This window comes from Thiogranum longum (genome assembly GCF_004339085.1).
GTDB classification, from domain to species: Bacteria; Pseudomonadota; Gammaproteobacteria; order DSM-19610; family DSM-19610; genus Thiogranum; species Thiogranum longum.
Genome location: NZ_SMFX01000001.1, coordinates 2,327,352 through 2,442,694, shown reverse-complemented (window position 1 = coordinate 2,442,694; position 115,343 = coordinate 2,327,352). Strand labels below are relative to the sequence as shown.

The 115,343-nt window shown below is 55.8% G+C and carries 100 protein-coding genes and 1 pseudogene (1 of these 101 only partly in view); 54 read left to right on the top strand and 47 right to left on the bottom strand.

Annotated elements, in window-relative coordinates; genetic code table 11:
• Positions 1-1,078 carry the 3' portion of a phosphate regulon sensor histidine kinase PhoR gene (gene phoR, locus DFR30_RS11870; RefSeq protein ID WP_132973515.1) on the top strand. 233 nt of this gene lie to the left of the window's left edge, so the window shows 1,078 of its 1,311 coding nt (coding positions 234-1,311); the start codon falls outside the window, past its left edge; its stop codon occupies positions 1,076-1,078.
• Positions 1,079-1,169: 91 nt separating this feature from the next.
• Positions 1,170-2,147, top strand: coding sequence for a PstS family phosphate ABC transporter substrate-binding protein (locus tag DFR30_RS11865; protein WP_132973513.1), 978 nt, complete (start codon positions 1,170-1,172; stop codon positions 2,145-2,147).
• 59 nt (positions 2,148-2,206) lie between these two features.
• Here DFR30_RS11865 and DFR30_RS11860 read toward each other — a convergent pair whose 3' ends face one another.
• Complete coding sequence (locus DFR30_RS11860; protein ID WP_132973511.1) at positions 2,207-2,524, bottom strand: PilZ domain-containing protein; 318 nt, start codon at positions 2,522-2,524, stop codon at positions 2,207-2,209.
• A 147-nt stretch (positions 2,525-2,671) separates the two neighbouring features.
• Between DFR30_RS11860 and DFR30_RS11855 the strand changes: the two genes are divergently transcribed.
• From DFR30_RS11855 to phoU, 4 genes are read left to right on the top strand one after another with little or no spacing between them, the layout of a single operon-like run.
• Entirely contained in the window at positions 2,672-4,918 is a 2,247-nt protein-coding gene (locus tag DFR30_RS11855; RefSeq protein ID WP_132973509.1) for an ABC transporter permease subunit, read from the top strand.
• Between the two features lie 12 nt (positions 4,919-4,930).
• Complete coding sequence (gene pstA / locus DFR30_RS11850; RefSeq protein ID WP_132973507.1) at positions 4,931-6,601, top strand: phosphate ABC transporter permease PstA; 1,671 nt, start codon at positions 4,931-4,933, stop codon at positions 6,599-6,601.
• A 38-nt stretch (positions 6,602-6,639) separates the two neighbouring features.
• Entirely contained in the window at positions 6,640-7,443 is an 804-nt protein-coding gene (gene pstB / locus DFR30_RS11845; RefSeq protein WP_424565409.1) for a phosphate ABC transporter ATP-binding protein PstB, read from the top strand.
• 11 nt (positions 7,444-7,454) lie between these two features.
• A complete protein-coding gene (gene phoU / locus DFR30_RS11840; RefSeq protein WP_132973503.1) occupies positions 7,455-8,153 on the top strand; it encodes a phosphate signaling complex protein PhoU in 699 nt (232 codons plus the stop codon).
• A 209-nt stretch (positions 8,154-8,362) separates the two neighbouring features.
• Here the strand turns inward: phoU and argF are convergent, their stop codons facing one another.
• From argF to DFR30_RS11825, 3 genes are all read right to left on the bottom strand, one after another.
• Positions 8,363-9,268: an ornithine carbamoyltransferase gene (gene argF, locus DFR30_RS11835; protein WP_132973501.1), complete on the bottom strand. Its 906-nt coding sequence runs from the start codon at positions 9,266-9,268 to the stop codon at positions 8,363-8,365.
• Positions 9,265-10,446: an acetylornithine transaminase gene (locus tag DFR30_RS11830; protein ID WP_132973499.1), complete on the bottom strand. Its 1,182-nt coding sequence runs from the start codon at positions 10,444-10,446 to the stop codon at positions 9,265-9,267. The genes argF and DFR30_RS11830 overlap by 4 nt, the downstream gene beginning before the upstream one ends.
• Positions 10,447-10,610: 164 nt before the next feature.
• Complete coding sequence (locus DFR30_RS11825) at positions 10,611-11,219, bottom strand: urate hydroxylase PuuD (protein WP_132973497.1); 609 nt, start codon at positions 11,217-11,219, stop codon at positions 10,611-10,613.
• 145 nt (positions 11,220-11,364) lie between these two features.
• On the opposite strand from DFR30_RS11825, the gene DFR30_RS11820 reads away from it, so the two are divergent.
• From DFR30_RS11820 to grxD, 6 genes are all read left to right on the top strand, one after another.
• Positions 11,365-12,897 carry a hydantoinase B/oxoprolinase family protein gene (locus tag DFR30_RS11820; protein ID WP_207891894.1) on the top strand — a complete coding sequence of 511 codons (1,533 nt, stop codon included), beginning with the start codon at positions 11,365-11,367 and terminating at the stop codon, positions 12,895-12,897.
• Positions 12,898-13,151: 254 nt separating this feature from the next.
• A complete protein-coding gene (locus DFR30_RS11815) occupies positions 13,152-13,652 on the top strand; it encodes a hypothetical protein (protein WP_132973493.1) in 501 nt (166 codons plus the stop codon).
• Positions 13,649-15,262 carry a sensor domain-containing diguanylate cyclase gene (locus DFR30_RS11810; protein WP_132973491.1) on the top strand — a complete coding sequence of 538 codons (1,614 nt, stop codon included), beginning with the start codon at positions 13,649-13,651 and terminating at the stop codon, positions 15,260-15,262. The genes DFR30_RS11815 and DFR30_RS11810 overlap by 4 nt, the downstream gene beginning before the upstream one ends.
• A gap of 77 nt (positions 15,263-15,339) precedes the next feature.
• Complete coding sequence (locus DFR30_RS11805) at positions 15,340-15,672, top strand: BON domain-containing protein (RefSeq protein WP_165869196.1); 333 nt, start codon at positions 15,340-15,342, stop codon at positions 15,670-15,672.
• Positions 15,673-15,675: 3 nt separating this feature from the next.
• Positions 15,676-17,469 (top strand): N-acetylglutaminylglutamine amidotransferase, encoded by a 1,794-nt coding sequence (locus DFR30_RS11800; RefSeq protein ID WP_132973487.1) that lies wholly within the window; start codon positions 15,676-15,678, stop codon positions 17,467-17,469.
• 92 nt (positions 17,470-17,561) lie between these two features.
• Positions 17,562-17,885, top strand: coding sequence for a Grx4 family monothiol glutaredoxin (gene grxD / locus DFR30_RS11795; RefSeq protein ID WP_132973485.1), 324 nt, complete (start codon positions 17,562-17,564; stop codon positions 17,883-17,885).
• 71 nt (positions 17,886-17,956) lie between these two features.
• Here grxD and nhaD read toward each other — a convergent pair whose 3' ends face one another.
• The 3 genes from nhaD to DFR30_RS11780 form a co-directional block, all read right to left on the bottom strand.
• Positions 17,957-19,408: a sodium:proton antiporter NhaD gene (gene nhaD, locus DFR30_RS11790; RefSeq protein ID WP_132973483.1), complete on the bottom strand. Its 1,452-nt coding sequence runs from the start codon at positions 19,406-19,408 to the stop codon at positions 17,957-17,959.
• Between the two features lie 51 nt (positions 19,409-19,459).
• Positions 19,460-20,434: a GGDEF domain-containing protein gene (locus DFR30_RS11785; RefSeq protein ID WP_132973481.1), complete on the bottom strand. Its 975-nt coding sequence runs from the start codon at positions 20,432-20,434 to the stop codon at positions 19,460-19,462.
• Between the two features lie 132 nt (positions 20,435-20,566).
• On the bottom strand, positions 20,567-21,124 hold the full coding sequence (locus tag DFR30_RS11780; RefSeq protein WP_243640733.1) for a hypothetical protein: 558 nt from the start codon (positions 21,122-21,124) through the stop codon (positions 20,567-20,569).
• A gap of 95 nt (positions 21,125-21,219) precedes the next feature.
• Here DFR30_RS11780 and DFR30_RS11775 point away from each other — a divergent pair, with 95 nt between their 5' ends.
• The gene (locus DFR30_RS11775; RefSeq protein ID WP_132973479.1) at positions 21,220-22,263 is read left to right on the top strand and encodes a cytochrome-c peroxidase; all 1,044 of its coding nucleotides are present in this window, start codon (positions 21,220-21,222) and stop codon (positions 22,261-22,263) included.
• Positions 22,264-22,301: 38 nt separating this feature from the next.
• On the opposite strand, the gene rnt is transcribed toward DFR30_RS11775, so the two are convergent.
• Positions 22,302-22,925, bottom strand: coding sequence for a ribonuclease T (gene rnt, locus DFR30_RS11770; RefSeq protein WP_132973477.1), 624 nt, complete (start codon positions 22,923-22,925; stop codon positions 22,302-22,304).
• Between the two features lie 70 nt (positions 22,926-22,995).
• On the bottom strand, positions 22,996-24,027 hold the full coding sequence (gene pyrC, locus DFR30_RS11765) for a dihydroorotase (RefSeq protein WP_132973475.1): 1,032 nt from the start codon (positions 24,025-24,027) through the stop codon (positions 22,996-22,998).
• A gap of 263 nt (positions 24,028-24,290) precedes the next feature.
• Between pyrC and pdhA the strand changes: the two genes are divergently transcribed.
• The 6 genes from pdhA (at position 24,291) to DFR30_RS11735 (ending at position 33,711) form a co-directional block, all read left to right on the top strand.
• The gene (pdhA, locus tag DFR30_RS11760; RefSeq protein WP_132973473.1) at positions 24,291-25,283 is read left to right on the top strand and encodes a pyruvate dehydrogenase (acetyl-transferring) E1 component subunit alpha; all 993 of its coding nucleotides are present in this window, start codon (positions 24,291-24,293) and stop codon (positions 25,281-25,283) included.
• Positions 25,283-26,263: an alpha-ketoacid dehydrogenase subunit beta gene (locus DFR30_RS11755; protein ID WP_132973472.1), complete on the top strand. Its 981-nt coding sequence runs from the start codon at positions 25,283-25,285 to the stop codon at positions 26,261-26,263. The genes pdhA and DFR30_RS11755 overlap by 1 nt, the downstream gene beginning before the upstream one ends.
• Positions 26,264-26,417: 154 nt before the next feature.
• Positions 26,418-29,513, top strand: a complete 3,096-nt coding sequence (locus DFR30_RS11750; RefSeq protein WP_132973470.1) for an FAD-dependent oxidoreductase — start codon at positions 26,418-26,420, stop codon at positions 29,511-29,513.
• 122 nt (positions 29,514-29,635) lie between these two features.
• Positions 29,636-30,847 (top strand): argininosuccinate synthase, encoded by a 1,212-nt coding sequence (locus tag DFR30_RS11745; protein WP_132973468.1) that lies wholly within the window; start codon positions 29,636-29,638, stop codon positions 30,845-30,847.
• 14 nt (positions 30,848-30,861) lie between these two features.
• Positions 30,862-31,248 carry a lactoylglutathione lyase gene (gloA, locus tag DFR30_RS11740; protein ID WP_132973466.1) on the top strand — a complete coding sequence of 129 codons (387 nt, stop codon included), beginning with the start codon at positions 30,862-30,864 and terminating at the stop codon, positions 31,246-31,248.
• 120 nt (positions 31,249-31,368) lie between these two features.
• Positions 31,369-33,711, top strand: coding sequence for an ABC transporter substrate binding protein (locus tag DFR30_RS11735; protein WP_132973464.1), 2,343 nt, complete (start codon positions 31,369-31,371; stop codon positions 33,709-33,711).
• Between the two features lie 37 nt (positions 33,712-33,748).
• Here the strand turns inward: DFR30_RS11735 and DFR30_RS11730 are convergent, their stop codons facing one another.
• Positions 33,749-35,131, bottom strand: a complete 1,383-nt coding sequence (locus DFR30_RS11730; RefSeq protein ID WP_132973461.1) for an OmpA family protein — start codon at positions 35,129-35,131, stop codon at positions 33,749-33,751.
• A gap of 317 nt (positions 35,132-35,448) precedes the next feature.
• Between DFR30_RS11730 and DFR30_RS11725 the strand changes: the two genes are divergently transcribed.
• Positions 35,449-37,197 (top strand): autotransporter assembly complex protein TamA, encoded by a 1,749-nt coding sequence (locus tag DFR30_RS11725; RefSeq protein WP_132973459.1) that lies wholly within the window; start codon positions 35,449-35,451, stop codon positions 37,195-37,197.
• Between the two features lie 14 nt (positions 37,198-37,211).
• A complete protein-coding gene (locus DFR30_RS11720; RefSeq protein ID WP_132973457.1) occupies positions 37,212-40,406 on the top strand; it encodes a translocation/assembly module TamB domain-containing protein in 3,195 nt (1,064 codons plus the stop codon).
• 38 nt (positions 40,407-40,444) lie between these two features.
• Here the strand turns inward: DFR30_RS11720 and fghA are convergent, their stop codons facing one another.
• The 5 genes from fghA to DFR30_RS11695 all read right to left on the bottom strand — a co-directional run bounded on the left by fghA (position 40,445) and on the right by DFR30_RS11695 (position 45,275).
• The gene (fghA, locus tag DFR30_RS11715) at positions 40,445-41,284 is read right to left on the bottom strand and encodes an S-formylglutathione hydrolase (protein WP_132973455.1); all 840 of its coding nucleotides are present in this window, start codon (positions 41,282-41,284) and stop codon (positions 40,445-40,447) included.
• A 10-nt stretch (positions 41,285-41,294) separates the two neighbouring features.
• The gene (locus DFR30_RS11710) at positions 41,295-42,404 is read right to left on the bottom strand and encodes an S-(hydroxymethyl)glutathione dehydrogenase/class III alcohol dehydrogenase (RefSeq protein ID WP_132973453.1); all 1,110 of its coding nucleotides are present in this window, start codon (positions 42,402-42,404) and stop codon (positions 41,295-41,297) included.
• A 34-nt stretch (positions 42,405-42,438) separates the two neighbouring features.
• Entirely contained in the window at positions 42,439-43,713 is a 1,275-nt protein-coding gene (gene murA, locus DFR30_RS11705) for a UDP-N-acetylglucosamine 1-carboxyvinyltransferase (protein WP_132973451.1), read from the bottom strand.
• A gap of 126 nt (positions 43,714-43,839) precedes the next feature.
• Entirely contained in the window at positions 43,840-45,030 is a 1,191-nt protein-coding gene (spt, locus tag DFR30_RS11700) for a serine palmitoyltransferase (protein ID WP_132973449.1), read from the bottom strand.
• Between the two features lie 2 nt (positions 45,031-45,032).
• Complete coding sequence (locus DFR30_RS11695) at positions 45,033-45,275, bottom strand: acyl carrier protein (protein WP_132973447.1); 243 nt, start codon at positions 45,273-45,275, stop codon at positions 45,033-45,035.
• Between the two features lie 129 nt (positions 45,276-45,404).
• Here DFR30_RS11695 and DFR30_RS11690 point away from each other — a divergent pair, with 129 nt between their 5' ends.
• Positions 45,405-46,499 carry a mitochondrial fission ELM1 family protein gene (locus DFR30_RS11690; protein WP_132973445.1) on the top strand — a complete coding sequence of 365 codons (1,095 nt, stop codon included), beginning with the start codon at positions 45,405-45,407 and terminating at the stop codon, positions 46,497-46,499.
• On the opposite strand, the gene DFR30_RS11685 is transcribed toward DFR30_RS11690, so the two are convergent.
• From DFR30_RS11685 to lptF, 3 genes are all read right to left on the bottom strand, one after another.
• Positions 46,500-48,230, bottom strand: coding sequence for an ABC transporter ATP-binding protein (locus DFR30_RS11685; RefSeq protein ID WP_132973443.1), 1,731 nt, complete (start codon positions 48,228-48,230; stop codon positions 46,500-46,502).
• Positions 48,231-48,309: 79 nt separating this feature from the next.
• Positions 48,310-49,380 carry an LPS export ABC transporter permease LptG gene (gene lptG, locus DFR30_RS11680; protein WP_132973441.1) on the bottom strand — a complete coding sequence of 357 codons (1,071 nt, stop codon included), beginning with the start codon at positions 49,378-49,380 and terminating at the stop codon, positions 48,310-48,312.
• Between the two features lies 1 nt (position 49,381).
• A complete protein-coding gene (lptF, locus tag DFR30_RS11675) occupies positions 49,382-50,449 on the bottom strand; it encodes an LPS export ABC transporter permease LptF (RefSeq protein WP_165869194.1) in 1,068 nt (355 codons plus the stop codon).
• 107 nt (positions 50,450-50,556) lie between these two features.
• Here lptF and DFR30_RS11670 point away from each other — a divergent pair, with 107 nt between their 5' ends.
• Both DFR30_RS11670 and DFR30_RS11665 read left to right on the top strand, forming a co-directional pair.
• Complete coding sequence (locus DFR30_RS11670) at positions 50,557-51,672, top strand: mitochondrial fission ELM1 family protein (RefSeq protein WP_132973437.1); 1,116 nt, start codon at positions 50,557-50,559, stop codon at positions 51,670-51,672.
• On the top strand, positions 51,669-52,850 hold the full coding sequence (locus tag DFR30_RS11665) for an O-antigen ligase family protein (protein ID WP_132973435.1): 1,182 nt from the start codon (positions 51,669-51,671) through the stop codon (positions 52,848-52,850). Before DFR30_RS11670 ends, DFR30_RS11665 begins: the two co-directional genes overlap by 4 nt.
• Here DFR30_RS11665 and DFR30_RS11660 read toward each other — a convergent pair.
• The 4 genes from DFR30_RS11660 to DFR30_RS11645 form a co-directional block, all read right to left on the bottom strand.
• Positions 52,811-54,061, bottom strand: a complete 1,251-nt coding sequence (locus DFR30_RS11660) for a glycosyltransferase (RefSeq protein WP_132973433.1) — start codon at positions 54,059-54,061, stop codon at positions 52,811-52,813. The two genes, DFR30_RS11665 and DFR30_RS11660, sit on opposite strands and share 40 nt — an antisense overlap.
• A gap of 182 nt (positions 54,062-54,243) precedes the next feature.
• Positions 54,244-55,191 carry a hypothetical protein gene (locus DFR30_RS11655; RefSeq protein WP_132973431.1) on the bottom strand — a complete coding sequence of 316 codons (948 nt, stop codon included), beginning with the start codon at positions 55,189-55,191 and terminating at the stop codon, positions 54,244-54,246.
• Positions 55,192-55,272: 81 nt separating this feature from the next.
• Positions 55,273-56,211: a hypothetical protein gene (locus DFR30_RS11650; RefSeq protein ID WP_132973429.1), complete on the bottom strand. Its 939-nt coding sequence runs from the start codon at positions 56,209-56,211 to the stop codon at positions 55,273-55,275.
• A gap of 204 nt (positions 56,212-56,415) precedes the next feature.
• Complete coding sequence (locus DFR30_RS11645; protein WP_132973427.1) at positions 56,416-57,351, bottom strand: sulfotransferase domain-containing protein; 936 nt, start codon at positions 57,349-57,351, stop codon at positions 56,416-56,418.
• A gap of 178 nt (positions 57,352-57,529) precedes the next feature.
• Between DFR30_RS11645 and DFR30_RS11640 the strand changes: the two genes are divergently transcribed.
• Positions 57,530-58,417, top strand: a complete 888-nt coding sequence (locus tag DFR30_RS11640; RefSeq protein ID WP_132973425.1) for a hypothetical protein — start codon at positions 57,530-57,532, stop codon at positions 58,415-58,417.
• A gap of 2 nt (positions 58,418-58,419) precedes the next feature.
• On the opposite strand, the gene DFR30_RS11635 is transcribed toward DFR30_RS11640, so the two are convergent.
• Genes DFR30_RS11635 through DFR30_RS11620 form a run of 4 tightly spaced genes read right to left on the bottom strand, consistent with a single transcriptional unit; the run spans position 58,420 to position 62,389 of the window.
• Positions 58,420-59,337, bottom strand: coding sequence for a sulfotransferase domain-containing protein (locus DFR30_RS11635; RefSeq protein ID WP_132973423.1), 918 nt, complete (start codon positions 59,335-59,337; stop codon positions 58,420-58,422).
• A 27-nt stretch (positions 59,338-59,364) separates the two neighbouring features.
• Positions 59,365-60,420 (bottom strand): mitochondrial fission ELM1 family protein, encoded by a 1,056-nt coding sequence (locus tag DFR30_RS11630; protein WP_165869193.1) that lies wholly within the window; start codon positions 60,418-60,420, stop codon positions 59,365-59,367.
• A gap of 14 nt (positions 60,421-60,434) precedes the next feature.
• The gene (locus DFR30_RS11625) at positions 60,435-61,394 is read right to left on the bottom strand and encodes a hypothetical protein (protein ID WP_207891893.1); all 960 of its coding nucleotides are present in this window, start codon (positions 61,392-61,394) and stop codon (positions 60,435-60,437) included.
• Positions 61,391-62,389, bottom strand: coding sequence for a diacylglycerol/lipid kinase family protein (locus DFR30_RS11620; protein WP_165869192.1), 999 nt, complete (start codon positions 62,387-62,389; stop codon positions 61,391-61,393). The genes DFR30_RS11625 and DFR30_RS11620 overlap by 4 nt, the downstream gene beginning before the upstream one ends.
• A gap of 94 nt (positions 62,390-62,483) precedes the next feature.
• Here DFR30_RS11620 and DFR30_RS11615 point away from each other — a divergent pair, with 94 nt between their 5' ends.
• Positions 62,484-63,446: a metallophosphoesterase family protein gene (locus DFR30_RS11615; protein ID WP_132973417.1), complete on the top strand. Its 963-nt coding sequence runs from the start codon at positions 62,484-62,486 to the stop codon at positions 63,444-63,446.
• Here the strand turns inward: DFR30_RS11615 and DFR30_RS11610 are convergent.
• Both DFR30_RS11610 and DFR30_RS11605 read right to left on the bottom strand, forming a co-directional pair.
• Positions 63,407-64,201, bottom strand: coding sequence for a nucleotidyltransferase family protein (locus tag DFR30_RS11610; protein WP_165869190.1), 795 nt, complete (start codon positions 64,199-64,201; stop codon positions 63,407-63,409). The two genes, DFR30_RS11615 and DFR30_RS11610, sit on opposite strands and share 40 nt — an antisense overlap.
• Positions 64,194-65,339, bottom strand: a complete 1,146-nt coding sequence (locus DFR30_RS11605) for a GNAT family N-acetyltransferase (protein WP_207891892.1) — start codon at positions 65,337-65,339, stop codon at positions 64,194-64,196. The genes DFR30_RS11610 and DFR30_RS11605 overlap by 8 nt, the downstream gene beginning before the upstream one ends.
• Positions 65,340-65,868: 529 nt before the next feature.
• Between DFR30_RS11605 and DFR30_RS11600 the strand changes: the two genes are divergently transcribed.
• Both DFR30_RS11600 and DFR30_RS11595 read left to right on the top strand, forming a co-directional pair.
• Positions 65,869-67,641 (top strand): fatty acyl-AMP ligase, encoded by a 1,773-nt coding sequence (locus DFR30_RS11600; RefSeq protein WP_132973413.1) that lies wholly within the window; start codon positions 65,869-65,871, stop codon positions 67,639-67,641.
• Between the two features lie 122 nt (positions 67,642-67,763).
• Positions 67,764-68,705 (top strand): NAD-dependent epimerase/dehydratase family protein, encoded by a 942-nt coding sequence (locus DFR30_RS11595; protein WP_132973411.1) that lies wholly within the window; start codon positions 67,764-67,766, stop codon positions 68,703-68,705.
• On the opposite strand, the gene DFR30_RS11590 is transcribed toward DFR30_RS11595, so the two are convergent.
• Genes DFR30_RS11590 through DFR30_RS14585 form a run of 4 tightly spaced genes read right to left on the bottom strand, consistent with a single transcriptional unit; the run spans position 68,695 to position 72,977 of the window.
• Positions 68,695-70,077 (bottom strand): FAD-binding oxidoreductase, encoded by a 1,383-nt coding sequence (locus DFR30_RS11590; RefSeq protein ID WP_132973409.1) that lies wholly within the window; start codon positions 70,075-70,077, stop codon positions 68,695-68,697. The genes DFR30_RS11595 and DFR30_RS11590 overlap by 11 nt on opposite strands.
• Before the next feature lie 30 nt (positions 70,078-70,107).
• Positions 70,108-70,695, bottom strand: coding sequence for a division/outer membrane stress-associated lipid-binding lipoprotein (gene dolP, locus DFR30_RS11585; protein ID WP_132973407.1), 588 nt, complete (start codon positions 70,693-70,695; stop codon positions 70,108-70,110).
• A gap of 34 nt (positions 70,696-70,729) precedes the next feature.
• On the bottom strand, positions 70,730-71,092 hold the full coding sequence (locus DFR30_RS11580) for a YraN family protein (RefSeq protein ID WP_243640732.1): 363 nt from the start codon (positions 71,090-71,092) through the stop codon (positions 70,730-70,732).
• The gene (locus DFR30_RS14585) at positions 71,046-72,977 is read right to left on the bottom strand and encodes a penicillin-binding protein activator (RefSeq protein WP_243640731.1); all 1,932 of its coding nucleotides are present in this window, start codon (positions 72,975-72,977) and stop codon (positions 71,046-71,048) included. Before DFR30_RS14585 ends, DFR30_RS11580 begins: the two co-directional genes overlap by 47 nt.
• Positions 72,978-73,070: 93 nt before the next feature.
• Here DFR30_RS14585 and rsmI point away from each other — a divergent pair, with 93 nt between their 5' ends.
• A complete protein-coding gene (gene rsmI, locus DFR30_RS11570; protein WP_132973401.1) occupies positions 73,071-73,943 on the top strand; it encodes a 16S rRNA (cytidine(1402)-2'-O)-methyltransferase in 873 nt (290 codons plus the stop codon).
• A 96-nt stretch (positions 73,944-74,039) separates the two neighbouring features.
• On the opposite strand, the gene queG is transcribed toward rsmI, so the two are convergent.
• Positions 74,040-75,146, bottom strand: coding sequence for a tRNA epoxyqueuosine(34) reductase QueG (queG, locus tag DFR30_RS11565; protein ID WP_207891890.1), 1,107 nt, complete (start codon positions 75,144-75,146; stop codon positions 74,040-74,042).
• A gap of 43 nt (positions 75,147-75,189) precedes the next feature.
• Here queG and DFR30_RS11560 point away from each other — a divergent pair, with 43 nt between their 5' ends.
• From DFR30_RS11560 to DFR30_RS11505, 12 genes are all read left to right on the top strand, one after another.
• Entirely contained in the window at positions 75,190-76,674 is a 1,485-nt protein-coding gene (locus tag DFR30_RS11560) for an NAD(P)H-hydrate dehydratase (RefSeq protein ID WP_132973399.1), read from the top strand.
• Complete coding sequence (gene tsaE / locus DFR30_RS11555; protein ID WP_132973397.1) at positions 76,661-77,125, top strand: tRNA (adenosine(37)-N6)-threonylcarbamoyltransferase complex ATPase subunit type 1 TsaE; 465 nt, start codon at positions 76,661-76,663, stop codon at positions 77,123-77,125. Before DFR30_RS11560 ends, tsaE begins: the two co-directional genes overlap by 14 nt.
• 326 nt (positions 77,126-77,451) lie before the next feature.
• Positions 77,452-78,762: an N-acetylmuramoyl-L-alanine amidase gene (locus DFR30_RS11550; RefSeq protein ID WP_132973395.1), complete on the top strand. Its 1,311-nt coding sequence runs from the start codon at positions 77,452-77,454 to the stop codon at positions 78,760-78,762.
• Between the two features lie 54 nt (positions 78,763-78,816).
• On the top strand, positions 78,817-80,640 hold the full coding sequence (gene mutL, locus DFR30_RS11545; RefSeq protein WP_132973393.1) for a DNA mismatch repair endonuclease MutL: 1,824 nt from the start codon (positions 78,817-78,819) through the stop codon (positions 80,638-80,640).
• 3 nt (positions 80,641-80,643) lie between these two features.
• Positions 80,644-81,585 carry a tRNA (adenosine(37)-N6)-dimethylallyltransferase MiaA gene (miaA, locus tag DFR30_RS11540; protein WP_132973391.1) on the top strand — a complete coding sequence of 314 codons (942 nt, stop codon included), beginning with the start codon at positions 80,644-80,646 and terminating at the stop codon, positions 81,583-81,585.
• Between the two features lie 126 nt (positions 81,586-81,711).
• Complete coding sequence (gene hfq, locus DFR30_RS11535; RefSeq protein WP_132973389.1) at positions 81,712-81,966, top strand: RNA chaperone Hfq; 255 nt, start codon at positions 81,712-81,714, stop codon at positions 81,964-81,966.
• A gap of 62 nt (positions 81,967-82,028) precedes the next feature.
• Complete coding sequence (gene hflX / locus DFR30_RS11530; protein WP_132973387.1) at positions 82,029-83,348, top strand: ribosome rescue GTPase HflX; 1,320 nt, start codon at positions 82,029-82,031, stop codon at positions 83,346-83,348.
• A gap of 54 nt (positions 83,349-83,402) precedes the next feature.
• A complete protein-coding gene (gene hflK, locus DFR30_RS11525; RefSeq protein WP_132973385.1) occupies positions 83,403-84,599 on the top strand; it encodes an FtsH protease activity modulator HflK in 1,197 nt (398 codons plus the stop codon).
• Positions 84,599-85,465: a protease modulator HflC gene (hflC, locus tag DFR30_RS11520; protein WP_132973383.1), complete on the top strand. Its 867-nt coding sequence runs from the start codon at positions 84,599-84,601 to the stop codon at positions 85,463-85,465. The genes hflK and hflC overlap by 1 nt, the downstream gene beginning before the upstream one ends.
• A 74-nt stretch (positions 85,466-85,539) precedes the next feature.
• Entirely contained in the window at positions 85,540-85,725 is a 186-nt protein-coding gene (locus DFR30_RS11515; protein ID WP_132973380.1) for a DUF2065 domain-containing protein, read from the top strand.
• 14 nt (positions 85,726-85,739) lie between these two features.
• Positions 85,740-86,930 (top strand): ATP phosphoribosyltransferase regulatory subunit, encoded by a 1,191-nt coding sequence (locus DFR30_RS11510; protein WP_132974465.1) that lies wholly within the window; start codon positions 85,740-85,742, stop codon positions 86,928-86,930.
• 48 nt (positions 86,931-86,978) lie between these two features.
• A complete protein-coding gene (locus tag DFR30_RS11505; RefSeq protein WP_132973378.1) occupies positions 86,979-88,271 on the top strand; it encodes an adenylosuccinate synthase in 1,293 nt (430 codons plus the stop codon).
• Positions 88,272-88,396: 125 nt separating this feature from the next.
• On the opposite strand, the gene DFR30_RS11500 is transcribed toward DFR30_RS11505, so the two are convergent.
• The 8 genes from DFR30_RS11500 to DFR30_RS11465 all read right to left on the bottom strand — a co-directional run bounded on the left by DFR30_RS11500 (position 88,397) and on the right by DFR30_RS11465 (position 97,484).
• Positions 88,397-88,600 (bottom strand): cold-shock protein, encoded by a 204-nt coding sequence (locus DFR30_RS11500; protein WP_132973376.1) that lies wholly within the window; start codon positions 88,598-88,600, stop codon positions 88,397-88,399.
• Between the two features lie 416 nt (positions 88,601-89,016).
• Positions 89,017-90,462: a lipopolysaccharide biosynthesis protein gene (locus DFR30_RS11495; RefSeq protein WP_165869189.1), complete on the bottom strand. Its 1,446-nt coding sequence runs from the start codon at positions 90,460-90,462 to the stop codon at positions 89,017-89,019.
• Positions 90,459-91,577 (bottom strand): glycosyltransferase family 4 protein, encoded by a 1,119-nt coding sequence (locus DFR30_RS11490; RefSeq protein ID WP_132973372.1) that lies wholly within the window; start codon positions 91,575-91,577, stop codon positions 90,459-90,461. Before DFR30_RS11490 ends, DFR30_RS11495 begins: the two co-directional genes overlap by 4 nt.
• Entirely contained in the window at positions 91,574-92,833 is a 1,260-nt protein-coding gene (locus DFR30_RS11485) for a phenylacetate--CoA ligase family protein (RefSeq protein WP_132973370.1), read from the bottom strand. Before DFR30_RS11485 ends, DFR30_RS11490 begins: the two co-directional genes overlap by 4 nt.
• Positions 92,834-92,835: 2 nt before the next feature.
• The gene (locus DFR30_RS11480; protein WP_132973368.1) at positions 92,836-94,092 is read right to left on the bottom strand and encodes a polysaccharide pyruvyl transferase family protein; all 1,257 of its coding nucleotides are present in this window, start codon (positions 94,090-94,092) and stop codon (positions 92,836-92,838) included.
• A complete protein-coding gene (locus DFR30_RS11475; protein ID WP_132973366.1) occupies positions 94,076-95,353 on the bottom strand; it encodes a phenylacetate--CoA ligase family protein in 1,278 nt (425 codons plus the stop codon). The genes DFR30_RS11480 and DFR30_RS11475 overlap by 17 nt, the downstream gene beginning before the upstream one ends.
• Positions 95,350-96,651, bottom strand: coding sequence for a phenylacetate--CoA ligase family protein (locus DFR30_RS11470; RefSeq protein ID WP_165869188.1), 1,302 nt, complete (start codon positions 96,649-96,651; stop codon positions 95,350-95,352). Before DFR30_RS11470 ends, DFR30_RS11475 begins: the two co-directional genes overlap by 4 nt.
• Positions 96,652-96,674: 23 nt before the next feature.
• A complete protein-coding gene (locus DFR30_RS11465; RefSeq protein ID WP_132973362.1) occupies positions 96,675-97,484 on the bottom strand; it encodes a DUF6817 domain-containing protein in 810 nt (269 codons plus the stop codon).
• Positions 97,485-97,582: 98 nt separating this feature from the next.
• Here DFR30_RS11465 and DFR30_RS11460 point away from each other — a divergent pair, with 98 nt between their 5' ends.
• Complete coding sequence (locus DFR30_RS11460; protein WP_132973360.1) at positions 97,583-98,284, top strand: hypothetical protein; 702 nt, start codon at positions 97,583-97,585, stop codon at positions 98,282-98,284.
• On the opposite strand, the gene DFR30_RS11455 is transcribed toward DFR30_RS11460, so the two are convergent.
• A complete protein-coding gene (locus DFR30_RS11455) occupies positions 98,262-99,413 on the bottom strand; it encodes a hypothetical protein (protein WP_132973358.1) in 1,152 nt (383 codons plus the stop codon). The genes DFR30_RS11460 and DFR30_RS11455 overlap by 23 nt on opposite strands.
• Positions 99,413-99,811 carry a GNAT family N-acetyltransferase gene (locus DFR30_RS14770; RefSeq protein WP_424565408.1) on the bottom strand — a complete coding sequence of 133 codons (399 nt, stop codon included), beginning with the start codon at positions 99,809-99,811 and terminating at the stop codon, positions 99,413-99,415. The genes DFR30_RS11455 and DFR30_RS14770 overlap by 1 nt, the downstream gene beginning before the upstream one ends.
• Positions 99,812-99,940: 129 nt before the next feature.
• On the opposite strand from DFR30_RS14770, the gene DFR30_RS14685 reads away from it, so the two are divergent.
• The 3 genes from DFR30_RS14685 (at position 99,941) to DFR30_RS11440 (ending at position 103,593) form a co-directional block, all read left to right on the top strand.
• Positions 99,941-100,066: a hypothetical protein gene (locus DFR30_RS14685; RefSeq protein ID WP_279386907.1), complete on the top strand. Its 126-nt coding sequence runs from the start codon at positions 99,941-99,943 to the stop codon at positions 100,064-100,066.
• Between the two features lie 271 nt (positions 100,067-100,337).
• Complete coding sequence (gene asnB / locus DFR30_RS11445; RefSeq protein ID WP_132973353.1) at positions 100,338-102,227, top strand: asparagine synthase (glutamine-hydrolyzing); 1,890 nt, start codon at positions 100,338-100,340, stop codon at positions 102,225-102,227.
• A gap of 112 nt (positions 102,228-102,339) precedes the next feature.
• On the top strand, positions 102,340-103,593 hold the full coding sequence (locus tag DFR30_RS11440; RefSeq protein WP_132973351.1) for a UDP-N-acetylmuramoyl-tripeptide--D-alanyl-D-alanine ligase: 1,254 nt from the start codon (positions 102,340-102,342) through the stop codon (positions 103,591-103,593).
• Between the two features lie 96 nt (positions 103,594-103,689).
• Here the strand turns inward: DFR30_RS11440 and DFR30_RS11435 are convergent, their stop codons facing one another.
• On the bottom strand, positions 103,690-104,754 hold the full coding sequence (locus tag DFR30_RS11435; RefSeq protein WP_132973349.1) for a response regulator: 1,065 nt from the start codon (positions 104,752-104,754) through the stop codon (positions 103,690-103,692).
• Positions 104,755-105,002: 248 nt separating this feature from the next.
• Here DFR30_RS11435 and DFR30_RS11430 point away from each other — a divergent pair, with 248 nt between their 5' ends.
• The 4 genes and pseudogenes from DFR30_RS11430 (at position 105,003) to DFR30_RS11410 (ending at position 107,521) form a co-directional block, all read left to right on the top strand.
• Positions 105,003-105,233 (top strand): DUF2970 domain-containing protein, encoded by a 231-nt coding sequence (locus DFR30_RS11430; protein ID WP_132973347.1) that lies wholly within the window; start codon positions 105,003-105,005, stop codon positions 105,231-105,233.
• A gap of 13 nt (positions 105,234-105,246) precedes the next feature.
• Positions 105,247-106,772, top strand: a pseudogene (locus tag DFR30_RS14475) (DUF1538 domain-containing protein).
• A gap of 3 nt (positions 106,773-106,775) precedes the next feature.
• Positions 106,776-107,126, top strand: coding sequence for a P-II family nitrogen regulator (locus DFR30_RS11415; RefSeq protein ID WP_132973343.1), 351 nt, complete (start codon positions 106,776-106,778; stop codon positions 107,124-107,126).
• Positions 107,123-107,521 carry a CBS domain-containing protein gene (locus tag DFR30_RS11410; RefSeq protein WP_132973341.1) on the top strand — a complete coding sequence of 133 codons (399 nt, stop codon included), beginning with the start codon at positions 107,123-107,125 and terminating at the stop codon, positions 107,519-107,521. Before DFR30_RS11415 ends, DFR30_RS11410 begins: the two co-directional genes overlap by 4 nt.
• 4 nt (positions 107,522-107,525) lie before the next feature.
• On the opposite strand, the gene DFR30_RS11405 is transcribed toward DFR30_RS11410, so the two are convergent.
• Together DFR30_RS11405 and DFR30_RS11400 are read right to left on the bottom strand one after the other, a co-directional pair.
• Complete coding sequence (locus DFR30_RS11405; protein ID WP_132973339.1) at positions 107,526-108,065, bottom strand: C40 family peptidase; 540 nt, start codon at positions 108,063-108,065, stop codon at positions 107,526-107,528.
• Positions 108,066-108,151: 86 nt separating this feature from the next.
• Complete coding sequence (locus DFR30_RS11400) at positions 108,152-109,036, bottom strand: LysR family transcriptional regulator (protein ID WP_207891888.1); 885 nt, start codon at positions 109,034-109,036, stop codon at positions 108,152-108,154.
• Between the two features lie 153 nt (positions 109,037-109,189).
• On the opposite strand from DFR30_RS11400, the gene DFR30_RS14470 reads away from it, so the two are divergent.
• Positions 109,190-109,924, top strand: a complete 735-nt coding sequence (locus tag DFR30_RS14470; RefSeq protein WP_207891887.1) for a sulfurtransferase TusA family protein — start codon at positions 109,190-109,192, stop codon at positions 109,922-109,924.
• Between the two features lie 18 nt (positions 109,925-109,942).
• On the opposite strand, the gene DFR30_RS11390 is transcribed toward DFR30_RS14470, so the two are convergent.
• Positions 109,943-112,756, bottom strand: coding sequence for a valine--tRNA ligase (locus tag DFR30_RS11390; RefSeq protein WP_132973335.1), 2,814 nt, complete (start codon positions 112,754-112,756; stop codon positions 109,943-109,945).
• Positions 112,757-112,903: 147 nt separating this feature from the next.
• Here DFR30_RS11390 and DFR30_RS11385 point away from each other — a divergent pair, with 147 nt between their 5' ends.
• The 4 genes from DFR30_RS11385 (at position 112,904) to DFR30_RS11370 (ending at position 115,262) form a co-directional block, all read left to right on the top strand.
• Positions 112,904-113,314 (top strand): hypothetical protein, encoded by a 411-nt coding sequence (locus DFR30_RS11385; RefSeq protein ID WP_132973333.1) that lies wholly within the window; start codon positions 112,904-112,906, stop codon positions 113,312-113,314.
• A gap of 125 nt (positions 113,315-113,439) precedes the next feature.
• A complete protein-coding gene (locus DFR30_RS11380) occupies positions 113,440-113,964 on the top strand; it encodes a cytochrome P460 family protein (RefSeq protein WP_132973331.1) in 525 nt (174 codons plus the stop codon).
• Positions 113,965-113,988: 24 nt separating this feature from the next.
• Positions 113,989-114,504: a sigma-70 family RNA polymerase sigma factor gene (locus DFR30_RS11375; RefSeq protein ID WP_132973329.1), complete on the top strand. Its 516-nt coding sequence runs from the start codon at positions 113,989-113,991 to the stop codon at positions 114,502-114,504.
• Positions 114,501-115,262 carry an anti-sigma factor family protein gene (locus DFR30_RS11370; RefSeq protein WP_132973327.1) on the top strand — a complete coding sequence of 254 codons (762 nt, stop codon included), beginning with the start codon at positions 114,501-114,503 and terminating at the stop codon, positions 115,260-115,262. The genes DFR30_RS11375 and DFR30_RS11370 overlap by 4 nt, the downstream gene beginning before the upstream one ends.
• Positions 115,263-115,343 lie beyond the last annotated feature (81 nt).

The window sequence follows — 115,343 nt, the reverse complement described above, 5'->3', positions numbered from 1 at the left end:
CCGATTGCAGCAACGCAACCAGAAGCGCAAACGCAACCTGAGTCATATGCTGAAGCGGTTGCATAAAATGACCGGTGCATTGCCGGACGCGACTGTCGAACTCAGGCCGGACAGCGAGGAAATCGAATGGTGGAATACAGCCGCTGCCCGCTACCTTGGTTTTGAGTTTCCGCGTGACAGTGGCCAGCGCATCAGTAACCTGATTCGACACCCTGCCTTTCTGGACTATCTCCACAGCGATAATTATGAGGGCGGTGTTGAAATACCCTCGCCGGTCAACGAAGGCCAGACATTACGTATCCGTCTTGTCCGCTATGCGGGTAATCGTCGTTTGCTGGTGGCCCGCGACATGACGCATATACAAAAGCTGGAACGCATGCGGCAGGATTTTGTGGCCAATGTGTCACATGAACTGCGTACACCGCTTACAGTGATTACCGGTTACCTTGAAGCAATGATCGATGATGAGCCGGATGAGCGTTGTGTCGTTCCCCTGCAAAGCATGCAAGAGCAGAGCGAGCGGATGCGCAGGCTGGTCGAGGACCTGATGCTGCTGGCGCGACTCGAGAGCGATGAGCCCAATGATGCGGCCCGGGTTGTGGATATACCGGAGCTGGTTGCACAGGTTGTCAGCCAGGCGAAGACGCTAAGTGGTGTCGAGGGGCACCGGTTCGAAGTTCATATCGAAAATACACTGTGCCTGGTTGGCGTCAAGAGTGAACTGTTCAGCGCATTCTCCAACCTGGTGTTCAATGCGGTACGTTACACGCCGGCAGGTGGCAGTATTCAGGTGGATTGGGTGCGCGAGAACGAGACCGGGTTATTTTCAGTAACCGATAGCGGGCCAGGTATCGAGGCACAGCATATTCCCCGCCTGACGGAACGCTTTTACCGTGTCGATGCCGGAAGATCGCGTGCGCGTGGTGGCACCGGGCTGGGGCTTGCCATTGTGAAGCATGTGTTATTACGGCACCAGGGGCGTCTCGAAATTGACAGTGAACCGGGCCGTGGCAGCCGTTTCGGTTGCCGCTTCCCCGAATCGCAATTACGCAGTTGTAAATCAGCAAAAGCCCTGTAATTGTAATACGCCTGTCATATTACAGGACTAGCATCTCCACACAGTAACAAACCCGATTCAACATAATTGTTCCTGAGCAAGGAGAACACGAATGGCTTTACGTAAACACACACTGGTCGCCGGCGTGCTGTCGGCCGTACTGGGTTTCAGCAGTTCGCTGATGGCAGAATCCAGGGTAGATTCCGGTATACCGGACTATAACCGCGTCAGTGGCGTATCCGGCAACCTGTCCAGTGTCGGTTCAGATACCCTGGCCAACCTGATGACCCTGTGGGCCGAGGAATTCAAGCGCGCATACCCGAACGTCAACATACAGATCCAGGCGGCAGGTTCCTCCACTGCACCGCCTGCACTGACCGAAGGCACTTCAAACCTGGGTCCGATGAGTCGCAAGATGAAGGACAAGGAACTGGAAGCTTTCGAGCGCCGCTACGGTTACAAGCCGACCCCGATCCGGGTCGCAATCGATGCGCTCGCGGTATTTGTACACAAGGACAACCCGGTCAAGGGCATGACAATTCCACAGGTTGATGCAATATTTTCATCCACCCGCAAGTGCGGCTACCCGGAAGATATCACGCGCTGGGGCCAGTTGGGCCTGGAAGGCGCCTGGAAAAACCGTACCATTCAGCTCTATGGCCGCAATTCGGTTTCCGGGACTTACGGTTACTTCAAAAAGAAAGCCTTGTGCAAGGGCGACTACAGGAACAACGTAAATGAGCAACCGGGTTCTGCTTCGGTTGTGCAGTCGGTTTCTTCCTCGCTAAACGGCATTGGTTATTCCGGTATCGGTTATACCACCTCGGGTGTGCGTACTGTGCCGTTGGCCAAAAAGGACGGGCAGCCGTTTGTTGAAGCAACGTCTGAAAATGCCATTACCGGCAAGTACCCGCTGTCACGCTTTCTGTATGTCTACGTGAACAAGCATCCGAACAAGCCGCTACCACCCCTGGAGCGTGAGTTCCTGAAGCTGGTGTTATCCCGCCCGGGCCAGAATGTTGTCATCAAGGACGGCTACATCCCGCTGCCGAAGTCGGTTGTCGACAAGGAATTGCTCAAGCTGCAGTAAGTTTCCTGCCGATCGGAAAGCCCTCGCCGCTACGGCGGGGGCTTTTTTTTAGCGATATTTTATGCGGCGTTGAGCATGAAGCGCAGTGCGTCGAATTCGCGGTAACCGACGTGTTGCAGCATCAGTCCTACACCACCGTCCCGGGTGTGCACCACGTAGGCCGGCAGACGGTGCTCGACAGGTCGGCCGCGCATTTCGGCAATAAAGGAAATTTCCAGTCTTGCCTGTGGTGGAATGCGTACGCCCTTGAGATCGACGTACATACCTTCAAGGCTGATATTGCGTGTTTTCCCGTTGACCGTTCCAACAGGTGGATAGTGCAGGTTTACTTCAAGATCAATTTCGCGTCGTGAACTCCAGCGATGTTCGATGCCCATGTGGCATGCCCTCCCATATGTGCCAGACGTGTGGCGGTCCGGTGTTGCTGGTAGTAACAAAAGCAAATTCAATGCCAAAGGGGGGCTTTGTTCAGGTGAATTGCCTGTCACACAATGGTCATAATCGTCGCGTACCCTGTTCTGATCATGTCCGGGCCATCAACTTCAAACAGTTATAAAAGTAGTGTTCACCTTCGCCTGCGCCTGCTCAGGGATCGCCTGGCGCGTTGGCTGATCGGTGCTGGTGGTGTTTCAGTCATCATCGCTATCCTGTTGATATTCATCTATCTTTTGTATGTTGTTATGCCGCTGCTCAAATCTGCCGAGATGCAGCACGAGGCGACCTATCCGCTGCCGGACGGCAATGAGGCGGTTTACCTGTCGATGGAAGAGCAGGCAGAAATCGGTGCAGTGATCGATCGCAAGGGGCACGTACGTTTTCTTTCCACAAGCGATGGTCACGAAATCAGTCAGGTGCAGTTACCCGTTCCGGACGCGGCAGAAGTTGCCGGTTTTTCGGCGGCGCGTCCGAATTCCGGCATTGTTGCGCTGGGTTTCAGTAACGGGCAGGCACTGGTCGTCAAACTCAACTACCAGGTCAGTTTCCCGAATGACAAACGTGTCATTACACCGGAAGTGCAGTACCCGCTCGGCAAGACACCCGTTGATGTCAACACTGACAGGGCATCGCTGGACAAACTTGCGATTCAACAGGACGAGTCTTTCACGATCGTGGCCTGGACACAGGGTGGCATGCTGTCGGTCGTGCGTGCCTCTCCCGAAGCGTCGCTTATGGAGGAAGATGCCGGCTGGACATTCGAGCGAAGCAGTGGCTATACCGATATTGAAGACATTGTTAGTCTGCTGGTCGATCCCTCGCAGCGTGAGCTGTACCTGGTAAGCCGTGACGGGACACTGGCCTGGTTCGATATTTCAGATTTGTCGCAGGCGCGTCTGCATGAACAGATCAGGGTCACGGCAAAAAATACCCGTGTGGTTTCCGCAGGCTTCCTGGCAGGTGGCAACTCTATCATGGTGGCCAGTGACGACGGCAGGATTAGTCAGTGGTTCCAGGTCAGGGACGAGGAGGGTGTATCCCACCTTCAACAGATTCGCAGTTTTGATAATGAAGTCAGCACACGGGCGCTGGTACCGGAGTCCAGTCGAAAAGGTTTCCTGGTTGCGGGTGAAGATGGCAGTGTTTCGATCTATCATGCGACGGCCGGACAGCGGTTGATCCGGAAAACCGTTTCGGATGCGCCTGTACGTCTGCTGGCAGTCAGTCCGCGTGCCGATGCATTGTGGGCATTGAATGATAACAATCAACTCGAGTTCTGGCGTATCAATAACCCGCACCCGGAAGTGTCCTGGGGCGCGCTATGGGGCAAGGTCTGGTACGAGGGTTATGACCAGCCGGAATATATCTGGCAGTCTTCGGCGGCAGATAATGACTTCGAACCCAAATTCAGTCTGACGCCGTTGGCGTTCGGTACACTCAAGGCGGCGTTTTACGCCATGCTGTTCGCGATTCCTCTTTCAATACTTGGCGCAGTATTCACCGCCTATTTCATGGCGCCAAAGATGCGCCAGATGGTGAAGCCGACCATCGAGATTATGGAAGCCCTGCCCACGGTTATCCTGGGATTTCTGGCCGGACTTTGGCTGGCACCGCTGGTGGAGACGCATTTACCCGGCCTGTTCGCCATGTTGCTGTTGATGCCCCTGCTGGTACTGGCCACGGCCTGGTTGTGGCATTGCTTGCCACTACGTGTCACCGGCCGGATATCAACGGGCTGGGAGGCTGCGTTGTTGATTCCGGTCATACTGGGAGCGGGATATTTGTCGCTGGCCGTGAGTCCCTTGCTGGAACAATGGCTGTTTGGTGGTGATATGCCGGCCTGGCTGCAGCATGAAATGGGTATCGGGTTTGACCAGCGCAACTCGCTGGTGGTGGGAATGGCGATGGGGTTTGCCGTTATTCCAACCATCTTTTCGATTGCCGAGGATGCGATTTTCAGTGTGCCGCGGCACTTGACCAGCGGCTCACTGGCGCTCGGTGCAACCAGCTGGCAAACGCTGGTTCGCGTCGTTCTGCTGACCGCCAGCCCGGGAATTTTCTCCGGTGTCATGATGGGAGTGGGACGTGCTGTTGGTGAAACCATGATTGTGCTGATGGCGACCGGCAATACACCGGTAATGGACCTGAGTATCTTCCAGGGCATGCGTACCCTGTCTGCCAATATTGCAGTGGAAATGCCAGAGTCCGAAGTGGCGAGTACGCACTACCGTATCCTGTTTCTTGCCGCGTTGGTGCTGTTCCTGTTTACCTTTGTCTTTAATACCGGCGCCGAGCTGATTCGTCAGCGGCTGCGTAACAAGTACAGTAGCCTGTGACGGGAATGATGTATGAGTAAAGACTTTGGCAGTTGGGTAAAAAGCGGCAAGCCATGGATATGGCTGAATGCTGCTGCGGTCTCTGCCAGCCTGATCATGGTGCTGGGTTTACTGGGCCTGATTGCCGTAAATGGACTTGGGCACTTCTGGCCGTCACCGCTGCAGGAAATGCAGTACCGCATGCCGGATGGCAGCGTACAGCATTTGATCGGTGAAATTTCCGATACCGAGCGCATCACTGTCGAACGATTGCGTGAAGCGGGAGAGCCGGTCGAGTCTTATGGCGACGCCGTGGACATCGAACGTTACCTCATCAAGACCGGTAATCGGGATATTTCCGGGCTGGATTTTCGCTGGATCAATGAGCCGTCCATCATCAGCCGGGAGACACCGAAAGAACTGGTTGAACTGGAGCGTACCGAGTGGGGTAACTTTTACGGTTTCCTGCAGGATGTCCGTGAAGAAGGGAAGCTGGTTGCCGGGAAGGACGCGGCATGGCTCGAGCTACAACCCAGACTCGAACGCGTACGCGATATTCGCAAGCTGATTCGTAAACTGGAACGTAAAGATATCGGTGCAATCAACTACCGGCTTGAGCAGTTGCGTCTGGAGCGGAGGAGGCTGGAGCTGGATGACGAGGATACACCGGAAGCCATCGCGGATATCGAACGCCGCAAACAATCCCTGCAGGCCGAATTCAGTGAACTACAGGAAAAGCTGGACGCTCGCTACCGGGAACTCAGGCGTGATTCCATCACGATGCTGGCGATGGGAGGCGAGGCCGTCAACATTCCCCTGGCGAATATCGTGCGAGCCTGGCAGCCGAATACCATGGGGTTTTGGCACAAAACAGGGTTCTACCTTTCCAGCCTGTGGGCATTCGTCAGTGAAGACCCGCGCGAAGCAAATACAGAGGGTGGTATTTTCCCGGCTATTTTCGGTACGGTGATGATGGTGATGTTGATGGCGCTGTTGGTAACACCGTTCGGTGTGATAGCCGCCGTCTACCTGCGCGAGTATGCGACGCAGGGCCCGCTGACCCGGTTGATTCGAATCGCGGTCAATAATCTGGCCGGCGTACCCTCGATTGTTTACGGTGTGTTCGGCCTGGGCTTCTTCGTCTATGTTCTTGGTGGCAATATCGATCAGTTGCTCTTCCCGGAGGCGCTACCTGCACCGACGTTTGGAACGCCCGGGTTGATGTGGGCATCGTTGACACTGGCATTGTTGACTGTGCCTGTTGTCATTGTGGCAACCGAAGAAGGCTTGTCACGTATCCCGAGATCCATTCGCGAGGGCAGCCTTGCGCTGGGCGCCACCAAGGCAGAAACACTGTGGCGAACCGTTTTGCCGATGGCCAGCCCGGCCATGATGACCGGCGTCATACTGGCTGTCGCACGTGCAGCCGGTGAAGTGGCGCCACTGATGCTGGTGGGTGTGGTGAAGCTGGCACCGGCGTTACCGCTGGACGGTAATGCACCGTTTATCCATCTGGATCGCAAGTTTATGCACCTTGGTTTTCATATATATGACGTCGGGTTCCAGAGTCCCAATGTCGAGGCGGCACGACCCCTGGTCTACGCAACCGCGCTGTTGCTGGTACTGGTTATCGTGGCACTTAATCTGACAGCAATTTCCATCCGGAACCGTTTGCGTGAACGCTACCGCACACTGGATCAATAACAGGATCTATTATGAGTGAAAGTTCAAATTCCACCAGGATGGCTGAAGCCACGCAGGCAACCCCGGATGTGAGGGCCTCAGATAAGGCCGGGATATGCCTTGAGGTCAAGAACCTGAATCTTTTCTATGCCGAATCACAGGCGCTGGATAACATCTGTATGCCGATCCCTGAAAAACAGGTAACGGCCTTTATCGGTCCCAGTGGTTGCGGCAAGTCAACGCTGCTTCGTTGTTTCAATCGTATGAATGACCTGGTCGACAGCGTGCGTATCGAAGGAAGCATTCTGCTCGACAGTGAAGATATCTATGCGCCGGGTGTGCAGGTTGCCCAGTTGCGCCAGCGTATTGGAATGGTCTTCCAGAAACCCAATCCTTTTCCCAAGAGTATCTATGAGAACGTGGCTTACGGCTTGCGCCTGCAGGGCATGAAAAGCCGCCGTGTGCTGGACGAAGTAGTCGAGAAAGCCTTGCGTGGGGCTGCATTGTGGGATGAGGTCAAGGACCGTCTGCACGAGAATGCCCTGGGTATGTCGGGTGGTCAGCAACAGCGTCTGGTCATTGCGCGTGCCATAGCGGTTGAACCGGAAGTGTTGCTGCTCGATGAACCCGCTTCGGCACTGGACCCGATTTCCACGCTCAAGATCGAGGAACTGATCGATGAACTGAAAGAACGCTACACCATCGTGATTGTGACGCATAATATGCAACAGGCGGCGCGTGTTTCAGACCAGACGGCATTCTTGTATATGGGTAAACTGATAGAACGCGGTGATACGGATACGATCTTCACCAACCCGAGCGAGAAAATGACAGAAGACTATATTACCGGGCGTTACGGATAAGGAGTCGGCGCATGGAAAACCTCAATATCGGACAACATATTTCACGGCGCTATAACGAAGAGCTGGAAGATATCCGCAACCGCGTGCTGGCGATGGGCGGCCTGGTTGAGCAACAGCTAAAAGACGCCATGACTGCCCTGGAGAAGCGTGATGCCGGCCTTGCTGCACAAGTAGTGGAGCGGGACTGCGAGGTCAATGCCATGGAAGTGGCGATAGACGAGGAGTGTAATCGCGTGCTGGCGCGCAGACAGCCGGCTGCCAGTGATCTTCGCCTGGTGGTGGCCGTCATCAAGACTATTACCGACCTGGAACGTATCGGTGACGAGGCGGAACGTATCGCGCGTATGGTCAGCACCCTGGTGAGAGAGGAGCATTCAACACGCCTGTTTACCCAGATACGCAACCTTGGCCACCATGTGAGCAGTATGGTGCACGGTGCGCTCGATGCATTCGCGCATCTGGACACGGAAAAGTCAGTGGAAGTCTGGAGTGAAGACCGACTGGTCGATGACGAATATGATTCGTTGATGCGTGAGCTGATGACTTACATGATGGAAGACCCGCGTTCGATACCGAGTATTTTGCAGGCCATGTTCGCGGCACGCGCGATGGAGCGGATCGGTGACCGTGCGGGTAATATTTGTGAGTACGTGATTTACCTGGTCAAGGGCAAGGACGTGCGGCATACGCGGGTTGACAAGTCGGGTTGATTTTATCGCGGGCAGGTTGGCGCTGGCTTGCCGGGGTTTTCCGGTTCAACGCTTTGCCCGCTGCGCGGGTTCCCTGCGCTTCTCGCGACATGTGGCGCGATCCCAAACTCGCTGCTCACTGCGTGAACCGCTCAAACAGGGATCGCTTCATCCACATGTCGCTGCGATGCCCGGCTGCACCGACGAAACGGAACACCCCGGGAGGATCGTTAAGTAGTAAGCAGGATTTCCAGCAAGGCTTTCTGTGCGTGCAGGCGGTTTTCAGCCTCGTCCCACACCACACTTTGCGGCCCATCGATAATGTCCGCCGTCACTTCCTCGCCGCGGTGCGCGGGCAGACAGTGCATGAACAGAGCATCCTTGCTGGCTTGCGCCATCAGATCCGCATTCACCTGGTACCCGTTGAAAGCTTTTTCCCGTATGCGTTGTTCTTCTTCCTGGCCCATGCTGGCCCACACATCGGTAACGACAAGATCCGCTCCTTTAGCTGCTTCCATCGGGTCATGGCTGAGTGTGATGTGGTTACCCGCGGTCGCCATGATGTCTGCATTTGGCAGGTAGCCTTCGGGTGCGGCGATTTGTAAACGGAAATCAAACTGGCGTGCGGCATTGATGTAGGAATGGCACATGTTGTTACCGTCGCCGATGAAGGCAACGGTTGCGCCACGAATGTCTCCGCGGTGCTCAAACCAGGTCTGTATGTCCGCCAGTAACTGGCAGGGATGGTAGTCGTCAGTCAGCGCATTGATGACCGGTGCACTGGAGAATGCTGCGAAACGTGTGATTTTTTCGTGTTCAAACGTCCGGATCATAATGGCGTCGACCATGCGCGACAGCACGCGGGCGCTGTCTTCAATGGGTTCTCCGCGGCCGATCTGGGTGTCTTTGGGGGACAGGAACATGGCGTGTCCACCCAGTTGTACCATGCCGGTTTCGAACGAAACGCGGGTGCGGGTGGAGGATTTCTCGAACACCATGGCGAGCACCTTGTTCTTCAGCGGTTCGAAGATACGGCCTTCGCGCTGCCATGTTTTCAGTTCGATGGCGCGTGCAATCAGACCGCGCAGTTCATCGGGTGAGAAATCCAGCAGGGTCAGGAAGTGTCTTGTGCTCATGGCGTTTCATCCAGGAAAGTTTCAATCAGCTCGCATACGCTGTCGTTCAGGGTTACAGCCTGCTCATCACTGAGAATCAGTGGCGGCAGCAGGCGAACGACATTTTCAGCCGTAACATTGATCAGCAGTCTCTTGTCGAGCGCGCGCTGTACCAGTACGCCGCAGGGACGGTTGAGTTCGATACCCAGCATGAGTCCCTTGCCACGGACTTCTGTTACGCCGTCTTTTGCACCAAGACGTTCCTGGAAACCGGTCAGCAGCTGATCCCCGAGAGCCGCAGCACGCGTGACCAGGTTTTCTTTCTCGATCGTATCGACAACCGCCAGCGCTGCGCGTGTTGCCAGCGGGTTGCCACCAAACGTCGAGCCGTGGTTACCCGGCTTGAATACATCGGCAGCAGGGCCGTTGGCCAGACAGGCGCCGATCGGTACGCCGTTGCCCAGTGCTTTCGCCAGCGTCATAACGTCAGGCTTGATACCGGCATGCTGGTGCGCGAACCAGCGGCCGGTACGACCCATGCCGGTCTGTATTTCGTCCAGCATCATCAACCAGCCGTGTTCATCGCACAATGCCCGAATGGTGGTGAGATAATCATCGTCGGGTATGCGTATGCCACCTTCACCGGTGATCGGTTCGACCAGGATGGCGACCACATCCGGGCTGTTGCCGGCAATGGTGCGCAGTGCTTCGATATCGTTGTAGGGGGCGCGCAGGAAACCCGCTACCAGCGGTTCGAAACCTGCCTGTATCTTGCGGTTGCCGGTAGCGGTAAGGGTGGCCATGGTGCGGCCATGGAAACTGCCTTCGGTAACGATGACCTGTGGTGTGTCGATACCTTTCTGGTGGCCGTACAGGCGCGCCAGTTTCAGCGCGGCTTCATTGGCTTCGGCGCCGGAGTTGGAAAAGAACACACGCCGCATGCCGGCTTTTTCACAAAGTGTGTCAGCAAGTGCATCCTGGTTTTCGATCCGGTACAGGTTTGAGCTGTGCAGCAGGCGACCGGCCTGTTCGCAAATGGCTTTGGTGACTGCCGGGTGAGCATGACCGAGCGCACACACGGCAATGCCGCCGAGCGCGTCCAGGTAGCGCGTGCCGTCGGTGTCGAATATCCAGGCGCCTTCGCCATGGGTAAAACTGACTGGCAACGGCAGGTATGTGTTCATCAGATGATCGGGCATGGAACCCCCAAAACAAAAAGGCAGCCCCAGAGAGGCCGCCACCGCAAAGCGGGGATTTTATAGAGTATCCCCCGTATTTCCAAGTTTTATGGCATTTTTCCGGCAAACCCGGGGCAAAAAAAACCCGGCCAGGGGCCGGGTTTCGATGCCAGGTTACTGCGCTGTCAGAAGGGCAGGCCGTGGGCAAAAGCTGTCATGCCCAGTAGCATGGGGATTGACAACAAGGTATTGGTACGGGACGCCATCAGGGCCACAGTTTTGGCGCCGGCGATTTCTTCAGCACTGTGCTCCTTGCCGTCCAGACCCAGGATCTTCTTCTGGTTCGGCCAGATCAGAACCCATACATTGAACAGCATGATGGTACCCAGCCATGCACCCATGCCGATAACCGAGGCACTTCCGCTAAAGCTGAAGTTCTCGAAGGTGAAGGCCTCGTTGAAGATGCCTAATTTGCCCAATGCCGCTGCGCCAGACAGCCAGGTCAGCAAGGCGGACCAGCGGAACCACAATAATGCGCGTGGCGCTACGTATTTGTTAATGGCAGCTGGTCCAGGGCCACCCTTGTCTTTTTCTGACAATGCCGCGCCGACAGCCGGTACCTGGACGAAGTTGAAGTAGTACAGCAGACCAATCCAGGTGATACCTACAATCACATGAAACCACACGGTCCACTCTATTGGGTTGCCCTGGCCATTACTCATGGCGAAGGCAAAGATGAGGGCCAGCACGATGCCTGATACGATGGTGCCGGTGATGGATTTTAACGGGTTCATTGTTACTGCTCCTCGAAACAATGGGGTTTAACTTTGGATTTTATAGCGGTTGGAATAGCCGACTAGATTAGTCAGGATTGCGAAGCTTACGGCACGCTATAGGTTAATGCAATATCCGCCCGCCACTCGGGCATAATAGCAAATCATGGATAGTATAGAGCTGGGTCTGTTTGCAAGCCGCCTTGAGGCCGTTTGTGATGAAATGGGGGCCATGCTGCAACAGGCTGCTTTCTCGCCCAACATCCGTGACCGTCTCGATTACTCCTGTGCTGTCTTTGATCCCGGCGGGGAGTTGTGTGCGCAGGCCGCACACATACCCGTACACCTGGGCAGTATGGCTTACGCCATGCACGATCTGGTGAAGTGCCGCGCGTGGAGAGAGGGTGACATGCTGGTCGTTAACGATCCCTACCGGGGAGGGACTCACCTGCCGGACGTAACGCTGGTTACCCCGGTATTTATCAGGGATAGCTGTGTCGGGTTTATCGCCAATCGTGCACACCACGCGGATATCGGGGCTGATAGCCCGGGATCCATGCCTGTTGGTTCGACGATCGAGGATGAAGGACTGCTCATTCCACCAACATTGCTGGTCGAGCGTGGCGAAGTAATTCGCCCTGTACTCGACGAGATTATTGCCGCAACCCACAACCCGATTGTGACCGAGGGCGATTTTTCTGCCCAGATCAGCGCCAACCGAACCGGAGTAGAGCGGGTCAGCGCACTGGTATCAGGTAGTGGTGTGGAGCGCTGGCTGTCGGGGCTCGCTGAAATAAACCGTTACGGTGAACGAATGGCGCGGGAAGCCCTTTCAGCGTTGCCGGACGGCGAATACTGCTTTACCGACTATATGGATGATGATGGTCAGGGTAACCGTGACATCGAACTGCGAGTGCGGCTGACAATTCACGGTGATCGGATTGATGTAGATTTTTCAGGTAGTGCCGGGCAGGTCGAAGGCAATATTAATTGTCCCCTGTCGGTGGCTGCCGCGGCAGTATTTTATGTCTTCCGCTGCCTTATGGATGAGCGAACACCAGCTTGCGCGGGCAGTTTTCGCTCTATTCATATTCATGCCCCTCCTGGCTGCCTGTTGAATGCATGCGCGCCGGCCGCCGTTGCTGCAGGAAATGTTGAAACCAGCAGCCGGGTGGTGGACCTGGTGCTGGGTGCTCTTGCGCAGGTAATCCCCGAGCGCGTAGCAGCAGCCAGTCAGGGCACGATGAATAATCTGGCCATGGGGTCCCGGCTTGGCAGTGGCTGGGACTATTACGAAACAATCGGTGGCGGTATGGGTGCGGGTGCCGATGGCGGTGGGTTGAATGGTGTACAGACCCATATGACCAATACGTTGAATACACCCATTGAGGTGCTGGAATCGGCTTATCCATTGCGGATCCGGCGTTACGCCCTGCGTAATGGTTCCGGTGGAGCAGGACGCGTGCGGGGCGGTGACGGACTTGTCCGGGAATATGAATTCCTGGCTTCTGCTGAAGTTACCCTGCTGACCGAAAGACGTGTTCATGCGCCTTGGGGGCTGGCCGGTGGTCAGCCCGGTGCAGCAGGAAAGAATTTACTCAATGGAAGGCCGCTGGAGCCGAAAATAACATGCACTGTGAAAGCCGGGGACCGGTTGGAAATTCAGAGTCCAGGTGGCGGTGGCTACGGCGAGAATTGAGCTCCGCTGCGACAGAAAGCGCGTCTACTGTCAAAATATTGCTGCTTCTTTGTAACCTGAGTCACTGTTTCAGGGTGCTGGGCGCTGCATTCTAATACTATTAATATCAGTCAGTTATAAATACCGTGTTTAAAAATTTGTGAACTAGTTCAGATTTTTGACGCTTTGCCGTTAGTGAATCGGAGCACAGTACTTATTGATGCCGTCTTGCTTTTTGCAACGTACGCGCAAGATTTTTAAACAGGGCTGTATTTATGACGAAAAACTTGATCAGGCTGATCGGCATTTTCGCCGGACTCCTTGTTGCCTTCATTACCCCGGTTAAATCCCTGTACGCAGACACCGACAATGTGATTACCGGTGCCGGTGTGCATTTTGTGTGGGTGATTTTTGACAGGCTCAATTGCGACCTGGAAGAAGTCTCCGGGCGCTCCATCATTTTGCATGGTCGTAACTCCACGCTGGGGATGGGATGCAATGCGGACATCAAGACGGCATTGCAGAACCGCCCGGATAACGAAACCTTCGGGATGGTCTGTTGCCCGCTGAGTGTGGGAGGTGTCATGCCGACACCGGAAAACCTGCGCCTGAAGAAGTATCCTTTCTATCGCGAGCTGTCAGCGGTGACCGACCAGCATCCGTCTGACGATGTTGTAAAGATAATAAACGAAGTACAGACCGGCCCGGTATTCCGCAAGGTTGCTGCTGAGTACAACCTGCTGCCTTTGAAAACTGCGCGGGAACACGCTCCGTGAATTATACATCCCGTATATTTATATACGTAGGGATGCTGATCGCACTACTCACAGGGATGATGTTGCTTTCGTTCAAAACGGCAACGGATATTGTGGTTTCCGGTTCTCGAGAGCACCTCAGGCATGCGGCCATGCGCAAGCAGGAGTCCGTTCGTCATCAGGGCGATGAGTTACTCAATTACACGGATATTATCGTTAACGACCTTCGTCTGCAGGAACATATCTACATCATCGTTCAGCTTGGTGCCAGCAGTGAAGCCCTTGCGTCGTATTATGATCGCCAGTTCAGTTCACTGCCGACCGATGCGCATGTGATTCTTTCACGTAGTGGAGAGGTGTTGTACGGGGCAAAATACTCAAGACTGATTAATGCGCTGCGTCAGCGAAAAAAAGCAACCAGCCGTGAAAAATTTTTCTTCATGTCGCCGGATGGCCCTGTCATGGTGGCAGTGCAGCCACTTGTATATCAGGGAGAGACGCTTGCAACCAGTGCCGTTGCCCGCCTCCTTGGTGACAGCTGGTTACAGCAGCAGGAAAGCAACTCCGGCGAATACCTGATCTTTTTCGAAAGTGACGGTCGTGTGTTATGGAGTAGTAACCCCGACTACCGGGGCTTCCAGATCAATCGGGCCAGCAAGATGGTTGTCGATACCGAGCGGTCATTTTACCTGCATGAAGTTGATCTGCCGGAAGCGGGAACGGAAATTCCACGTCTCTGGTTTGCGGCTTCGGAAACACGCCTGATACACATGTTGAACCGCTACCGGTACTGGGCCTACGCGTTTTCATTCCTGGGCGGCCTTACAGTTTTGCTGCTTGGCTGGTTGATGGTGCGGAACTTCCGTCGTCCGCTCGCACAGCTTATGGAGACGACCGAAGCCATGATCCACGGGCGCCTGCCTGTTCTGGACAGGAATGAGTCACGCACCGAACTCGACCTGTTGCTGAACCGGTTCGCTGATGTGCTGGATGCCCTGCGGCGTGAAAAAGCCAAAGTAAAACGGGCGCACAAGAAACTGCAGGAAACGGCTATTACTGACAGTCTTACGGGTATGTACAACCGGCGCTATCTACAGGAAGTCACTCCCGGACTGTTTGCCCAGGTTGAACGTGACGGCCGTTATCTGACAGCGATCCTGCTGGACCTGGACTACTTCAAAGCTGTCAACGATGAGCATGGCCACCTCGGCGGTGATGCTGTGCTGGTGCACTTTGCACGTCTGTTGAAACATAACTCCAGGGCCAATGACCAGTTATTCAGAATTGGTGGTGAGGAGTTCCTTATTCTCAACGTGTCGGAGAACCCGGATGGTAATGTGGCGCTGGCCGAGAAGGTTCGCGAACTGGTCAGTGAATCACCGGCAACGTACCAGGGTGTGCGAATCCCGATGACGGTCAGTGCAGGTATCAGCTGTTATTCAGGCCGTTTGGGCGAGGGCTCGTTATCCCGCCTTATGCGCTCGGCAGACAAGGCGCTGTACGAGGCCAAGGCCAGCGGGCGTAATCGTGTTGTCGTTCACAGCAGTTGTAAGGAAGCCAGCACGATGGCCCGCAAGAAGAATCAGAAACAATCGCTTTCACTGGTAACTAACACCAAAAAACCTTTCTGACGGATTGCCGGCTATTGCCTTCTGTCCCCCGGCAAATGATTGTCGTAGACTATGCGTTTTCCAGGCAGGGGATTCCAATGCGGGTTTTGCAGCACGTGCTGGTAGTACTGTTGCTCGCCGGCGCTTTGTCGGCCTGTGGTTCGCTGATCGTCAGCGGGCAGGCGCAGGGAGGCCGGTCATCGGCAACGGCTTCTGCGGCAGAGCGACGAGATGCGGCGATCACCGCAGAAATCAACCGGCAGTTTGTCAGGGATGCGCAAATCAGTGCATTCGATGTCAGAATTGATACTCGCAACGGGGTTGTCCGGTTGTCCGGTCAGGTGCGTGATACGAAAGCAAAACAGCGAGCTTTGGAGCTGGCGCGTTCGGTTGATGGGGTCAGGCGAGTCGAATCGTCACTGACGTATTAAGTCATGTGTGGAATCTGCGGCGAACTCCGTTTTGATGGCAAGCCTCCCGACGCAGGAGTCGTGGCGCGTATGCTGCCCAGGCTGGCACGGCGTGGACCGGATCATGAAGGGCGGTATATAAAAGGCCCCGTGTCACTGGGACACCGCCGTCTGTCAGTGATTGATCTGTCCGATGCATCAAACCAGCCCTGGGTCGATGAGGCGCTGGGACTTGCACTGGTCTTTAACGGCGCCATCTATAACTACCGTGAGCTGCGGGCGGAGCTGGTCCGTGACGGTGTGACATTTGTCAGTGACGGAGATACCGAAGTTATCCTGAAGGCCTATGCACACTGGGGCGAAGCGTTTGTCTCGCGCCTGCATGGCATGTTCGCACTGGCTATCTGGGACAGCCGGCGTCAGCAGTTACTGGCGGCGCGTGACCGTTTTGGGATAAAACCGTTTTACTATCACCATACGCGCGACAGTTTCCGATTTGCTTCAAACACACAGGCTTTGTTAGCTGCAGGTGGTGTTGACACAGGCTTTGACAGCGTGGCCCTGCATCATCACTTTACCCTGCACGCCGTCGTACCGGCGCCGCGAACTTTGCTTCGGGGTATCCGCAAGTTACCCCCCGCGCATATCATGATTATGGATGCGAAGGGCAAGGAACGGCTTTCGGCCTATTGGCAGCTTGATGCCTCACCACCCGATCGACCGCTTGGTGAAGATGAATGGCTGGAGGCAACGCGTGAAGCCCTGCTGGAAGCCGTGCGGCGACGCAGGGTAATCGCGGATGTGCCTGTCGGTGTACTGTTGTCCGGTGGACTCGACAGTAGTCTGCTGGTTGCGTTGCTGGCCCGGGAAGGAGGCAACGATCTGCTGACATTCTCGGTAGGGTTCGAGGATCACGCCGATGAGCGTGGTGACGAGTTTGAATTCTCGGATGCAGTTGCGGAGCGTTATGGCACGCAACATCACAAAATCCATGTGCCCAATCACGAAGTACTGGATCGATTGCCTGAAGCCGTTGATCAGATGGCTGAACCGATGGTTGCCCAGGATGCAGTGGCGTTTTACCTGCTGTCAGAACAGGTGTCAAAGCACGTCAAGGTGGTACAAAGCGGACAGGGGGCTGACGAGGTGTTCGCCGGTTATTTCTGGTACCCGCGCATGCATGCAGCGCGTGGCTCGGATATCGAGCGTTTCCAGCCCTTTTATTTTGACCGCGACCACAGCGAATACCTGCAGATGGTGACCGGGAAGTATGCCGGCCCCGATTATACAGCGGCCCTGGTAGAGGAGCGTCTCAAGGCGGCCAGAACAAATGAGTATCTGAACAAGGTGCTACATTTTGATGTCACCACGCTGATTGTCGATGATCCGGTGAAGCGTGTGGATAACATGACCATGGCGTGGGGGCTAGAGGCACGCGTCCCGTTCCTTGATCAGCAACTGGTCGAGCTGGTGGCACGTATGCCGGCCGAACTGAAGCTTCGTGAAAACGGCAAATATCCGCTCAAGAAGCTCGCACGCGGTCTGGTGCCGGACGCTGTTATCGACCGCCCCAAGGCCTATTTCCCGGTACCGGCACTGAAGTACATCAGCGGGCCATTTCTGGAATTCATGCGTGACATCCTGACTTCGCGGGCCTGCCGCGAGCGCGGTCTGTACCGTGAAAGCTATGTGAAACTATTGCTGGAAAACCCACAGCAGCAATTTACACGCCTGCAGGGCAGCAAACTGTGGCATCTGGCTGCGCTGGAATACTGGCTACAACGCAATGTTGACCCGATGGCGGGCGCAAATTCCTGAAAACCCCTCTAAAAAAAGCTTTTTCGGCCCCCGCAGGCTGCGTACAATTGCCTGAACTGGTGAATTAGGTTCGAATTGAGAGGTAAATAACCATGGATGTCATGGAGCGCATACAGCAAGCCGTCAACAGTCAACCGATTGTTGTTTTTCTGAAAGGTACGCCCCAGCTACCGAGCTGTGGTTATTCTGCTCGCACTGCACAGGTCTTGCAGGCCTGTGAGGTTGATTTTGGCCACGTTAATGTACTGGCCGACCCGGAAATTTTCGAAAACCTGCCGCGTTTTGCCAACTGGCCCACCTTCCCCCAGGTGTACGTTAATGGTGAGTTGATCGGTGGCCATGACATCACCCTGGAGATGTTTCAGAAGGGTGAACTCAAGCCTCTGTTGCAGGAAGCCGTCAAGAAAGCATCCTGATTTCCCGGCCCCTATAGCTAATCTCACGTCATGCCGGCTTTCGCCGGCATGACATTTAATCGAACGTTTCCCTAGTGTCCTGTGAACAGTTTCGCATTGATCAGGAAGTGTACCCAGATACTGGCGGCATAACCCAGCGCAATGGCCCAGCTCCACTTCAGATGCGCAAAAAAGGTGTAAATACCACGAGCCTGGCCCATCACGGCTACACCTGCAGCTGAGCCGATAGATAACATTGAACCGCCAACACCGGCTGTCAGTGTTACCAGCAACCATTGCCCATGGTCCATGGAGGGCTCCATGGCAAGTACGGCGAACATCACCGGGATATTATCAACGATGGCAGACAGTACTCCAACCAGGATATTTGCCTGTGTGGCACCCAGGTCGCCGTACATCAATTGCGAGCCGACTGCGAGGTAGCCGATAGTGCCAAGCCCGCCAACGCACAGGATAATGCCGTAAAAGAACATCAGCGTATCCCACTCGGCGCGTTCAAGTGATTTGAAAATATTGAAATTGGCGTCTGCAGCCGGTTTTCCTTCCAGGTCGAGCGTATCCCCGGATAGCGTTTCAGCAGGTTCCGGTTGAGAGCGTTTCTTCAGGTAGTAACCATAAAACTTCAGGAAACCCAGGCCAGTCATCATGCCCAGCACCGGCGGCAGGTGCAGGAAGTTATGTGCTGAAACCGCCATGCTGATGGTGAGAATGAAAAGGCCAACCACGATCCAGGCGCCATGCTTGAGCTCCACTGCTTCATGACGCGCCTGTGGGGCAGTACTCGGGACGGTCATGCCAAGTATCACGGCAGGTACAAGCCAGTTAACTACCGAGGGTACGAACAGGGCAAAGAATTCCTGGAACTGTACAATGCCTTTTTGCCACACCATCAGGGTGGTGATATCGCCGAATGGGCTGAAAGCGCCTCCTGCATTGGCGGCAACCACGATATTGACACAGGCCACGGCGACAAAGCGGTGATCCGAGCCGCCTACCGCCATGACAACCGTTGCCATCAGCAGTGCGGTCGTGAGATTGTCTGCGATGGGTGATATGACGAATGCCAGGCCACCGGTTATCCAGAATATCTTGCGCAGTGAGAATTCGCGTCCGACCAGCCATGCACGCAGGGCATCGAAGACACCGCGCTCTTCCATGGTATTAATGTAGGTCATGGCGGCGAGCAGGAACAGGAACAGTTCCCCGAATTCTTCAAGATTATGGCGAACGGCCTGTTCTGCCGTATGGGTGTCTCCCGCCTGGATATAGAGTAACGCGACGATGAGCCAGATGAAGCCGGCTGCGACCATGGTGGGTTTGGATTTCCGCAGGTGCAATGCCTCTTCACCAATCACCAGCGCATAGGCCAGCACGAATATGCCGATGGCCAGCCAGCCTGCCCAGTGGTTGGTGAAATTCTGTAGTTGCATGCTGTCACCCGAAGCCAGTGCCAGGCCCGGCAGGGCAGTCAGTAATATTGCGAGAATCCAATGTTGGCTGTTTGAGACAGTGATGTGTTTCATCCTTAAGTTCCCTGTGTCCTGTATCCTGTAAATCTGACGGGTTTTGCCGGGTCAGGCGACACGGTTGCGCCCGGCTTCCTTTGCCTGGTACAGACGCTGGTCTGCGGCGTGAACCACTGCAGACCAGTCCGTCGCTGATGCCTCTTGTTCAGGGTCGTGATTGGCGATTCCCGCACTCATGGTAATGACGCCATAAGGGCTTTTGCAATGTGTAATTGCCGTATCCTGTAGTGCCTTCAGGATACGTTGCGTCAGGATTGCGCCGCCATCCGGCCCTGTGTCTGGCAGTAGCAGTAGCAGTTCTTCTCCGCCGTATCGGTAGACACGGTCAGATTTGCGTATAGCGGACTTCACAATTGAGGCTGTTTGCTTCAGGGCGTCGTCTCCAGCCATATGTCCGTAGTGGTCGTTATATGCCTTGAAAAAATCGACATCCAGTAACACGGTGGTATAAGTCTGGTTGTAGCGAACTGCACGCGCGTGCGTGTGTTCCATATCGACTTCCATTGCCCGCCGGTTACCAATATGCAACAGGCCGTCTTCCATCGACAGGGATTGCAGTTCTGCATTCGCGGCGACCAGTTGTTCTGTGCGTTTGTGGATTGCCCGCTCTATTACGTGTTGTTGCTCTTCGATGACTTGGAAGTGAGCCTGGGCAAGGTCTGTTTGCGTAATCAGTCCAACCAGTTTCCCGGAGTTGTTCACTACCGGCAGGTGGCGAACACCATCGGCACGTGAAATCACCAGTGCATCAAAAAGTGTCTGCTTGTCGTCTACCGTGCAGGGAGGGGTGGACATGAAGTTTGCTGCAGGTTCATTCGCCAGTTCCGGCTCATCAAGAATACGCCCCAGAATACTGACCAGGTCACGTTCCGTAATAATGCCTGCAGGAATCTTGTCCTCTCCAAGGACGACACAGGAATGGCGCTTTGACTGCATCGCGTGTGCCACAGAATGCAGAGGGGTTGCCGGGCTAAGCAATTCAACATGTTGGGTCATCAGTTTGTGGATGGGTATTTGCGTCACAACGGGATCCAGGTTGCTCGTTTAAAAACAATATTGGTCCCGTTAGCGGCACATAGCGTGTGGAATTTAAATGAATTTCCGGTTTTTTTCAGATTTGCCTGCCGCTGTTGTATTCACCTGCTGGCAGTGTGTTTAATGCCGCTGGTCCATCTTTTCCAGCTCTGCAAGTATACCCATAACCAGCTTTTCGCCCTCTTCGCTCATTCCTTCGGTTAGTTCCTCGGGTTCGCGATTGCCCTGAACCAGGGGTCGCAATATACCCGCCAGGCGAGCCATATCGCCGCCGGCGTGCATCATTTGCTGCGCCATGTTGCCAAGCAGCTGCAGGGTTTCCAGGTTGCCGGTACGGGCGCCGTGGATCATGGCGGCGAGGCCGGGAGCCGCCATGGCGCCGTTTACTCCTTTGCCGAGGTCGGGGAGCGTTTCCGGGTTCTGCAGGCCGCGCAGTATCGAACCTACGATGACAGCATCTTCCTCATCGAGATTTTTGAGGATGGTGGTGTCTCGTGAACCGCCGAGAATCTTGCGGACTGCTGCCACCAGCTGCAGCCAGCCATTCTGCTCGGCCTGTTTCAGGATTTCGTCCAGGTCCGGCACCATGTCCCGGTTCTGGCAACCGATCACCACGCGATGGATCAGCCCGGTATGTGCTTCGATGATTTGCTGGTCTTTTTCGGGAAGCATAACCATGAGTTCACCTTTATCAGCTTGTGTATGGAGTGCATTTGTGTGGGATAATAGTGTGCTTCAGCGGAAATGAACACAGGTTCAGGGAGTTATATCTTATGCTAAAACATTCAAGGTTAGTTCAGGGTCTGCTTGTCTGGTTTCTGGCCACGGGAGTGGCGATGGCGGCCAATTGGCAGGCATTGCCGGACAAGGCGCCGGAACCTGCTGACAATCCCACCACAGCGGAAAAGGTCGAACTCGGCCAGATGCTGTATTTCGATCCGCGGTTTTCACAGACGGGTACGGTCTCCTGTAACTCCTGTCACAACCTGATGCTGGGCGGAGACGACAACCGCAATTTTTCCATGGGTGTGCATGGAAAGACCGGTGGACGCAGTGCGCCGACGGTCTGGAATGCCGCTTTTGCGTCATCGCAATTCTGGAATGGCCGTGCAGCGAGCCTGGAGGAACAGGCCAAGGGGCCGGTCGTCAACCCGGTTGAAATGGGGATGAGCGACCTTGAGAAGGCCATGAGTCGGGTACGGGCCATTCCGGGGTACAAGCCTTACTTTGAGCGTGCCTTTGGCGGCAAGGACCCTGTGACAGTAGACAATGCAGCAAAAGCTGTAGCGGCATTCGAGCGTACTCTGATTACACCAAACAGCCCGTACGATCGCTTTGTGAAGGGCGACAAGACGGCACTGACAGCACAGCAGCAGCGTGGCATGCAGGCATTTGCGGATACCGGTTGCACCAGTTGCCATTCGGGGCCTGCTTTCAATGGCCCGGCCATGCCTGCCGGCACCGGCTTCTTCATGAAATTCCCGACCTTTACAGACAACAGCTACGTAAAGAAATACGATTTCATGAAAGACAAGGGGCGCTTTGAATCCACTGGCAACAAGGTGGATATGTACCTGTTCAAGGTGCCAACCCTGCGTAACGTGAGCTTGACCGCACCGTACTTCCATAACGGTTCGGTCGCGACACTGGGAGAGGCTATCCGGGTCATGGCAAAGCTGCAGTTAAATGCCGATCTCGATGATACAAAGGTTGCCGATATCGAGGCCTTCCTCAATGCGCTGACCGGCGAGTTCCCTGAGCAGAAACTGCCACGGTTGCCGGCGACACCAGGCTGGTCGCTACTGTCCGGCAACTGATCTGGCTGCAGTGACGGCACTCCCGGGCGGGGGCGCTGTCACTGCCCGTTCAGTTCATCCCATTTGTTCACGATTATGCAGAACAGCTCCGCGGTGCGTTCGGCATCGTATTTGGCCGAGTGTGCCTGTTCCTGATCCCACGCTATTCCGGCTGCAACTGCAGCGCGAGCCAGTACGGTCTGACCGAATGCCAGACCTGCCAGTGAGGCGGTGTCGAAACTGCTGAAAGGATGGAAAGGGTTGCGTTTGATCTTGCAACGGTCAGCTGCAGCGTTCACGAATCCCAGGTCGAAAGAGGGGTTGTGCCCAACGAGAATGGCGCGTGTACAGGCGGCTTCTTTTACCGCCTTGCGTATCGGCGGAAACACTTCACCCAGAGCTTCGGGTTCAGACTTGGCCATACGAAACGGGTGGTAGGGGTCGATGCCGGTAAATTCCAGAGACTTTTCCTCCAGATTGGCGCCAGGGAAGGGTTCGACGTGACAGGCGTAGGTCTCTACCGGGCACAGTTTTCCCTGTTCATCGTAATCCAGAATAACGGCGGCAATTTCCAGTAATGCATCGCGCTTTGCATTGAACCCGGCGGTTTCGACATCAACTACGACGGGAAGGAAACCACGGAAGCGGTTAGCAAGTTTTGCGGTAGTGTTTTCATCAGGCATTGAACAAGCATACCGGAAGGAATTGCGCATGACGAAACTCGTGCACAGGTTTTTGAGGGGCTGGCGGTTTTTAGCCCGTCAGCTTCCAGTGCAATACCTCGCCTGCCCGCATGGGAATCAGCCTGTCCTGGCCCATCGGGTAGGCATCCGGCACGGTCCACGCTTTCCGGGTCAGGGTGATCGTGTCTTTATTGCGTGGCAGACCATAGAAGTCTGGCCCGAAGTGGCTGGCGAAAGCTTCGAGCTTGTCCAGTGCGCCAGCCAGTTCGAAGGCCTCTGCATAAAGCTCGATAGCCGCATGGGCCGTGTACAGCCCGGCACAGCCACAGGCGCTTTCCTTGGCCTGTCGGGGGTGCGGCGCACTGTCAGTGCCGAGGAAGAATTTCGGGTTTCCGCTCGTCGCGGCCTTTACGAGTGCCTGGCGATGTTGTTCACGTTTGAGTATCGGGAGGCAGTAGTTATGCGGACGTATGCCGCCGACAAACAGTGCATTGCGGTTGAGCAGCAAGTGATGGGCGGTGAGGGTGCCGGCGATGTTGTCCGGCATGCCGTTGACGAAATCAATGCCCTGTTGCGTAGTAATATGCTCGAGGACGATTTTCAGCGCAGGAAAGCGTTTCGTAACAGGTTCCAGTACCTGTTCGATGAATACGGCTTCACGATCGAATATGTCTACCGTCGGGTCAGTTACTTCGCCATGTACCAGTAGCGGCATGCCGGCTTCCTGCAAGGCGTCCAGCGCGGACCAGGTATTTTCGATACGGGTGACGCCGGCATCGGAGTTGGTGGTGGCGCCGGCCGGGTAGTATTTTACGGCGTTCACTATGCCGCTTTCCATTGCACTACGTATGGTTTCCGGAGATGTTCTGTCGGTAAGGTACAGTGTCATCAGGGGTTGAAAGCGATTGCCTGCAGGCAGCGCATCGAGAATGCGTTGGCGGTAGGCAACGGCGGCTTCGGCATCGGTAACCGGTGGTTTCAGGTTAGGCATGATGATGGCGCGGCCAAACTGGTTTGCCGTGTGGGCGATGACAGCGCGCAGGGCATCGCCGTCACGTATGTGCAGGTGCCAATCGTCCGGGCGCTGGATTGTCAAGTTCATGTGTGTGAATTCCGGTTGTTTTCCGTTGATTTTTCGACGCTTTTGCTGCTGTTCACGGCATTTTTCACCTTGACCTTGGCGCCTAAAACACAGATCATATCGCGCTCGGTTTTTGCCGGGTAGCGGTTACCTCGTGTACACCGCGCCGAGCATGACGACAGCGCCAGGAGGCCTTGTCGGAGCATGCGGAAAATTCGGTAAAATATCAATACTTTCAATTCATTGACGAGACCAACCGGGTCTCGGGAACTGCAAGGAGCCTCATGAACGTTGCCGACAAGAAACGGCTGCTGCGCGAAATGTTGTTTGCGCGGCGCTTTGAGGAGCGCTGCTACGAAGCGTACGTCGAACGAAAAATTGGCGGTTTTCTGCACCTGTATTCAGGTGAGGAAGCCTGCGCCCACGGGGTACTGGAAGCGGCACGGCCGGGTGATGACTATGTGATCACCGGCTACCGGGACCATATCCACGCCATCAAGTGTGGCGCTGACCCGAAAAAAGTCATGGCCGAGCTGTATGGCAAGGAAACCGGTTCGTCCAAGGGTCGCGGCGGTTCCATGCATATTTTCGACGCCGAGCATCACTTCATGGGGGGCTACGCGCTGGTTGGCGGGCCGTTCCCGCTGGCGGCCGGTATGGCCAAGGCCATCAAAATGAAAGGGACCGACCAGATCTCGATCTGTTTCCTCGGTGATGCCGCCAACAACCAGGGCACCTTTCACGAATCACTGAACATGGCCAAGGTGTGGAACCTGCCCGTACTGTACGTATGTGAGAACAACCTGTACGGCATTGGCACCCGCATTGATCGATCCACGGCGGTTATTGACCAGTACAAGCGTGTATCCGGCTACGATATTCCATCCGCCCAGGCTGACGGCCAGGATATCGAAGAAGTCTTCAAGTCGGCGAAAAAAGCTGTCGACCATGTGCGTTCCGGCAAGGGACCTTACTTCCTGGAGCTGATGACTTACCGTTATCGAGGGCATTCCATGTCTGATTCCAATGCCTATCGTTCCAGGGACGAAGAGCGCATGTGGTCGAAACGTGACCCGATAATCATGCTGCGCGACCGTCTGATCGAGGCCGGTGAAATTTCCAGGGATGATTACAAGGCAATGGATACAGAAATTCTCGACCAGATCGAGGATGAAATTATTGCCTTTGCCGAAGCGTCGCCCGAACCACGCGTCGAGGAACTGGAGAAGTATTGCCTGGCGGAGAATGACCCCTGGGTGCTGGGAGGTGGCCGCTGATGGCTGAACTAATGTACTGGGAAGCGATCCGTCGCGCCCACGATGAAGAAATGGAACGTGATCCCATGGTGATCTGCATGGGCGAGGACATCGGTGTTGCCGGTGGCACCTACAAGGCGACCAAGGGTCTGTTCGAAAAATACGGGCCGGAGCGTGTCATTGATACGCCGATTTCCGAGAACGGTTACACCGGTCTGGGTATCGGTGCCTCGTTCCTTGGTATGCGCCCGATTATCGAAATCATGTCAGTGAACTTTGCCTGGCTGGCGATGGATCAGCTGTTCAATTCGGCTGCCAAGGTGCGTTATATGTCCGGTGGCCAGTTGACAGCGCCGATCGTCATGCGCTCTGCCGGTGGTACCGCGCATCAGCTTGGAGCACAGCATTCGGCGCGTATGGAAAAGGTGTTCATGGGTATTGCCGGGCTGCGTGTGGTGACACCGAGTACACCGAAGCAGGCTTACGGTTTGCTGAAGTCGGCCATACGCTGCAATGACCCGGTGTACATCAACGAACACGAACTGATGTACAACATGAAGGGTGAAGTACCCGACGAGGAATTTTTCCTGCCGCTGGAAGGTTCAGACGTGGCGCGCGAAGGGCGCGATGTGACCCTGTTCGGTTACAACATTTCCGTGCACTGGTGTTTGCAGGCGGCGGAAACCTTGTCAAAGCAGTTTGGTATCGAGGCAGAAGTGATCGATCTGTATGCGCTGTCGCCGCTGGATCGTGCCGGTATTGCCGCATCCGTGCGCAAGACACATCGCGCAATTGTTGTTGAAGAGGCCGAAGCCCCGGTAGGTGTCGGTGCCGAAGTGATGGCAATCATCAACGAAGAATGTTTCTTTGAGCTCGATGCTGCACCGCAGCGCGTGTCGGCTGTCAACGTGCCGATTCCCTATAACCACACGCTGGAGAAAGCGGCCATCCCCAACCCCGGTGATGTGGTTGCGGCGGCCAGGAAAATGTTAGGGCGCTGATTAATTTCGTCATTGTGAGCGCAGCGCGGCAATCTTTCCGGGCCTGGCGCCAGACTGCTGAAGATTGCTTCGCTGCGCTCGCAATGACGGGAATGCTGTATTTATTACTTCAGGATATTCCTGGATAAAAATTTCTCAGAATCTGGATGTATACATGGCTGAACCCTATGTGATCAAAATGCCCCAGCTTTCCGACACCATGACCGAAGGTGTGGTGGTCAGCTGGGAGAAGAACGTTGGCGACAAGGTGGAACGCGGCGACATCGTTGCCACGGTGGAAACCGACAAGGCCATTATGGATGTGGAAGTATTCCGTGATGGCTACCTGTCCGGACCGCTGGCCCCGGTCGATTCGACCGTGCCGGTCGGGGAGCCGATGGGTTACCTGGTCTCCAGTGCCGATGAAGTGAACAGCGGCGACGCACCTGCACCCGCAGTTACAGCGCAGGAGCCGGCGACAGCGGCTGGAACTGTCGCGGAGGAGCCGGCTAAAGCCCCGGTGGCTGAAGTCGAACAGGCCAGTGCCGAAGCGGTCGCCCCGGAAGGCGCCACGCACACCATAATCATGCCCCAGCTTTCCGACACCATGACCGAGGGCATACTGGTCAGTTGGGAAAAAGATATCGGTGACAAGGTCAAGCGTGGCGACATCGTTGCCCAGGTCGAAACCGACAAGGCGATCATGGATGTGGAAGTATTCCGTGACGGTTACCTGTCCGGACCTCGCGTACCGGTGGATGCCACAGTCCCTGTCGGTGCACCGCTGGCGTACCTCGTCGATAGTGCAGACAAGGTAGTGAATGAAGATGCTGTACCGGCCACGCTGCCAAAAAGTGATTCAGTCAAGGTGTCAGCGGAAGCGGATCAGTCTGCGGCCAGCACGCCACAGGCTGCAGTGCCTGCATCACCCGCGGTTATTACAGCCGGTGGCACACCGGCCCCACGGCCCCATGGTCGAGGTGCAACACCCTATGCACGTGCCGTAGCCGGTGCCCGTGGTATTGACCTGTCCGGGCTGGGTGGTACCGGTCCGGGTGGCGCAATTGTCGCTGCAGATGTCCACGCCGCACAGCCGACTGCAGCATCGGCCACCGTCGGCTTCCCGCAGGTCGACGTGCCGGGTAACGGTCGTCCCATGAACAAGCTGGAAAAGGCCATCAGCGATGCGATGACATCTTCGCTGAGCATGCCGACTTTCCACGTAACCGCACACATCAAACTTGGTGCGCTGATCAAGGCGTCCAAGGCACAGGGTGCGTCTGTCACCGTCACGATTGCCAGGGCCTGTGCCATGGCCATGCAGCAGTATCCGAAAATGAACTGGTGCTACCAGCCACAGGACAAGCTGATCGAACGCAGCAATGTCGATATCGGTATGGCGGTATCCGCCGATGGTGGTGGCCTGGTGGTTCCGGTGCTGCGCAATTGCGAAAGCCGTGATCTCGCCGATCTGGGTGAAGACTGGAAGGACCTGGTCGGGCGTGCGCGCAAGCGCCGTCTGAAACCGGAAGAATACACCGGTTCCACCTTCCAGATTTCCAACATGGGCATGTTCGGCGTCAGTCATTTCGATGCGATTGCCACCCCTGGCATCGCCGCTATCCTTGCGATTTCGGCCAACACCGAGCAGGGTAGCCCGTTCACTATTACCGCCGATCACCGCGTGGTTAATGGGGCTGAAGTGGCGTTGTACCTGAATGCCCTGAAAGAACTCATCGAACAACCCGACAGCTGGATGGGCCCGAGCGGCCCCGCCATCCCGGAAGGCAACTGGGATTACGACGTGGTCGTGGTCGGCGGTGGTCCCGGCGGTGAAGATTGCGCGCGTGATCTGGTTGCGCACGGCCTCAAGGTGGCGATGATCAATGATTCTCCCTTGCCGGGTGGCGAGTGCCTGTGGCGCGGTTGCATTCCGTCCAAGGCCTGGCGTGCTGCCGCGGACCGTATTCGCGACCGCCTGCACGACAGCCATCTTGGTATCACCCCGGGTAAACCGAAGCTGGACTGGAAAGCGCTGGAAACCACGCGCCGCAAGGTGCTGGAAACCCGCGGCGACATGGCGCTGAAAACCGACAAGGGTGTGAAGATCAAATACATCCAGGGCTTTGGCCGCTTTGTCGATGATCATACCGTGTTTGTCGATACCTCCGGCAACCAGGCGGATCCGCATACTCGCGCCGAAAATGCCAGCAAGCCGAGTGGCGAAACCATGACCTTTGGCTGTGCTGTCATTGCTACCGGCGCCCCTCCATTCGTGCCGCCGATTCCCGGTGCTGTGGAAGGGCTGGTCGAAGGTGGTGGCGTACTCACTTCCGACACCGTCTGGCAACTGGAACAGCAACCGAAGAAACTGGTTGTCATCGGCGGCGGCGCCATCGGCCTGGAAATGGCGCAGATCTTCCAGGACTTCGGTACCCATGTGACGTTGCTGGAAGCCAAAGACCGCATCCTCGCCGAGGTGGAACCGGAAATTGCCAAACACCTGACCGGTGTGCTCAACGACGATCCCCGTCTGACCGTGCATACCTCGGTACAGATTGACAAGATCAGTGGCAAGGCCGGGGCTGTTACTGTCAAGTACAAGGACAGCGACGGCAAGGCACATACAACCAAGGTCGATTACATCATTATGGGGACCGGCAAGCGCCCGGTACTGGACGGGCTGGACCTGGACAAGGCCGGTGTGGCCAGCGAGCACAGCATCATCAAGGCGGATGCGCGGTGCAGAACCAACGTGCCGCACATCTTCGCCATTGGCGATGTGATAGGTGGGCTGATGCTGGCACACACCGCCGCACAACAGGGTCGCGTGGCGGCCGCCACCATCCTTGGCGAAGACATGAAATACGACCAGGACAAGGATTGCGGTGTGATCTTTACCCGGCCCGAAGCGGCGTTTGTCGGCCTGTCTGTTGACCAGGCAAAAGCAAAAGGTATTGACGCCGTGGAAGCCAAGGTGCCGATGAGCATTGATGCCAAGGCGATGATCAACAATGAGCTGCACGGTATGATCAAGATTGTGGCGGACAAAAAGACGCAACGCGTCATTGGTGTTCACCTGTTGGCGGATCATGCGGACACGCTGATTGGTGAAGCGGTGATGATGGTATCGGCTGACCTGACGCTGGAGCAGGTGGGGCATGCGATTCATCCGCATCCGACGCAGACGGAGTTGTTTGGTGAGCTGGCGCGGCGATTGGGTTCCCGGTTGCGGCGTAGTGCGAAGATGAAGTCCAGGAGCAAGGATTGAATGTTGTTTGGGTAGACGGGCAGCGTTGAGACTGGTTCAGGTTTGCACAGTGGTGGAGAACAACAATGCCCATTGGCGCGAGATTTCAGGTTTCAGAAGTTTTAATAAAGGTTATGTAACCCATGTCAAAAATTAACAAAGTCGTTCTCGCCTACTCCGGTGGTCTGGATACCTCCATTATTCTCAAATGGCTGGAAGATACTTATGGCTGTGAAGTCGTGACCTTTACCGCAGACATCGGTCAGGGAGAGGAAGTCGAGCCGGCGCGCGCCAAGGCACAGGCCATGGGTGTGAAGGAAATCTACATCGAAGACCTGCGCGAAGACTTTGCGCGTGACTATGTGTTCCCCATGTTCCGCGCCAACGCCATCTACGAAGGTGAGTACCTTCTTGGAACATCGATTGCCCGCCCGCTGATTGCCAAACGCCTGGTGGAGATTGCCAACGAGACAGGTGCAGATGCAATTTCACACGGTGCCACCGGCAAGGGCAATGACCAGGTGCGGTTTGAGCTGGGCGCCTATGCGCTGAAGCCGGATGTCAAGGTCATTGCGCCGTGGCGTGAGTGGGACCTGAGTTCGCGTGAAACGCTGATGGCCTATGCCGAAGAGCATAATATTCCTGTCGATTTCAAGAAAGGCAAGAAGTCGCCTTATTCGATGGATGCCAATTCGCTGCACATCTCTTACGAAGGCGGCATTCTGGAAGACCCCTGGGCGGAGCCGGAAGACAGTATGTGGCGCTGGACGGTATCGCCGGAACAGGCGCCGGACAAGCCAACCTATGTGGAGTTGAGCTACGAAAAAGGTGACATTGTCGCTATCGATGGCAAGTCGGTGACGCCGGCCCGGGTAATGGAGCAGCTGAACAAGCTCGGTGGTGACAACGGCGTCGGTCGTGATGATATTGTCGAAAACCGTTATGTTGGAATGAAGTCGCGCGGCTGTTACGAGACGCCGGCAGGTACCATCATGCTAAAGGCGCACCGTGCCATTGAATCGTTGACGCTGGATCGCGAGGTAGCGCATCTGAAAGACGATTTGATGCCGCGCTATGCCGAGCTGGTTTATAACGGTTACTGGTGGAGCCCCGAGCGCGAAATGTTGCAGGAGATGATCGACAGTTCGCAGGCAACAGTAAATGGCAAGGTGCGTGTCAAGTTGTACAAGGGCAATGTCACAGTGGCTGGTCGTATGTCAGATACAGACTCTCTGTTTGACGAGCGCATTGCGACCTTTGAGGATGACGAGGGTGCCTATAACCAGAAGGACGCGGAAGGTTTCATTAAACTCAATGCGCTGCGGCTGCGGATTGCGGCGAGGAAGAAGCGGTAAAAGGGGGCGTATAAATGCGTATACTGCACACCATGCTACGGGTCGGTGATCTTGATCGCTCCATCAGCTTTTATACAGAAGTGCTGGGCATGAAGTTGTTGCGCAAGAAAGACTACCCGGACGGCAGATTTACATTGGCATTTGTTGGTTACGGTGACGAGTCGGAGAATACCGTCATCGAGCTCACACATAACTGGGATATAGACCGTTATGAGCTCGGCACAGGATTTGGTCATATTGCCCTGGAGGTAAACGATGTATACGAAGCAACCGGGCAGATCCGTAATAACGGTGGCAAGATACTGCGTGAAGCCGGTCCGATGAATGCCGGCACGACGGTTATTTCCTTCGTGGAAGACCCGGATGGCTACCAGATCGAATTGATCGGCAAGAAAGGCTGAAGTTCAGCCCTTATAAGACGATAAGCATTGCAGCAGGCTGCGAAAGCAGGGGGGTTGTAACTGAATATTTCACGGGTTGGTCCCGCCGAATGTCCGTTCAGGGAAGGATTGTGCAGGATAATGGTTATCCTGCTATTTGCTGTGCTGGCCATCTCCATGGCCGCGGACGCTGTGGCGCGTGAGCGGCGAGAAGTCGTCGTTATCCATTCCTACCACCAGGATTACCCCTGGACGGCTTTGCAGCATGAAGGCTTTACCGGAATGCTGTCCAGCAGCTTGCCTGATTATGACATTAATTTCTCGGTCGAATATCTCGATACCAAGCGTGTAAAGCCCAGTCCTGGTTATTTGCAAAAATTCCTGTACTACCTGCAGGCCAAGCATGCCGGCGACACACCCGATCTCATCTATGTGACAGATGATAACGCAATGAATTTTATGCTTGCGGCTGGTGTACTGTCATTTCGGTCAACACCCGTGGTTTTTTCCGGTGTCAATAACCTTTCTCTTGGAGATACGCTGGACCGGCAGCGTATCACCGGTGTGTTCGAACGCAAGGGTGTAGAGCGCAGTGTCAATCTCGTCCGTCAGATACGCCCGCAGACAAAACGCATCATATTTCTGGGTGATGGTGGTCCCACCGATCAGGCTATCAGCGCAGGAATCAGTGGAATTTCCCGGCATTACACCGGGTTGGAAATTGTACGCATTGGAATGAGCTCGAAGTACGAGCTCCTGGATTCACTGAAAACAGCGGGCCCGGGTGTTGTGATCGTTACCTCGATAGGCGGTGTGCACGACGAAAACGGGCGAGTACTTGAACTGGATGAAGTCATGCGGGAGATTACCGGCACAGGCCGCATGGTGCTTGTCATGGAAGATGGCTATCTGTTCCCCGGTGTACTCGGTGGATATGTGACCACGGCGCGACTACAGGGTGAGTCGGCAGCGCGGCTTGCGGTGCGTATTATCAGGGGTGAGCCTGTTTCGGATGTTGAGCCAGTCAAGGAAAGCCTCGGGGAACTTGTATTTGACTGGAACACATTACAGCACTTTGGCATACGGCTGAACGAGGATCTCCTGGACAGTGCCAGAATTATCAATCAACCACTTCCTTTTCTCGATCGCCACCCGCAACTGGTCTGGTGGGTGCTGGGTATATTTATCACTATCGCTGTAATCATTATCGGCATTTTTGTTTTTGTTACACAGCGCAAGAACCGCATTATCAGGGAACAGACAACAGATGATCTGACGGGTCTGCCCAATCGTACACGCTTGCTGCAGGACACTCTTTCGATGTCGAACCCCCGTTTTGCAGTGATTGACATAAACAACTTCAAGGCAATTAACAGTTTCTACGGCCTGGATACCGGGGACGCGGTCCTCGTTGCTGTCAGCCGGGAAATTGCCTGCCTGCTTCCGGGCGGGACAAGGCTCTACAGGATGGGGCGTGACCAGTTTGGTGTGCTTGCGGACGGTGCCATGCAGTTTGCAGTATTCAGACAGCTGATAGCCCGGATTGTGGAGGCATTGAGAGACAGCCATCTGTCAATCGGTGAGCCGGAAATCCATCTGACGGCAAGTGCAGGTATCAGTGGCCGTGAAAGTACTACGCTGATTGCCGGGGCCGAGCAGGCCCTGCATATAGCCAGAGAGCGCAACGAAGGGTACGCGGTCGATGATGACGCACTGGAGGATGCAGAACGCCAGAAGCAGAATATTCTATGGGCCAACAAGCTGAGTACAGCCCTGGAAACAGGCCGCATCAGACCTTTCTTTCAGCCCATTATTCATAATGCCAGCGGTAAACAGACCAAATATGAAGCGTTGGTACGCCTGATAGACGAGGATGGCAGTGTTGTCACACCGTTTTTCTTCCTTGAGGCGGCAAAGCGCACGCGTCAGTACGCTATTCTGACACGTACCATGATCGAGCAGAGTCTGGATATGCTGGGTGATCGTGCTGTCAGTATATCGCTCAATTTTACCGTAGAAGATATTCGTAATTCCGAAACAGTTCATTTCTTCAAGCAGAAACTGAATGAATATAATGCTGCGGGTCGTGTGGTGGTGGAATTGATCGAGAGCGAAGGGATTGAGAATTACGAAGAGGTCAGTCGCTTTATTGCCGAGATCAAGAGGCTGGGTTGCCGCGTGGCTATTGATGACTTTGGTACCGGATACTCCAACTTCACACATCTCATGCATCTGAATGCGGATTATCTGAAGATAGATGGTTCAATTATCAAACGTATAAATGATGACAGGAACTCGGAACTGGTGACACGTACTCTCGTTGATTTCGCGCGTCGGCTGGGTATGGAAACGATTGCCGAGTATGTCGATTCACAAGCTGTACTGGACAAGGTGACTGCTCTTGGAGTGGATTACTCGCAGGGTTTCTTTCTCGGTAAACCGGCTCCGGAGTTGCCAAGGAGCGCTGGTGAAGGTCAGAGATAATTACCCGACCCCTGTTTTCACAAGGGTCGGACAGTTATTACGGGTTTTCGATAAGTATCTCGACCCGCCGGTTCGCTGATCTGCCTTCCGGTGTATCGTTGCTGGCAACCGGGCGTGATTCTCCATAGCCGTAGACGCTGATCCGGCCTGCGTCTATGCCACCCACTTCCGTCAGGAACCTGGCGACTTTCGTGGCTCTTTCTTCGGACAGCTTCAGGTTCAGTGCGTCACTCCCTGTCGAGTCGGTATGACCGGAAACCTTGATCATACTGTTCGGGAAAGTTTTGACGGCCTGAATAATTTTATTCAGCAAGGCAAAGTTGTCGGCTTCCAGTTCACTGCCTCCCGGTGGGAAGCGGAATCCGTGGGCGGCAATCAGCACATTCTTGCGTTGCTGGTATACGCTGGCCTCGTTCGGACTGAACATGGATTCGACCTTTGCAATGGATCTTTTCTGCTCTTCGGTGAGTGATAACTCCTGTTCATACTGACTGGACGCAATTGCGGTCTCATCCCTCTGTTTGATCAGTTCCTCAATCGAATTTCGGAGGCCGATAACGACCTCGCGGTTATCGCGGTTGAAGGGAAGCTCCTTGCCCAGTGGTGTGGCAACTTCGCCAAGTTGTGCCTGGTACCAGAGAAGGACCTCCTCGTCTGTGTAATCCCGGCGTTTGAAATCCTTGATAAGTTCGGTAATAACAATACTACGCTCGGCAAGCCATTTGGCGCGCGAGGCATGGGTATTGGCCTTTTCCGTCTTCGTGCGATCGGCGTCCAGAACAGACAGAGCAAGATTCAGTTCTTCAGAAGCCAGCTTGTACGTTTTCGGTGCGTACTTTGCAGCACCGTTTTCACGGGCTTTTTCCAACGCGGTTTTAGCCGTATCCATTGTGCCTTCTTTCAGTGAAAGCAGTTCCAGTCGCTCATAGCCGGCAATCAGTTTAGGGCGACGTTTCTTGACATCCTCCAGGCGGCCACGCTCTACCATGGCAGCGGTTTTCCGCAACTCGGTTTCCTGCTCTGAGGTGTCCTTTGTCAACACGGTGGCGGCACCGGCATCCAGGGCCCGCTCTCTTGCGGCCAGCACTTCACGCAGCAAGTCCTTGCTCTTTTCCGTGTCACTGTTCAGCTTTTTCATGCTGTTGAGACCGAGTCGCGCAGAGCTATTGGCAGCTTCATCGCGCCCACCGGCAGCTTCCTCAATTGCCTGATCGAGATACCCTGATACCGTTTTATAGCCATCGGGTGCAAGATAGTCTGCGCCCTGTGCGCGTGCGTCCTGCAGTGCCTTGTCGAGTTGCGCAATCTGTTCATTCTGTTCGAGGACCTGTTCGTTGCTGAGCTTTGGTGTGGAGGCGCAGGCGGTTAGCAGGACTGCGATAAACAGGCCAGTAGATATACGTATCAAGTTTTTCAACATTTTTCTATCCTTGGTTTAAATGGGGTATCCGAATCCTGAACTTCCGGTCTTTGAGACTTCCTTCAACCGTGCGGGTCACGGCTCCTTCCCGTGCACAGCAACTGACAAAGCCATTGCCGGATTCTACCAGCGACAGCTCGATCAGTCTCTCGATATGATCGGTTTATACATGCCGCATGCGCTTGATTTCGAAATACCGGCACTGGTTTTCGGCAATGCTGTAGAGCCAGGGGCTGCCTGATTTCCGACGCCTTGCAATCTTTCTGTGCAGCCCCGTTTACCGGGTTGCGCGTGAAAGGCGGTACACTGCACAGTCAATGAAAACCATAAACACGCTCCTGCTCAACCATTTCGTGCTGGTTACCCTGCTCGTTTTGCCGTGCGTCGTATTTGCAAATGGCACTGTGATTGTCAAGGGTGTGGACAAGGCGCTTGAAGCTAATATCAGGGCCATGCTGTCGCTTGAACAGGAAGCCTGCGATGCGCCTCAATGGCGCATGCAGGTCAGCCTGATCAAGGCAGAAAGTGAGATCCGTGAGGCGCTTCAGGCATTCGGTTACTACCAGCCTGTCATTAACCAGACTTACAGGAAAAAAGGTAAAAGTAATTGCTGGACAGCCAGATTCGATATCCAGCCAGGGAAACGGGTAATCCTGCGCGATATCAATATCGCTATTACGGGTGAAGCCGGTCGTGATGAAAACTTTCAGAAATTGATTGATAAAACCGGACTCAGGCCAGGCCTTCCGCTGCGACATGACGACTATGAGTCACTGAAGTCCGGCATTACCAATCTTGCCGCAGAGCGGGGATATTTTGATAGCCGGTTCACCGTGCATGAGCTGCGGGTTGATCCTGTTTCGGGATATGCAGACATCAACCTGAGATTCGAATCCGGCGTGCGTTTCCGCTTTGGTGAGACGCGTGCGGCGCAGGACATTATCGATGACAAGCTGTTGCGGCGCTACCTTGGTTACCGGAAAGGCGAGCCCTATGTGCGCACTGCACTGACGGAGACCTCCCTTGCATTGAGCGGCAGTGGCTACTTTGCCCAGGTGCTGGTGCAGCCGCTGATCGATGAGGCCGAGGGCCACGAGGTTCCGGTTCGTATAACACTTACACCCGCCAACCGGCACCGCTATACGCTATCGACCGGTTTCGCGACCGATACTGGCCCGCGTCTCGGGGCTGGCTATAAAAACCTGCGCCTCAACCGCAAAGGACACCAGCTCTCAAGTGACCTGTCTCTGTCAACCGTGATATCCAGAGTGACCTTTGCCTACACACTGCCACTGGAGCATCCTGTTACCGACAAAATGAGATTTGAGGCCGGTTATAAACAGGAGAACACTGACAGCTATCGCGCAGATACCACCGCAGTATCCGTAACGCGAACCCGCCAGTTAAAAAACCGTTGGCTGGAGGAGCAGGTGCTGGAATACAGCAGGGAGTCATTCAAAATCAGCGGCGATCTGAATGATTCATCGTCGTTACTGATGCCGGGTATCGGCTGGTCGAAATCAGTTGCCGATAATCCACTCTACCCGCGTAGAGGTTTTCGGCTGAACTTCACAACACGCGGCAGCCTGCAAGGTGTAGCGTCTGATATCAGCTTTCTGCAATTGATCGGGGGTGCCAAAGGCATTCTCGGCCTGCCGTGGCAAACCCGTTTGATTGGCCGCTTCGATGGTGGCTCAACGTTTATGAACAAGTTCGACGCCTTACCGCCTTCGGTACGTTTTTTTGCCGGTGGCGACAGCAGCGTGCGCGGCTACGGTTACAAATCTCTCGGTCCCGACAACGCCAGTGGCGAGGTGGAAGGTGGCAAGCACCTGTTGGTTGGCAGCCTGGAGCTGGACCACAGGATAACCGAAAAGTGGGGGTTGGCCGCGTTTGTCGATACCGGAAATGCATTTAATGACCTCCCTGTTGACCTGAAAACAGGTGTCGGGCTGGGAATCCGCTGGCGCTCCCCGGTCGGACCGGTCCGGCTGGATTTTGCACGCCCGCTCGACAGAAAGAGCAATCAGCTGTGGGTTCACTTCGTAATGGGTCCGGATCTCTAGGTTACGCATTTATCATGCTGCAACGTATCGCAAAATATCTGTTCCTGGTTTTTTTCGGGCTGCTGGTGCTGATCACTGCGGCACTTGCCTTTATCACCCTCAGTGAAACCGGGAACCGCTGGTTGATCCGGGAAGCACAGCGGTACGCGCCCGGAGAGCTCGAGATCAGCAGCATCAGCGGCGAGCTGGTGTCCGGTCTGACGCTAAAGGGTGTGAGTTACCGTCAGGACGAGAGGGTCATTGAAATTGACCGGCTTGTTCTCGACGTGTACCTGCCTGACCTGCTGCGTGGCACAGCGCGGATACGTCTGCTCGACGCCCGAAATATGTACTACCGGGCACCTCCCGCAGCGCCTGATGCCGAGCCGTTCGTGTTGCCGGAACGCATACCCTTGCCGTTGGCTCTTCAGGTAGACAAGGTGCGGGTCACCGGTCTGCTGGTAGAAGCAGATAAAGCTAAAACCGTGGTTGATAAACTTGTCCTGTCAGTGAGTGCCGGCCCGGTTCGCGGGCTCCACATTAAACAGTTCGATGTCAGTTTGCAGGACAAGATGCTGCAACTGAGTGGGAAGGCCGACCTGCACAAGCCTTACAGCTTCGGCGCAACGCTGAACTGGGCAACCCGTTTGCCCGATGCAGTCACCGTTTCCGGGGAAGCCGAACTGAAGGGTGATCTGCACCGGTTCAGCGTTAAACACACACTCTCAGGCCCGTTCCAGCTGACCAGTGACGGCACCGTTCAGCTGGAGGGTGAGCAGCCGGAATTCCGGTTTTCCGGGCAATGGCAGTCGCTGCGCTGGCCGTTGTCGGGGGACGTGGAATACGCGAGTGCGCAAGGGGATTACGAGATTGAAGGCCATGTCGATGACTACAGGCTCAAACTTGAGGGACCGCTCGATATTCGCAATGCACCGGCCATGCAGGTGCAGGCACGCGGGCATGGAGATTCCGGGCAACTGGCCATCGATGCGTTGGACATCACTATGCTCGACGGCAGCCTTGCGGCGAGCGGCAATGTGGCTTGGGCACCCGGGTTTACGCTGGCTATGGATATCAAGGCATCCGGGATCAACCCCGGTTTGCAGTGGCCCGAGTGGCCGGGTCGACTGGATCTCGAAACACGACTCGATGTCACCAGCAAGGATGAGCGTGTTGCTGCGGCCTTCCGCAAACTCAGGTTAAAAGGCACCTTGCACACCCAGCCGATTACAGTAGAGGGAGATCTGGGTTTCAAAAATGGCTTGCCGGAGTCAACAGGGTTACGCATTGCCCTGGGTGAAAATCGCGCAGAAGTTTCCGGTGTTCTGGATGCGCGAACCGGTTTGCGATACCAGGTCGATGCCCCGAAGTTGGCTGGTGTGATGCCGGGCCTCGCCGGCCAGGTGCGTGCGAACGGTGTTATAAAAGGTCCGATGGATGCTGTTTCGGCCAACCTGGATCTGTCGGCAAGCGGACTCAGCTACCAGGGAAACTCGGTGCAAACGCTGAGCGCTCAGGCGTTGATTGATCCTGTCAGGCCGCAAGCATCAAAGCTCAGCATCCGGGCGCAGGGCGCACTAATCGGCAAAACGCCGGTGCAGAGCCTGGCACTCACGAGCCAGGGCTGGATCGACCGTCACAAAGTGAGTCTCGACGTGACGGCCGGACAAGGGCGTACCCTGGTTGAATTGCGTGGCGGTTATCGTCAGGCGGCCTGGGACGGTGTACTGGAAGTTGCAACGCTCGAGTTGCGAGCGCTGGGTAACTGGCAGCTACGCGATCCGGTTGAATTGCACGTCACTGCGCGCGATGCACGACCGTTCAAGGCCTGCTGGCAGGCGCAACAGCGCCAGGTCTGTGTGCGGGGCAGCCGGGAGAATGATGCATTGCAACTGGCCCTGGATGGTGAGTCTGCAGAAGGTCAACTGCACGGCGATATCAGGCTGGGCCGGCCTGGTGGTGGAAAAGATCAGTTGTCCGGCACGGTCAATCTTGATTTCCCGGACCTGCGCTTTATGGAACCACTGATGACCGATATCAAGGTTGCCGGCGGTGCGGCGGCCGCCGAGATCCGACTTTCCGGTTCTCTGGATGCGCCGGAAATCGGCGGTACTGCATCACTCAGCAAGGGCCAGATGATTATTCCGGCGTTGGGCATTGAGATGAAAAACATCGGTTTTCAGGCAGAGGGGAAAGGCTCCGATGTTGTGTTGAGTGGCTCGGCGGACTCAGGCAAAGGCAGTATTCGTCTTGATGGAACGCTGTCTCTGGCCAGGGCGCGTAACTGGCCTTTCAACGTTAAGTTGCAGGGCGAACACTTCGCCATCATCAGCCTGCCGGACAAGATCATAGAGGTCGACCCTGAGCTTCAGGTTGCAGGATCGATGCAGCGGGTCGATGTTACCGGCTCGGTACGTGTTCCCTACGCCCGGATCAAACTCAGGAAACTTCCGCCCAATACCGTCAAGGTGTCCGCAGACCAGGTGATTGTTGGTCCGGCGGGTGCGCCTGTACAGCAACCCTCAACCCTTCCTGTCAGTGTCAATGTTGTGGCGAACATCGGCGATGATGTGCACTTCGAAGGCCTGGGTCTGAGTACCAACCTGGCAGGCAGCCTCGCTATTCGCAGCCTGGAGTCGAAAATACTCATCGGCAATGGTGTGCTGGAACTCAGGAACGGCCGCTATGACGGCTATGGCCAGAAACTGGCCATCCAGCGAGGTCGACTGTTGTTTGCCGGACCACTGGGCAATCCGGCGCTGGATATTCAGGCAGCGCGTATCATTGGCGAGGTAACGGCAGGCCTGCAACTGACCGGTAATGTCGAGTCACCCCGGTTGAGCTTGTTTTCCAACCCGGCCATGGCCAACGCCGAAATCATGTCCTACCTGGTCACCGGCAAACCGCTCAATGATTCATCTACGGGCAAGGATTCGCAGGCGCTCGCCGCCGCGGCGGCATCGTTGGGCGCCAACAATCCCGTTTCCCGGGAAATAAGCCAGAAGCTCGGGATTGACCTTGGCGTTCAATCGGGTGCTACCGACACAGACACCGCACTGACCGTGGGTAAACAGTTGTCACCACGCCTGCATATTGATTATGTCTATGGTCTGTTTAATGAAAGCGCCGCTTTTCAGGTGATCTACAAGCTGACGCGGCACCTCAGCCTGATCGGGAACTCCGGTGCCCAGCAATCGATAGATCTGAAGTACAGTATTGAAAGAAAATGAGCGGGTAAACAGGCGAAGTCAATTTCTTTGTAAGGTGGTCAGTCACTCTGTAAATGTCGCGCATGAAATGCCAGGTGCTCACCGATAAAACTGGCGATGAAATGGTAGCTATGGTCGTAGTCTTCCTGCATGCGAAACTGAATCGGAATGTTTCGCTCAAGGCAGGCATCAACCAGTGCCCGGGGATGAAGTTGTTCGGCAAGGAATTCATCACCGGTACCCTGGTCGATGAGTAGCGGGAGGGGTTTTGCGCCGGCCTTCACCAGCGCTGTCGCATCCCAGGCATTCCAGGCTTCCCGGTCATCACCGAGGTAGGCGCTCAGGCAGCCTTCGCCCCAACCGCAGTTTACCGGATTGCAGATCGGTGCAAAGGCCGACACGGACTGGTAGGCGCCGGGGTTTTTGAAGGCGCATATCAGTGCGCCATGACCCCCCATGGAATGCCCGGTAATGGATTTGAGGCCGGGTATCAGTGGCAACTCAGCCTCAACCAGGGCTGGTAATTCGCGTGTGACGTAGTCGTACATCTGGTAATGGCTGGCCCAGGGTTCACAGGTGGCGTTGATATAAAAGCCTGCGCCCTGACCCAGGTCGTAGCGGTCGGGATCATCCGCCACACCTTCGCCACGGGGGCTGGTGTCGGGCATGACCAGTGCGATACCCAGCGCTGCGGCATAGCGCTGTGCGCCGGCTTTGACACGAACATTGTCATCCGTACAGGTCAGTCCCGACAGGAAATAGAGCGCCGGTACTTTTCGCGTGCTGGCGGCAGGGGGCAGGTAGACAGAGAAGGTCATTTCGCAATGGCAGCATGCCGAGTCATGCGTGTAGCGGTTCAACCAGCCACCGGATTCCTTGATGTGTTCAATCTGACGCATGTCGGGTTTCTCAGAAGATAATGACAGAGCGGATGCTCTCGCCACGGTGCATGAGGTCAAAGGCGCGGTTGATATCTTCCAGCGGCATGGTGTGGGTTACCATTTTGTCCACCTCGATTTCACCCGCCAGGTAGCGGTCGACATAGCCGGGCAACTGACTGCGACCCTTGACGCCGCCAAAGGCCGTTCCCTTCCAGGTGCGGCCTGTGACCAGCTGGAAGGGCCGGGTGTGGATCTCCTGTCCGGCCCCGGCAACACCGATGATGGTGGAGACACCCCATCCCATGTGGCAGGACTCGAGCGCTTCGCGCATGACTTCGACATTGCCGATGCATTCAAAAGAATAATCCACACCGCCGTTTGTCATTTCGACAATCGCCTCGGTGACACTCCCGCCCAGGTCCGAGGGGTTGATGAAGTCCGTAGCGCCCAGTGCCCTGGCCATGTCGAATTTTGCCGGGTTCATGTCAATGGCGATGATGCGTTCGGCTTTGGCCATTACCGCGCCCTGTACGCAGGACAGGCCAATGCCGCCGAGGCCGAAAACGGCGACGGTCGATCCGGGTTCGACCCTGGCTGTGTTGAGTACAGCACCGATGCCTGTTGTGATGCCGCAGCCCAGCAAACAGACCTTGTCGAGTGGTGCCGCGGGATTGATCTTCGCCAGTGCGATTTCCGGCACCACGGTATATTCGGAGAACGTCGAGCAACCCATGTAGTGATAGATGGGTTTGCCATCCAGGGAGAAGCGTCGTGTATGGTCAGGCATATACCCGGTCCACACGGTGGAGGCAATGGACTGACACAGGTTGGTCTTCGTTGACTTGCAGTATTCGCATTCCCCGCATTCGGGGATATAGAGAGGAATAACATGGTCGCCGGGTTTCAGGTCCTTGACCCCCGGGCCGCATTCCACCACTTCGCAGCCGCCCTCGTGGCCGAGTACGGCGGGGAAGGCCGCCTCAGGATCTTCCCCGGAGAGCGTGAAAGCGTCGGTATGGCAGACCCCCGAGGCGATGACTTTCAGTAAAACCTCGCCTTCCTTCGGGCCTTCCACGTCGATGAGCTCGATGGACAGAGGTTGCCTGGGTTCCCATGCGACGGCGGCTTTGGCTTTCATGAAGTGTGTTCCTCGTGTTTGATGTCGTGGTGATTCACTCTGCCCTGGAGTGACTCGGTACCCGCTGGATTTTCGCGCCCAGCTGGGAAAGTTTTTCCTCGATACATTCGTACCCGCGGTCAAGGTGGTAGATGCGATCAATCAATGTCTCGCCTTCAGCCGCAAGTCCTGCGATAACCAGGCAGGCTGATGCACGCAGGTCAGTCGCCATCACGGGTGCACCGTGCAGTTTGTCGATACCGCGAATGATCGCAGTGTTCCCCTGCAGCTCAATGTCAGCGCCCATGCGCTGCAGTTCCTGCACGTGCATGAAGCGATTTTCGAAAATGGTTTCCTTTACTGTCGCGGTACCATCTGCAATGGCATTCAGCGCGACGAACTGCGCCTGCATGTCAGTCGGGAAGGCAGGGTAGGGAGCCGTTGTCAGGTTGATGGCGTGCGGACGTTTGCCGTGCATGTCGACATCGATACTGTTTTCATTCGAGGTGATTTCGGCGCCGGCATCGCGCAGTTTTTCGATCACGGCATCGAGATAGGAGGGCTCGGTTCTACGCAAGTGAATTTTCCCGCCTGTTGCGGCGGCGGCCACCATAAAAGTACCGGTCTCGATGCGGTCGGCGGTAATGCTGTGGCTGCCACCGTGCAGTTTCTCTACACCTTCGATAGTAATGGTGTCGGTACCGGCCCCGCTGATTTTTGCGCCCATGGCCTGCAGGCAGTGGGCGAGGTCGGCGACTTCCGGCTCGCGGGCGGAATTTTCGAGTACCGTGGTGCCTTCGGCGAGGGTGGCGGCCATCATCAGGTTTTCAGTGCCGGTGACAGATACGACGTCAAAGAAGAACGGCGTTCCTTTGAGGCGGCTGGCTTTGGCCTTGATATAGCCGTCCTCGATCCCGATTTCTGCGCCCATCGCCTTCAGTCCCTGTATATGCAGGTTGACCGGGCGTGAACCGATGGCGCAGCCACCGGGCAGCGATACTTCGGCTTCGCCGAATCGTGCCAGCAAAGGACCGAGCACCAGTATGGATGCGCGCATGGTTTTAACCAGCTCATAGGGTGCCAACAGGCTGGTGATGCGCGAACTGTCCGCCACCAGTGACAGGTCATCCACCAGTTCGATTTCAGTGCCAAAACGGCCCATCAATTCCAGGGTGGTGGTGATGTCGCGCAGATGGGGAACGTTGCGCAGCGTGAATGGTTCGGGGCATAGCAAGGTTGAGGCAAGGATTGGCAAGGCGGCATTCTTGGCGCCGGAAATAGTGACTTCGCCTTGCAGCGGACCATTGCCGATGATGTTCAGTTTATCCATTCACGTAACCTGGAAAGTCTCTGTCATTGCGAGCGCAGCGCGGCAATCTTTTTCAGTCTGGTGCGAGACGTCTGGAGATTGCTTCGCTGTGCTCGCAATGACGGGATATAAGGGCATGGATGAAAATCAGTTGGCTACCGGAGTATTTTGTACATTGGCAAACGCTTCAATAATCCGGTCTATCTGTTCCGCGCTGTGTGCGGCACTGACGCTGCATCGCAGCAGGCTGTCTTCGGTCGGTGATGCGGGCGGCATGACCAGGTTGACGTAGGCGCCGCGTTGTAACAGCCGGTTCCACCAGTCGATGGCCTGGTTGCGGTTCTTGATGGTGACAGCCACCACGGGGCTGACCTCGGGGCTGACCTGTAGCCCAAGTGCTTTCAGTCCGTCATAAAGGTGTTGGGCGTTGGCCCAGAGCTGATCACGAAGATACGGACGTTCCTGCATCAGGCGCAGTGCCGCGCGCGTGGAGGCGATGACCGAGGGTGACGGCGACGCGGTAAAAATATAGGCGCGTATCGCGAAACGAATGGCGTCAAGCTGGTCGTGGTTGCTGACGCAATAGCCACCGATAGAGCCCAGGCTTTTACTGAAGGTGCCAACCACAAAATCCACGTCATCCTCGACGCCGGCAGCTTCTGCAACGCCTCGTCCGTGATCGCCGAGCATGCCCAGCGAATGAGCCTCGTCGACCAGCAGCAGACCGCCGTACTTGCGTTTGACCTCTGCGATCTCGGCCAGCGGCGCCTGGTCACCCATCATGCTGTAGATGCCTTCTACAATGATAAGCGTATTGTCGATACGATCACCGAGCCGGCGCAGGCGTTTGTCGAGGTCTGCGGGATCATTGTGGCGGAAGCGGATCACATCGGCGCCACCGAGGCGCACGCCGTCATAGATACTGGCGTGGCTGTCGGCGTCCAGTACAATGACGTCACCCGGGCCGGCCAGTGTTGACCCCATTCCCATGGTGGCGGCATAGCCGGTGGAAAATACAATCGAGCGCTTGCGATCGAAAAATTCCGCCAGCTCTTTCTCCAGCGCGACGTGTCCGGCGAAAGTCCCGTTGGCCATACGCGAGCCGGTGGTACCCGTGCCCAGCTCGTCGATGGCGTTCTTGGCAGCCTCCAGGCATTCGGGCTCAAACGTGAGTCCGAGATAATTGTTGGTGCCGGCGAGAATGACCTTGTGACCGTTGACGATGGCCTCGGTGGAGGACAACAGTTTCTCGGTGACGGCACCAAAGGGCATGATACCCAGTGCCTGTAGGTCGGCCTGGATATCGGCAATCGGCTGAAATTTATCGAACAGGCTCATGATCAGGGGTTGAGCTTTTCCAGCGCCTGGGCCAGATCGTGTACGGTACGGATGTCGGGCAGGATATTGAGCGGAATGGACATGTCAAAATGGTCTTCCAGTTGCTCGATCAGCTCCATGACCTGCAGTGAGGTCAGCCCCAGTTCGGTGACCAGTTCACTTTCCTCGTTGAGCAATATGCCCTGCTTGGCGAAGGGCTTGAGCACGTCGAAGATGCGTTCAAGGTATTCATTGTAGTCAGGCATGCAGAAAACTCGTTCGGATCCGGGGCTTGATAGTTGCGCCGCGCGGCACAAGCCGCTAGATTCGCAAACGCTGAATTGTACTTGGAGTTGAGCGGCGGCGCCACGGGTGTCAGCCCTGAAATCATTACCATGAGTCCCGTTGAACCCGTACAGTCCGGTCTGGCCGATTCCGGCGGAAAACCCCCTGTTGTGTGGCTGGTCACGGGCTATCGTGCCGGTGAGCGTAACCAGGTGATTGCCCTGGGGGAGGCGCTGGGCTGGCCTTTCGAGCTGAAGGAGCTCGATTACCGCAGCACAGAATTCCGTACCAGCCTGTTTCGCGGCAGCGATCTGCGCGGCATCCGGCAGGACAGCTCTTCCCCGCTAGTAGCGCCCTGGCCGGACCTGGTGATCTCCGCAGGCATGCGCAACGAGCCCGTGTGTCGCTGGATTCGGGACCAGCAGGGTGGTACGACGCGCATTGTGCATATCGGCAGGCCCTGGGCGCATCTCGACCATTTTGACCTGATTGTGACTACGCCCCAGTATCGACTGGCCGAGCACCCGAAGGTATTGCAGAACACCCTGACCCTGCATCGTGTCACGCCGCAGCGGCTGGAGCAGGAAGCCGTACGCTGGAGAAAGCCGTTTGCACAACTGCCCGGCCCGCGGACCGCAGTGATCCTCGGCGGTAACAGCGGGCCGTATACCCTGGGGCCGAAAAATGCCCATGCCATTGCGCAACAGGTGAACGCGCAGGCACGCCAGCGTGGCGGTTCGCTGATGATCTCCACCAGCGCACGCACCTCACCGGCCGTTATCGATATATTCGAACGTGAAATCAGTGCACCGCATGTGCTGTATCGCTGGCGTCCGGAGGATACGGAAAATCCTTACTTCGGTATGCTCGCCCTGTGCGATGACCTGGTGGTGACGGCTGACAGTATATCCATGCTCAGTGAGGCCTGTGCGACCGGCAAGCCGGTGTGGATGGCGCCGCTGGGAGGCTACGGTTATCTGATGCGCGAGGACCGGGATATCCCCGTAGACTTTCGTCTCAGTGCCTGGAGCTACAGCCTGATGATGCGTTGGGGACACCCCCGCCTGAGCAGGGATATCCGTCTTGTTCACCAGCGTTTGCTCGAACAGGGGCGCGTTGCCTGGCTGGGCGAGCCACCTGCAGTTTCTGTATCGTCATCAGATGATATGGAGCGCGCGGTGGCGCGGGTCAGAGCCCTGTTCTGATCAGGTGGTGTGCGTGCCCCGAACCTTCACCGCACTGCCATTTTCCATTCGGTAGACACAGTCTGCCGCCTCGACCAGTGCCGTCTGGTGAGAAATGGCGAGAATGGTCAACTTGCCACGCAAGGCTTCCATAGTCCGTCCAATGGCGGCCTCGTTTTCCGGGTCCAGTGCGCTGGTGGCTTCATCGAGGATCAGCAGGCGGGGTTTATGCACCAGTGCGCGGGCGATCATGATGCGCTGACGCTGGCCGCCCGAGAATTTGGTGCCGCGCTCCCCCACGGTGCTGTGGATGCTGTCTGGCAGGTGCGCGATGAAGTCCCAGGCGCCAGCCTCTTTTAACGCACGGATGGCATCTTGTTCACCGAGTTCCGGGTCGCCGAGTGTGACGTTGTGGGCGATGGAGGCGTGCAGCAGCAGGGTTTCCTGGGGGACATAGCCGATCATGCGACGCCAGGCGCGCATATCGAGTTTGTTGAGAGGGACGTCGTCAATAAGGACATGCCCGTCCTGGGGTTTTAGCAGACCGATGACCAGGTCGATCACGGTTGTTTTGCCTGATCCCGAGGGACCGGTCAGTGTCGTCAGCTGACCCTGCGGAATGTCAATACTGATGTTACGCAATACGGGTCTTCCAGGATCATAACTGAAGGTTACATGATCGAGCCGGATACCGGTTTCCAGACCCGGTGTTACACCTTCCCCGAGGTATTCCTCGGCCTGGCGCGCCTCTTCGATGGCATCCTTGAGTGACCAGAAGGCACTCTCGCCCACCACCATTTTCTGGTATTGCTTCTGCACCTTGCCCAGCTGACTGAGCATCTTGCCAAGTACCACGGCCAGTACTGTTACCGTGGCCACCGGCATACCAAGTTTGACCAGCGCAATGAACATACCCCCTGCAACTACAATAGCGAACATTTCCTCCTGCGCGGCATTCAGAGCAGCGCTGCTGAATACCTGTTTGCGGAACGCCTTGTTGAGTCGCGTGGTTTCCGTGGCCAGCACCTTGTCGGCAAGGTGTTCCTTTGACATGGCCTTGAGGGGCTTGACGGATTGCAGTGTATCGGTCAACTGTGACAGCAGGGAGGTCAGCAGGCGGGTTTGCTTTTTCCCGGCGCGGCGTGTCATACGCACCAGGAAATGCGAAATACCGATGATGACACTGCCGACGGCGAGTGTGGTCAGGGTCGCCTTCCAGGAAACAGCGACGGCAACACCGCCATAGATAATGGCCTGTACCAGGTAGGTGATGACAGTGGCACCATTGACAAAAGATTCAGATGAACGCTGTGCTTCTGTCGCCAGCCGGTTGGTCAGCCGGCCGATCGGCTGATGGATAAAGTATTCCCATTTGCTGCGCAACATTACGCGCAGCATTTCGAGCCGCAGGTCAGTTGCTACCTGGGCTGCGGTATAACCGACCTGCTTCTTGGCAACCAGCAGCAACAGGCTTTTCAGGGTTACACCGAGCACAATTATCGACAGCAGTACACCAATACCGGGTGAGATGCCGGCCTGTTGCAGGGCATCGATGACCATCTGTTCGTATTCGTTGGCGGGTTGCCTGTCGGTGTTGGCACTTTCCCCGACATCATTTTTTATGGCGATGCTGATCAGTGGCAATAATGCCGATAAGCCCACGCCTTCCGCGATACCGGCAAACAGCAGCGCCAGCAGCATAATGACAGAGTGCCAGGGGTAGGCACTGAAGAAAGAGAGCATCAGACGCATGGCGGTGGGTCAGCAGGCAGGGTTGGGAAGGCTTTGCATAAGGGGGGAATTATGCCTTTTGTGGCGCGCCTGAACAAATCTAGCGCATTCGTGAGAACAACCAGCCTGTCGCGGCCAGCACCAGAATCGTCGGGGTAAAGGCGACAATGGCCGGTGGTATGCCGACCAGCGAGCTTCCGGTGTTAATGATCTGGATCAACAGGTAAAAGCCGATGCCAAGACCTGCGCCAATGGCCAGGTTGCTGCCAAACGCGGTGCTACGCTGGGAGCGCAGGCTGGCGCCAATCGGTGTGGCCAGCAGCACCATGGCGCCCGCCGTCAGTGGCAACGCTATTTTTTGCCAGAACAACTGTTCGGCGCGCTGCCAGTTCTGGTTGGTGGCATGCAGATACTCGACATAGCCATAAAGCCCGGTCAGCGTCATACCGGTGATCGGAAGCGGCAGTACCGGCAGTTCCTCGGGTGACCAGAACGGACCTGTTGCCAGCTCCTTGCGGAAGGTGGTTTTCAGCGTACTGTCTTCCAGGGTTTTTTGTGTGACATCGCGAAGCTCCCACTCGCGGTCTTTTGAGGGCTCTGCCGTTTCGGCGTAGATAAAGTTCAGGAGTCTGCCGTCAGGAGCGAACTGGAAAAGATAAATGTCGGACGGGATCTTGCCATGGCGCAGGGTCCGGACATTGAAAAAATGCAGGTTATTAACAGACCATAGGCCTTTGCCACGCAGCAGATTGGTGCGTCCGGTGCGCGCCAGACTCTTTTCGGTTTCGGCCTTCTGGTAAAGCGGTGCAGATACATATTCTGAAACACCGTAAAGCAGCAGCACCAGCAATAGCGCAGGTACGGCGACAGCGCGAAAGAAGTATGTCAGCGGCATGCCGGCGGCACGCATGGCGATAATCTCACTGTTCTTGTTCAGTCTGGCCAGTGCCAGAATGGTACCCAGCAGCACGATAACAGGGACCAGGTCCATCGACCTTTGCGGCAGGGTGTAGAGTATGTATTGAACAACGTCAGCAGTCTGGTAGTGATTCTGGATGCGTTCCAGTTCGTCCACGATGGCAAGCAGACTGAAAATTGCTGACATGACTATCCAGACCAGTGTCCAGTCCTTGACCAGTTGCCAGGCAATGTAGCGATCGAGGCGATTCATATCAGTGCTTGCCTCTACGCCAGGCCGGCCATGCCATGAGGATAATAAAAAGCACGGCAGGTAGCAGGTAGGACCACCAGATGCCGGGGAACGCCGGAATGACGCCTTCCTCGACTTCGTTGCGGGCAAGGCTGATCAGGTTGAACAGACCGATGTATACCAGTATGGCAACGAGGAAACTGTTGTGTCGTCCCTGGCGAGGCGCGCTGCGACTGAGTGGTACGGCCAGCATTGCCAGCAGCAGGGTCGAAATCGGAGTAGATAATCGCCACTGGAATTCTGCGATATCCTTGGGTGCATCGGACTGGAACAGGTTATGCGTCGGTTCGGCCTTGCGTCGGTAGTTGGTATCCGGTTCTTCCGGGGGGATGTGAATAATCATCTGGCCATACTTCAGTGTCGTGTCGCGGGTACTTTTACGGTCCAGCGTATAACCATAGCCTTCGAACAGCTCGAAACTGCGCGCTTCACCATAGGTGACAGGTGGCAGGTAGGCTTCTTGTGCGTAAATCGCCTGGAGTTTGTCACCAAGTTGTGTCTGGAGAAAAACGCCCCTCAGTCTGCCGGAGTCCTGGTCAACTTCACGGGCGTAAAGGACATATTTACTGTCCTGCAATTCGATGAACTGGCCAGGTTCGATTTTACGAATATCAAACTCAGCGCGTGCTTCGGCTTCCAGGCGGTAGCTTTCACGGTAAGCCCAGGGGCGTCCATAAACGGAGATGATGCCGGCCAGTACGGAAATGAGTACAGAAAGGAAAACCAGCGAGCGCATAACCCGCAACTCACCGACACCTGCGGCGCGCATGGCGACCATTTCCGAGTCACGGTACAGGCGGCTCAGGGTGGCGATAATTGACAGGTAGAGTGCCGTGGGCAGCAGTATTTCCAGCGCAATTATGGTGCTCAGGCCAATCAGCCGTATAACGGTTTCAGGATCAATCAGGCCGCTGGCTGCTTCACCGAGCTTGATCGCAGCGGTATAGCCCGTGAAAATCACCATCAGCAGGAACGTGCCCAGCACCAGCGGTTTGGTGGTTTCAATGGTGATGTAGCGGTCGAGTACCAAGATGGCTCCGGCAAGAAAAGGTTAGCGGTCATGTTAAACGATTTGCGCTGCAGATTCCCGATGATTAAGGTAAGCTCGCGGCTGGTCGCGAGGAAGCGTTTTTCAGCGTGAAAAAATCGGAAAAAAGCCGGTCACCGGCCCCGCGGGTCTGGGTTCTTTGCGGGCGAAAGGCGGGAGACAATACGCAGTTACAGGCACTGGCCGAGGCACTGGGTTGGCCGTTCGAACTCAAAAAGATATATAACCGCAAGTTTGAATTGCTCGCCAACATATTGCTTGGCGCTACCCTTGCGGGTGTTGACAGGAAGCGTTCAGACAGGCTGGAGCCGCCGTGGCCGGACCTGGTGCTGACCGCGGGCCGGCGGAATGAGCCGGTTGCACGCTGGATACACAAGCAGTCTGGCGGGAAGACACGCCTGGTGCATGTCGGGAGGCCCTGGTCGCCGCCCGAAAATTTCGATCTGGTGATAACTACGCCTCAATATAATATTTCCGGGCGGTCGGAGGTGATGACCGTCGATCTTCCTTTGCATGCCCAGACACGCGAATCGCTTGATGAATTGCGCGGTGAATGGATGACGCAATTCAGTTACCTGCCAGGGCCGCGCTGGGCCGTTTTGCTCGGTGGTGACAGTGGCCCTTTTGTGTTTACGGCCGACAAGGCCCGGCGGTTGGCAGCCTGGCTGAATGACAGGGTAGGTGAGGAGGGGGGTTCGGTGCTGGCCAGTAACAGCGCGCGTACACCGGATACTGCATACAAGGCGTTTCTGGAGGCGCTCGACGTTCCGGTATACGCCTATCACTGGGGCAGTGATGAAGCGAATCCCTATCAGGGCCTGCTGTCTGTTGCTGACCGGTTTGTCGTAACAGGTGAAAGCATGTCAATGCTGGCAGAAGCGGCGGCGGCGCAAAGACCACTTTATATCTTCGATCTGTCGGATAGTCCGGCCGATGCAAGCCAGTCTGTCGACAGGCCGTGGTGGTTGGTCGCGCATAACTTCCGCTTCAAACCGCTGACGCACCGTCTTGCCATGCTGATCGCCCCGGAACGGATGCGCAGGGACATAACGCGTATTCAGTCTGCACTCGTACAGTCCGGCGTTGCGGCCTGGGCCGGGCAATCCGTTGTGCAGGAAGTACAGGCTTCGGGGGGGAAGGGACTTGATTATGCCGTGGAAGGCGTCAGACAAATGATGAATCGTGAAAAGACGGATAAGGTATGACGGGCTTGAGTGAGAGAGCGTTGTTTTCTGATCGACTGAGTTTGTGGGTTTTTGTCAGCTATGGCGTTTTCCTGCTGGGTTTTTTCTTTTTCCCGGATCGTCCACTGCACTACAAGTTCTACTATGCAGCTGTGCTGTTGCCCGGCCTGTTTATGGCATACAGGGAGCTCCCGCTGCTCTGGAAAAACGGCCTGTTCAAATTATTGCTGGTGTGGTTGTCTTACCAGTTGTTGAGTGGCCTATGGAGTGACAACCTGACGCGGGCTGATTTTTCCACCCTGGCAGGATGGTGGGTGCAGGTTGTCACCTTTATTATTGTCACAGCGAGCCTGGTGCGCCGGTACCCGGAAGAATTTGATTTCCTGATGAGAGTGCTCGTGGCAGGCATCGCATTGTTGGCGGTTGTTTCTATATTCAGCTGGTACGCCACCCGTCCATTCCCCATGTCCAGACTGGAGCCGATTGGCCGCATCGATAATGCTATTTTGGCCGGTTGCGCCTATGGGGCATTTGCCTTGCTGGCATTGCACTTTGCCGTAGTGTCACGGGTTTTGCCGGTGCGTGTCCTATACGGTGCGGCTTTCCTTGTTCTGGCGGCCGCAATTCTGCTAACCCACAGTCGCACAGCCATGCTGGGCTTGCTGGCGGCCTTCATTGCCATGCCTTTCTGTTTTGGTCGCAGGGCTGCGCTGGCCATGCTTGTGCTGTTGAGCATGATCATGGTGGTGGCACTCAGCGCTTTTCCCGGCGTGTTTGATCGCTTTTATATGGATTTGCACTGGCGCCCACTGATCTGGGAAAACGTGCTGGCACACATTGCAGAAGCGCCGTGGTTCGGGCATGGGTATTTGTCTGACACGACGGTGCCGGTAGGGCGGAGGATGTTTCAGCATGCCCACAGCAGTTACCTGGGTTTTTTGCGCGATGGCGGGATTGCAGGTGCGGCGATATTTCTTGTTATGGTCGCCGGATTTTTCAGGCACATAATCCGTTACGGGTGCAAGCGGGCAAAATATATTGTGCCATTACTGGTATTTGCGTTTGTCGTGATTGCTCCCGATATAGATCGCCTGATTGTTCGGCCCAAGGAGCTGTGGTTGTTTTTCTGGTTTCCGCTCGCGTTGTTTGTCGGGATCAGTCAGCAGGAAGCCGTCAGAGATGAAACAAGCGATTCATAGGCATCGGTGCTGCGCTGGATAGAAAATGATGATCCACGTTCCATAAGCCTGTCGCGTTGCGGCGATTCCTCGAGTGTTGCATGGATGGCATCTGCCATGGCGCGATCATCGCCCACCGGGACCAGTTTTCCGTAGCGGCCTTCATCGAGTGCCTCGGCGACGCCGCCCGGGCAGCGCGTGCTGACAACAGGGCAGCCACAAGCGAGGGCTTCGGGTACAACGCTCGGAAAGCCTTCGTACACGGATGACAGGACAAGGAGAGAGGCGCGGGCCATGTAGCGATACGGGTTATGCGTGTAACCCGGCATGTCCACATCTTCAGATACGCCCAGTTCACTGATCAGGGTCTGAAGTTTTCCCATGCGCTCCTGGCTCTTGTGCGGATCGCGTGCTTCGCCAAGGATAATCAGGCGTGCGCGACGTTTTTTGTGAAGCAGTGCAAAGGCACGTAGCAGGGTAGGGTAGTCCTTGGCTCGCCCAGGGCGACCAACGGCGAGAATGACCGGGATGTCCTGATTGTCGAACCAGGAATGTTCGGCCGGTTCCGCTGCACGGTCTTTTATATTAGAAGGGACCAGCGGTGTGTAAATCGTCGATATGCTCCGGCGATCGAGTTGCGCGTAGCTGGCAAGATCGTCGGCAACTGCATTCGACACTGCGATAATGGCGTCAGCACGGGTATAACTGCGACGCAAAAGCGGCAACAGATGGCGTCGCCGCCATTCACCGGATACCTGGTGCCAGCTGGAAAAATTGGTGCTCTGGGTAACGGCAATCCGTGTGTTCACCCTGGCGGCGTTGCGCGCCAGTATGGCTTCGATATTCTGGTAGGTGGTTGCGGAGAAGAGTACATCCGGTTGCGAACGCCTCAGGTATTCTGTGAGCGCCGGCAGGTAGCGCAGTGTGCGGGACGGTTTGCCGGCAGCCAGTACTGGCAGGCCGAGCGACGGCAGTAGCGATGGATTCCCCAGCAGGGCGTGTATGCGCCCCTGCCAACCCGCCGCCCTGTCCAGTATGGTTCGGGTGATGGCGTCCGGTATCATCTGGAACAGCGGGCCTTTTTCGCTGCATAGCACCATTTCCACCTGGTAACCACGCGAACGCAATGAGGAGGCCGTAATCAGCGCATTACGCTGCACGCCGCCGCCGCCAAGGTTTGGTAGAAGGAAGGCCAGGCGTTGCCGCTGTGTGATTTCCTGCAACGCAGGCATCGAATCTGCGAAGGCGTCCCTGCCGGATGTGATCGATTGTATGTTGGAGTGTTGCAACTTATCAGGGTCTTGTCAGAGCGCTGAAGTGCGCCCCGACCCGGCTCTCCTTGCATTATTACCACAAACTCTACATTCGCAGCCCTGCCAAGGCAAATGAAAATTCCTGCAGTGATGCCGGTTGGTCAGGCGGCTTTGACCAGTGGGACAGAAAGTGGATGAGTCGGTGCGGGTGGCAGGTCCGGCGTACGATCCAGTACCTCAAAGGCATCATGACGCACATGGTTCTGTGCCATTTGCTCGCGGACGAACGCTTCACTCACCTTGCCCTCGTTGATGCATTCCTTCAACAAGCCGAAGAAAAAGGCTTCCTGGTTCGGGTCGGGGTGAACCTTGTAGTGGCCCAGCAGGGCGTATTCGCCGAAGAAGCGGCGCCTGGCGCGCATCAGCCATGCAACCGGCGGGAACAGGCGGAATTTTTCCGCTGGACGCCAGTCTATCGGAAGACCGGCTTTCCAGGGTTGGGTTTTTCGCCGGGTGGTGTGCAGCATGCGGGTTTCGGTCGTAAATTTGTCGAAATCATTCCATTGGTTCTCGAACAGGCCAATTGTCTCGCGGTCTTCGTACTTGAGGCAGATCCACGGCATGTAATCGCGCTTGAAACTGAACAGTTCGTCAAACCACTGTTCCACATTCCAGTGCGTCAGTTTCTCGTGATCCAGCAGCATCACGCTGGATGCCAGGCAGCGATCGATAATACCCTTGGAGCCGGAACGCGGGCGGCACATGACAGCCTTGCCCTGCATGTCGCGCGATAACAGGTCCCACACATCACTGGCGGCGAAAATATCAGGGTCAATAACCACCGACCGGCCCTTGTAGCCTGTCAGTTCGGGAGGCATGAAGCGAGTCAGCGTAAAGGACTGCAGGTCATCGTTAAGCCACTTTCGTTTTACACCGTCGCGCAGGTACAACTGGCCTTCGCGCTTGTCGAAGTACGGGTAATCTTTTTTTTCGATGATGTGGACGTCGAACTTGTCGTTATGCTGTGAATAACGACGGATGGCGTGTTCGGCGACGTAGGCGCCGGTGATCTGTTTGTGATTGGTCTGGATAAAAACCGAATGGTCCATGTGCGCGATCTCCGGGTGCGGTACGGGATCGCGACATCCTAGCGGTCAGTTGTCGAAAATTATTTGATCTACGTCAATAAATCAGGCGGCAGACAGATTCAGCGGTGAGTGACCTGGCGGGGCCAGGTCCGGTGTTCTTTCCAGCACTTCAAAGGCATCGTGACGCACATGATTGTGCTTCATTTCTTCGCGCAGCATGTCTTCCGTCACAATACCCTTCTCCAGGCATTCCTTGAGCAGGCCAAAGAACAGGTGGGTCTGGTTGGTGTCCGGGTGTTCCTTGTACTTGCCCAGCAGGCCATATTCACCAAAGATCTTGCGGCGTGCGCGCATGGCCCAGGCCACCGGCGGGAACAGGCGGAAACGTTCGGCGGGGCGCCAGTCGATCGGCAGGCCGGCTTTCCACGGCTGGGTCTTGCGCCGTGTGACGTGCAGCATTTTCGTTTCCGGCGTCAGCTTGTCGAAGTCGTTCCAGACATTCTCGAACAGCCCGATGGTATCGCGGTCTTCCATGCGCAGGCAGATCCACGGCATGTAGTCACGCTTGAACTCGAACATTTCGTTGAAGGATTCTTCTACTTTCCAGTGCGGCAGTTTTTCGCAGTCCAGCAGCATGACGCTGGAAGCCAGGCAGCGGTCGATGATGCCCTTGGTGCCGGAACGCGGGCGGCACATGATGGCCTTGCCCTGCATGTCGCGTGACAGCAGTTCCCAGATATCGGCAATGGCGAAGATGTCCGGGTCGATGACCACGGCGCGGCCCTTGTAGCCCATCAGTTCGGGCGGCATGAAACGGGTCGGGGTGAAGGACTGCAGGTCATCGTTCAGCCACGTACGCTTGACGCCGTCACGCAGGTACAGCTGGCCTTCGCGCGCCTTGAAGAACGGGTAGTCGTTGGTGTTGACGATGCGCACATCGAATTTGTCATTGTTCTGCGAGTTGCGGCGCAACGCATACTCGGCCACCAGGGCGCCGACAATCTGTTTGTGGTTGGTCTGTATAAAAACACAATGATCCATGAAATCGCCTGGCCTCGTACCCGTTACTGTTAAGGAAACTCTGATTTATTCCCCGTCATTCTGGCGCATGCCAGAATCCAGGGGTTTCAACGACAATGGATACCGGCATACGCCGGTATGACGACACATCAGAGCTGCCATCGATATAGTGCCGCTATTGTAGCGGATTTATTCAGGAATTCCAGCGGCTTAGTGTGCTGCAGTTCACGCGCTGGAGGCTTCGTCCGGGGTTTCTGTCTGTGCTTTATAGCCAAAAACAGGGTCCAGGCGTTCGCCAAGTAGTTCATTCATCGCACGAATTTGCCCGTCGTCGAAATAGTCGCGGTAGCCGCCGACCTTGGCCTTGCGAACCTTGTAGGAGTTCGGGTTTTTGCGGTCTTTCGGCACCATGCGGCTGCCGGACAACCAGAAAGTACGTTTTTGTTCCATTTTGCGCATGTTGTCGATCGAGGCGAATTCCACGGCTTCACGGATTTCCTCGTCGCTGCCGGGTGTGCCGATGAACTCGACAATGCGTCGCAAGGCACCCTCGGTATCGGAGCGCAGGTCTTCGTAGCGTACGATGAGCAGTTGGCCGACGTTTTCCGCTTCCCGTGCCCAGAGGTTCAGGTAGTCGATGATTTTCGGCAGACCGGCAGGGTGCATGACGAAATCGTAAATAGAGATATCCGTACCGTGGTCCGGGTAGTCGTTCAGCGCTTTCTTGCCCGGTCGCATGCGGTACTTCCACTGGAAAAACTGGGAAACGGCCACGTCCAGCGGGTTGCGAATCAGCAGTACGACCTTTTTATTGTAGAAGTCCGCCTTGCTGTCCGTGTTGCCCGTGTAATCCTTGATGTAGTTGTCGTGGGTAAAGAACAGCTTCGGAATCGCCGGGTTCTTTTTGTGCAGGTTATCGAAGCCGATCAGGTGCCGTTCAGACAAGCCGTGTTTGACCTGGTAGAAGCGCGATATCATCACACGCACCCAGGTGCGCCCGCTTTTGCCGAATGACACGATGACGGCATCGGCCTGTTTCAGCTTGCGGTATTCTTCCTTGCCGCGCAGCCAGCGGTCGATGCGGATTTTCTTTTCTTTCGGAAGAAAGAAAACAAGACCTAAGACTATGAATCTGGTAAGTTTCTTGATGAAAGTATGCATGTGTCGGGGTGTTGAACATTTGGTATGCTGTAAGGCGCGCACTTTAACACATTCAAATCACCCCGCGCAGCCTGTATTTAAGTGTTTTCAGGGTGTGCCCCTGGAGGGCCGGCCAAACCAGATTTATGCCGGGTGTACACTGCCCCGGTTGATCAGGACTAAATAAAGAATACAGGACATGCAATTTATACATCCCGGCTTTGTTAAGACAGCAACCAGCTCGTTACAGGTGCAGGTGTTTTCCAATCATCCCGATATTCACTACCTTGGGATGCCGGCGAAATCCACAGACATGACCTGGGCGATCAGGCATATCTGCCGTGCGGATTCCGTGTACTACGAACGTGACCGGGTCAGGGAGATATTCAGTGCTGCTCTTGAGTCTGCACCCGATGGAAAGAGCGTGATCCTGTCGCACGAGAATTTTGCCCTGTACGAAAGCAAGGACAAGGGGATGCTGGCGCAACGCCTGCGTGAACTCATTCCCGATGCGAAGGTTTTTTTTACCTTGCGACGGCAGGAGGAAATTCTGGCTTCGTGGTATCTGCAGAAACTGGCCAAATATATTCGTGGAAACAACTTCATATCATTCGACCGCTGGCTCAAGCTAAAGCTGAAAGCCCGACATCGCTCGATTCTGGACGACCTGAATTTTTACCCGATCATCGATTTTTATGCCGGGCTGTTCGGGAGGGAAAATATCCGTATTTTCCTGTTTGAGGAACTGCGGGAGGATAGCGGTCGTTTTGCCAGCGATATGTCGAGCTTTCTGGATGTGGATACAGCTCAATTCGAGAAACTGCTGAAGATGGACAGGCAGAATCCGACCATATCCCAGGACTATATCGAATTCTGGCATAGGTGGGGGCCGTGGTTGCCTTACCGGCTGGCGCAGAAGCTGGCATTGAGAATGGATAACAGTAAAGGGCGTCCGGCAAAAATCGATATAGGTGAGCAGTCCAGGGCACTGGTACGGACCTTGTGTGCCGAAGGTAACAGGCAGCTTGAAGAAACTTATAACCTGCCACTTCGTAAATTCGGTTATACGATGAGTGATGCCGGTTAGACTCAGGTGTCCTGGTTCTGGTTGTAGCCAAACTCCGGTGAAAGCTGACTGTCAATCATTGCATTGATGGTGTTGATCTGCTCCTGGCTCAGGTAGTCTGTAAAACCACCAATCTTTGCACGACGCGTCTTGAGTGAGTCGGGGTTCGAAGTGTCTCTGGCAAACAGTTGTTTGCTGTCTGTGCGGAAAGTCTGCTTTTCTTCCATTTTGCGCATGTTTTCGAATTTTGCGTACTCGACAGTATCCCTGACCTGTTCCGCTTTGGGTGTTTCCCCGAGAAAGGACAGAATATGCGCCATAGCTTCCTGAGGGTTCCTGCGCATATCCTCGTAGCGGACGACGAGTACCTCCTTCATGTTCCCCAGTTCTCTTTGCCAGCTGTTCAGGAAACGTATATTTCGAGGAATTCCGTGGAAGCTGTTCATGGCGAAGTCGAATACTTCCACGTTATCTTCAATGTTCAGTTCGGAATGGAGGCGACGTTTGGAGGGGTTGGTGCGGTAACGCCACTGGTGGAACTGTGAAACGACCAGGTCCCTCGGGTCACGTACCATCAGAATGGTTTTTGTTTGATAATAATCTTTCTTGTTGTCCAGGTTGCCGGTGAAATCGCGTAATACATTGTCGTGGGAAAACAGGATGCGCGGTGCTGCATGATTTTCCTGGTAGAAATTATCAAAGCCGATTACGGAGTGTTCCGGAAGGTCGAATTTCTGCTGGTAATACCTGGACAGCATGACCCTTAGCCAGGTTCTTCCGCTTTTGGGCAATGAAACCACGGCAAAGTCGGCTTTTTTCAGCTTCTTGTGTTCTTTCTTTCCGCGCATCCAGCGGTCAACGGAAACTCTTGTTGACCTGGGGAAAAGAAAAAGCGCGCGTTGTAGCAGGGAGCGTAATGTCTTGGTTGAAACTAGTGTCATTTGGAAAATCGCTCAGTGTGCCGGCGGTCAGTTTATCAGCTTGTTGATAGATACTACGACACGTTGCAGTTCATCCTCGGGTTTTTTGCCGGGTGAGGGAAGCGTCTGTCCCAGCGGTACAGCCAGGCCCTTGTCGTAAAGCAATTGATGTATAGCCGTCAGGTCGCGTGTATATCCAACCATCCCTGTTTTGTACAGGAGTTCGCCCGCTTTTTTTCCGCGCAGCCAGTTACCCAGCCTGTGCTGGAGTTTTCTGAATATATTGCGCTGGACAGGGAGGGGGTATATCGCCAGTGGCTTACCCAGGCGGGCCACTTCAATCATCATCGACATGCTGTCACCAGTGACGATGAAGCGGTCGGCCAGGCCCAGCAATGCCAGGTAGGGGTTGTCCGTATTGTCCGGCGACCAACAGTACAGTTTTGCATTGGAAGGGAGATTTTCCCGAAATACCTGGATTACTGCCTCCGGTGTGCGCCGGCTGGTGGTGATGTACAGGAAGCCGTTATCCGACAGGGTGCTTGTCTGTGCCAGTAATTGCCGGGCGGCGTCTGCATCAAAGCGGAAAGGTTTGGTTTGTCCACCAACCATCAGTGCAGTAATGGGACGAGGCAGTTCCGCGAAGCGTTTTGCCCACTCTTGTGAGGCCCTGGCAATGGCTTGTTCGTTGCTGCGCATCAGCGGAAAGTCCAGCTGCAGGACTTTTGGGTCGTCGGGCATCCGGTACTGTGATGGCACGATGATCAGCGAGAAGCGGTTCATCCAACGCTTGGGTCTTCCCAGCAGCACAATTTTACTGTGGCCTCCGGATTGTTGTTGAATCCACAGCGCCGCCATTGAGGGTCGCCGTCCAATGGTAATTATCAAGTCTGGCCAGGGGGGTTCCAGTGAATCGGAACGTTCCGGGTCGAGATGGTAGAGCGATGCCTTGAAGCGGGGTTTTCCCAGTACATACTCTGGCCTGGGGAGCATGCGTTTGATTTCGCAGGGCAGCCCCAGTGCCTCGGCAATAATCTCGATCTGTGCGTTATCGCCCGGCTTGTCACCAGTCACCAGCCAGATGCGCGGCGTCTGTTTTGACATTTCATTTTCCATGGTTAGCGAAAGGCTCCGCGTCGGTACAGGTCCCAGAACATGCCCCAGATAAAAATCAGTGGCCAGCGGCGTACACGATCGGGAATTTCCACGCTGACGCCGGAATGACGTTCCAGTTTCCAGGCGATGTAATCAAGTCCGCCATCAAAAGTAAACAGGGCTTTCAGCAGGCGCGCGACGGACAGCAGTTTGCCCTGAACCGTGCGAAGCTTCCAGGCGAAGCCAGTCACCAGACGGGTGATTGCAGTATAGTTTGTGCGATAGCGCAGGCCGGTTGCTGAAGGTTCCAGCAGGAAGTTCGGGGTCAATGTATCCGCCGCATACTGCGTGACGGTTTCGTAATAGTGCAGGTTTGCACTGACCAGTTCGCCGGCGCGGTTTGCAGATTCCGGCCGTAGTTCGGTGCGGTAACTGAGTGTCAGACCATCGCGCCACAGGGACAGCAGGTCGCCTTCGGGCGGCAGTGCCGGCAGGGCACGTCGCAGGAAAGTGATGACGGCCTGCAGCAGGCAGTGGTCGATCTTTTCCCGGCTGTCGTTATCACGTTGCCAGGCAACGGCCACGGGCTGGCAGAAACGCCCCCACAGGTAGGAATGAAACCAGCGGCGCGAGGTGCCACGCTGCAGGTCGGCGAGTGTCAGCACGGCATACTTGCAGCGTACGGTGTGGTCTTCGTGGGCCACCTCGGTATAAAACACATTGGGTGGCAGCAGCCAGTTCCATATCGCACGGGGTAAGGAACTGTTGGCCTCGCGGTAGCTGTCGACAATCAGGTAGAGGTCGACCAGTCCGTCGTAGGGATCTCCGCTGCGCAGGCAGGAACCATAGAACAGGACAGCGACAAGATTTTCACCGTAACGTCTGCGCAGTGCATCGATCAGCGTTTGCAGTGCCGGATGTTCAGGGACTGGCGTGAGGTCGGCGAGGTGTTGCCCCGGTTTGCCTGTGTCGGATGGCATCATGAGCCGATCTTCAGAAATTCAATATCGCCACCGTGGCTGACACGGATTGGCCCGTGCTCGCGGCTTGCCTGGTAGAGTTCCCCGTCGATGGTGAAGGTTGTGTCCATGTACAGTTCGAGTTGTCGGATATTGTGGCTGACATAGCCGTTTACCGGTGTGGCGTCCTTGCCGGGCTTCCCGCGTAGCAGTCCCGGCAGTTTTCTCAGCAGTCCTTTGGCGGGCTTCTCTATACAGGTGCAGTGCAGGGGCCGTTGTTCCCGTCCCCACCAGGGGTGTATGCCGAGGAAAAGTCGTTCCAGGCCGGTGACCAGCAGTATAGCAAGTTGCTTTTCCTCCGCCTCGTCCTGGCCGTCAGATCGCTGGCTGACATTGATCGGTGCGGTGAATTGCGGATCTCCGCGCAGCACGCCCCAGACCGCTCGCAGCAGTGTTACGCCGGGACCGATTTCATCGGTAAGCCCGACGTTGTGAATATGGCTTGTGCAGTGTTCGATACCATTGATGATGATCGAGCCGGCGCCAAAAAACATGCCGTACAGGGTGTCCTGACCGACTGCGCCATCGATACGCAGCACCGGTCGCGTCAGAGGCTCGACGGAGAGTGCTTCACCATCGGACCAGCGACAGAGCTTCCCGATCTGTTTGTCGAGGCGGCCGTGCATGCCTGCATCAGCCGCATTCATGTTGGTGGTGCCACCTGGCAGCAGCACCACGGCGGGCTGCTTCTGAAAAGGCGAGGCGTTGAGTAACGCGGCAAGGACTTGCGCGGTGGTGCCATCGCCGCCATTGATCGCAACGACGTTGATGTCCTGTTCGGCAAACGCTTTTAATGCGGCAGGGATATCCTCAATGGATGGCGTGATGCGATGAAGAATGCTGCCTTTTGCAGCAATCATGGCCTCGATATCTGCCAGTGCAGCGCGGTTGCGGCGACTGTGCGGATTGGAGATCAGGCCGATGCGCGGGCGATCATTGAAAGTGTGTGTGGGATTCAAGCGTATTCGTCGGTCTGAATAGGGTACTATTTCCTGAACGGCATCCTAACCCAGCAAACCCGGGATAAGTACCTTTACGATATAATTTTCTGCCATGAATGATGTTTCCCCACCTGCTGGTCTGCGGTTTGCGCACTTGTCGGACCCCCATCTCACCACGCTCGAAGCCGTGCGCTGGAACCAGTTGCTGAGCAAGCGGATACTGGGCTACCTGTCATGGCGGCGTGGCCGGCGTGCCGAGCACCGTCGCGAGGTACTCGATGCGCTGGTCGAGGATATGCGCGGCCTGCACCCGCAACACATCGTGGTGACCGGCGACCTGACGCATATCGGTCTGCCGGATGAATTCCGCCAGGCGCGTCACTGGCTGGAGCGGCTGGGTGAGGGCGGTGATGTGACCATTGTGCCCGGAAACCATGATGCCTACGCACGCCATACCTGGTCAGATACGTTTGCACTCTGGGAGCCGTGGATGCGCTCGGACGCGACAGCCGGACAGCCGTCGCAGGGCGGCGACAGGTTGCTGTTTCCCAGCCTGCGTATTCGCCAGGGTGTGGCCTTTATCGGATTGTCGAGTGCGGTGACCACAGCACCGTTTCTGGCGACCGGCAAGCTGGGTGCTGCGCAAATCGAACGCTTGGAGGTGGTGTTGCGCGAAACCGGATCGCAGGGGTTGTTCCGGGTTGTGTTGCTGCACCATCCTGCCGTGGAGGGCGCGGAGAAATGGCGCAAGCGGCTGACCGATACGACTGCGCTGGGTGAGGTTCTGTCGGAATACGGTGCCGAACTGGTGCTGCACGGACACAGTCACCGTGCCCTGCAGGGTCATATTCAGCGTGCGGGTGGCGATATCCCGGTATTCGGCATACCGTCGGCCTCTGCCATCGGGCGCAAGCCCGGGCGGGCGGCGCAATATTATCTTTACGAGGTTCGGCCGGAAGAACATCAGTGGCGTCTCGATGTGCAGGTAAGGGCATACCAGCGCGAGCAGCATGGCTTTTCACTGGCGCATGAACATCATTTGTCGCTGCCGAGGATACTTTCTACAAAACGCTGATCCTCGACGGTATCGACGTCGATGGCGGCTTCCGGAAACGGTAGCAGTACCGGTTTGATATCGACATCCAGCTTTTCCGACAGACGTCTTGCCGCCGTTTCCATGCGCAGCATGCCGAGGCTGTATCGCAGTACCGAGCCCAGCCCCAGTTGCCGAATGATGTACAGCGGGTTCTTGCGTTGTTTCTCCACGCTGCGCCAGGCATTGGCGACCCGGTGTGAGCGCGGTGTCAGGAAGGCGAACAGATTGCAGCCGCAGTAGCCGTCGTCGCTGAAACGCATCACGGTCTTGCGTGCACCCGGGAATTTCCTGTGAATTTCGTCGATGGTGGTGACACCCGCCGCCACATCGGCGCCGGTTGCGCTGGCGCGTTGCAGAAAGTCGTCGAGAATATCCGGTCGCAGCAGCGGGTGATCGGCTGTCGTGATCAGTGCCGGCTGACCTTCCGGTAATTGCTTCAGGGCCTGGTAGGCACTGCTCGCCGGGCTGTCGGCGGGTTCAAGCCAGCGTACGACACCTGACTCGATCATCTCTATCAGCACCGGGGATTGCTCAAGACAGGCTCTGGCCGGGCCGCACAGCACAATGTCCCTGACCTGCCGGGTATTGGTCAACGCATCGACAACATGCTGGATCATGGGGCGGTTATTAATATCGACCAGCGCCTTGGTACATACCCCGGCGTGCCGTATCAGCGGATCGTCGCGGTGACGGTCAGCAGCGAGAATGATGGCAGTAAACCCGGTATCAGTCATGCAGGTTCTTTTCATACAGGCGGTAGCGTTTGTATTCGACGCCACCCAGTTTTTCGATGATATTACGCATGGCCTGATTGTTTTCGAGTATCCATGACATTTCCACCTCTTTGATACCGCGGCGTATGAAAGGCGTTCTCAATGCCTCGGTTACCGCAAAGGCAAGTGCCGGCCCGAGCCGGGTATGCTGGTATTTTTTCAGCACGCCCATCAGCGGGATGCGTGCGCGGTCAGGGTAGCGCACCTTGATGCGCCAGAGCAGCTTCAACCAGCCCAGTGGCAGCAATCGGCCGTTCAGATCCTTGATGGCCTGGTTGATATCGGGCAGACCAATAATCATCGCCGCGGGTTCGCCGTCGACTTCGGCGATCTGTACAAAGTCATCATCCAGCAACAGGGTCATGGCTTTGCCGACTTCCCTGAACTCTGCCTCGGTGAAAGGGACAAAGCCCCAGTTTTCCGACCAGGCATCGTTGAAGATATGCCGCAGGATGGCCAGTTCCTCGTCGAGTTTCTTTCGGTTGAGCTGGCGCAGCCGTATGCGGCCGGATAACCGCTCCAGCAGGCGTTTCACGGTAGGTGTGAACTGGTAGGTGGGTGGCTGATGGTAGGCCAGCAGGTCGCGGGCCGGTGTATAACCGTTGGCCTCGACATGCGCGCCATAGTAGGGCGGGTTGTGCCCCATCATGATGCAGGGTGGTGTATCAAAGCCGTCAACCAGCAAGCCGGCTTCCTCGTTGATGGACAGGGTAAATGGCCCCGTGACGTGCGACATGCCCTCATTCGCCAGCCAGGCCTCTGCAGCCTGGAACAATGCGCTGAAAACAGCCGGGTCGTCTTCGGCCTCAAGGCTGCCGAAATAGCCGACCGGATCTTTATACCGATCCAGGAACAGCTGGTCGATTTGTGCGCTGATGCGGCCAACAGGGCTGTTGTTTCGATACGCGACCCAGCCACGCCAGCGCGCGTGGTCGAAAAACGGGTTTTTTCGGCTATAGCGCTGTTTCTGCTCGATCAGTAACGGGGCAACCCAGTGGGGGTCGTTACGGTAGACGGACCATGGCAATTGAATGAAGTCCTTGAGCCGGGCCTTGTTGTCCACGCAGCGGACATCGAGATCATCCTTGTCAGCTTGCATCGAGCTTCGCTAATTGGTATTTGGGGCGCTGATCATACCGGGCCAGCGGGTGCGTCGCTACTTGAGGTATAATGGGGTGGGCGTCACATTTTCTTTATGCGTCATCACTTATACTCGCGAATCGCAAAAATGGCCGTGAAGATATGGTCTGAATTTTGCTTAAGTAACCAACCGGTATTTGTTGGGTATGCTAACCCCCGCGTTTACAGGGTTTAACCCAAAGTGTTGTATTATTTCTGTCGCGAATTGGCGACATTTATGAAATATGTCCAACAAGTGCCGAAAAAACGTTGAAAAAGTATTGTGTTTTCTTCCTATTGTAGGAATAATTCACAACCGGTTGACTGAACGGTCAGGCACAGGCTTTGTTGTTGTGAAAAAACAACGCCGCCAGGCAGAGTGAGTGTTTGCGCTTATGGCGTGTACTACATGGCACCACAATCTACCGGTCGGTAATTACTGAAACTTTTTTGGGGTGTTCCTGTCTGTGACGGGGACCGAACACAATCCTCAAACAGGGAAAAGACTTTTGGGCGCTGAATCGACACCAACTTTACACAATCTGCCGTTTCGTGCCGCTGATTTTGCAACCCTGCCCGAAGCACTCGACTATGCTGCCAGGGGCGATACGGGTGCTAACTTCTACACGGGTCGGGGCAAGCTGTATGCGACCATGCCTTACGCCGAGTTGCGCGAAGCATCTCGCGTACTCGCTCGCAAGCTGCTCGGCATGGGCCTGCAGAAGGGCGATCGCGTTGCACTGGTGGCAGAAACCAACCCGGATTTCCTGAGATTCTTTTTTGCCTGCCAGTATGCCGGGCTGATTCCCGTTGCATTACCGGCATCGGTAAACCTTGGCGGTCACACGGTATATGTCACCCAGTTGCGTGGCCTGCTCGAGAGCAGCATGGCTTCCGTTGCGATGGCGCCGGAAGGTTACGCCTCATTCCTTGAGGAAGCCGGTGAAGGTCTGGGCCTGAAGCTGATTGGTTCACCCGATGTGTTCGATGCATTGCCGGAAACGGATATCGACTTTCCGTCTATCCAGCCGGGCGACACTGCCTACATCCAGTACACATCAGGCAGCACAAGATTCCCGCGCGGCGTTGTCATCAAGCAGGGTGCGGTAATGAGCAATCTGGCGGGTATTATCGTCCATGGCGTTTGCATCGGCCCGGGTGATCGCTGTTTCTCCTGGTTGCCGTTCTACCACGACATGGGCCTGGTGGGTCTGGTGCTGGTGCCGGTTGCCTCACAGATTTCTGTCGATTACCTCGATACGCGTGAATTCGCCATGCGCCCCCGTCAGTGGCTGAACCTGATGACGCAGACGAAAGCGACTATTTCATTCGGGCCTCCGTTCGGTTACGAGCTGTGCACCCGCCGTTTGCGTCCGGGCGAGGCGGAAAAATATGACCTGAGTAACTGGCGCGTTGCAGGCGTTGGAGCGGAAATGATTCGTTCCGAAACACTGACACGTTTTGCCAAGGCACTGGCTCCGGCAGGTTTTGACGACAGGGCCTTCCTCGCCTGCTATGGCATGGCCGAGTGTTCTCTGGCGATCAGTTTCGCTCCCCTGTTTGAAAAACACTCGACAGACTGTGTTGACGGAGATCACCATTCCGATCATCAGGAAGCCCTGCCGATCCATCTCTCCGAGAATCCCGGTCGTGCGCGTTGCTTTGTAGACTGTGGACAGCCCCTGCCCGAATACGAAGTCGAGATTCGTGATGAAGAAGGCAAGGTTTTATCGGATCGCCTGAGTGGTTCCATCTTCGTGCGTGGTCCGAGCGTGATGTCCGGTTACTTCAATGCATCTGAAGAAACCGAAGCCTGTCTTTCCGATGATGGCTGGTTGAATACCGGCGATATAGGCTATCGCGTGAACGGTAACCTGATTATCACGGGCCGCAAGAAGGACCTGATTATTATCAATGGCCGCAACATCTGGCCGCAGGATCTTGAGTACCTGGCCGAACACCAGCCGGAAGTTCGTATTGGCGATGCACTGGCATTTTCAGTTCCGGGCGTTGGTAACGATGAACTTTGCATACTGGTCGTCCAGTGTCGTGAGTCTGATCCCGTCAAGCGCGCTGACCTGGCTGACCGGCTGAACCGTCTGGTGCACATGGAGCTGGGTATTGATGTATTTGTCGAACTGGTGCCGTTGCATACCCTGCCGCGGACTTCGTCCGGCAAGTTATCGCGCTCCAAGGCGCGCCAGAACTTCATTGAGTCTCATGACATCAGTAATCTGGAGGCTGCAACCAGTGAGCCGGAGTTGAAACAGGGTTCAGTCTGATTTGTGTGTCATCCCGAGATAACATAACCGGCTTCGGCCGGTTATTTCGTTTCAGGAAGACAGAAAAATTGAAATGACCGAAGTTTTTCCGGGAATGGAATCTTTTCCAGAGTGAAGCGCTGATGACAAAACAAATCGCCGTTACCGGTGCCAGCGGTTTCATCGGCCGCAGTATTTGCAGACACCTCCATGCACAAGGCTGGCAGTTACGCCTGTTGATGCGTTCACCGGCAGGCGATACCGGGTTCGACAAAATCAATCCTGAAATCATTCGTGGCGATGTTCATGATGAAGCTGCCCTGGCGCGCCTTGTTGATGGCGTCAGTGCCGTCATTCATTGCGCCGGCGTTGTGCGCGGTGCCAGCCAGGAGGACTTCGACAGCGTTAATGTGGGCGGGTTGTCCCGTCTGCTGGATGCCATACAGCGTGCTGAAAAAGCACCGCGCCTTTTCGCGTTGTCCTCACTTGCTGCACGTGAGCCGGCGTTATCTTTCTATGCAGCCAGCAAGCGACGCGGTGAAGCGTTGCTTGAGCAACAGGGTACAGGGCTTGACTGGTTTGCGCTGCGACCACCTGCAGTGTACGGCCCCGGTGACCGTGAAATGCTGCCATTGTTTCGTGCTATGGCAAAAGGGTTTGCACCGGTGCCGGGTAACAAGGCCTCACGCTTCTCGATGGTCTTTGTCGATGACATTGCCGAGCTGGTTGCCGCCTGGCTGGAGCGGGAGACTGTGGCGCCAGGTATCTATACGTTACACGATGGCCGAACAGGCGGATATAACTGGAGTGATGTATGCCAGATTGCTTCAGAAATTTGTCACCGTACCGTCCGTCCGGTCGAGATACCTTCACTGTTGCTGGATATTCCCGCCTGGCTGAATACCCGTATGTCACGCTGGTTTGGTTATGCGCCAATGCTGACACCGGAGAAGCTGCGCGAACTGCGTCATATGGACTGGGTTTGCGATAATGCAGGGTTGAGTGAGGCGCTTGGCTGGCAGCCGCGCGTGCAGCTCAGGGAAGGTTTGCTGAAAACACCTGGCTGGTCATCAGTCAATCGATAGGCGGTAGTGCTTTTCCCGGGTTGAGTATGCCTTTCGGATCGAACTGTCGCTTGATAGCGTGCATGAGCTGCAGACTGTCAGGCCCGATTTCCTTTGCCACCCAGTCGCGTTTCACCAGGCCGATGCCGTGCTCACCGGACAATGTACCGCCCAGTTCGAGTACTGTGCTGAAGACATCTTCAAGACAGGCCTCTGCCCGCTTTTGTTGGCCTGCATCATCAGGATTGTAGAGCAGGTTGACGTGCAGGTTGCCATTCCCGGCGTGCCCGAAGTTAACGATATGAATGCCATGTGTTTTAGAAAATTCAGACAATCTGTCGACCAGTACCGGGATGCAGGATACCGGCACCACAACATCTTCATTGATCTTTTTCGGCGCCACACGTCGCAGGGCGGGTGACAGCGCTTTGCGGACATCCCAGAGTGCAGCCACTTCTGCTTCATTGCTTGCCTGGTGTACAGCAAGGCAGCCGGTAGTTTTTGCGCTGTCGGAAACCTGTTCGGCAAGCTCATCGATCTGGGAGGCAAGCCCATCAACTTCAATAATTAACAGCGCACCTGTGTCACTGGCCAGTCTGCCCGCCAGTTCGTCGCGCACCATATCGATAGCGTTACCATCCATGAATTCCAGCGCGCAGGGTGTGACCGGGCTGGCCATGATATTTGCAACGGCTTTGGCCGCGCTGTGCATATCACGGTATTCCGCGCGCAGGGTGCGTTTGGCGGGCTGCAGCGGGGTGAGTTTGAGCGTAGCTTCAGTGATGATGCCCAACGTGCCTTCGGAACCGATCATCAGGCGTGTCAGGTCATAACCGACCACGCCCTTAGTAGTGCGTACACCGGTGCGCAGGGTGCGCCCGTCGCCGGTGACAATACAAAGTCCCAGCGTGTTTTCGCGTGGTGTTCCATACTTGACGGCGCGTGGTCCTGCCGAGTTATAGGCAAGGTTACCGCCCACGGTGCAGACGGCAGCACTGGTTGGATCGGGTGGCCAGAAGAACCCCTGCCCGGCAGCAGTTTGTTGTACCTGCTGGTTGGTGATACCGGGCTCGACCACTACCAGCCGGTTGTCCCGGTCGAGTTCAATCAGGCGGTTCATCCTGTGCATCGAGATGATAACCGATTGCCGGTCCAGTGGTACTGTGGCGCCGGTGGTCCCGGTACCCTGACCGCGTGCCAGCAGCGGAGTATCATGCTCATAACAGGCGCGTACAACGGCGACTACCTGCTCGTGTGTGGTCGGCAGTGCAACCGCCATGGGTTGTCCCTGCAGCTTGCTGTTATCGTAGCCGTAGGTATGGCAGTCGGCCGGGTCGGTTAACAGGCTGTCACCCAGTGAGGCGCGTAGTGCTTCAGTTATGTCCTGCGACATATGGCCTCACACGGCGTCAGGCAAGCTGCGCTAGTCGAGGTATTCAAACAGTTTGACGATACGCTGCACACCCTTGACCTGACGGGCTTTTTCAGTAGCGGCATCGGCTTCGCTGTGAGTCACCAGCCCAAGCAGGAAGACCGTGCCATTTTCCGTAACCACCTTGATCCGTGTCGGGTCAAAACCTTTCAGCTTGACGGAAAGCATGGCGGTCTTGACCTTGGTGGTGATCCAGGAATCGCTGGAGCGCGTCATCATCGAACTGGGTGCTGCAACCTGTATTTCGTTATGCACCCGTCGTACTTTCTTGTCACGACGTGCGATCGCCCCGGCGCGTTCCCGCATGGCGCTGGTTGGTGCTTCACCGGACAACAATACAACACCGTTGTAACTGGTTATGTTGATATGCGCCTGCTTGCCAAGTTCCGGGTCCTTGTTCAGCGCGCTGCGGATGCGTAATTCGATGGACTGGTCTTCAACCACCGTGCCGGCTGTTCGACGATCATGCGCTACCGAAGCCGTTGTCGCGGCGCCGCCAACGATCAGGGGTGCGCAGGCATTGAGCAGTAATGTTGTTGCCAGTAGTGCAACAGGGGCCAGCCAGCGATTATTTATCATCTTGTTCTCCAGTTTTCTGTATTGGTCTGTTTGATCAGGCATCGAGCCGGAATGCATCCCTTAGCCAGTCTATTGCGGGATGGTCTGCTTCCCCCTCGATGGATACGACATCGAACCGCGCCGCATCGTTCCATGCGTGACGACAGTGCATATAATACTGCGCGCAGCGTATGATGCGCACCTGTTTGCTTCTGACGACAGTTTCTGCCGCGCGACCAAATCGCGTCTGTCGCCGGTAGCGCACTTCCACGAACACCAGAACACCGCGGTCCCGCATGACAAGGTCTATTTCGCCGCCCCGGCAATGAAAATTACGGGTGATCAGCGTCAGTCCATGACCCTGAAGGAAGTTACAGGCCAGGACTTCTGCCTGGTCCCCGGTCTTTTTGCGATTCATTGCGTCCCTCCATGGACACGGATGTTTCACTGTGAGTAAGTTTTTTCGGTACGCCCCTGTAGAACTGCGCCCATTCCAGCGTGCGGTGCAGGCGTTTTTGTTCATCCAGGGTCAGGATGCCGGTAGCGCCCGGGTAATTTGCGAAACCGGGCATGTTCAGTGTGCCAAGCCACGGTGTCACCTGCCAGGCATCGTAGCCCAGTGCAAACAGTCGCTGAAAGCGTTTACTGCGTACCGGCCAGACACGGGCCAGCATCTCGCGTTTTTCGGCCCAGCGTCCCGCCTTGTCCAGTACCCAGGGGATATCGCAGAACATCAGACCGTCCATGTCGCGGTCCAGTCCGGGGTCGGATGTCGCTGCATATACATGCGATGTACTATACACCGGCAGATCGCCGGCATGGTGGAAGCGAAGTTGTGGTCGCAGCTGTCGTGCCTGCCGGGGAAAGCCCAGTATAAAGATCGCTTCAACATCCTGCCGGCGGCGCGGTTCATAGTTGAGCCTCTCACCGAGCAGTCGCTGTAATGCATTATGTCGCCGCTTGCTGCCATCGAGGTTCAGCGTACTTTCGATCGGTTTCTTGAAGTCGGCTGTTTTGGGCGGGTAGCGCCCGGTTTCCAGAACTTCCCCGCCCAGATCACCATAGGCCCTGGCGAAGGCATTGAAAACCCGTTCGCCCCACGGATTGTCAGGAATCAGTGAAATCACATACTGATGCCCGTCATTGAAGATGCGTTGTGCCGCCTGGCGTGCCTCGTCTTCCGGTGCCAGTCCGAACTGATAGAGTGGCAACTCATTGTCAGTTTCACCACCTGTCTGGTTCAGGGCCATGACCGGAACCGGCAGCAACCCGGATTGCGACAGTTGATCGATAGACGCTTTCAGCAGCGGGCCGATGACGAAGTCTGCACCATCGTCAACCGCCTGTTGGTAGACCGACCACAGCAGCATGGCGTCACCGCCGGTGTCGTAGAAACGCAGTGTTGTCTCGACAGGTTGTTCCTCGTACCAGGCCGCGAGCATGCCGTCGCGCAGCGCGGCAGCCGATTCGCGCGCACGGCCGCTGAATGGCAGCAGAACGGCAATGTGTTGTGGGCGTGCGGTGAGCTGCTCAAGTTGCCCGAGCAGGTCGGGCAGCAGGGCGCTTTCTGCAGCATGCCCCGGGTAGCGGGCACGCCAGCCGGCCAGTTGTTGCATCCATGCCTGTCGGTCGCCGCTCGATTGCCGGGTGATTTGCAAGAGTTCCATCCAGCCGCTCAGCGGGTCGGGTGGCGGGTTTACGCGCAGGTTTTCCAGTGCATGGTCAGTGAGCGTGGAGAGCTGCTCCCAGATACGGTACTGGTTTTCGAGTTTTTGCTGTGGATCATCAAGCAGGCCGTCAAGCCAGATCAGCTGACGGGCGGCTTCCAGGGTATTGCCGCGCATGGCGTAGGCCATGGCACGAAGCTGGTAATAGCGGTAACCGTGATCGGGAAGTAATTCCGGGTTACTGATAGTTTGCAGCTTCTGTAGTGCTTCTTCACTGCGGCCTTCGGCGAGATCCAGGCGTACACTGAGCAGCAGGTGCTGGATGCGTTGCTGCTCGTTCAGTGTGCGTGTGTCGATGCTGGCCAGCACGGGTTCAAGCTGATCCCACAGTTCGCCCTGTTCCAACACCGCTGCGGCCTTGAGGCGCAGGGCAGGACGCTGGTCTGACGGTGCCGTGCGTGCAGCTTCGAGGTAGTGTCGGGCAGCGGAGAGATAGTCTCCCTGTTCGATGTACGACTGGATCCGGGCATCCACGCCCTGGTCAGTTGGCCTGGTGGGTTGCACGGGCGAACCGCCGCAGCCGGCAAGTACCAGCAGCACCAGCGTAAGAAGCACGTATAATCTGGATACAAACACGAAGGGCGATACCTGTTTTGGTGAGTGCCCATTGTAAATGAGGTGGGAGTGGATGTGCATGTTCTTTTACCGTAGCCGTTGTGGCGCATATATATGAGCCTGACGGAACCGGACAAGAAAGTTGATGGTGGAACCTTGTATGTGGTAGCTACACCGATCGGGCACCTGGGTGATATCAGTGCGCGTGCTATCGAGGTGCTGAAGCAGGTCGACCGGATTGCCGCCGAGGATACCCGCCACAGCGGCAGGCTTTTACAGCATTTCGCGATCCAGACCCCCATGCTGGCGCTGCATGAACACAATGAGCGCAATAGCGCACCATTACTCATCGAACAGCTTCAGGCCGGTCAGTCGATTGCGCTGATTTCTGATGCAGGGACCCCCCTCATCAGTGACCCCGGTTTTAACCTGGTGCGGCTGGCGCGTCAGTCCGGTGTGCGGGTGGTGCCGATACCGGGTCCCAGTGCATTGATCTGTGCACTGTCGGCGGCTGGTCTGGCGACCGACCGTTTTGTGTTCGAGGGCTTCCTGCCGTCAAAGTCCACAGCGCGTCGTAACAGGCTCGAACAGCTGGTGCGCGAACCACGCACCCTGGTGTTCTATGAATCCAGCCATCGCATTGTGGATTGTCTTGCCGACATGGTGGCCGTTTTTGGTGCCTCGCGCCGCGCCGTGCTGGCGCGTGAATTGACCAAACAATTCGAAACCATTCGCCAGGATGAGCTGGGCGCCTTGCAACAGTGGGTGGAAGCAGACAGCAACCAGCAGAAGGGTGAAATCGTGGTGCTGGTGGAAGGCTGGTCTCAGCCTGACGACGATGTGCTTAATGCTGAAGCAGAAAGGATATTACAGGTGCTTCTTGAAGAATTGCCGGTCAAGACAGCCGCCAAACTGGCTGCACGCCTGACCGGGCTGAACAAGCGGGATTTGTATGAGCGGGGTGTTGAGCTCAAAAAGACCGATTAACCCCCCCCTTCCCGTCATTGTGAGCCACGCGAAGCAATCTCCCACAGGTAGTGCCAGGTTCGGGAGATTGCTTCGCGTGGCTCACAATGACGGGGGTTAGGCTGTTTTGTCTCCCGGGTTATGCTGCCCCAGCGCCCACTGTACATGTTCACGTACCAGCTCCGATGGGTGGTTGCTGCGTGACTGCAGCGCCTCGATAACCGCTTCACTCCGGCTGCTGTTTCCCAGCGCAACAGCAATGTTCCGCAGCCAGCTGATATGCCCGATGCGGCGAATGGCTGTTCCTTCTGTAACACGCAGGAATTCGGCTTCGTCCCATTTGAACAGGTCGATCAGGGTACGGCTGTCGAGCCGGTGGCGCGGGGTGAAGTCGGATTCTTCGCTCGGTCGTGAAAAACGGTTCCAGGGGCAGATTAACTGGCAGTCATCGCACCCGTAGATGCGGTTGCCTATGCCCTTGCGCAGCGCTTCCGGGATGCTGCCATGCAGTTCGATGGTCAGGTAAGAGATGCAGCGTCGTGCATCCAGTCGGTAGGGCGCGATAATGGCCTGCGTTGGACAGATGTCGATACAGGCCTGACAACTGCCGCAATGGTTTTCCGAGGGATCATCGACCGGTAAGGGCAGGTCAGTGAACAGTTCCCCGAGGAAAAACCACGAGCCTTCACGGCGGTTGATCAGGTTGGTGTGCTTGCCGATCCAGCCCAGCCCGGCTTTTTGCGCAAGGGCTTTTTCCAGCACCGGTGCGCTGTCGGTAAAGGCGCGGAAGCCAAACGGACCGACCTGTTCTGCAATGCGCTCCGCGAGCTTCTGCAGGCGCTTGCGCAATACCTTGTGGTAGTCGCGCCCGAGTGCGTAACGCGAGACATAGGCGCGCGCAGGGTCATCCAGCACCGTGTCGGCCTGGTCGGCCTGGCCCGGCCAGTAGTCCATGCGTACGGAAATAACGCGCAGTGTACCCGGCACCAGTTCCTGTGGGCGGCTGCGTTTGCCGTCGTGAGCTGCCATGTAGTTCATTTCGCCGTGAAGATTCTCACCCAGCCAGCTCAGCAGGTGTGCTTCGTCTTTATCCAGGTCTGTATCGGCAACACCGGCTTGCTGGAAGCCCAGATCCCGGGCCCAGGTTTTTATGTCCCGCGCAAGCTGCACGAAGTCGATACTGTCACGACCCGGTGAAATGTTGGATTTGGGTGAAAGCGTCACGGTGCGGTATGGTTTGCCAATGCCTATCTGGAAAGGACATTGTATGACGGAATCCGGCGCATTGCCGCTTTATACTGCAGCCGGTGTACGTGAGCTGGATCGCCTCGCCATCGAAGGGGAGGGGATTGCCGGCTATACCCTGATGTGCCGGGCCGGACAGGCGTTGTTCAACAGCATTGCCACAAACTGGCCTGCCTGCACACAAATCAATATTTTGTGTGGTGCAGGCAACAACGGCGGTGACGGTTATGTGCTGGCGCGCCTGCTGCGTGAGGCGGAGCGCGCGGTCAGTGTGCAGTACCTCGGTGATCCCGGGCTGTTGAAAGGTGATGCGGCAAAGGCTTTCACAGATTTTACAGCCGCAGGTGGTGAAGCGACGGCTTTTGAAGGTGAGCTGATAGCGGCGTCCTTACACGTCGACGCCATGCTTGGCACCGGGCTGACACGCGTCGTGGAAGGGCGCTGGCGGCAAGCCATCGAGGTGCTGAATGCCCGGTCGGCCCCGGTGCTGGCTGTCGATATCCCCAGCGGCCTGGACGCGGACAGCGGAGACATCTGCGGTATCGCCGTGCGTGCGCAGCGGACCCTGACCTTTATTGGCCGCAAACGTGGTCTGTATACCGCACGCGGCGTGGATTGTACGGGCGCTGTCGATTTTTCTGACCTGGACGTTCCGGCAGCTGTCTACGAGCGCCAGCCGGCACATGCCTGCCTGCTGCAACAGCCACCACTCGGTCCACTTGCTCTGCCCCGCGCACGTAGTAGTCATAAAGGTGATTTTGGTTATGTACTGGTTGTTGGTGGTGGCGCCGGCATGCCAGGTGCACCGCGTCTCGCTGCCGAGGCCGCAGCCCGCTGTGGTGCCGGACTGGTTTCCGTTGCAACTCACCGTGATAACGCAAATGGACTGAATGCCGGTCGCTGGGAGTTCATGGTGCGGGCTGTCATGCATACCGATGAGTTGGCGCCATTACTGCAACATGCCAGTGTGGTAGTGATCGGCCCCGGCCTTGGACAATCACCCTGGTCAAGGCAGTTACTTGAAAGGGTGTTGGAAACGGCATTGCCGCTGGTACTGGATGCCGATGCCCTCAATTTGCTTGCACGTGATCCCCTGAAGCGTGATAACTGGATACTCACGCCGCATCCCGGTGAGGCTGCACGTTTGCTCGGTAGCAGTACAAAAGCCATCCAGCAGGATCGATTTTCTGCACTCGAATCACTGCGTGCAAAGTATGGCGGAACCATTGTACTGAAAGGTGCAGGAACGCTGATTGGCGATGGTGGTCTGCCCGCGATTTGTGCTGCCGGCAACCCCGGCATGGCCAGCGGTGGTATGGGCGATGTGCTCAGCGGTGTGATTGGTGCACTGCTTGCGCAGGGGCTTATGGCGGGTGATGCGGCGCGTGCTGCGGTCTGCCTTCATGCGCAGGCCGCAGACCGGGCCGCCGCAGCGGGCGGCGAGCGGGGGCTGCTGGCCGGTGATCTCATGCCGCTGTTGCGCGAGGGGCTCAATGGCCGCACTTGATGTCCGCCTGGAAAATCCCGAAGCGACCGAAGTCTTTGGCCGCCGCCTGGCAAGCTGTCAGCAGGCGGGGCTACTGGTATACCTGTACGGCGACCTTGGCGCCGGCAAGACCACACTGGTGCGCGGCTACCTGCGAGGCCTGGGTCACCAGGGTCGGGTAAAGAGTCCGACCTATACCCTGATCGAGCCCTACCAGACCGAACACGGAAGGGTGTATCACCTTGATCTCTACCGTCTGTCCGACCCTGATGAATTGGAGTGGATCGGGCTGCGAGATCTGTTCGACGGTGAGAGTGTGTGCCTGATCGAGTGGCCGCAGCGTGGTGAGGGGGTGTTGCCGGAGCCGGATGTGGATATTCGCCTGAGCGCAGAAGGGCAGGGCAGGCGACTGATGCTGGAAGCACTCTCACCCCGCGGAGAACAAGTTGCCCGCTGTCTCGGGAGCCTCTGATCGATACATCGTACACATTAATCCGTAATACCCATTAATCTGTCATACCCATACGATCCGTCATTCCGGCGTAGGCCGGAATCCAGTGGTTTCAATAAGATGGATACCGGCCTGCGCCGGTATGACGGAAAGCGCATTAACCAGAGACTCTCCAGGTTATTCCATAGCAAAAAATCAACTCATATACACAGCCCCAACCAATGCTTCACTTGAATTCCCAAGTATCGGGTCTATCCCGGTGAGATTTAAAGAGATTTGTTGAAATTTATCATAGAATGCGCTATATCTTTCACCATGGCGTTTATTAACCGGAAGGAAAAAGAAAAGTGAAGCGCTTCGGCCTGCTGCTGTTTTTGCTACTGACATCTGTCGCGAATGCCGGTTCATTGCAGGTCAATGGCGTGCGGCTATGGGCGGCACCTGACAGTACGCGTGTTGTTTTTGACGTAACCGGCCCTGTTGAGCACCAGTTATTTACCCTCAAGGGACCGGACCGGCTGGTTATTGACCTGAAACATGCCGGCATCGACCAGGCACTGGTGAAACAGCTTCAGGCGAGCGGCGTGGTCAAGGGGTTACGCAGCGGTCCGCGCAACAAGGATGACCTGCGCCTGGTGCTGGATCTCGCCAGCCCGGTTAAACCGAAGAGTTTTGTATTAAAACCCAACGATCAATATGGCCACCGGCTGGTCATTGATCTGTTTGGTGCCGGAGAAGCGAGCAAACGTCAACCCAAAACGGTCAAGGCTGTTACCGAGCCCACCCGCTTGCGTGACCTGGTGATTGCTGTCGATGCCGGTCACGGTGGTGATGATCCCGGTGCGCGCGGTCGCAAGGGGACACGCGAGAAAGACGTGGTGCTGGGCATCGCGCGAAAACTGGCCGCGTTGATTGACAAAGAGCCGGGCATGAAAGCGGTGCTGGTTCGTACTGGCGACTATTACGTGGGCCTGCGCAAGCGCATCAACAAGGCGCGCAAGCACCGTGCCGACCTGTTTGTTTCCATTCATGCCGATGCGTTCCGCGACCGTCGTGTACACGGTTCTTCGGTATATGTGCTGTCAAGGCGCGGTGCCTCGTCGGAGATGGCGCGCTGGCTGGCGGCACGTGAAAATGCGGCTGATCTGGTCGGTGGCGTCAGCCTGGACGACAAGGATGATCTGCTGGCCGAGGTGTTGCTGGATCTGGCGCAGACCGCGACACTGGAGACCAGTACCGGAGCAGCCAGTAACGTGCTGTCGGAGCTAAAAAAACTTGGCAAGGTGCACAAGCGGCAGGTTCAGCACGCCGGTTTCGTGGTGCTGAAATCGCCCGATATTCCTTCCATGCTGGTTGAAACCGCATTTATTTCCAACCCTTCCGAGGAAAACCGCCTGCGCAACCGCAAGCATCAGCAAAAAGTTGCGAATGCGATTTTCAGGGGTGTGCGCCGTTATTTCACTTCCAACCCGCCGGCGGGTACACGACTGGCAGCCGGTAAAACACCGCGTCGTCACGTGGTGCGCCGTGGCGACACGCTGAGCCATATCGCGCAGCGCTACGGGGTTAGTATGAATTCCTTGCGCAACAGCAACCGACTCAAGGGTGACCGCCTGCTGGTCGGGAATGTACTGAAGATACCTTCCAGGGGCGGTTAGCCTGCGAGCTGCTACGGTTCGCCCCGGCGGCGTATTTCACGGTACCATCCCGGCATGCGTATTCATGCCCTCGAACCCCAGTTAATCAACCAGATCGCCGCCGGCGAGGTTATCGAACGCCCGGCTTCGGTATTGAAGGAACTGCTGGAAAACAGTCTCGATGCCGGTGCGACACGTATTGAAGTGGATATCGAGGAAGGCGGCAAGCGCCTGATCCGTGTGCGTGACAATGGGCGCGGTATACACCCCGATGACCTGGGGCTGGCCCTGTCGCGCCATGCAACCAGCAAGATCGCTTCACTGGAGGATCTTGAACAGGTGATGAGCCTGGGTTTCCGTGGTGAGGCATTGCCCAGTATTGCTTCGGTATCGCGTCTGCTTGTTCAGTCACGTACGGGCAATAGCGACACTGGCTACCAGGTGCGTGGCGATGGTCGTGAGACGACGCAGGCGCCGGAGCCGGTTGCGCACCCGCCCGGGACCACCATTGAAGTGCGTGACCTGTTTTTCAATGTACCCGCGCGACGCAAGTTTCTGCGTACGGAAAATACCGAACAGAAGTATCTTGATGTGGTGATCCAGCGTATTGCACTGAGTCGGCCGGATGTTGAGTTGACCGTGCACAAAAACCGCAAACCGCAATATCACCTGCGTGCCGGTAACGGTGATTCAGCACAGCTGGAGCGTCTGCGTAGCCTGCTGGGTAGCGCCTTTGCCGACCAGGTTTTACGCATCGAACATGAAGCGGCCGGATTGCGCCTGTCCGGCTGGATTGCGCAGCCGACTTTTTCCCGCAGCCAGGCGGATTTGCAGTTCTTTTTTGTTAACGGGCGAGCTGTACGCGACAAGCTGCTGGCGCACGCGGTGCGGCAGTCTTTCCAGGATGTATTGTTCCACGGGCGCCATCCTGCCTTTGTGCTGTTCCTGGAACTGGACCCCAGGATGGTCGATGTGAATGCGCACCCGGCCAAGTCCGAGGTGCGGTTCCGTGAATCGCGGCTGGTACACGATTTTCTGTTTCGTACCTTGCATAACGTCCTTTCCGACTTGCGTCCGGCTGACGACCAGCTGGCGCCGCAACCGATGCGGCCGCTGCCCGGGTCGGGGCAGGGCTATGGTGGTGCGGCAGCGCCCCGTCAGGGCGGATTCCCCTTACAGGTTGCCGAACAGGTTGGGCAGTACGACCGACTACACGGAACAACGGGCAATAGCGCGGTGGTGGCATCCGTTTCGTCGCTGTATGGCGATACCCGGCGCCCACCGCATGCGGTTCACGAGAATGAAGCCGTGGATATCCCTCCGCTGGGATTTGCACTGGCGCAACTGAAAGGTATTTATATCCTGGCCGAAAACGCGCAGGGTCTGGTGCTGGTGGATATGCACGCTGCCCACGAACGCATTACCTACGAGCACCTCAAAGCCGGTTTCGCGGAGCAGGGTATTCGTTCCCAGCCGCTGCTGGTGCCCTTGAGTCTGGCGGTCAGCCAGGCCGAGGCGGAGTTGGCTGAAACACGACGCGACTGGTTTGCCGCGCTGGGTTTCGATATAGACCGCCAGGGCCCGGAGCAACTGGTCGTCCGTCAGGCACCGGCACTGCTGGCCGGTGGAGATGTCGAAGCACTGGTGCGCGATGTAGTGTCCGACCTCAATACCCACGGCAGCAGCCAGCGTATCGAGGAGGCCATCAACGAGCTCTTGTCCACCATGGCTTGCCACGGTTCGGTGCGCGCCAACCGGCGTTTGACCCTCGAGGAAATGAATGCCTTGTTGCGTGACATGGAACGTACCGAACGTTCCGGTCAGTGCAATCATGGTCGGCCCACCTGGGTTCGTTTCAGTCTTGGCGAGCTGGATGCCCTGTTCATGCGCGGCCAGTAATCCGTGACACAACCCCTGGTCATCTGTTTGATGGGGCCCACTGCGTCCGGCAAGACCGGTGTGGCGGTCGACCTGGTGCAGCAGTTGCCGCTGGATATCGTCAGTGTCGACTCGGCACTGGTTTACCGTGGCATGGATATCGGTACGGCAAAACCGGACGCTGAAATGCTGCGTATTGCGCCGCACCGGCTGATCGATATCCGCGATCCCGTGCAGCCTTATTCCGCTGCCGGGTTCCGCGATGATGCGCTTCAGGAAATTGCATCCATCCACGCGGCAGGCCGGACGCCCTTGCTGGTAGGCGGCACCATGCTGTATTTCCGGGCGCTGGAGAGAGGCCTGTCCGAGTTGCCCTCTGCCGACCCGGAAGTGAGGGCACGGCTTGAAGTGGAGGCAGAGGCCGGTGGCTGGGCGGCCATGCACGAACGGCTGGCACGTATCGACCCTGTGGCGGCGGCACGCATCCACCCCAATGACCCGCAGCGTATCCAGCGGGCACTGGAGGTCTATGAAATTACCGGCGAATCCATGACCCGGCTGTTCGAGCGCTCGGGTGAGACAGCTCCGCCACTGCGTTTTCTGAAAATCGTACTGGCTCCGGCTCAGCGCGAGGTGCTGCACGCACGTATCCGCCAGCGTTTTGACATAATGCTCGGGCAAGGATTTCTGGACGAAGTGAGCGCCCTGCGTGCGAGGGGCGATCTCGAACCCGATATGCCCTCCATGCGTGCGGTGGGCTACCGCCAGGCCTGGGCACACCTTGACGGGAAACTATCGGCGCAGGAATGGGTCGAACGGGCTATTGTGGCGACTCGTCAGTACGCCAAGCGGCAGCTCACCTGGTTGCGCAGTGAGGGGAATACAAACTGGATTGATCCGTCAGACAAGGATGCAGCCGTACGTGTCCACGCGCTCATCGAGCGCGCTGGCGCAGCAGGCAATTGAACGTGCTATAGTTTTGCCCGTCAGGAAAATATTTAACCACACGGGATGTGGCACAATAACTTCGTGTACACCGGAGCCCGGCATGAGCACGTGCTGGTACACGTTACTATAAGAAGGAGAAATGACATGGCCCGAGGGCAGTCACTGCAAGAACCCTTCCTGAATGCACTTCGCAAGGAGCGTATTCCTGTAGCCATTTACCTGGTAAATGGTATTAAACTGCAAGGACAGATTGAGTCGTTTGACCAGTTTGTGGTCCTTTTGAAGAACAGTGTGAGCCAGATGGTGTACAAGCATGCCATTTCGACTGTTGTGCCGGCACGAAATGTGCGGCTGGCGAGTGGAGACGAGAATCAAACTACAGACGCCGGTAATAGCTGATTTCCTTCGTATGTTCCCGCAACCGGGCCTCGTGGTAGTGAGGTCCGGTTTCGAATATCCCCATGTTTGAACGTCCCCGCAGTGGTGAGCGGGCGATCCTCGTTCATGTCGATTTTCCCGGTGAGTCCGAGCCTGAAGACCTGCTCGAATTTACCGACCTGGCACGCTCCGCCGGTGCCGAGCCGGTGGCTACGGTCACCGCCAGTCGCAATGCGCCTGATTCAAAATATTTTGTCGGTTCCGGCAAGGCCGAAACCATCCGTGAACTGTTACTGGCGGAAGAAGCCGAGCTGGTTATCTTCAACCATGAACTGTCGCCGAGCCAGGAGCGCAACCTGGAAAAGCTGTTCAGCGCGCGCGTGCTGGACAGAACCGGGCTGATCCTGGATATCTTTGCCCAGCGCGCGCGCTCCTTTGAAGGCAAATTACAGGTCGAACTGGCGCAACTGCGTCACCTTTCCACACGATTGATCCGTGGCTGGACCCACCTCGAGCGGCAGAAGGGTGGTATCGGCCTGCGTGGGCCGGGTGAAACCCAGCTCGAAACCGACCGCCGGTTACTCGGTAACCGTATTAAACAGATTCACAAGCGCCTGGAGAAGGTCCGTAGCCAGCGCGCCCAGGGCCGGCGTGCACGTAACCGGGCCGAAGTGCCGACCGTGTCACTGGTCGGTTATACCAATGCCGGCAAGTCCACCCTGTTCAACCGGCTGTGCGCAGCGGATGTTTACGCAGCTGACCAGTTGTTCGCTACACTTGATCCGACCCTGCGACGCTTTGATCTTCCGGGATTCGGACCGGTGGTACTGGCTGACACAGTCGGTTTTGTGCGCAAACTGCCCCATGAGCTGGTGGCGGCGTTTCGTTCCACGCTGGAAGAGACGCTGGAAGCGGATTTGCTGCTGCACGTGGTAGATGCCCACGACCCGGAGCGCCAGACGCGTATCGAGCAGGTCAACGAGGTGCTGGCGGATATCGGCGCCAGTGCAGTGCCGCAGCTGATGGTCTACAACAAGATTGACCTGAGCGGTGAGCCGGCACGGTTGCTGCGCGATACTGAAGGCAAAGTGACGCGGGTCTGGTGTTCGGCGGCCAGTGGCGAAGGGCTGGACCTGCTGGAGAGCGCCCTGTGCGAGTATTTCATGCCGGACCAGGTGCGCGGCTGGCTGCATCTGCCACCCGGCGCCGGGCGGCTGCGCGCCATGATCTTCAAGACCGGAGAGGTCCTGAAGGATGAACCGGACCCTGCCGGCGGCTGGTGGCTGGAAGTGACCATCAGCGGCCGCGAGCTGGACGATCTGTACCGCCGCGAGGGTCTGGAATATACCCTGCAACCCGACCGGGATTCGGCCGATGTTGCGGGCGCGGCGCAAGCTCCCTAGAATCCCCTGTTTCGAGCACCATAAACCAGCATTTTTTGAACAACGGAGTCATACATGGCCTGGAACGAGCCGGGAGGCGGTAATAACAAGGATCCGTGGGGTGGTCGTAACGACCAGGGCCCACCCGATCTCGACGAGGTCGTAAAGAAGATGCAGGACAAGCTGGGCGGCCTGTTCGGTGGTGGCCGGCGTAGCGGCGGCACCGGTGGCAGCGCTTCAGGCAAGGGCATGGCGGGTTTCGGCCTGATTGCCGGTATTGCCTTCGTGGTCTGGTTGTTTTCCGGCATATATATTGTCGATGCGGGTACGCGCGGCGTAGTGATGCGCTTCGGGGCCTTTACCGAGGCCACCATGCCCGGCCCGCACTGGCACATCCCGTATCCCGTCGAGCAGGTCGAGATTGTCAATGTCGAACAGCGGCGTTTCGTGGAAATTGGCTATCGCTCAGGCGCCGGCGGGCAGGCCGGGCTGACGGTCGAGCGCGAAGCCTTGATGCTGACCAAGGACGAAAATATCGTCAACGTCCAGCTGGCCGTACAGTACCAGGTCGATGACCCGGGCAAGTATCTGTTTAATGTTCGCCAGCCGGATGCCGTGCTGAAGCAGGTAGCGGAAAGTGCCGTGCGTGAGGTTATCGGCAAGAGCGAAATGGATTTTGTGCTCAAGGAAGGTCGTGCTGAAGTTGTCAGCCGCGTCAAGGCATCGATGCAAAACGTTCTGAACCAGTATGACAGTGGCATGCTGGTCTCCGATGTTAACCTGCAGGATGCACAGCCACCGGAAGAAGTGCAGGGTGCCTTTTCCGATGCCATCAAGGCGCGTGAGGACAAGGAGCGCCTGAAGAACGAGGCTGAGACCTATGCGAACGAAGTGATTCCAAAGGCCCGTGGTCGGGCTGCGCGTCAGACGCAGGAAGCGCAGGCCTACAAGGAATCGCTGATTGCCAAGGCCGAGGGTGAGGCCAGCCGCTTTACTGCGCTGCTGAAGGAATACAAGAAGGCGCCGGAGGTGACCCGCAAACGCCTGTACCTGGAAACCATGGAATCCGTTTTGACGCGAACCAACAAGGTGCTCGTGGACAGCGATAATGCCAATAACCTGATGTACCTTCCACTGGACCAGTTGATGAAGCAGAGCACCGCCAGGCGCAGTAGTGGGACCAATGTCAGTGATGCCTTTACCGGCACAGATTCTGACAAGACCGTGGCGCCGAAACGACCGGCTCGACGCACGACCAGGGAGACGCGCTAATGGTTAACGGAAAAGGTTTTATCCTGGTGCTTGCGCTGGTGGCGCTGGTGATCGGAAGTTTCTCGATGTTTACGGTCAGTCAGTGGGAAAAGGCGATCATGTTCCGTCTGGGCGAAATTCGCGAGGCGGATTTCAAGCCTGGGCTACACTTCAAGATTCCGTTTATCAATAACGTGCGCAAGTTCGATGCCCGTATTCTGACGCTGGATGTCGAGCCGGAACGTTTCCTGACAGCAGAAAAGAAAAACGTCATCGTGGATTCTTTTGTGATGTGGCGTGTGGCCGACGTGACACGTTACTACACGGCGGTGTCCGGTGATGAGCGCCACGCGCGCCTGCGCCTGGAGCAGATCATCAAGGACGGCATGCGTGGGCAGTTCAGTAAACGAACCATCAATGAGGTGGTGTCCGGTGAACGTGACGAAATCATGCGTGCCCTGACCGCGGAATCCAATGAACAGGCCCAGGAAATCGGTATTGCTATCGCGGATGTTCGTATCAAGCGTATCGATTTGCCTGCTGAGGTCAGCAACTCCGTGTACCGTCGTATGCAGGCCGAGCGTGCGCGCGTTGCCAAGGAGTTCCGCTCACGCGGTTTCGAGGAGGCGGAGAAAATACGCGCCGATGCTGACCGCAAGCGACAGGTGATTATCGCCGAAGCCTACCGTGATGCCGAGCAGGTGCGAGGCGAGGGTGATGCAACCGCTGCCGAAATTTATGCGAAGGCCTACGGCAAGGACAAGGAGTTCTACAACTTCCACCGCAGTATGGAGGCGTACCGGGCAAGCCTTGGAGGCAGTGGTGACATGATGCTGCTGAGTCCGGACAGCGAATTCTTCCGCTATTTCGGCAAGGCCGGTAACTAACGCCAGCCGGCGAATGGCGTATAATGCAGAGTCCGGACGACGTGATGTCGTCCGGCTTTTTTTTGGAGTGTGCGATGTGGAATGATCTGTGGGCAGCGCTGGCGTTGCTGCTGGTCATCGAGGGCATTGCGCCGTTCGTAAATCCGGGTGCCGTGAGGCGTATGATGGCCACGCTGGCGCAGATGGATGACCGGAGCCTGCGCATCGCCGGGCTGGTGAGTATGCTGGCCGGCGTGGCTTTACTGTACTGGGTTCGCTAGGAAGTACCAACGTGATGAAAGGCAAAAATCGCTGGTTACTGCCCGAGGGCATCGAAGAGCTGCTGCCGGAACCGGCTGCGCGGCTGGAGCAGTTGCGTCGTGAACTTCTGGATTTGTATCGTGGCTGGGGTTACCAGCTGGTCATCCCGCCACTCGTCGACTATCTCGATTCCCTGCTTACCGGTGCCGGCCACGACCTCGACCTGCAGACGTTCAAACTGATCGACCAGATGTCAGGCCGCCTGCTGGGGCTGCGTGCCGATATGACGCCACAGGCTGCACGCATCGATGCACATGGTTTGCAGCGTGAAGCGCCCAGCCGTCTGTGCTACCTCGGTACTGTACTGCACACACGACCGGACGGGTTTGCCGGTTCGCGCAGTCCCATGCAGGTTGGTGCAGAACTGTTTGGCCACGCCGGTGCGGAGAGCGATGTTGAAATTCTCCAGCTGATGGTGGCGACACTGGGTCTGACCGGTATCGATGATGTGTACATCGACCTGGGGCACGTGGGCATCTACCGTGGACTGGCGCGTGATGCCAACCTGGATACGGAACAGGAAGCCTTTCTGTTCGATGCCCTGCAGCGCAAGGCGATTCCGGAAATCAGTGAATTTCTCGCCGAACTGGAGTTGTCCACGACACAGCGTGAACGCCTGGCCGGGCTGGCGACACTGAACGGTGACAGCGATGTCCTGCAGCGCGCCCGTGATCTGCTGGAGGGTAGCGGCGACAGTGTCATGGCTGCCCTGGATAACCTGCAGCATATCGCGGACCTGGCGGCACGGCGTTTACCGGATGTCAGCCTGCATTTTGATCTCGCCGAGCTGCGTGGGTATCAATACCAGACCGGTGTCGTGTTTGCGGCCTTTGTCGCCGATCGTGGCCAGGAGATCGCACGTGGCGGGCGCTATGATGACATCGGCAAGGTGTTCGGTGTCGCACGGCCTGCCACCGGTTTCAGCACGGACCTGCGCTCGCTTATGGAGCTGGGTAACCGGCAATGGCCGGCACCAGCGGGCGGGATTCTTGCGCCAGCCGAAGACGATGCCACATTGACAGAAACCATCGCGTCGCTGCGTACTGCGGGTGAAATCGTTATTCGGCAGTTACACGGCCAGCCAGGTAATGTTGCAGAAACGGGTTGTGACCGGGTGTTGCACTGGGATGGTTCGCAGTGGGTTGTTCAGTCGCTCGGCGCCTGAACCGGCATCAGTTTTTTAACAGATTCAGGAAACAGGGTTGGGAGTTCCATGGGCAAGAACGTAGTTATCATCGGTACGCAATGGGGTGACGAAGGCAAGGGTAAGATTGTTGACCTGCTGACGGACCGGGCATCCGCCGTGGTGCGCTTCCAGGGTGGGCACAACGCTGGTCATACACTGGTCATCGAAGGCAAACAGACGGTGTTGCACCTGATTCCCTCCGGCATCCTGCGCGTCGGCGTGCGATGTCTGATCGGTAACGGTGTGGTGTTGTCACCGACCGCCCTGCTCGAAGAGATTAAAACCCTGGAAGGCAATGGTGTGCCGGCCCGCGAGCGACTCGGCATCAGTGAATCCTGCCCGTTGATCCTGCCGTATCACATTGCGCTCGACCAGGCGCGTGAAGTTGCGCGCGGTAAAAAAGCCATTGGAACCACCGGGCGGGGCATTGGCCCGACCTACGAAGACAAGGTTTCGCGGCGTGGTATCCGCCTGGGTGAACTGCTTGACCCGGAGCATTTCAAGGAACGTCTGCGCGAAGTCATGGAGTACCATAACTTTGCGCTGGAACATTATTTCAAGGCCGATACGGTGGATTACCAGAAGGTGCTTGATGAGGCGCTGGCGCAGGGTGACCAGATTGCTCCTATGGTCGAGGATGTACCGGGCACACTGCACAAGCTGCGCGCCGAAGGCAAGAGTGTGATGTTCGAAGGCGCGCAGGGCGCCTTGCTCGATATCGATCATGGCACCTATCCCTATGTCACGTCTTCGACCACCACTTCCGGTGGTGCGGCAAGTGGCAGTGGTGTGGGGCCGCGTGCACTCGACTATATTCTGGGTATCGTCAAGGCCTACACCACACGTGTCGGTGCAGGTCCGTTTCCGACCGAGCTGTTCGATGACGATGGTCAGTACCTGGGAGAGAAGGGGCATGAGTTCGGCGCAACCACCGGACGTCAGCGTCGTTGCGGCTGGCTGGACGTGGTATCACTGCGTCGCTCACTCGATGTTAACAGCGTCACCGGCATCTGTATTACCAAGCTGGACGTGCTGGATGGCATGGAGACGGTAAAAATCTGCGTGGCCTACAAGCTGGATGGCAAGGAAATCACTATTCCACCAGTGGGTGCCGACCTGATGGAGAAATGCGAGCCGGTGTTGATAGAAATGCCGGGCTGGAAGGATTCAACTGTTGGCACCAAGTCACTCGACCAGTTGCCGCAGCCCGCGCGTGATTACCTGGACAAGGTAGAATCACTGTGTGGTGTGCCGATTGATATAATTTCAACCGGTCCGGATCGTGAGGAAACGCTGATCAAGCGACATCCGTTCGAGTAGCTCCCCTGTCAATTCCCCCATTCCCTGTCATTGCAAGGAAGCCTTGACCCGATACTTGAATGCACACCAAAAAAAACCCCGCCGGAGCGGGGTTCTTCGTATCGGTTTACCCGATGAGGTATTACCTAGGCAGCAGTAACATTGGCTGCCTGGAGGCCTTTAGGGCCTTTTTCTACTTCATAGGTGACCGGCTGGCCTTCGGCCAGCGTTTTGAAGCCAGAGCCCTGGATCGCGTTGAAATGTACGAACACATCATCGCCGCCGGCATCCTGAGAGATAAAACCAAAACCTTTGGACTCGTTGAACCACTTTACAGTACCTGTAGCCATATCTTTATTTACCTTAAATTAATTGAACAAATAGTAGAGTTGCATACAGGTAATGAAACGAGAAATTCATGGGGTGACGCGGAGGTAACAACCAAAACTGCGAATAACAAAATCTGTAGCTTCAGCCATTATAGGAGAATCTTTCTGTTTTCGCCAGAAATATTATCGTAGTTCAGCGAAATATGCCGGATTTGCCATGATCGATGAGGAATATCGCTAAATTTTGGCGTCCCCATGGAATGTTTTCCCTGGACTGTATGATTAAAGGCGCCCCACCCGGGACGATTTAAACTACGTGCATCTGGTAAAACCAGCGGTGTGAATTTGACTTGCGGGGCTTGTCTATAGGGGCGTTCCGAGGTCAATGCGTCATAGGCATCAGCAACGCTGACGATGCGCGCAACCAGCCGTCGATACTAGTCAAGTTGCATGGTGGTTGTTTTCCGGATTATGAAGTAAAGGAATGGCGTCGCTACAGTCAACAGCACCGCACACCGCCCGGCGGTACTCGAGAGATCCTGTTGCCAGGAATCAGGTCTGTCTGGAAGAAGCCACTCTGCCAACGCAAGTGTCGCTGCCAGCAACACCAGCATGCCGATGTTCCAGCCGGCGTAGCGCAGCCGGCTGCGACCAGGAATCTTGAGAGCCCGAAAAACAGCGGCCATGACAAGTGCAGTCGACGTGAATAGTCCAAGTCCGGTCGCCATTGCAATTTGTTCATAGCTGCCTCCCTGGTTCAGGCTATACGTTACTGCGAATACCGCAACCGCCACCGACGTGCATCTGATTGCCAGTAATGATTTCTGGTGACCAAGAGAGATCAGGAATGTGGCCGGTATTGTACCCAGCATTGTCACGAAGGTAAGGAACATCAGTATCCTGCCCGGCTCAATGGCTCCTGCATAATCCGGCAGTATCCAGCGAATCGGCAGATGTATGATCAGATATGCCATGCCGACGAGGGGCCACATTATCTGCGCGAACAACATGGCACCCTTTTCCATAACCGGAACGAGTTGCGTTTTCGTGGTCCGGGCGCCCAGAGCTTCCATCAGGTGAGGGCGTAAAACACTCATGATGGCGGTCGGTATCAGCAGCATGGCGCCCGTGAAGTAGCTCTGGATGGTGTAAATACCGAGATCCTTTTCACCGAGATGGATCCAGATCAGTAGCCGGTCAGTAGTCCACAACAGCACCATCAGCAGGCCGGAAGCGAGTATCGGGAATCCGGTCCCGATCAGCTCTTTTGCGGTTGCCAGCGACCATCCTGGACGTGGGAATGGAGGCCCAAGGGCTATGGCGGTTCCGAGGGTAATGCCGTAAGAAAGAAGCAGCGCGACGAGAAACCCGTCAAGACCGAACTGCCAGGCTCCGAGTATTCCTGCAGCCGTTGAAAGTACAGCGAACTGGATAGTGAAAATGCTGGAAAGACCGAACATTCTCCAGGAGTTCAATAGCCAGATGTTAAACCGGTAAGTCTGGGTCAGGAATACCACACCGGCAAACAGCAGCCACCAGCTGACCGGGGCATCGGGGTGCTTGAACGCCGCAATAGCAGCGAGTGTACAGGCAGCGATCAATGCCGTTGCAACGTTGATTCCCGATGCGACCTCCCGAAAGCGCTGTGCCGCGTTTGGATTGCCGGCTGCATCGGCATAGGGTGCTCGCTGAAACATTCCGTCACTGGCGCCCAGGTTGGCTATGTTGCTGAACTGGTTAAGCATGCGCATGGCACTCCATACGCCGAAGGTCGAAGGACCGAGGATGTGGGCAACGGTAAGGCCACGGGCAAGAAAGAACAGTTCCGCCACATAGCGGGAAACAGTCACATAGGAAAAATGGACAAGCAGGCGTCGCTTCACGGTCGTTCGTGAGCTTGTAGAAGAAGCTGATGATAGAGTGCTTCGTATTTTCCCGAGATGTGTTGCCAGGTAAATTTCTCGACCTGTTGCAGCGATTTCCGGCGCAACATTTCTATTTGGCTTTCATCTGCAAGTAGCTCCTCAAGCGCCAGGCGCAGGGCCTGTGGCGAACCTGATTCGACCAGTATACCTGCTTCACCGACGACTTCAGAGCACCCTGATCCGTGTGTAGTGATAATGGCGCAGCCGGCAGCAAGTGCCTCAAGCAGTACCACGGGGAAATTCTCGCGTGACGAGGGTAGAACGAAAACTTTCGCGGATTGATACAGGTCGGGTAATTGTGCCTTGTCTACATGTCCAAGGAATTGCACCGTAATGCCAAGTTCGGCCGCCAGTTCTTTTGCGTTTTCCAGAAGCGGGCCGTCTCCTGCAATAACCAGCTCCCAGTCAGTATTCATACCTGAAAATGCCCGCAGGAGTATGTCTACACCTTTGCGTTCGAATATCCGCGAAACCATCAGGATCCGGTTTGCCGGTTGAACAGGGCCGGGACGCTGCAGGTTAATGCCATTGGGAATTACCTCGCCCTTTTTGTCGATCTGCCTGTTTAGCAGATGCCCCAGGTATCTCGTAGGTGTCACTGTAGACCGGCTGCCGTTGACAATGCGTTTCCACACCGGCCAAATGAGTTTATGGCTGAGATTAAATCGATCCTCGTTATACCCCGGAATGTCGGAGCCATGCGCGGTGATCAGATAGGGTGTGCCGGTTTGCCTGGCGAGCAGCCAGCTGACAATCCCGGATGGGACAATGAAATGACAATGAATCAGGTCGTAGTCTGTTGTCCTGCATAGTTCTGCAGCCTTTCGCAAGGCCGGGAAAATGCCGGTCAGCAGCTCGAATGTGGTGGTGTAATGTACATGGCGCCTCAGGCAGCGTGTGCGATAAATGCTAACCCCGTTACGCTGTTCTTCAGCTGGAAGGTTCTTCGCAAGCGAAGTGACGACATCGACATGGTGACCCCTGTCAACCAGCGATTCGCAAAGACCCTCGCAAACGGGGGCGCCACCTCCACCCAATGGAGGGTATTCGTAGCAGATGGTAAGGATTTTCATGGTGTGCTCTGCTGTATGCAGCGGTTCTCAACCACACGGAATTTCCTTCCGGGCTGCATTGCCAAAGTTTGTTTCAGGACAATGCCAAGTTCCACACCGGTGCCTGTAAGTGGGATGAGTGCGTTTCGAACAGCGCTCTGGAGAGCGTCTGCGTCTTTCTGATTTGCTTCGAGTTCCACACTGATTTTGCCGGGATTTTCCTGAATGACATGAAACCGTCCTATGCCCTTCAGCGGTTCAAGCGCAAGGGTAACCTGGTAGGGCGAGATAACACGGCCGTCTTCAAGACGAATGCAGTCAACGAGACGTCCATCGATACGCGCCAGTGTCCGCAAGGAGCGGCCGCACCTGCATGCTGTGGCAGGACCGAAGCGTGCCAGATCGCCGGTTTCATAACGTATAAACGGAGTCGCTCGCAACTCGAGGTTTGTCATGACCAGGCGGCCTGTGCCTGAGGTGTCATGGTCAGGTGCGAGTTCTGCGTGACAGGTATCTTCTGCAATATGCATTTGGCCTGCCTCCCGGCATTCCCAGCCGATAATGCCCATCTCCGTCATGCCGAAGAATTCGCACAATCGGCTTTTGAAAGCGCGTCCGATAAGCTCCCGGTCTTGCGCAACCAGCGTTTCGGCAGTTGTAATGGTTACCTGTGGTGAGTGTATGCGTTTGCCAGTGTCGCGGATGTATCGTGCGAGTTCACGCAGGGGCGTCACCCATCCGTACAGAACGTCTGGCCGTATTCGATTCAACTGTTCCCGCATGGACTCGGGGGAGTCTGCAAAAGAAATATAATGCCATCCCATGATTCTCCGGTGCCAGGGTTTGCGACCCGCAGTCACGAACACCAGTTTCCGGCCCGGACGCCAGCCGGCAGTGTGTAACGCACGTAGAAAAAGAGCCTTGCGAACCCTGAGCCAGTTGCGATCAAGGAAAACAGTGAATGGTTCGCCGGTTGATCCTGTTGTGCGTTCTGCAACGAGTTTCCTGGCCGGGAAAACCCCGCTGGTGATTTGTCCGGGCCCCGCCTCCAGCAAGTCGCGCTTGGTTGTGACGGGTATGTGCGACAGATCATCGAATGTTCGTATATCTGTTGGGTGAATGCCCGCTTTCCTGAAGAGTTTGTGGTAATACGGCACATGCGTGTAGGCATGCGAGACAAGTTCTTGCAGCTTTTTTTGCCTGAGCAGATGAAGTTGTTCTGTGGTTAGCCACTGCGAGCGCGCCAGGCTCCGGTAAGTACGGTAAAGTGTCAGCACCCTCAGGAAGCCTGTTGCATCAATGTTTGGTTAAACTTCCTGATTCTTGCGCACATATCGTCAACTCTGTCTCTGGGGCTGGTGGTGTCGTGCAGGGCCTTCTCGATTAAACCGGTCAGTTGTTCTGTGCGACCATCGCGGACGAAGGACTGCACATCCAGTACCGACTCACGCTGACCCAGCAGTTCAAAGAAGCCCTCGAACTTGTGATTATAGGAGAGTCCGACAACAGGGGTGCCGATCGATGATGCAAATATTGTCGGATGCATGCGTCCTCCGACAAGCGTATCCAGCTTTTTGCAGACAGCCCGGTACTCCCCGGGACTGCTGATCAACAACATCCCGGATCTGTCCGGGGGAAGGGCGTCCATCAGCATGCGGCATAGCTGTTCATCCCCTTCATGCGCCAGGGTGTAGCTCGGCAGAAAGAGAATGTAGGCGTCGTGTTTATCTACCAGATTGCCGAGGGTTTGGGTCAGCAATTCCACCAGGCGTGTCGATTGTTCGAAGGATGGTTGCCGGAAGCGTGCTGCGATACGCCGGGGAACAAGCCGGGATTTGGGTGGAAACCAGCGTCTCGGTGCGATACCGATGACCGGTTTATGATTGGGTGGAACACCGGCTGTCTGCAGGTGATTCGAATCCTTTTCGCTGTCAGCCCCGGACACTAGCAGGGCTGGATCGGGGACCAGCTCAACGGCTTTCCGGGTGAGTGCCTGTGCCACGGCCTGGGCCTCGGGATCCCGAACCGTGATTTGAGTCATACATGAGAATGCAAGTCTTGCAAACAAGCGGCTGATTCCGGCCTTGAGTGGTCCGACGCCCAGCGCATAGCCGACCACCCTGGGACAAAGGGCGCGCATCAACAGTATACGCATTGCCCAGTAGGGTACCTTTATCAGGCTGTCGTCGTCCTGAATCAGGCCGCCGCCCCCACACAGGACCAGGTCGCTTCTTGCTGCGGCCTTGCAGAGCTTGATTGATCCGGAGATTCCCGGGCAAATGACATGAACCCTTTCTCCGTAATCTGCGTGGGCGCGCCCGGGATGTCTCGATATGATGGTGATCGTGGCATCGGGCCTGATGGAATGCAGAGCATGGCACATCGACATCAGGATCGCCCGGTCACCCAGGTTACCATCGGCATCTCCGCCGAGGATCAGTATGTGACGTGGTTCGGGCATGGCATGAGACTGCAATACACTGCTGGTCTGGTTGATACCGGATTTTTGATCGAACAGGTCATGGTGTGTCGGCACTCCTTACAAGAAAATCCTGGAGCTTGTAATTGTTTTGCTGTAATTGTTTTACTATCCGCACATTGATCTCAACGGGCTCTTTCAGCTGCTTTGTTATACGCGACCGTAGTTGTGCTGTCTCATTATCACTTGCAGGACCTGTTGTTACAAGATTTACAGTGAAGCTCCCTGATGCCTCCTGAATAACCTGGAACTGATCGATCCATTCGATCTGGCGAAGCATGTGAGTAAATTCAAATGCAGGAATGTAACGACCGCTCGGCAGTTTCGCAAGACTGGTGGCTCTGCCGATCGGTGCGGAAATAGTCGGCCAGGTGCTGCCACACGAACAGTCGCTGTCAACAAAGGAACACAGATCGCCAAGCCGGTAGCGGATAAACGGCATTGCGCGCATATTCAACGTGGTTATTACCACATGGCCAAGTCCGGCCGCAATGCCGTGCTGCAGTCCACTGACCGGCTCGAGTTCCAGAATCACGTGGTCTGCATTGATATGCAGGCCGTTGTGTTCCGGGCATTCCCATGCGATACGTCCTGACTCAATAGAGCCATAGAAATTGTAATAAGCAACATCTTCTCCATCCCATGACTCTCTGAGCAGTTTCGGGTCCGCGGTTTCGGCCGAGGTGATGAGTGTATGCGGCCTGAGCTTCCGGAGTATTTCCTGGTCGGCATTTCTGAGCAGGGAACGAAAAACACTGGGGTAGGTCCATAGAAAACCCGGTCTCAACTTGCCGAGTTGATCAAGTGTTTCAGCCGTGGGTGCAAGTGGGTCGACCTGGTCTGTACGAAACAGGCCGAGCCGCTCGTGCAGCCCGCGTTGTATCGGTATCCTGGGGCCGAGTGTGACAAGATGGTCGCGGGGCCGGAATCCGATATTAAGAAGCGTGCGGAAATCGATGAGCCTGCGTAATTTCCGCTCACGGCCGGTGATGAAAACTTCGAACGGCTTGCCACTGGTGCCACTGGTCCGGACGCAGATCAGATCCTTACGGTCTGTATTGTGGGCTATCAGGCTCTCTTTACCGGCTTTTCTGAGGTCATCCTTGGTGCTCACCGGAATTTTTTTCAGGTCATCCAGCTTGCCTATGCTGCCGGGAGTTACGCCTGCTTCATCGAGTAGATGGCGGTAGTACGGTACCTGGTCATAGGCCTGTGCAACGGTTGCTTGCAGCTTGCGCAACTGCAGGGTCTGTAGCGCCTTGGGGGAGAGCTGCCTGTTGTATAGCAGCCGGGAGAACATGCCGATTTTTCCGATCATGACATCAGTGTGGGGCTACACCGGGAAATAACAGGTCTGAATTTCCGGTTACCCACGGAGAGGCTTTCATGGCATGAGACGGTGATTTCCACGTCCCCGAGCAGTTTGCCCAGATCAGTCAGAATATCCCTGGTGGCAGCATCATGGCCCGGGCTGCCCGCAAGTACAATTTTCAGCTCAAAGCTGTCAGGCTTGTGCTGGATCAGCTGGTACTGAAGCAGGTCGTTTCTTCCCTTGAATACGTTCCAGATGATCCTGGGGTGTACCATCCGGCCATCTGCCAGATAGATAATATCTTCACTGCGTCCCTCGAGGCTCGCCAGCATCGGAAGTGTTCGTCCGCAAGGGCAGGGTTTTTGAGTGATGACGCCCAGATCACCGATCCGGTAATTGATTAGTACGGTACCACGATTGACAAGGTTGGATATCACCACTTCTCCGGGTTCACCATCACCGGGCGTGTTTCCATGGGCGTCGACAACCCGCAGACAGCACAGGTCCTCCCGAATGTGAAATCCATGATGCTGTTCGCAGGTGAAACCGATTCGAAATGATTCGACAGAGTTGTATCTCGAAAACACACGAATCCCGAGTTTGTTTTCAATTAACTGACGTCCGCCCTCGGTCATATTGTCAGCGCCGTAGGTCAGTACCCTGGGAAGGTGTACGGCTGTTTGCCTGGCATCTACCATGCGAAACAAGGTTTCCAGATAGGAGCCATAGCCTGAAACAATGTCCGGTTTAAACGTATTGATTGCCTTGATGATCTCATCAAAAGGATCATTTACGTCTAGCAGCAGCTGGCGGGAAGGTCCGGGTACAAACGAGTACTCGCGATAGAGTTCCCAGATTCTGCGTACTGTCGAGGAGGGATAGAGAATGGTTGCCTGTCTCCCGGCTCGATTATTACCCAGGACCTTTCGAATGATCGCTTTCTCTGGCCAGGTGCGCGCCATGTTGGCAAGCAGGGAGCGTCTGTCATGGTAGATAGTGAGCGGCATACCCGTCGAGCCGCTGGTCTTGAAGGGAATTGCGGTTTGGCCACGGCGCGAAGTGGAGACGAACGCTCGTGGATTATCCCGGACGGTTTGCTTGTCGAGCAGGGGCAGCATTTCGAGATCCGCCGCTGTTCTGATTGCCCGTGGATCGATACCGTGTTCATGAAACAGTTCTCTGTAATAGGGCACATACTTTGCCGCATGATTTACGAGGCTACGGACCCGCCTGTCGCGGATCTTGCCCAGACGTGACGCGGGAAGATAGTCGGCCTGCTTCTGGAAGGGCAGATGCGAAGCCACGATGGCAGTTCCGTACAGTCTGTTCAGGAACGAGCTGATGGTGATCTCCGTTTGCCGGCTCGGCGTGATGTATCCTTGCTCCTCAGCGCGAGTACAACGCGCCGGGCAAAATTCAACAACCATGCTTCAGGCGCGCTCATCTCCCACAGGTGAGCACGTGAACGCTCATAGGCCCGGTGTCGATGCATAAGAGCCACATCAGGTAGCTCCATGTTCCGGTATTGCGCGGCAGCATCTCGCATGCTATTTGCAAGTCCCTCCAGTTCCATGCGTTCTGCAAGCCGGATACACAAGGAACCGTAGGCTTCGATACGGCATGCGACCTGATCGCGGTCCATGAACGCCAGTGACAGGTCCAGCCAGTCTTCAAGCTCATCTGCCAAACGGATGGTGAGGACGTTCCTTGTTGACTGAGTCGCGGATTCCAGGTTCGCAAGGTGCTGATCAAGAGTATCCGGGCTGTACCATGGCAGGTGTGCATAGGCATACACAAGCATTTCAACATCAGAACCGAGAATGGTCTGCAAGTGGCTGCGGTGCGAAAGTCTGTATGCACGCCTGCGACTGTTTTTAAACAGGCGCAGGCGATAGGCTGAGTGCACCATGGCCGCCAGCACAACCGGCAGAGCAGCTCCTGTGGAAAGGACAATACTCGCAGTGCGTAAAAGATGGCATGAAAATGGAGCGCCCTGCGCGCGAAACAGGCCATCACTCATCTCTTCCATGAATTCATATGCATCCCGCACCTTGCGGAGGCTGGCATTATCATAGCCATGGTTGACGCACTGTATAACGAACTGCGGATAAGTCAGGGAAAGATCAGTATATGACATTGATGTCTCGCGTTTTCTTATAATCTGTAGCAGTTATTTTAAGGAGAAATTGTTCAAATAGCAGCTATGCTTTAGACTGATTTTCTCCGGAGGACATTGTGGAAAGAATTCCGATCAGCTCAGAGCAGGTTTTTTTTGATTTGCCCGGATGGCTTGATGACCCGACACTTGTTGACGCGATCCACGGCATGATTATGGCCCAGCAACACATAATCGGGCAACCTGCGCCAGGCAATGATGCTGGCAAGGCACATGAGATGGTCTGTGAACAGGCGCTTGAGCAGATACTGGGCAGCCAAAAGGATGTTCATGGCATCGCGACGAATCGGGAGATATCCAACGTTATTTCATTCAACATACCCAATGATGCACACTCCATATCCAGCGAGGACATATTGATTCGACGTGCCAGAGTTGATGAGTTGCTGAGCCGGCGGTTGCTTGAGACCTTCGAGGCACCTTACCCACTTGAGGTTCGATGCAGCGGCCACTTCTGGTATCCCCGGGGAGGGTACATGGGGTGGCACACCAACAGTGCATCTCCCGGCTGGAGGGTTTATATCACTCATGCCAGCGAGCCCGGTAAGTCATTCTTCAGATACAGAGAACCTGACACGGGGCGCATTGTTACTGCGCTGGATAGTGAATGGAATGTGCGCGCCTTCCGGATTGATCCGGGTATTCCCTTTTGGCATACGGTGTACTCGGAAACCGATCGTTTCAGTCTGGGCTATGTTGTCCGGCGCAGGCGCTGGTTCAAGCCAATAACCCGAGGTGTCAGACGCCTGTTCGGTTTTTGACTGAAATCGTGGTTTCGCCATCCAGGATTTTCAGTCCCCGTATTCCTGGCCCCAGTAGTTCCTTCTGCAGTATCTCCGGTTCCGGGCTTCTGTCTGGCACAGATACAATTCCTGTCAGTCCGTCCTCGTCCTGGATGACGGGTGCGGTGTGCCAGAGAAAATGTGCTAACTCTTCGCTCCAGTTCTCCCATTGGATGATCAGTGAGTGCTGGCAACGGGTCGAGGGTCGCAACTCAGCTCCCCAGCGCTTCTTGTGTGCAAGTATGCCATCGCGCAATGAAGGACGGCACACTCCGAGATCGAGCTGACCAAGCCCGGCCTGCCGCGCATACTGTACCCCGAATATATAGATTGCGCTGGTAGCCCCTAACGACACGGGTTCCTCATGCCCATGATCGGTACCGGTGCATATCCAGTACAGGGTGTCTCCCGACTCTGCGAACAGGTCTCCGGAGATTCTGCGCCCGTTATGCAATACCCAGATAATACCGCCGTGAAGCATGTAGTTCCGCAGCCGGGAATAGCTGCGGATTGTGGCGGCATCACCATGTCTCGCGAGTGTGAAGGGTACATACATTTTATGATAGAAGTCGTCGAATTCATCCAGACTTCGGCTCACTTCCCAGTCAAGCCCGTTCCTGTGGAATCGTCTCAGATTCGATGCCTGGCTACGCCTGGCACGGCTTGTTGCTTCACCATGATCGGGAACAGTCAGGCGCGTGCCGAGGCATTCCGGAACATGAAGCTGCTTCCCCGTGAACAGCAGGTGCCCGAGTCGGCTATTGATGTGTGCAATGGACATGGTGGTATCACTGCCATGTTCAGTAAAAAAACCGGGCAGTTTCCACACGGGAACCTTGCCCAGTTCTTCTGTTCTGAAGTCAATGCCTGCCATGTGCCGGATAAAGTGCTCGGCAGAGGGCTGATTATCGGCGACGATGACGGCTACGGCTTTCCCGGTCTCAGGATGAGTGCCAGTGCAACGTATTACCGGTACTCGCCAGTTTGCGATGCTTGAAGCTATGTAGTGCAACCTGTCCATGGATGCTTCTGCCGTGAGTGGAGCATATTCGAGCAATTTCCAGACGGCTGATGACAATATTCCCCGTTTTACAGGAAGGGTCGGCATCACTGCTTGTCCAGTCCAGGGACTTGCGGTCTGCACTCGCCGTGGAAGCGGTACCAGCAGAAGGACCCCAGCTTGAGCTGTGTCACACTGCCTGTCTGTTTGAAACCCGAACGTGTTCGCGATGTGATATTTGACTTGTTTTCTGGAACGATCAACGTGATGACGGTCCGGTAGCCACCCGCCCTGTAATGCTCGGTTAACCTTGAGTATAGTGCTGGAACAAGCCGTTTTCCGCGATATCTTTTCGCTGTGAACGAATCGAACATATAAATTTCATCCGACTCCAGGGGGAACCGGTACCCGATCATCTCCAGATACCCCTGTTTTTCAGCGATCCAGCTGACAGACGCGATTTCACCATTACACAGGGCTGCGTAGCATCTGTTGCCTGCTGCCAGGCGGGCCAGTATATCTTCTTCCCTGGCGCCTCGACGAAACAGGAGATAGCGCTCCAGGTCAGCGCCTGATAGTTCGGTAAAGTCGAACTCAGTGCGTGCCTCAACCGGACTTATCGGGTGCTGTAGTGAATGAACGTACCAACCGACACACCGGTATCCCAGGCTCGCAAGTATGCGGTTGAATATTCCATGGTTGCCTTCCCATTTTTGTATTTCCCGAAGTCGGCTGAAGGTGCGTCGAAGCAAGCCTGGTGAATATTCTGGAGGCAAATTCATCTGGTTAGAGAAATTTTATCTGTTAATTCTGTACAACAGATCATACCAGACCAGGAAGACCTGTAAGGCAACAATTCAGAACCAGGGTATCGCACGCCGACGGTAATTCGGTGCTGAGGCAGAATTCGGCCCACGCCGCTCGTCAGGCCAACCAGAATCCTGGCTCCCCCTTTTGTGTCATTGTCACTAGAATAGGCTAAAGGCTTTTTAGCCTGACCAGCTCGTAAACATTGATTCGGAAAACAATAATATGTGTGGCATTGCAGGATTTGTGGGTGACACCCATGAGCGCAAGGACAGTATTTTACAGGCTATGCTCTCGCAAATATCCAGGCGTGGGCCTGATGATGTGGGAACCTGGCATAAAGAGGGTGTCGGTTTCGGACATGCTCGCCTGAGTATCATTGACCTGAGCGAGCGGGGACATCAGCCTTTTATTACCAACGACGGCCTTGGTGTGCTTGTTTTCAATGGCGAAATTTACAACTATCGCGAATTGCGCCGCCTGCTGAAACAGGAAGGCGTCACATTCATGAGCGAAACGGATACCGAAGTTGTGCTTTACGCACTGCACCATTGGGGGCCGGAACGCGCCGTACCCCGGTTCAATGGCATGTTCGCTTTCGCTTACCACGATCTTCGGGATCAATCCGTATGGCTTGCCCGGGACCGGCTCGGTATAAAACCGCTGTTTATTGCCAGAACCGGCGGTGGTTTTGTTTTCGCTTCGGAGCAAAAAGCCCTCTTTGAACATCCATCGGTGACGTGTGAGTGCGACCATCACGCCTTGTTTTCCTTGCTGCTATATGAACGTTTCGATGGCTCCATGACGCCCTATCAGGGTGTAGAGGCTTTTTTACCCGGAACCCTGTGCCGGTTTCATAGAGGTAGAGAGAAGCTCACCACATATTTTGACGTTTTGCGTGACATCTCACCGGAACAGATAAGCGACAACGCAGGCCAGGACTTTTCCGTTCATCTCGCCCGCTTTGAGAGCTTGCTAGGCAGTAGTGTCGAAATGCATCTCATCAGCGACGTTCCTGTGGCGACGATGTGTAGCGGCGGACTGGATTCCGGTCTTGTTACCGCCCTGGCATCCAGGCATTCACCTGATCTTGTCTCTTATGTTGCGGATATCGAAGGGATGCGCGGCCAGGAAGTGGCACGTGCCCGACTGATCACAGACTCGCTCGGGGTAGAGCTGCGACGCGTTCCGGTGGACCATGAGAGCTGGTTTCGCACATTGCCCGAAGCCATTATCGCCAATGACCAACCCCTGTTTTTTTCCCAGCACGTCGCCGCCATGGTGGTTGCGAAAACCCTGCGCAGGGACGGGTTCAAGGTTGTCCTGACAGGCGACGGGGCTGACGAACTGTTTGGTGGTTATACCTGGCATGCAGCGGCGTACCGTCACTGGTATAAAAATGCACTTCGCGCCAGGTGGATACCCGACAATCGCTATACCCGGGCGGCAGGCAAGTATCTGCCCGGCTTGCGACCTGTAAATATAGAGGATCAGATAGCGCACGACTTGACGCGGGGTCATCCCATAAACTACATCTCCAGTTCATCAAACATTCTGTTCGTTGCCGGTGCATCAAGAACCTTGCGCCAACGCCGTTTGTTCAAGAAGCTGGCCGGACTTTCGCTGGAAGACCGGGGGTTTCTATCCAGCAGCTTCGAAGACATCTATGTACAAATGCGTGAAGGCCTGAGCAGCGTGGATAAAATGACAATGAAACATTCCATCGAGGCACGTGTACCCTTTCTTGAAAACAATCTGATCAACTTCGGTCTGGATCTACCCGTGAGCGCCAAATATCATAGAGGCGTCACCAAGAGAATAGTTAAAAGCCTGGCTCGAAAACATCTACCCGAAAATATAATCCAGGCACCTAAAATAGGGTTTACGATGCCGCCTTCCATGTGGTCCAACACAGCGGAATTCCTGCGCAATGGCCGTGTGTCGGACTTGCTGAAATGGCCATCCCGGGATCAGTCGGAGATTCTGGAACTGGCGAAGCAACGTCCGTACTATCACTTTCGCCTGATGGCTTGCGAAATCTGGTTGCGCACACGGTTCGACAACGCCAGTCCACAGGATATTTCCGGGCAATTACTAAAGTTGAGGCAGGCTTGATGATATGGAGATTGAAAATATCAGGATTGATGATCAGTGGTGACTACAACCGGAACCTTACGCCGGCGATTCTCCGCTACCGGAAGCGTTTATTGGTAACAAGGATGCGAGAATGTTGATTGCCTCACACCTGGACTTGCTGCGCGGACGTGTTTCAGCGCTTCTGACTTTTGTCTGGCGCAGACTGATGATACGCACAACGGTTATCGCTATTACAGGCAGTGTTGGCAAGACCACGGCCAAAGAGTGTCTTGCCGCGGCACTGGAATCCCACGGACCTGTCCTGAAAACGTTCCAGAATCAGAATGATCACTACGGTGTGCCCAGAACGATACGCGCAATGCGTCCCTGGCATCGATTTGCGGTCGTAGAGGTTGGTGTCCAGGGCCCCGGATACATGCGCAGACTCGCGCACCTCCTGAAACCGGATATCGCGGTGGTGCTTCGGGTCGCCCGAACGCATACCAATAAGTTCGGCGACCTGGAGACCACCGCCGCAGAGAAAGCAGAATTGTTGAGTTTTCTCCCGCGGCACGGCATCGCAGTACTCAACGCCGATGATGACAGAGTATGTAGAATGGCCAAGGGCAGTAAGCAGAGGACAGTGTTTTTCGGCTCCTCGCCGGCATGCGACTATCGGGCGGAAAAGGCAGAATCCCGCTGGCCGGACCGATTACGGTTCGAATTCGTTACCGGCAAACAACGTTTCGACGTGCGGACTCAACTCGTTGGCACACATTGGCTGAACTCCGTCCTCGCTGCTTTGGTGGTTGCCGATTCCTGCGGTATACCTGTCGGCGAGGCAGTCCGCCGGATTGCTCAAGTGCCGCCATTCATGGGAAGGATGCAGCCTGTCGCCTTGCCGAATGGCGCCATTATTATGCGCGACGAAGTGAACGGTTCTCCTGATACGCTACAGGCCATGCTTGAAGTGCTTCGGAACGCCAGGGCAAAGCGACGCGGGCTGGTGTTTAGCGACCAGTCGGACTCAAAGGATTCCCCCCGGCGGCGCCTGCGAAATATCGGTCATCTGGCGGCCGGGTTATGTGATTTTGCCGTATTCGTGGGCGCTCATGCACACCATGCCGTTCGAGCAGCAACAGACGCCGGAATGGACGCGTCGTGTTGTCGCGAATTCAGAAATATCAGGGATGCGGCAGAATGGCTCGAAGAATCCCTGCGTGCCGGTGACCTGGTGTTTCTCAAGGGGCGAAGCACCGATCATCTGTCACGTATTCTCTTCGCGCAGTTTGGAAAGATTGGTTGCTGGAAGTCCAGTTGTAACATCACACGCCTGTGTGACGTTTGCAGTGAGCTTGAACCGGACTTTGATCTGGATAAAGTCCTGACCAAAGATCTGCAATGACGACCGGATATAGCAGATCTTCAATGTACAGGTTCAGCGGTTGCGGATACTTGCGATACCCCCCCGGACGATTTAAACCAATTGCATCCGGTAAAACTAGCGGTGTGAATTTGACTTGCGGGGCCTGTCTATAAGTGACTGTTTGATGCGCAGTGCATTTTCGAGTTCGGCAAGAAAGGCATCGACGCATTCCGGGTCAAAGAACTTCTTGCGTTGGTTATTAATATAATCGACGGCTTTCTGTACCGGCCACTCTTCCTTGTAGGGGCGTTCCGAGGTCAATGCGTCATAGGCATCAGCAACGCTGACGATGCGCGCAACCAGAGGTATTTCGTGTCCACCCAGCTTGTGTGGGTAGCCGGTGCCATTAAACTTCTCGTGGTGACTGAGGGCAATGATTGCACCGGTCTGCAGATATTTTGAAGGGCTGTCCTTGAGGATCTCATAACCGATAAGCGTGTGCTGCTTCATAATCTCGAATTCAGCATGCGTGAGTCGTGCCGGTTTGCGCAGGATCTGGTCCGGTACACCGATCTTTCCGATATCGTGCATTGGTGCCGCCATCTCTATGGCATCGCAGTCGCTTTTGGAAAGACCCAGCTGTTCGGCTATCAGGCGGGCGTACCTGGCCATGCGAAGCACATGATTCCCTGTGCATTCATCACGATATTCACCGGCTTTGGCCAGTCGTAACAGGGTTTCGTGTTCACGTTTACGGATTTCACTGGTGGCTTCTGATACGCGCCGTTCAAGCCAACGGGCGCGCTGGTGGATAATCTTTTGCTGGCTGCGCCATGTCAGCAGGTTTTTGCAACGTACACCGAACTCCAGGTCATCGAGCGGGATAGTCAGGAGATCGGTTGCGCCAGCGTTCAGCACATCACGACGGCAGTCGAGGTCTTCACACGGCGTGAGCATGACAACAGGCAGTTCACTGCAATCCGGTAGCTGGCGTATACCATGAATGATGCTGGTTGCCCGAATATCGGTAAACTGGCTGTCGGAGATGACGAGGTCGGCCGGGTGCCAGCGTAACCAGGTAAGCGCAGCATCGGCCTTGACGAAAGTTTCGACATGGAGTTGCGGATCAATATTCGTGATCAGCCTGACCAGATGTTGTCGTCGGGAAAGCTCCCCGTCGAGAATTAAGACCGTCGGCATACGGTGCCCCTAAATTTCCAGAAATCGTCACAGCAGAAAAACTTCACTGCGGAGCTTCCCTGCTGACCGCACAACCGAGGTAATATTGCCTCACTAACACCCTGAAAAATGAGTTAAAATACATCAAGCCGGGCGTCGATTAATGCTAGCGGCGGATTTTGGGCAAACTTAAGTGCCGGATTTCAATGAAATTCATTAGACCTTTGTTCAGTGGTCTGGCCTGTCACAGGTTGTTTCGGAGAGTTTATATGTCGCAACAGAAAAAACCGTCATCATCACGGGGCCAGTCGCTTTTTAGTGTGGTTGGCAGTGTCTTTGCCTCGATGTTTGGTGTGCAGAGTACCAAGAAGCACCAGGAAGATTTCAGACAAGGCAACATCTCCACCTATCTCGCAGTTGGCGCTGTCGCGACAATTCTGTTTGTTCTAACGGTATGGGGAATCGTTAAGCTGGTTGTCAGCGCGGTTCAGCCATCTTGATCCCGATTGTTTGATGGGTAGCGCATTGCGCGCTTTTGCCGGCGCGCTGATAAGCAGTTCGAGGGATTTGCTGCCGGTAGTGCTGGTCGTGGTGTTTTTCCAGCTGGTGGTGTTGCAGCAACCAATCCCCAACCTGTTAGAACTCTTTATTGGTATTTTACTGGTTGTTACCGGGTTGACGTTTTTTATCAGCGGCCTGGAAATGGCACTGTTCCCGATTGGCGAGTCGATTGCACATGCGCTGGCGCGCAAGGGCAGTCTTGCCTGGCTGTTGATATTTGCTTTTGCACTGGGTTTCGGGACTACAGTTGCTGAGCCAGCGTTGATTGCCGTGGCGGATGAGGCGGCTGCGGTAGCATCGGCTGATGGCGCCATAGGGCCGACTGAGCGGGACCGTAATGCGTATGCTGATGGCTTGCGGCTGACAGTCGCATTTTCCGTAGGCTTCGCAATCATGCTTGGGGTGGTGCGTATTCTCAAAGGCTGGCCCATGCACTGGTTGATCGCCGGTGGCTATGTGCTGGTTGTGACGATCACTTTCTTTGCTCCTGATGAGATTGTGGGTATCGCCTATGACTCAGGTGGCGTTACAACCTCTACAATTACAGTGCCGCTGGTGACAGCACTCGGTGTTGGACTGGCGTCGTCAATTCGTGGGCGCAGTCCGCTGGTGGATGGTTTTGGTCTGATCGCGCTGGCTTCGCTGACGCCGATGATTTTTGTCATGCTCTACGGGATGATTATACAGTGAGCCTGTTGGCCGAGTTTCTTCAGACGTTGCTTGATACCCTTCATGACGTGGCACCGATTGTCATCATTATTGGTGTATTCCAGCTCATGGTGATCCGCCGTCCGGTACCGAATCTGGGTCAGGTGCTGATTGGTTTTGTGTACGTCGTCATCGGTCTGGCGCTGTTCCTGCTGGGGCTGGAGCGGGCATTGTTCCCGCTGGGCAGGGTAATGGCCATGCAACTGACCGATCCGGCATTTATATTTGATGGTGTGGAACAGCTTTCCGGCGCCATACACTGGGCGGAATATCACTGGGTGTACCTGTTTGCCTTTACCATCGGTTTTTCAACAACGATAGCCGAGCCTTCACTGATGGCAGTCGCCATCAAGGCCAACCAGGTGTCAGGTGGATCAGTGGGTGTGTGGGGATTGAGGATTTCCGTTGCCATCGGGGTGGCGATTGGTATTGCGCTGGGAGCATGGCGCATTGTAACGGGGTATCCAATCCACTACTTCATTATCGTTGGCTATATTATCGTGGTTGTCCAGACACTGTTTGCTCCAAAAATGATTGTGCCGCTGGCATATGACTCCGGTGGAGTTACTACTTCGACTGTGACGGTACCACTGGTCGCTGCGCTGGGACTTGGTCTGGCGGAAACTGTGCCCGGCCGGAATGTATTGATCGATGGGTTCGGGTTGATTGCTTTTGCCAGCCTGTTTCCGATCATGAGTGTAATGGCCTATGCGCAGTTGTCAGAGCTTCGTGCGCGGCGTGCAAAACGCAACAGAGAGGGGAGCGTATAGCTTATGCATTTCAAACTGATTATTGCTTTCGTGGAAGATGGCAAGACGGACAAGGTAATGGATGCCGCACGTGGAGCAGGTGCGACAGGCGCAACAGTTATCAGTAATGCGCGTGGCGAGGGTATGGTCAAAAGCAAGACTTTTCTCGGCCTGTCGCTGGAGACGCAGCGTGATGTCCTGTTGTTGCTGGTAGAGGAACACCTGAGCCGGAAAATCCTGGAAACCGTATGTGATGTTGGCCGTTTTGACGAGACTCCGGGTACCGGCATTGCGTTTCAGATTGATGTTGAAGATGCTGTGGGAGTCCAGCATCAGGTGACGGAACTGGTAGAGCGTGTGGAGGATGAGTTATGAGTGAACACAAGGTGACCCGGGTTCGTGATGTTATGAAATCCGGCTTCGATATGATCGATGGAAAGCTTACGGTAGCCGATGCCCTGAAGACTATGCAGCATGTGGATACCAAGTGTTTGATTGTCGATAAGCGCCACGATGATGATGAATATGGCATGGTATTGCTATCGGATATCGCCAAACGTGTGCTGGCGTGTGATCGTTCGCCAGAGCGCGTGAATATCTACGAGATCATGTCCAAGCCTGTAATATCGGTTCGGTCTGATATGGATATCCGCTACTGTGCGCGGATGTTCGAGCAGTTTGGCCTTTCCCGTGCTCCGGTCATTGACGACAGGAAGGTGGTCGGGGTTGTCAGTTTTACCGATATGGTTTTGAAAGGGTTTGGTTTTTGAAGAATCAGTTTTTTCGGTTAATGACGGGAAGCCGTCCGGCGCCGACTATCCTCTTGCTCCAGTAGGGGTTCCGGAGTGATGCATAGCTGACGAATTTTCCGCTTGATGGTGCGTGCACGAAACGATTACCACCGGCATAAATGCCGACATGAGAAACCTTGTTCCCCGAGATATTGAAAAATATCAGGTCGCCGGGCTGAAGCTGTGATATCGGGATACGTTTGATCTGGCGATATTGTTCTTTTGTACTGCGTGGTGCCTGTAAGCCGGCCTTGCTGTAGGCGTAGTACACCAGTCCGCTGCAATCGAAACCACGCGGACTTGCTCCGCCGTAACGATAGGGTGTTCCAACCATGTTGGCTGCTGCGGTCAGTGCCTCGTGAGAGGGACGGTGAGGTTTTACTGATACCGGAGGTGCCGCTTTTGTTTCTGCCCCCGGATGCCCTGTAACCCGGGAGGTCGAGGCACACCCCGCCAGTCCCGCAAGAACCAGCAGGAGTACAAGACCGGGTAAAGCGTTTTCAGATTGTGATGCCAGGACCATGTTTGTTTCCAGCGGTGATGTGGGGTTCTCTTGATACGCTATCGACCGGGCTGGATACGTCTTGATGGACAGGGTCCGGGTGTTCTCTAGTGAACAGATGTAACTGATGAATCGAGTGTGGTGCGAACATGGTCAATAAAATAGCGGACTTTGCCTGGTACGAAGCGCCTGTCAGGATAGGCCGCATGGACTTCCATCGGAGTCGGCTTATAGTCACCCAGAATGACCTTTAACCTGCCCTGCTCAACACAGCCCTCTATCAGCCATAACGGTGTTACGGCTATACCCATGCCGGCCAGCACGGCCTCACGAACAGCATCCGGGCTGTTGGTACTGAAACGGCCGTTAACGTAACTCTTCTCTACACCCTTGTGGCCGTTAAAATGCCACTCATTTCGCGTTGACAGCAATGTAAATACCAGGCAGTCATGATCCTTCAGGTCGGCAGGTTTCTTCGGTTCTCCCCGGGTGGCCAGATATTCAGGGCTTGCCACTGTTACCCTGGCACAATCGCCTATTTTTTGCGCGATCAGTGTAGAGCTTGCCATAGGACCCATGCGGATAACCACATCAACCCCTTCTTTCACAAGGTCCACATTGTGATCGTCCATCAGTAAGTCGATCTTCAGGTCAGGATACGCAGCTAGAAATTTCCAGAGATGAGGGAGAATCTGCAAACGCCCGAAAGCGATGGGCGTACTGACACGAAGTGTGCCGGTGGGTTGTGATTTTGCACGGCCGACACTGGCTTCGGCTTCGGCCAGATCATCGAGAACACGAACGCAGTGTTCATAATATTCGCGACCGGCTTCGGTAAGGTTGAGCTGCCTCGTGCTGCGGTTGAGTAATCGAATGCCAAGGCGTTCCTCAAGGGCCGCTATGTGTTTGCTAACAGTTGGCTGAGAAAACCGGGTTTCCCGGGCCACTGCAGAGAAACTACCGGTTTCCACCACCCTCCGAAAGATTGACATTGATACAAACGTATCCATAAATTCAGTTCTATATATTCATTTAAGGAATAAAGTATATGCTTGATTCGTGTATTATCATAGAATATAGAATAGCATAGATTCTCGCTGGCTTGCCGGTTCGGCAAGGGAACCTGGTTTGATGAAAGAGGCGTCATGACAAAATTAACCGGTACGGCGTATCCAGAGGATGTTGCTACGCTCCCGTTTGTTGAGCTGGCAACCGGTTCCCTGGCCGGTATATTGAGCTGGGATGAACTTGATGAAGTCTGGCAACGTGTTGGTGAGGATGTCGGGTCGGGCTGGTATTTATACCGGTCAGGTGAGCCGCCTGCCGGTAGCACTGCCACCGAGGATGAATTCAAGGCCCATATCAAATCACTCGATACCCATCTGCGGGCCACGCACGAGAGAGCATATTGCGGGGTTGTCTATGTTGATTCAGTAACCGAGCCAACACTGGTCAAGATTTTTGACCCGGAATCGCTGACGTCATTGTGCAATATCTACGGCAAGACGCCCTTGCATGGCTGGGTTATCTCCAGGCTGAAACCTGTCAATCTAAAGGCGATGGAAGAGGCCGATGCGGATTTCCAGCGTCATGAGCAGGGTCAGTTCCTGCCTGCCGTTCCGGAGATTATGGAAACAGGGCGACATTATTCAGGAGAAATTGCGGACACGCTTGATGCCAGGCGTATGGGGTGTCCCTTGCCGATCATAAACACCTGCCGTGCCTTGAAGCGCCTGTCATCCGGCCAGGTGCTCGAGGTTGTGACAATCGAGCCGGGTGCGCTGAATGACATTGATTATATCTGCCGGCAGACTGGCGGCAGTCTTGTTGCGCTTGAACAGGCGAGTTTTGGTTATTCCTTTTATATCTGCAGGACCTGACCACGGGCAGGCTGTCAGTCACAACCTGGCAATTTTCTCCAGCTGTTCTTCCAGCTGGCGGATCGTGGTGCGGATATCTTCGAGTTTGGCTTTTTCCTTCTCCACAACAGCGGCAGGAGCCTTGTCTACAAAGCTGGCGTTGCCCAGTTTCTTTTCCGTGCGTTCCAGTTCGTTGCGCTTGCGCTCCAGTTCCTTGTTCAGGCGCGCCTGTTCGGCGTCCTTGTCGATCAGTCCGGCCATGGGAATCAGTACTTTCATCTCGCCGACCAGTGCTGTGGCAGATTCCGGGCCCTCATTGTCACCCAGCCATTCGATGGATTCGACGCGCGCCAGTGAGGTAACAAAGTCACGGTTGGTTTCAAGGCGGCGTCGATCGTTTGTGTTGCCATTTTGCAGCAGTACCGGCAGGGGTTTGCGCGGGTCGATGTTCATGCCGCTGCGAATCTTGCGTACCCCCAGCACGAACTGTTTGACCCAGTCTATTTCCGCTGCAGCCGTTTCATTGATGAGTGCATCGTCCGCTTGAGGGTAGGGCTGGAGCATAATGGTTTCGCCCTCGACCCCGGCCAGGGGTGCAACACGTTGCCAGATTTCTTCGGTAATAAACGGGATGACCGGGTGGGCAAGGCGCAATACGGTTTCGAGTACACGCACCAGTGTTTGTCGCGTGCCGCGCTGTGCGGCTTCGCTGGTTACTTCACCGGTCAGCACAGCCTTGGAGAGTTCCAGGTACCAGTCACAGTATTCGTCCCAGATAAATGAATAGATGGCCTGTGCGGCCAGGTCGAGCCGGTAGTTATTGATGTTGTCGATCACCTGCTGTTCGGTTTGTTGCAGCAGGGACAATATCCACCGGTCAGCACTGCTCAGTTCGGTATCACCACCGTGTTGACCACAGTCTTTGTCTTCGGTATTCATCAGCACGTAACGGGCGGCATTCCATAACTTGTTGCAGAAGTTACGGTAGCCCTCGATGCGGTTCAGGTCGAAGTTGATGTCGCGCCCGGTAGAGGCCATGGCAGCAAAGGTAAAGCGTAGTGCATCGGTGCCAAATGAAGGGATGCCGTCAGGGAAATCCTTGCGTGTCTGTCTGGCGATCTTTTCTGCAAGGTGCGGTTGCATCATGCTGCCGGTACGTTTTTCCACCAGGGCTTCCAGTTCAATGCCATCAATAAGATCAATGGGGTCGAGTACATTCCCCTTTGACTTGGACATCTTGTGGCCATGGGCATCGCGTACCAGTCCATGGATATACACTTCCCTGAAGGGTACATCGTCCATGAACTTCAGGCCCATCATGATCATGCGTGCGACCCAGAAGAAAATAATATCGAAACCGGTAACCAGCACGCTGGTCGGGTAGAACGTTTTCAGTCGGTCAGTCTGCTCCGGCCAGCCAAGTGTGCTGAACGGCCACAGCGCGGAGCTGAACCAGGTGTCCAGCACGTCATCGTCCTGGCGCAGTTGTACTGCATCCGGGAGATTGTGCTGCTTGCGCACCTCGGCCTCGTCACGACCGACATAGACATTCTCCTGGTCGTCATACCAGGCCGGGATACGGTGGCCCCACCAGATCTGCCGCGAGATGCACCAGTCCTGGATGTTGCGCATCCATTCAAAATAGGTGTTCTTCCAGTTGTCCGGCACAAAACGGATATCGCCGTTCTCGACAGCCTTGATAGCCGGGTCGGCCAGCGGTTGTACGCGCACATACCACTGGTCGGTAAGGAACGGCTCGACCACGGAGCCCGAACGGTCACCACGCGGTACCATCAGCTTGTGGTCCTCGATTTTTTCGAGCAAGTCGAGGGTTTCCAGGTCTTTCACGATCTGCTTGCGTGCCGCGAAGCGGTCCATACCGATATAGGGTTCGGGAATCAGACCGTCTTCTTCCGATTCGTTCTCGCGGATGGCGGCGTTACGTGTGAAAACATTGATCAGGCCTCCGTGCGGCTGCTGGCTGATGGCATTTTCATCCCGGTGGCGTAACCATACCTGGTAGTCATTGAAGTCATGTGCGGGCGTGATTTTCACACAACCGGTGCCGAACTCAGGGTCAACATACTCATCGGCGATAATCGGGATTTTGCGTCCGGTCAGGGGTAACTCCACCAACTCACCGAGCAGGTGTTTGTAGCGTTCGTCCCCGGGGTGTACGGCAACGGCGCAGTCGCCGAGCAGTGTTTCGGGGCGCGTGGTTGCCACGACCAGCTGGCCGGTGCCGTTACTGAGCGGGTAACGCATGTGCCACAGGTGGCCCTTCTCTTCACGCGAGAGGACTTCGAGGTCGGAGATAGCGGTGTGCAGGACCGGGTCCCAGTTGACCAGGCGCTTTCCGCGATAGATCAGGCCCTCTTCATACAGGCGGACAAACACTTCCTTGACTGCCTCGGAGAGGCCTTCGTCCATGGTGAAACGTTCATGCGCCCAGTCCAGTGAAGAACCCATGCGTCGCAGCTGCCGGGTGATGTGCCCACCTGAGGTCTTTTTCCACTCCCATACGCGTTCGATAAAGGCTTCACGGCCCAGGTCATGGCGTGTTTTGCCTTCAGCCTCCAGTTGTCGCTCCACCACCATCTGGGTGGCGATGCCGGCGTGGTCGCTGCCCGCCTGCCAGAGCGTATTGTCGCCACGCATTCTATGGAAACGCGTCAGGGCGTCCATCAGCGTGTCCTGGAAGGCATGGCCCATGTGCAGGTTGCCGGTCACATTGGGTGGCGGGATCATGATGCAATAGGGCTGGCCTTCGCCACGGGGGGCAAAATAGCCCTTGTCTTCCCAGGTCTGGTACCAGCGCTGCTCGATCTGATGGGGTTCGTAGGTTTTTTCCATGAAAATCAGGGGTCTTTGGTTAGGCTGCAAGAATGGGCGGGGATTATACCGCACTGGCGCTGAAAGGTCGGGTGATGGCCGGTCGTGCTATTCTCCCGTTCCGGATGGCGTTGTGCCATTGCGTGAACATGAAAGGGAGAGAGCGGTATGTTTCGAGCAGTACTGACGGGGTCGTTGTTGTTAATCAGCAGCACGGTATGGGCGTTTCAGTTTCCGATTGAAATGATCGAGGGAATCGATGGTGCCCGGGTCGTTATCAACATCAACAAGCAAGATCTGGACGATGACCCGCGCTGGATACCGTTTGAAAGTGCGCCGCCCATAACAATCGCAGGCGCGCTCGACATCGTGCAGTCACACCTGGCAAAAAATCCGGCCCTGAAAGATGCCATACTCAGGGACATACAGTTGCGGCGTATTCCACACCATGAAAACAACTGGCATTACATGGTGGTTATACAGACCTCGAGAGATGGTAGTCCCGTCCTTCACTACTATGCCGTGTTAATGTCGGGCAAGCTGATCACGGCAATACGTGAGCCGGAGTCATATAAATAAAATCAGGCTGCCAGTGCGGGAGCTGGCGGCAGTGTTGAAATCTTTTCGGGCGTGCAGGGAATAAACTGCGCTGTCGATTGTTTGCAGAGATGACATGTGTCCCATTAGCGAACAGGAATCGCCCCATGAAAAAAATCAACGTGCTCTTGCTGACATCCTCACTGGCTTTTTCACTGGCATCGGTCGCGGATGACAAGTCAGTGATTCCACCGGCCCCGAACGGCATCGAATTTCCTGCCGACTACCCGAACTGGCGGGTTATCTCTATATCACATCGCACGGACAACAACTCCATGCGCACCATTCTCGGCAACGACATTGCCATAGAGGCTGCGCGGGCGGGTAACACCAACCCCTGGCCGGATGGTGCGGTACTCGGCAAGGTTGTATGGAAGCAAACAGCTAAAAAGCACTGGCCGAGTGCTATTGCACCCGACAAATTTGTGCACGCCGAATTCATGTTCCGCGATAGTAAAAAATGGGCAGGCAACGGCACGGGCTGGGGTTGGGCGCGCTGGGTCGGCACGCAGCAGAAGCCGTATGGAAAGGATGCAGGTTTCAGCCAGGAGTGTATTTCCTGTCATACCCCGGTCAAAGGCAATGACTGGGTATTTACCACGCCAGCGATGTTTCCCACAGTGTTCAAGTAGCTGTTTGACGGTCTGATTTTGCGCATGCGTCGCCAGGATGAACAGGTTGTCCAGTATATTCCCCGCTTGCGGCGATACGCGCATGCCTTGCTCGGCGACAGCGACCGTGCCGAGGACCTGGTGCAGGAGACCCTGGCGCGTGCACTTGGCAGATTGCATTTCTGGCGACGAGGTAGCGATATGCGCGCCTGGTTATTCACCATTATGCATAACCAGTTTGCCAATGACTGCCGACGTGCGCAAAAACGTCCCGATGCAGTGGCACTCGATGATGTCACTACAGAAGCAGCGGCAGCTGACACGGCGGAGCTTCACGCAGGCCTGCATGATATCGAACAGGCGCTGATGTTGCTGCCGGAAGCGCAACGTGCAGCATTGTTACTGGTCAGCCTGGAAGGCCTATCCTATAACGAGAGTGCGCGTGTACTGGGTATCCGTCCGGGTACGCTGATGTCGCGCCTGCATCGTGCGCGGGAGAAATTGCGCAGCGCCTTAAACCACGAGTCCGGCAAGGTCAGACACATACGGAGTGTAAAGTGAAACCCGGGGATAAATCCGTCAGCGAGCACGAATTACAGGCCTATGTCGATGGTGAACTCGATGCACGGCGTCGCCTGCAGATTGAGGCCTGGCTGGCGACACATCCGGATGCAGCGGACCGGTTGCAGGATTACCGGCAGATTCAGACGCAGCTGCACGCCCGCTTTGACAGCATATTGGCGCAAGGATCTGATGTACACGTACCCGCCCGCCCGGTTTCACTTGCAGGGTTTTCACGTGTGGCGGCAGTTGCAGCCTTAATGCTGATATCGGGACTGCTTGGCTGGGTATTAAAGCCAGACCCGCAACTGATAGCAACCGGTCCCGTGATGAACGACCTGGTGCAACCCGCCGCGTTCGCACACCAGGTCTATTCCACGGATATACGTTACCCGGTTGAGATTGCTGCTGCCGAGCAGGCTTCACTGAATCGCTGGTTGTCGCAACGAATGCATACCGATCTCAGAGCGCCCGACCTGTCACATGAAAACCTGAAATTCCTCGGTGGCCGTTTGCTGCCATCCACAAACCGGATGGCTGCGCAGTTCATGTATGAAGATACGCAGGGTCAGCGCCTGACGGTATATGTCCGTCGTGTTAATGATCCGGCGGGTGTCAGTGAATTTCGTTACCGGGAGCAGGGCGATCTGCATGTGTTTTACTGGATCGATGGTGAGATGGGCTACGCTGTGGTTGGTACACAGCCGGCATCGCGGCTGGTGACAGTTGCCAGTGCGGTGCAAACGGTATTCAGGTGACCCCGCGCTCCGGCTTTTCCTGAGCAAGTTTTGCAATCAGTTCCGGTAATGCGAGTTGCAGCTGGGTGCGAATGTCTTCAC

Bases quoted from the DNA above. Each gene is read 5' to 3' on its own strand.
- DFR30_RS11435 (WP_132973349.1), bottom strand. From the start codon at position 104,754: ATGCCGACGGTCTTAATTCTCGACGGGGAGCTTTCCCGACGACAACAT.
- grxD (WP_132973485.1), top strand. From the start codon at position 17,562: ATGGATGTCATGGAGCGCATACAGCAAGCCGTCAACAGTCAACCGATT.
- DFR30_RS11590 (WP_132973409.1), bottom strand. From the start codon at position 70,077: ATGTCGCAGGACATAACTGAAGCACTACGCGCCTCACTGGGTGACAGC.
- DFR30_RS11660 (WP_132973433.1), bottom strand. From the start codon at position 54,061: ATGCCTGCGTTGCAGGAAATCACACAGCGGCAACGCCTGGCCTTCCTT.
- DFR30_RS11560 (WP_132973399.1), top strand. From the start codon at position 75,190: ATGACGGAATCCGGCGCATTGCCGCTTTATACTGCAGCCGGTGTACGT.
- DFR30_RS11505 (WP_132973378.1), top strand. From the start codon at position 86,979: ATGGGCAAGAACGTAGTTATCATCGGTACGCAATGGGGTGACGAAGGC.
- DFR30_RS11515 (WP_132973380.1), top strand. From the start codon at position 85,540: ATGTGGAATGATCTGTGGGCAGCGCTGGCGTTGCTGCTGGTCATCGAG.
- DFR30_RS11755 (WP_132973472.1), top strand. From the start codon at position 25,283: ATGGCTGAACTAATGTACTGGGAAGCGATCCGTCGCGCCCACGATGAA.
- DFR30_RS11800 (WP_132973487.1), top strand. From the start codon at position 15,676: ATGTGTGGAATCTGCGGCGAACTCCGTTTTGATGGCAAGCCTCCCGAC.
- DFR30_RS11750 (WP_132973470.1), top strand. From the start codon at position 26,418: ATGGCTGAACCCTATGTGATCAAAATGCCCCAGCTTTCCGACACCATG.
- DFR30_RS11610 (WP_165869190.1), bottom strand. From the start codon at position 64,201: ATGACTGATACCGGGTTTACTGCCATCATTCTCGCTGCTGACCGTCAC.
- pstA (WP_132973507.1), top strand. From the start codon at position 4,931: ATGAGTAAAGACTTTGGCAGTTGGGTAAAAAGCGGCAAGCCATGGATA.
- DFR30_RS11595 (WP_132973411.1), top strand. From the start codon at position 67,764: ATGACAAAACAAATCGCCGTTACCGGTGCCAGCGGTTTCATCGGCCGC.
- argF (WP_132973501.1), bottom strand. From the start codon at position 9,268: ATGAGCACAAGACACTTCCTGACCCTGCTGGATTTCTCACCCGATGAA.
- spt (WP_132973449.1), bottom strand. From the start codon at position 45,030: ATGAGCCTGTTCGATAAATTTCAGCCGATTGCCGATATCCAGGCCGAC.
- DFR30_RS11375 (WP_132973329.1), top strand. From the start codon at position 113,989: ATGCGTCGCCAGGATGAACAGGTTGTCCAGTATATTCCCCGCTTGCGG.
- DFR30_RS11390 (WP_132973335.1), bottom strand. From the start codon at position 112,756: ATGGAAAAAACCTACGAACCCCATCAGATCGAGCAGCGCTGGTACCAG.
- DFR30_RS11725 (WP_132973459.1), top strand. From the start codon at position 35,449: ATGAAAACCATAAACACGCTCCTGCTCAACCATTTCGTGCTGGTTACC.
- DFR30_RS11815 (WP_132973493.1), top strand. From the start codon at position 13,152: ATGACGAAAAACTTGATCAGGCTGATCGGCATTTTCGCCGGACTCCTT.
- DFR30_RS11455 (WP_132973358.1), bottom strand. From the start codon at position 99,413: ATGCCGACCCTTCCTGTAAAACGGGGAATATTGTCATCAGCCGTCTGG.
- DFR30_RS11860 (WP_132973511.1), bottom strand. From the start codon at position 2,524: ATGGGCATCGAACATCGCTGGAGTTCACGACGCGAAATTGATCTTGAA.
- DFR30_RS11710 (WP_132973453.1), bottom strand. From the start codon at position 42,404: ATGAAAGCCAAAGCCGCCGTCGCATGGGAACCCAGGCAACCTCTGTCC.
- DFR30_RS11605 (WP_207891892.1), bottom strand. From the start codon at position 65,339: ATGCAAGCTGACAAGGATGATCTCGATGTCCGCTGCGTGGACAACAAG.
- DFR30_RS11410 (WP_132973341.1), top strand. From the start codon at position 107,123: ATGAGTGAACACAAGGTGACCCGGGTTCGTGATGTTATGAAATCCGGC.
- DFR30_RS11385 (WP_132973333.1), top strand. From the start codon at position 112,904: ATGTTTCGAGCAGTACTGACGGGGTCGTTGTTGTTAATCAGCAGCACG.
- DFR30_RS11490 (WP_132973372.1), bottom strand. From the start codon at position 91,577: ATGAAAATCCTTACCATCTGCTACGAATACCCTCCATTGGGTGGAGGT.
- pdhA (WP_132973473.1), top strand. From the start codon at position 24,291: ATGAACGTTGCCGACAAGAAACGGCTGCTGCGCGAAATGTTGTTTGCG.
- DFR30_RS14470 (WP_207891887.1), top strand. From the start codon at position 109,190: ATGACAAAATTAACCGGTACGGCGTATCCAGAGGATGTTGCTACGCTC.
- DFR30_RS11720 (WP_132973457.1), top strand. From the start codon at position 37,212: ATGCTGCAACGTATCGCAAAATATCTGTTCCTGGTTTTTTTCGGGCTG.
- hflX (WP_132973387.1), top strand. From the start codon at position 82,029: ATGTTTGAACGTCCCCGCAGTGGTGAGCGGGCGATCCTCGTTCATGTC.
- DFR30_RS11405 (WP_132973339.1), bottom strand. From the start codon at position 108,065: ATGGTCCTGGCATCACAATCTGAAAACGCTTTACCCGGTCTTGTACTC.
- tsaE (WP_132973397.1), top strand. From the start codon at position 76,661: ATGGCCGCACTTGATGTCCGCCTGGAAAATCCCGAAGCGACCGAAGTC.
- DFR30_RS11380 (WP_132973331.1), top strand. From the start codon at position 113,440: ATGAAAAAAATCAACGTGCTCTTGCTGACATCCTCACTGGCTTTTTCA.
- DFR30_RS14685 (WP_279386907.1), top strand. From the start codon at position 99,941: ATGAACGTACCAACCGACACACCGGTATCCCAGGCTCGCAAGTATGCG.
- DFR30_RS11855 (WP_132973509.1), top strand. From the start codon at position 2,672: ATGTCCGGGCCATCAACTTCAAACAGTTATAAAAGTAGTGTTCACCTT.
- DFR30_RS11640 (WP_132973425.1), top strand. From the start codon at position 57,530: ATGCAATTTATACATCCCGGCTTTGTTAAGACAGCAACCAGCTCGTTA.
- DFR30_RS11580 (WP_243640732.1), bottom strand. From the start codon at position 71,092: ATGAATCGCAAAAAGACCGGGGACCAGGCAGAAGTCCTGGCCTGTAAC.
- DFR30_RS11665 (WP_132973435.1), top strand. From the start codon at position 51,669: ATGACGGGCTTGAGTGAGAGAGCGTTGTTTTCTGATCGACTGAGTTTG.
- nhaD (WP_132973483.1), bottom strand. From the start codon at position 19,408: ATGAAACACATCACTGTCTCAAACAGCCAACATTGGATTCTCGCAATA.
- DFR30_RS11430 (WP_132973347.1), top strand. From the start codon at position 105,003: ATGTCGCAACAGAAAAAACCGTCATCATCACGGGGCCAGTCGCTTTTT.
- DFR30_RS11690 (WP_132973445.1), top strand. From the start codon at position 45,405: ATGAGTCCCGTTGAACCCGTACAGTCCGGTCTGGCCGATTCCGGCGGA.
- DFR30_RS11735 (WP_132973464.1), top strand. From the start codon at position 31,369: ATGGTTATCCTGCTATTTGCTGTGCTGGCCATCTCCATGGCCGCGGAC.
- DFR30_RS11400 (WP_207891888.1), bottom strand. From the start codon at position 109,036: ATGTCAATCTTTCGGAGGGTGGTGGAAACCGGTAGTTTCTCTGCAGTG.
- DFR30_RS11695 (WP_132973447.1), bottom strand. From the start codon at position 45,275: ATGCCTGACTACAATGAATACCTTGAACGCATCTTCGACGTGCTCAAG.
- DFR30_RS11465 (WP_132973362.1), bottom strand. From the start codon at position 97,484: ATGTCATATACTGATCTTTCCCTGACTTATCCGCAGTTCGTTATACAG.
- fghA (WP_132973455.1), bottom strand. From the start codon at position 41,284: ATGCGTCAGATTGAACACATCAAGGAATCCGGTGGCTGGTTGAACCGC.
- DFR30_RS11615 (WP_132973417.1), top strand. From the start codon at position 62,484: ATGAATGATGTTTCCCCACCTGCTGGTCTGCGGTTTGCGCACTTGTCG.
- DFR30_RS11745 (WP_132973468.1), top strand. From the start codon at position 29,636: ATGTCAAAAATTAACAAAGTCGTTCTCGCCTACTCCGGTGGTCTGGAT.
- DFR30_RS11830 (WP_132973499.1), bottom strand. From the start codon at position 10,446: ATGCCCGATCATCTGATGAACACATACCTGCCGTTGCCAGTCAGTTTT.
- mutL (WP_132973393.1), top strand. From the start codon at position 78,817: ATGCGTATTCATGCCCTCGAACCCCAGTTAATCAACCAGATCGCCGCC.
- DFR30_RS11440 (WP_132973351.1), top strand. From the start codon at position 102,340: ATGTTGATTGCCTCACACCTGGACTTGCTGCGCGGACGTGTTTCAGCG.
- hflK (WP_132973385.1), top strand. From the start codon at position 83,403: ATGGCCTGGAACGAGCCGGGAGGCGGTAATAACAAGGATCCGTGGGGT.
- DFR30_RS11685 (WP_132973443.1), bottom strand. From the start codon at position 48,230: ATGCGTCTGATGCTCTCTTTCTTCAGTGCCTACCCCTGGCACTCTGTC.
- rnt (WP_132973477.1), bottom strand. From the start codon at position 22,925: ATGCCTGATGAAAACACTACCGCAAAACTTGCTAACCGCTTCCGTGGT.
- dolP (WP_132973407.1), bottom strand. From the start codon at position 70,695: ATGATAAATAATCGCTGGCTGGCCCCTGTTGCACTACTGGCAACAACA.
- pyrC (WP_132973475.1), bottom strand. From the start codon at position 24,027: ATGAACTTGACAATCCAGCGCCCGGACGATTGGCACCTGCACATACGT.
- pstB (WP_424565409.1), top strand. From the start codon at position 6,640: ATGGCTGAAGCCACGCAGGCAACCCCGGATGTGAGGGCCTCAGATAAG.
- DFR30_RS11655 (WP_132973431.1), bottom strand. From the start codon at position 55,191: ATGGACCATTCGGTTTTTATCCAGACCAATCACAAACAGATCACCGGC.
- DFR30_RS11625 (WP_207891893.1), bottom strand. From the start codon at position 61,394: ATGATGCCATCCGACACAGGCAAACCGGGGCAACACCTCGCCGACCTC.
- DFR30_RS11825 (WP_132973497.1), bottom strand. From the start codon at position 11,219: ATGAACCCGTTAAAATCCATCACCGGCACCATCGTATCAGGCATCGTG.
- DFR30_RS11645 (WP_132973427.1), bottom strand. From the start codon at position 57,351: ATGCATACTTTCATCAAGAAACTTACCAGATTCATAGTCTTAGGTCTT.
- DFR30_RS11630 (WP_165869193.1), bottom strand. From the start codon at position 60,420: ATGTCAAAACAGACGCCGCGCATCTGGCTGGTGACTGGTGACAAGCCG.
- hflC (WP_132973383.1), top strand. From the start codon at position 84,599: ATGGTTAACGGAAAAGGTTTTATCCTGGTGCTTGCGCTGGTGGCGCTG.
- DFR30_RS11820 (WP_207891894.1), top strand. From the start codon at position 11,365: ATGGATAGTATAGAGCTGGGTCTGTTTGCAAGCCGCCTTGAGGCCGTT.
- DFR30_RS11635 (WP_132973423.1), bottom strand. From the start codon at position 59,337: ATGACACTAGTTTCAACCAAGACATTACGCTCCCTGCTACAACGCGCG.
- asnB (WP_132973353.1), top strand. From the start codon at position 100,338: ATGTGTGGCATTGCAGGATTTGTGGGTGACACCCATGAGCGCAAGGAC.
- DFR30_RS11415 (WP_132973343.1), top strand. From the start codon at position 106,776: ATGCATTTCAAACTGATTATTGCTTTCGTGGAAGATGGCAAGACGGAC.
- DFR30_RS11500 (WP_132973376.1), bottom strand. From the start codon at position 88,600: ATGGCTACAGGTACTGTAAAGTGGTTCAACGAGTCCAAAGGTTTTGGT.
- DFR30_RS11475 (WP_132973366.1), bottom strand. From the start codon at position 95,353: ATGATCGGAAAAATCGGCATGTTCTCCCGGCTGCTATACAACAGGCAG.
- DFR30_RS11775 (WP_132973479.1), top strand. From the start codon at position 21,220: ATGCTAAAACATTCAAGGTTAGTTCAGGGTCTGCTTGTCTGGTTTCTG.
- phoU (WP_132973503.1), top strand. From the start codon at position 7,455: ATGGAAAACCTCAATATCGGACAACATATTTCACGGCGCTATAACGAA.
- DFR30_RS11865 (WP_132973513.1), top strand. From the start codon at position 1,170: ATGGCTTTACGTAAACACACACTGGTCGCCGGCGTGCTGTCGGCCGTA.
- DFR30_RS11650 (WP_132973429.1), bottom strand. From the start codon at position 56,211: ATGGATCATTGTGTTTTTATACAGACCAACCACAAACAGATTGTCGGC.
- DFR30_RS11780 (WP_243640733.1), bottom strand. From the start codon at position 21,124: ATGGTTATGCTTCCCGAAAAAGACCAGCAAATCATCGAAGCACATACC.
- DFR30_RS11805 (WP_165869196.1), top strand. From the start codon at position 15,340: ATGCGGGTTTTGCAGCACGTGCTGGTAGTACTGTTGCTCGCCGGCGCT.
- gloA (WP_132973466.1), top strand. From the start codon at position 30,862: ATGCGTATACTGCACACCATGCTACGGGTCGGTGATCTTGATCGCTCC.
- rsmI (WP_132973401.1), top strand. From the start codon at position 73,071: ATGAGCCTGACGGAACCGGACAAGAAAGTTGATGGTGGAACCTTGTAT.
- lptG (WP_132973441.1), bottom strand. From the start codon at position 49,380: ATGAATCGCCTCGATCGCTACATTGCCTGGCAACTGGTCAAGGACTGG.
- hfq (WP_132973389.1), top strand. From the start codon at position 81,712: ATGGCCCGAGGGCAGTCACTGCAAGAACCCTTCCTGAATGCACTTCGC.
- DFR30_RS11730 (WP_132973461.1), bottom strand. From the start codon at position 35,131: ATGTTGAAAAACTTGATACGTATATCTACTGGCCTGTTTATCGCAGTC.
- DFR30_RS11510 (WP_132974465.1), top strand. From the start codon at position 85,740: ATGAAAGGCAAAAATCGCTGGTTACTGCCCGAGGGCATCGAAGAGCTG.
- murA (WP_132973451.1), bottom strand. From the start codon at position 43,713: ATGGATAAACTGAACATCATCGGCAATGGTCCGCTGCAAGGCGAAGTC.